Annotated in this window: 139 protein-coding genes, 2 tRNA genes and 1 pseudogene (2 of these 142 cut by a window edge); 119 read left to right on the top strand and 23 right to left on the bottom strand. The window is 53.5% G+C overall.

The features are described from left to right. Positions 1-406, bottom strand: the 5' end (the start) of a protein-coding gene (locus B7E11_RS08540; protein WP_080833336.1) for an aldo/keto reductase. Its footprint begins 569 nt before the window's first position; the window shows 406 of its 975 coding nt (coding positions 1-406); it begins with the start codon at positions 404-406; the stop codon falls past the left edge of the window. Positions 407-732: 326 nt separating this feature from the next. Between B7E11_RS08540 and B7E11_RS08535 the strand changes: the two genes are divergently transcribed. Continuing rightward, a complete protein-coding gene (locus tag B7E11_RS08535; protein WP_080833334.1) occupies positions 733-2,202 on the top strand; it encodes an IS1380 family transposase in 1,470 nt (489 codons plus the stop codon). A 276-nt stretch (positions 2,203-2,478) separates the two neighbouring features. Beyond that, entirely contained in the window at positions 2,479-2,643 is a 165-nt protein-coding gene (locus tag B7E11_RS29465; protein WP_176220653.1) for a hypothetical protein, read from the top strand. A 50-nt stretch (positions 2,644-2,693) separates the two neighbouring features. Here the strand turns inward: B7E11_RS29465 and B7E11_RS30765 are convergent. Next, positions 2,694-2,846: pseudogene (locus B7E11_RS30765) on the bottom strand (IS1380 family transposase); the annotation flags it as partial. 569 nt (positions 2,847-3,415) lie between these two features. Here B7E11_RS30765 and B7E11_RS08525 point away from each other — a divergent pair. The 11 genes from B7E11_RS08525 (at position 3,416) to B7E11_RS08480 (ending at position 16,129) form a co-directional block, all read left to right on the top strand. Continuing rightward, entirely contained in the window at positions 3,416-4,036 is a 621-nt protein-coding gene (locus B7E11_RS08525; RefSeq protein WP_240353631.1) for a response regulator transcription factor, read from the top strand. Between the two features lie 127 nt (positions 4,037-4,163). Then, positions 4,164-4,403, top strand: coding sequence for a bacteriocin (locus tag B7E11_RS28855; RefSeq protein ID WP_139787122.1), 240 nt, complete (start codon positions 4,164-4,166; stop codon positions 4,401-4,403). A 269-nt stretch (positions 4,404-4,672) separates the two neighbouring features. After that, positions 4,673-4,918, top strand: coding sequence for a class IIb bacteriocin, lactobin A/cerein 7B family (locus B7E11_RS28850; protein ID WP_139787121.1), 246 nt, complete (start codon positions 4,673-4,675; stop codon positions 4,916-4,918). A gap of 745 nt (positions 4,919-5,663) precedes the next feature. Continuing rightward, a complete protein-coding gene (locus B7E11_RS08515) occupies positions 5,664-7,895 on the top strand; it encodes a peptidase domain-containing ABC transporter (protein WP_080833325.1) in 2,232 nt (743 codons plus the stop codon). Continuing rightward, on the top strand, positions 7,892-9,421 hold the full coding sequence (locus B7E11_RS08510) for a beta-barrel domain-containing protein (RefSeq protein ID WP_080833323.1): 1,530 nt from the start codon (positions 7,892-7,894) through the stop codon (positions 9,419-9,421). The genes B7E11_RS08515 and B7E11_RS08510 overlap by 4 nt, the downstream gene beginning before the upstream one ends. Positions 9,422-9,438: 17 nt before the next feature. Next, positions 9,439-10,698, top strand: a complete 1,260-nt coding sequence (locus tag B7E11_RS08505) for a TolC family protein (RefSeq protein ID WP_139787120.1) — start codon at positions 9,439-9,441, stop codon at positions 10,696-10,698. A 104-nt stretch (positions 10,699-10,802) separates the two neighbouring features. Further along, positions 10,803-11,999 carry a copper amine oxidase N-terminal domain-containing protein gene (locus B7E11_RS08500; RefSeq protein WP_080833320.1) on the top strand — a complete coding sequence of 399 codons (1,197 nt, stop codon included), beginning with the start codon at positions 10,803-10,805 and terminating at the stop codon, positions 11,997-11,999. Between the two features lie 113 nt (positions 12,000-12,112). Next, the gene (locus B7E11_RS08495; protein WP_080833803.1) at positions 12,113-13,153 is read left to right on the top strand and encodes a LytTR family transcriptional regulator DNA-binding domain-containing protein; all 1,041 of its coding nucleotides are present in this window, start codon (positions 12,113-12,115) and stop codon (positions 13,151-13,153) included. Positions 13,154-13,284: 131 nt separating this feature from the next. After that, on the top strand, positions 13,285-14,133 hold the full coding sequence (locus B7E11_RS08490; protein ID WP_080833318.1) for an ABC transporter ATP-binding protein: 849 nt from the start codon (positions 13,285-13,287) through the stop codon (positions 14,131-14,133). After that, the gene (locus B7E11_RS08485; RefSeq protein ID WP_080833316.1) at positions 14,130-14,840 is read left to right on the top strand and encodes an ABC transporter permease; all 711 of its coding nucleotides are present in this window, start codon (positions 14,130-14,132) and stop codon (positions 14,838-14,840) included. Before B7E11_RS08490 ends, B7E11_RS08485 begins: the two co-directional genes overlap by 4 nt. Before the next feature lie 92 nt (positions 14,841-14,932). Further along, positions 14,933-16,129: a copper amine oxidase N-terminal domain-containing protein gene (locus B7E11_RS08480; protein WP_080833314.1), complete on the top strand. Its 1,197-nt coding sequence runs from the start codon at positions 14,933-14,935 to the stop codon at positions 16,127-16,129. Positions 16,130-16,278: 149 nt separating this feature from the next. Here B7E11_RS08480 and B7E11_RS08475 read toward each other — a convergent pair whose 3' ends face one another. Then, positions 16,279-19,542 (bottom strand): DEAD/DEAH box helicase, encoded by a 3,264-nt coding sequence (locus B7E11_RS08475; protein WP_080833312.1) that lies wholly within the window; start codon positions 19,540-19,542, stop codon positions 16,279-16,281. Positions 19,543-19,710: 168 nt separating this feature from the next. Here B7E11_RS08475 and B7E11_RS08470 point away from each other — a divergent pair, with 168 nt between their 5' ends. Beyond that, positions 19,711-20,073: a response regulator gene (locus B7E11_RS08470; RefSeq protein ID WP_080833310.1), complete on the top strand. Its 363-nt coding sequence runs from the start codon at positions 19,711-19,713 to the stop codon at positions 20,071-20,073. Between the two features lie 61 nt (positions 20,074-20,134). Here the strand turns inward: B7E11_RS08470 and B7E11_RS08465 are convergent, their stop codons facing one another. After that, positions 20,135-20,434 (bottom strand): hypothetical protein, encoded by a 300-nt coding sequence (locus B7E11_RS08465; RefSeq protein ID WP_080833308.1) that lies wholly within the window; start codon positions 20,432-20,434, stop codon positions 20,135-20,137. A 128-nt stretch (positions 20,435-20,562) separates the two neighbouring features. Between B7E11_RS08465 and B7E11_RS08460 the strand changes: the two genes are divergently transcribed. Then, entirely contained in the window at positions 20,563-22,425 is a 1,863-nt protein-coding gene (locus B7E11_RS08460; RefSeq protein ID WP_425430060.1) for an LTA synthase family protein, read from the top strand. 295 nt (positions 22,426-22,720) lie between these two features. On the opposite strand, the gene B7E11_RS08455 is transcribed toward B7E11_RS08460, so the two are convergent. The 3 genes from B7E11_RS08455 to B7E11_RS08445 are packed head-to-tail and all read right to left on the bottom strand — an operon-like array spanning position 22,721 to position 24,984. After that, entirely contained in the window at positions 22,721-23,758 is a 1,038-nt protein-coding gene (locus tag B7E11_RS08455; protein ID WP_080833801.1) for a PAS domain-containing sensor histidine kinase, read from the bottom strand. Positions 23,759-23,813: 55 nt separating this feature from the next. After that, complete coding sequence (locus tag B7E11_RS08450; RefSeq protein ID WP_275901459.1) at positions 23,814-24,476, bottom strand: response regulator transcription factor; 663 nt, start codon at positions 24,474-24,476, stop codon at positions 23,814-23,816. A gap of 31 nt (positions 24,477-24,507) precedes the next feature. After that, on the bottom strand, positions 24,508-24,984 hold the full coding sequence (locus B7E11_RS08445) for a GAF domain-containing protein (RefSeq protein WP_080833302.1): 477 nt from the start codon (positions 24,982-24,984) through the stop codon (positions 24,508-24,510). Positions 24,985-25,210: 226 nt separating this feature from the next. Between B7E11_RS08445 and B7E11_RS08440 the strand changes: the two genes are divergently transcribed. From B7E11_RS08440 to B7E11_RS08425, 4 genes are all read left to right on the top strand, one after another. Then, positions 25,211-25,756: a DoxX family membrane protein gene (locus B7E11_RS08440; protein ID WP_080833300.1), complete on the top strand. Its 546-nt coding sequence runs from the start codon at positions 25,211-25,213 to the stop codon at positions 25,754-25,756. Positions 25,757-25,982: 226 nt separating this feature from the next. Next, positions 25,983-26,411 (top strand): hypothetical protein, encoded by a 429-nt coding sequence (locus B7E11_RS08435; protein ID WP_080833298.1) that lies wholly within the window; start codon positions 25,983-25,985, stop codon positions 26,409-26,411. Positions 26,412-26,834: 423 nt separating this feature from the next. Then, entirely contained in the window at positions 26,835-30,023 is a 3,189-nt protein-coding gene (locus B7E11_RS08430) for an efflux RND transporter permease subunit (RefSeq protein ID WP_080833295.1), read from the top strand. A 1-nt stretch (position 30,024) separates the two neighbouring features. Continuing rightward, positions 30,025-30,921, top strand: a complete 897-nt coding sequence (locus B7E11_RS08425) for a TetR/AcrR family transcriptional regulator (RefSeq protein ID WP_080833293.1) — start codon at positions 30,025-30,027, stop codon at positions 30,919-30,921. 78 nt (positions 30,922-30,999) lie between these two features. Here B7E11_RS08425 and B7E11_RS08420 read toward each other — a convergent pair whose 3' ends face one another. The 6 genes from B7E11_RS08420 to B7E11_RS08395 all read right to left on the bottom strand — a co-directional run bounded on the left by B7E11_RS08420 (position 31,000) and on the right by B7E11_RS08395 (position 37,951). Beyond that, a complete protein-coding gene (locus B7E11_RS08420; protein ID WP_080833291.1) occupies positions 31,000-31,875 on the bottom strand; it encodes an aldose epimerase family protein in 876 nt (291 codons plus the stop codon). Positions 31,876-31,953: 78 nt separating this feature from the next. Further along, positions 31,954-32,562 (bottom strand): DUF3298 and DUF4163 domain-containing protein, encoded by a 609-nt coding sequence (locus B7E11_RS08415; protein WP_080833289.1) that lies wholly within the window; start codon positions 32,560-32,562, stop codon positions 31,954-31,956. Between the two features lie 90 nt (positions 32,563-32,652). Further along, complete coding sequence (locus tag B7E11_RS08410; RefSeq protein ID WP_245809657.1) at positions 32,653-33,612, bottom strand: SPL family radical SAM protein; 960 nt, start codon at positions 33,610-33,612, stop codon at positions 32,653-32,655. 82 nt (positions 33,613-33,694) lie between these two features. Further along, positions 33,695-35,617, bottom strand: coding sequence for a sensor histidine kinase (locus B7E11_RS08405; RefSeq protein ID WP_176220650.1), 1,923 nt, complete (start codon positions 35,615-35,617; stop codon positions 33,695-33,697). Next, positions 35,614-37,209: a 7TM diverse intracellular signaling domain-containing protein gene (locus B7E11_RS08400; RefSeq protein ID WP_080833286.1), complete on the bottom strand. Its 1,596-nt coding sequence runs from the start codon at positions 37,207-37,209 to the stop codon at positions 35,614-35,616. The genes B7E11_RS08405 and B7E11_RS08400 overlap by 4 nt, the downstream gene beginning before the upstream one ends. Before the next feature lie 76 nt (positions 37,210-37,285). Continuing rightward, positions 37,286-37,951 (bottom strand): response regulator transcription factor, encoded by a 666-nt coding sequence (locus B7E11_RS08395; RefSeq protein WP_080833284.1) that lies wholly within the window; start codon positions 37,949-37,951, stop codon positions 37,286-37,288. 181 nt (positions 37,952-38,132) lie between these two features. Here B7E11_RS08395 and B7E11_RS08390 point away from each other — a divergent pair, with 181 nt between their 5' ends. Both B7E11_RS08390 and B7E11_RS08385 read left to right on the top strand, forming a co-directional pair. Continuing rightward, entirely contained in the window at positions 38,133-39,242 is a 1,110-nt protein-coding gene (locus B7E11_RS08390) for an HD-GYP domain-containing protein (RefSeq protein WP_080833282.1), read from the top strand. A gap of 95 nt (positions 39,243-39,337) precedes the next feature. Then, a tRNA-Thr gene (locus tag B7E11_RS08385) sits at positions 39,338-39,412 on the top strand. On the opposite strand, the gene B7E11_RS28845 is transcribed toward B7E11_RS08385, so the two are convergent. The 3 genes from B7E11_RS28845 to B7E11_RS08370 form a co-directional block, all read right to left on the bottom strand. Continuing rightward, positions 39,413-39,757, bottom strand: a complete 345-nt coding sequence (locus B7E11_RS28845; protein WP_139787119.1) for a hypothetical protein — start codon at positions 39,755-39,757, stop codon at positions 39,413-39,415. Positions 39,758-39,832: 75 nt separating this feature from the next. Then, on the bottom strand, positions 39,833-40,846 hold the full coding sequence (locus B7E11_RS08375; RefSeq protein ID WP_080833278.1) for a recombinase family protein: 1,014 nt from the start codon (positions 40,844-40,846) through the stop codon (positions 39,833-39,835). 10 nt (positions 40,847-40,856) lie between these two features. Next, positions 40,857-41,492 carry a LexA family protein gene (locus B7E11_RS08370; protein WP_080833273.1) on the bottom strand — a complete coding sequence of 212 codons (636 nt, stop codon included), beginning with the start codon at positions 41,490-41,492 and terminating at the stop codon, positions 40,857-40,859. Between the two features lie 139 nt (positions 41,493-41,631). Here B7E11_RS08370 and B7E11_RS08365 point away from each other — a divergent pair, with 139 nt between their 5' ends. The 53 genes from B7E11_RS08365 to B7E11_RS08115 all read left to right on the top strand — a co-directional run bounded on the left by B7E11_RS08365 (position 41,632) and on the right by B7E11_RS08115 (position 79,453). Next, positions 41,632-41,847 carry a helix-turn-helix transcriptional regulator gene (locus tag B7E11_RS08365; RefSeq protein ID WP_080833271.1) on the top strand — a complete coding sequence of 72 codons (216 nt, stop codon included), beginning with the start codon at positions 41,632-41,634 and terminating at the stop codon, positions 41,845-41,847. A gap of 16 nt (positions 41,848-41,863) precedes the next feature. Then, positions 41,864-41,998, top strand: a complete 135-nt coding sequence (locus tag B7E11_RS30610; protein WP_281256483.1) for a hypothetical protein — start codon at positions 41,864-41,866, stop codon at positions 41,996-41,998. 20 nt (positions 41,999-42,018) lie between these two features. Continuing rightward, positions 42,019-42,267, top strand: coding sequence for a hypothetical protein (locus B7E11_RS08360; RefSeq protein ID WP_080833269.1), 249 nt, complete (start codon positions 42,019-42,021; stop codon positions 42,265-42,267). A gap of 84 nt (positions 42,268-42,351) precedes the next feature. Then, positions 42,352-42,639 carry a hypothetical protein gene (locus B7E11_RS08355; RefSeq protein ID WP_080833267.1) on the top strand — a complete coding sequence of 96 codons (288 nt, stop codon included), beginning with the start codon at positions 42,352-42,354 and terminating at the stop codon, positions 42,637-42,639. Positions 42,640-42,660: 21 nt separating this feature from the next. Further along, the gene (locus B7E11_RS08350; protein ID WP_080833265.1) at positions 42,661-43,050 is read left to right on the top strand and encodes a hypothetical protein; all 390 of its coding nucleotides are present in this window, start codon (positions 42,661-42,663) and stop codon (positions 43,048-43,050) included. Positions 43,051-43,279: 229 nt separating this feature from the next. Continuing rightward, complete coding sequence (locus B7E11_RS08345; protein WP_080833263.1) at positions 43,280-43,942, top strand: BRO-N domain-containing protein; 663 nt, start codon at positions 43,280-43,282, stop codon at positions 43,940-43,942. A gap of 214 nt (positions 43,943-44,156) precedes the next feature. After that, positions 44,157-44,360 (top strand): hypothetical protein, encoded by a 204-nt coding sequence (locus B7E11_RS08340; RefSeq protein WP_080833261.1) that lies wholly within the window; start codon positions 44,157-44,159, stop codon positions 44,358-44,360. After that, entirely contained in the window at positions 44,357-44,638 is a 282-nt protein-coding gene (locus B7E11_RS08335; protein ID WP_080833259.1) for a hypothetical protein, read from the top strand. Before B7E11_RS08340 ends, B7E11_RS08335 begins: the two co-directional genes overlap by 4 nt. A gap of 23 nt (positions 44,639-44,661) precedes the next feature. Next, positions 44,662-45,303 carry a sigma-70 RNA polymerase sigma factor region 4 domain-containing protein gene (locus B7E11_RS08330; RefSeq protein WP_080833257.1) on the top strand — a complete coding sequence of 214 codons (642 nt, stop codon included), beginning with the start codon at positions 44,662-44,664 and terminating at the stop codon, positions 45,301-45,303. Further along, positions 45,300-46,052 carry a helix-turn-helix domain-containing protein gene (locus B7E11_RS08325; RefSeq protein ID WP_080833256.1) on the top strand — a complete coding sequence of 251 codons (753 nt, stop codon included), beginning with the start codon at positions 45,300-45,302 and terminating at the stop codon, positions 46,050-46,052. Before B7E11_RS08330 ends, B7E11_RS08325 begins: the two co-directional genes overlap by 4 nt. Then, complete coding sequence (locus B7E11_RS08320; RefSeq protein WP_080833254.1) at positions 46,049-46,840, top strand: sigma-70 RNA polymerase sigma factor region 4 domain-containing protein; 792 nt, start codon at positions 46,049-46,051, stop codon at positions 46,838-46,840. The genes B7E11_RS08325 and B7E11_RS08320 overlap by 4 nt, the downstream gene beginning before the upstream one ends. Before the next feature lie 17 nt (positions 46,841-46,857). Next, on the top strand, positions 46,858-47,220 hold the full coding sequence (locus B7E11_RS08315; RefSeq protein WP_139787117.1) for a hypothetical protein: 363 nt from the start codon (positions 46,858-46,860) through the stop codon (positions 47,218-47,220). 190 nt (positions 47,221-47,410) lie between these two features. Next, positions 47,411-48,721, top strand: coding sequence for an AAA family ATPase (locus B7E11_RS08305; protein ID WP_080833248.1), 1,311 nt, complete (start codon positions 47,411-47,413; stop codon positions 48,719-48,721). A gap of 2 nt (positions 48,722-48,723) precedes the next feature. Further along, positions 48,724-49,806, top strand: coding sequence for an ATP-binding protein (locus B7E11_RS08300; protein ID WP_080833246.1), 1,083 nt, complete (start codon positions 48,724-48,726; stop codon positions 49,804-49,806). A gap of 18 nt (positions 49,807-49,824) precedes the next feature. Next, positions 49,825-50,328, top strand: coding sequence for a hypothetical protein (locus tag B7E11_RS08295; protein WP_080833244.1), 504 nt, complete (start codon positions 49,825-49,827; stop codon positions 50,326-50,328). A 9-nt stretch (positions 50,329-50,337) separates the two neighbouring features. Further along, positions 50,338-51,918, top strand: coding sequence for a DEAD/DEAH box helicase (locus B7E11_RS08290; RefSeq protein ID WP_080833242.1), 1,581 nt, complete (start codon positions 50,338-50,340; stop codon positions 51,916-51,918). A gap of 31 nt (positions 51,919-51,949) precedes the next feature. Then, positions 51,950-52,606 carry a hypothetical protein gene (locus B7E11_RS08285; RefSeq protein ID WP_080833241.1) on the top strand — a complete coding sequence of 219 codons (657 nt, stop codon included), beginning with the start codon at positions 51,950-51,952 and terminating at the stop codon, positions 52,604-52,606. 15 nt (positions 52,607-52,621) lie between these two features. After that, complete coding sequence (locus tag B7E11_RS08280) at positions 52,622-54,880, top strand: AAA family ATPase (protein WP_080833238.1); 2,259 nt, start codon at positions 52,622-52,624, stop codon at positions 54,878-54,880. Continuing rightward, positions 54,873-55,016: a hypothetical protein gene (locus tag B7E11_RS29455; protein WP_176220649.1), complete on the top strand. Its 144-nt coding sequence runs from the start codon at positions 54,873-54,875 to the stop codon at positions 55,014-55,016. The genes B7E11_RS08280 and B7E11_RS29455 overlap by 8 nt, the downstream gene beginning before the upstream one ends. A 195-nt stretch (positions 55,017-55,211) precedes the next feature. Next, entirely contained in the window at positions 55,212-55,481 is a 270-nt protein-coding gene (locus B7E11_RS08275; RefSeq protein WP_080833236.1) for a hypothetical protein, read from the top strand. Further along, on the top strand, positions 55,471-55,872 hold the full coding sequence (locus B7E11_RS08270) for a RusA family crossover junction endodeoxyribonuclease (RefSeq protein ID WP_080833234.1): 402 nt from the start codon (positions 55,471-55,473) through the stop codon (positions 55,870-55,872). Before B7E11_RS08275 ends, B7E11_RS08270 begins: the two co-directional genes overlap by 11 nt. 3 nt (positions 55,873-55,875) lie before the next feature. Further along, positions 55,876-56,112: a hypothetical protein gene (locus tag B7E11_RS08265; RefSeq protein ID WP_080833232.1), complete on the top strand. Its 237-nt coding sequence runs from the start codon at positions 55,876-55,878 to the stop codon at positions 56,110-56,112. Further along, the gene (locus tag B7E11_RS08260) at positions 56,096-56,524 is read left to right on the top strand and encodes a hypothetical protein (protein ID WP_080833231.1); all 429 of its coding nucleotides are present in this window, start codon (positions 56,096-56,098) and stop codon (positions 56,522-56,524) included. Before B7E11_RS08265 ends, B7E11_RS08260 begins: the two co-directional genes overlap by 17 nt. Before the next feature lie 47 nt (positions 56,525-56,571). After that, complete coding sequence (locus B7E11_RS08255; protein WP_080833229.1) at positions 56,572-57,177, top strand: ECF-type sigma factor; 606 nt, start codon at positions 56,572-56,574, stop codon at positions 57,175-57,177. A gap of 283 nt (positions 57,178-57,460) precedes the next feature. Further along, complete coding sequence (locus B7E11_RS08250) at positions 57,461-57,763, top strand: hypothetical protein (protein ID WP_080833226.1); 303 nt, start codon at positions 57,461-57,463, stop codon at positions 57,761-57,763. After that, the gene (locus B7E11_RS08245) at positions 57,747-58,190 is read left to right on the top strand and encodes an HNH endonuclease (RefSeq protein WP_080833224.1); all 444 of its coding nucleotides are present in this window, start codon (positions 57,747-57,749) and stop codon (positions 58,188-58,190) included. Before B7E11_RS08250 ends, B7E11_RS08245 begins: the two co-directional genes overlap by 17 nt. After that, complete coding sequence (locus tag B7E11_RS30605; RefSeq protein WP_281256482.1) at positions 58,187-58,318, top strand: hypothetical protein; 132 nt, start codon at positions 58,187-58,189, stop codon at positions 58,316-58,318. The genes B7E11_RS08245 and B7E11_RS30605 overlap by 4 nt, the downstream gene beginning before the upstream one ends. 104 nt (positions 58,319-58,422) lie before the next feature. After that, complete coding sequence (locus tag B7E11_RS08240) at positions 58,423-59,004, top strand: hypothetical protein (RefSeq protein WP_139787116.1); 582 nt, start codon at positions 58,423-58,425, stop codon at positions 59,002-59,004. After that, complete coding sequence (locus tag B7E11_RS08235) at positions 58,994-60,589, top strand: terminase large subunit (RefSeq protein WP_080833222.1); 1,596 nt, start codon at positions 58,994-58,996, stop codon at positions 60,587-60,589. The genes B7E11_RS08240 and B7E11_RS08235 overlap by 11 nt, the downstream gene beginning before the upstream one ends. A gap of 3 nt (positions 60,590-60,592) precedes the next feature. Next, positions 60,593-60,772, top strand: a complete 180-nt coding sequence (locus B7E11_RS08230; protein WP_080833220.1) for a hypothetical protein — start codon at positions 60,593-60,595, stop codon at positions 60,770-60,772. Positions 60,773-60,781: 9 nt separating this feature from the next. Then, complete coding sequence (locus B7E11_RS08225; protein WP_080833219.1) at positions 60,782-62,098, top strand: phage portal protein; 1,317 nt, start codon at positions 60,782-60,784, stop codon at positions 62,096-62,098. Beyond that, positions 62,037-62,663, top strand: a complete 627-nt coding sequence (locus B7E11_RS08220) for an HK97 family phage prohead protease (RefSeq protein WP_245809656.1) — start codon at positions 62,037-62,039, stop codon at positions 62,661-62,663. Before B7E11_RS08225 ends, B7E11_RS08220 begins: the two co-directional genes overlap by 62 nt. A 36-nt stretch (positions 62,664-62,699) precedes the next feature. Continuing rightward, positions 62,700-63,887 (top strand): phage major capsid protein, encoded by a 1,188-nt coding sequence (locus B7E11_RS08215; protein WP_080833217.1) that lies wholly within the window; start codon positions 62,700-62,702, stop codon positions 63,885-63,887. A gap of 54 nt (positions 63,888-63,941) precedes the next feature. Further along, positions 63,942-64,190, top strand: coding sequence for a hypothetical protein (locus tag B7E11_RS08210; protein ID WP_080833215.1), 249 nt, complete (start codon positions 63,942-63,944; stop codon positions 64,188-64,190). After that, a complete protein-coding gene (locus B7E11_RS08205; RefSeq protein WP_080833214.1) occupies positions 64,171-64,473 on the top strand; it encodes a head-tail connector protein in 303 nt (100 codons plus the stop codon). The genes B7E11_RS08210 and B7E11_RS08205 overlap by 20 nt, the downstream gene beginning before the upstream one ends. After that, complete coding sequence (locus B7E11_RS08200; protein WP_080833212.1) at positions 64,470-64,817, top strand: phage head closure protein; 348 nt, start codon at positions 64,470-64,472, stop codon at positions 64,815-64,817. The genes B7E11_RS08205 and B7E11_RS08200 overlap by 4 nt, the downstream gene beginning before the upstream one ends. A 102-nt stretch (positions 64,818-64,919) precedes the next feature. Then, the gene (locus B7E11_RS08195) at positions 64,920-65,372 is read left to right on the top strand and encodes an HK97 gp10 family phage protein (protein ID WP_080833210.1); all 453 of its coding nucleotides are present in this window, start codon (positions 64,920-64,922) and stop codon (positions 65,370-65,372) included. A 5-nt stretch (positions 65,373-65,377) separates the two neighbouring features. After that, complete coding sequence (locus B7E11_RS29450; RefSeq protein WP_176220648.1) at positions 65,378-65,536, top strand: hypothetical protein; 159 nt, start codon at positions 65,378-65,380, stop codon at positions 65,534-65,536. Continuing rightward, the gene (gene gp17, locus B7E11_RS08190) at positions 65,533-65,940 is read left to right on the top strand and encodes a tail completion protein gp17 (RefSeq protein WP_080833208.1); all 408 of its coding nucleotides are present in this window, start codon (positions 65,533-65,535) and stop codon (positions 65,938-65,940) included. The genes B7E11_RS29450 and gp17 (B7E11_RS08190) overlap by 4 nt, the downstream gene beginning before the upstream one ends. Further along, the gene (locus B7E11_RS08185; protein ID WP_080833206.1) at positions 65,937-66,650 is read left to right on the top strand and encodes a phage tail tube protein; all 714 of its coding nucleotides are present in this window, start codon (positions 65,937-65,939) and stop codon (positions 66,648-66,650) included. The genes gp17 (B7E11_RS08190) and B7E11_RS08185 overlap by 4 nt, the downstream gene beginning before the upstream one ends. 55 nt (positions 66,651-66,705) lie before the next feature. Further along, a complete protein-coding gene (locus B7E11_RS08180) occupies positions 66,706-67,077 on the top strand; it encodes a hypothetical protein (RefSeq protein WP_080833204.1) in 372 nt (123 codons plus the stop codon). Between the two features lie 59 nt (positions 67,078-67,136). Continuing rightward, positions 67,137-67,358, top strand: coding sequence for a hypothetical protein (locus B7E11_RS08175; protein ID WP_139787115.1), 222 nt, complete (start codon positions 67,137-67,139; stop codon positions 67,356-67,358). A gap of 3 nt (positions 67,359-67,361) precedes the next feature. After that, on the top strand, positions 67,362-70,145 hold the full coding sequence (locus tag B7E11_RS08170) for a hypothetical protein (RefSeq protein ID WP_080833201.1): 2,784 nt from the start codon (positions 67,362-67,364) through the stop codon (positions 70,143-70,145). Positions 70,146-70,158: 13 nt separating this feature from the next. Beyond that, on the top strand, positions 70,159-70,518 hold the full coding sequence (locus tag B7E11_RS30760; protein WP_080833199.1) for a DUF6711 family protein: 360 nt from the start codon (positions 70,159-70,161) through the stop codon (positions 70,516-70,518). A 4-nt stretch (positions 70,519-70,522) separates the two neighbouring features. Further along, complete coding sequence (locus B7E11_RS08160; RefSeq protein WP_080833198.1) at positions 70,523-72,679, top strand: translocation/assembly module TamB domain-containing protein; 2,157 nt, start codon at positions 70,523-70,525, stop codon at positions 72,677-72,679. A 37-nt stretch (positions 72,680-72,716) separates the two neighbouring features. Then, entirely contained in the window at positions 72,717-73,250 is a 534-nt protein-coding gene (locus B7E11_RS08155; RefSeq protein WP_080833196.1) for a stalk domain-containing protein, read from the top strand. Between the two features lie 513 nt (positions 73,251-73,763). Beyond that, a complete protein-coding gene (locus B7E11_RS08145) occupies positions 73,764-73,949 on the top strand; it encodes a hypothetical protein (RefSeq protein WP_080833194.1) in 186 nt (61 codons plus the stop codon). After that, the gene (locus tag B7E11_RS08140; protein ID WP_080833192.1) at positions 73,942-77,550 is read left to right on the top strand and encodes a carbohydrate binding domain-containing protein; all 3,609 of its coding nucleotides are present in this window, start codon (positions 73,942-73,944) and stop codon (positions 77,548-77,550) included. Before B7E11_RS08145 ends, B7E11_RS08140 begins: the two co-directional genes overlap by 8 nt. Before the next feature lie 12 nt (positions 77,551-77,562). Next, positions 77,563-77,958, top strand: coding sequence for a hypothetical protein (locus tag B7E11_RS08135; protein ID WP_139787114.1), 396 nt, complete (start codon positions 77,563-77,565; stop codon positions 77,956-77,958). Next, positions 77,958-78,104 (top strand): XkdX family protein, encoded by a 147-nt coding sequence (locus B7E11_RS08130; RefSeq protein WP_080833190.1) that lies wholly within the window; start codon positions 77,958-77,960, stop codon positions 78,102-78,104. Before B7E11_RS08135 ends, B7E11_RS08130 begins: the two co-directional genes overlap by 1 nt. A gap of 35 nt (positions 78,105-78,139) precedes the next feature. Beyond that, positions 78,140-78,466, top strand: coding sequence for a hemolysin XhlA family protein (locus B7E11_RS08125; RefSeq protein ID WP_342744460.1), 327 nt, complete (start codon positions 78,140-78,142; stop codon positions 78,464-78,466). Positions 78,467-78,527: 61 nt separating this feature from the next. Then, positions 78,528-78,785 carry a hypothetical protein gene (locus B7E11_RS08120; RefSeq protein ID WP_245809654.1) on the top strand — a complete coding sequence of 86 codons (258 nt, stop codon included), beginning with the start codon at positions 78,528-78,530 and terminating at the stop codon, positions 78,783-78,785. After that, entirely contained in the window at positions 78,782-79,453 is a 672-nt protein-coding gene (locus B7E11_RS08115; RefSeq protein WP_213084128.1) for a peptidoglycan recognition protein family protein, read from the top strand. The genes B7E11_RS08120 and B7E11_RS08115 overlap by 4 nt, the downstream gene beginning before the upstream one ends. 170 nt (positions 79,454-79,623) lie before the next feature. Here the strand turns inward: B7E11_RS08115 and B7E11_RS08110 are convergent, their stop codons facing one another. The 5 genes from B7E11_RS08110 to B7E11_RS29445 form a co-directional block, all read right to left on the bottom strand. After that, positions 79,624-79,863, bottom strand: a complete 240-nt coding sequence (locus tag B7E11_RS08110) for a hypothetical protein (RefSeq protein ID WP_080833186.1) — start codon at positions 79,861-79,863, stop codon at positions 79,624-79,626. Positions 79,864-79,888: 25 nt separating this feature from the next. Further along, positions 79,889-80,074 (bottom strand): hypothetical protein, encoded by a 186-nt coding sequence (locus tag B7E11_RS08105; protein WP_080833183.1) that lies wholly within the window; start codon positions 80,072-80,074, stop codon positions 79,889-79,891. Positions 80,075-80,404: 330 nt separating this feature from the next. Next, complete coding sequence (locus B7E11_RS08100) at positions 80,405-80,728, bottom strand: hypothetical protein (RefSeq protein WP_080833180.1); 324 nt, start codon at positions 80,726-80,728, stop codon at positions 80,405-80,407. Between the two features lie 48 nt (positions 80,729-80,776). Further along, positions 80,777-81,253 carry a type I-C CRISPR-associated protein Cas8c/Csd1 gene (locus B7E11_RS08095; protein ID WP_080833178.1) on the bottom strand — a complete coding sequence of 159 codons (477 nt, stop codon included), beginning with the start codon at positions 81,251-81,253 and terminating at the stop codon, positions 80,777-80,779. A 44-nt stretch (positions 81,254-81,297) separates the two neighbouring features. Beyond that, the gene (locus tag B7E11_RS29445; RefSeq protein WP_176220647.1) at positions 81,298-81,468 is read right to left on the bottom strand and encodes a hypothetical protein; all 171 of its coding nucleotides are present in this window, start codon (positions 81,466-81,468) and stop codon (positions 81,298-81,300) included. Positions 81,469-81,635: 167 nt separating this feature from the next. Here B7E11_RS29445 and B7E11_RS08090 point away from each other — a divergent pair, with 167 nt between their 5' ends. Both B7E11_RS08090 and B7E11_RS08080 read left to right on the top strand, forming a co-directional pair. Continuing rightward, the gene (locus B7E11_RS08090) at positions 81,636-82,022 is read left to right on the top strand and encodes a YhjD family protein (RefSeq protein WP_080833176.1); all 387 of its coding nucleotides are present in this window, start codon (positions 81,636-81,638) and stop codon (positions 82,020-82,022) included. 287 nt (positions 82,023-82,309) lie between these two features. Then, positions 82,310-82,384, top strand: a tRNA-Thr gene (locus B7E11_RS08080). Here the strand turns inward: B7E11_RS08080 and B7E11_RS08075 are convergent. Next, a complete protein-coding gene (locus tag B7E11_RS08075; protein WP_080833275.1) occupies positions 82,385-83,818 on the bottom strand; it encodes a recombinase family protein in 1,434 nt (477 codons plus the stop codon). It lies immediately after the preceding tRNA gene. Between the two features lie 10 nt (positions 83,819-83,828). Then, on the bottom strand, positions 83,829-84,464 hold the full coding sequence (locus B7E11_RS08070; RefSeq protein ID WP_080833273.1) for a LexA family protein: 636 nt from the start codon (positions 84,462-84,464) through the stop codon (positions 83,829-83,831). A 139-nt stretch (positions 84,465-84,603) separates the two neighbouring features. On the opposite strand from B7E11_RS08070, the gene B7E11_RS08065 reads away from it, so the two are divergent. From B7E11_RS08065 to B7E11_RS07870, 43 genes are all read left to right on the top strand, one after another. After that, positions 84,604-84,819: a helix-turn-helix transcriptional regulator gene (locus B7E11_RS08065; RefSeq protein ID WP_080833271.1), complete on the top strand. Its 216-nt coding sequence runs from the start codon at positions 84,604-84,606 to the stop codon at positions 84,817-84,819. 16 nt (positions 84,820-84,835) lie between these two features. Then, positions 84,836-84,970: a hypothetical protein gene (locus tag B7E11_RS30600; protein WP_281256483.1), complete on the top strand. Its 135-nt coding sequence runs from the start codon at positions 84,836-84,838 to the stop codon at positions 84,968-84,970. A gap of 20 nt (positions 84,971-84,990) precedes the next feature. Further along, entirely contained in the window at positions 84,991-85,239 is a 249-nt protein-coding gene (locus B7E11_RS08060; RefSeq protein ID WP_080833269.1) for a hypothetical protein, read from the top strand. An 84-nt stretch (positions 85,240-85,323) separates the two neighbouring features. Beyond that, on the top strand, positions 85,324-85,611 hold the full coding sequence (locus B7E11_RS08055; protein WP_080833267.1) for a hypothetical protein: 288 nt from the start codon (positions 85,324-85,326) through the stop codon (positions 85,609-85,611). A 21-nt stretch (positions 85,612-85,632) separates the two neighbouring features. Further along, positions 85,633-86,022 (top strand): hypothetical protein, encoded by a 390-nt coding sequence (locus tag B7E11_RS08050; protein ID WP_080833265.1) that lies wholly within the window; start codon positions 85,633-85,635, stop codon positions 86,020-86,022. A 229-nt stretch (positions 86,023-86,251) separates the two neighbouring features. Continuing rightward, positions 86,252-86,914, top strand: coding sequence for a BRO-N domain-containing protein (locus B7E11_RS08045; RefSeq protein ID WP_080833263.1), 663 nt, complete (start codon positions 86,252-86,254; stop codon positions 86,912-86,914). Positions 86,915-87,128: 214 nt separating this feature from the next. Then, positions 87,129-87,332 (top strand): hypothetical protein, encoded by a 204-nt coding sequence (locus B7E11_RS08040; RefSeq protein ID WP_080833261.1) that lies wholly within the window; start codon positions 87,129-87,131, stop codon positions 87,330-87,332. Then, the gene (locus B7E11_RS08035) at positions 87,329-87,610 is read left to right on the top strand and encodes a hypothetical protein (protein ID WP_080833259.1); all 282 of its coding nucleotides are present in this window, start codon (positions 87,329-87,331) and stop codon (positions 87,608-87,610) included. The genes B7E11_RS08040 and B7E11_RS08035 overlap by 4 nt, the downstream gene beginning before the upstream one ends. A 23-nt stretch (positions 87,611-87,633) precedes the next feature. Beyond that, positions 87,634-88,275 (top strand): sigma-70 RNA polymerase sigma factor region 4 domain-containing protein, encoded by a 642-nt coding sequence (locus tag B7E11_RS08030; RefSeq protein ID WP_080833257.1) that lies wholly within the window; start codon positions 87,634-87,636, stop codon positions 88,273-88,275. Further along, positions 88,272-89,024, top strand: coding sequence for a helix-turn-helix domain-containing protein (locus tag B7E11_RS08025; RefSeq protein ID WP_080833256.1), 753 nt, complete (start codon positions 88,272-88,274; stop codon positions 89,022-89,024). The genes B7E11_RS08030 and B7E11_RS08025 overlap by 4 nt, the downstream gene beginning before the upstream one ends. Beyond that, positions 89,021-89,812: a sigma-70 RNA polymerase sigma factor region 4 domain-containing protein gene (locus B7E11_RS08020; protein ID WP_080833254.1), complete on the top strand. Its 792-nt coding sequence runs from the start codon at positions 89,021-89,023 to the stop codon at positions 89,810-89,812. Before B7E11_RS08025 ends, B7E11_RS08020 begins: the two co-directional genes overlap by 4 nt. Positions 89,813-89,829: 17 nt before the next feature. After that, entirely contained in the window at positions 89,830-90,192 is a 363-nt protein-coding gene (locus B7E11_RS08015) for a hypothetical protein (RefSeq protein WP_139787117.1), read from the top strand. 190 nt (positions 90,193-90,382) lie between these two features. Further along, a complete protein-coding gene (locus B7E11_RS08005; protein WP_080833248.1) occupies positions 90,383-91,693 on the top strand; it encodes an AAA family ATPase in 1,311 nt (436 codons plus the stop codon). Positions 91,694-91,695: 2 nt separating this feature from the next. Continuing rightward, complete coding sequence (locus B7E11_RS08000; RefSeq protein ID WP_080833246.1) at positions 91,696-92,778, top strand: ATP-binding protein; 1,083 nt, start codon at positions 91,696-91,698, stop codon at positions 92,776-92,778. An 18-nt stretch (positions 92,779-92,796) separates the two neighbouring features. After that, positions 92,797-93,300, top strand: a complete 504-nt coding sequence (locus B7E11_RS07995; protein WP_080833244.1) for a hypothetical protein — start codon at positions 92,797-92,799, stop codon at positions 93,298-93,300. 9 nt (positions 93,301-93,309) lie between these two features. Beyond that, entirely contained in the window at positions 93,310-94,890 is a 1,581-nt protein-coding gene (locus B7E11_RS07990; RefSeq protein ID WP_080833242.1) for a DEAD/DEAH box helicase, read from the top strand. Positions 94,891-94,921: 31 nt separating this feature from the next. Continuing rightward, positions 94,922-95,578 carry a hypothetical protein gene (locus tag B7E11_RS07985; protein WP_080833241.1) on the top strand — a complete coding sequence of 219 codons (657 nt, stop codon included), beginning with the start codon at positions 94,922-94,924 and terminating at the stop codon, positions 95,576-95,578. Between the two features lie 15 nt (positions 95,579-95,593). Then, complete coding sequence (locus B7E11_RS07980) at positions 95,594-97,852, top strand: AAA family ATPase (protein WP_080833238.1); 2,259 nt, start codon at positions 95,594-95,596, stop codon at positions 97,850-97,852. Further along, the gene (locus tag B7E11_RS29440) at positions 97,845-97,988 is read left to right on the top strand and encodes a hypothetical protein (protein WP_176220649.1); all 144 of its coding nucleotides are present in this window, start codon (positions 97,845-97,847) and stop codon (positions 97,986-97,988) included. The genes B7E11_RS07980 and B7E11_RS29440 overlap by 8 nt, the downstream gene beginning before the upstream one ends. A 195-nt stretch (positions 97,989-98,183) precedes the next feature. After that, complete coding sequence (locus tag B7E11_RS07975) at positions 98,184-98,453, top strand: hypothetical protein (protein WP_080833236.1); 270 nt, start codon at positions 98,184-98,186, stop codon at positions 98,451-98,453. Next, entirely contained in the window at positions 98,443-98,844 is a 402-nt protein-coding gene (locus B7E11_RS07970; RefSeq protein ID WP_080833234.1) for a RusA family crossover junction endodeoxyribonuclease, read from the top strand. The genes B7E11_RS07975 and B7E11_RS07970 overlap by 11 nt, the downstream gene beginning before the upstream one ends. Before the next feature lie 3 nt (positions 98,845-98,847). Then, positions 98,848-99,084 carry a hypothetical protein gene (locus B7E11_RS07965; RefSeq protein WP_080833232.1) on the top strand — a complete coding sequence of 79 codons (237 nt, stop codon included), beginning with the start codon at positions 98,848-98,850 and terminating at the stop codon, positions 99,082-99,084. After that, positions 99,068-99,496 (top strand): hypothetical protein, encoded by a 429-nt coding sequence (locus tag B7E11_RS07960; protein ID WP_080833231.1) that lies wholly within the window; start codon positions 99,068-99,070, stop codon positions 99,494-99,496. The genes B7E11_RS07965 and B7E11_RS07960 overlap by 17 nt, the downstream gene beginning before the upstream one ends. Before the next feature lie 47 nt (positions 99,497-99,543). After that, on the top strand, positions 99,544-100,149 hold the full coding sequence (locus tag B7E11_RS07955) for an ECF-type sigma factor (RefSeq protein ID WP_080833229.1): 606 nt from the start codon (positions 99,544-99,546) through the stop codon (positions 100,147-100,149). A gap of 283 nt (positions 100,150-100,432) precedes the next feature. Next, positions 100,433-100,735, top strand: coding sequence for a hypothetical protein (locus tag B7E11_RS07950; protein WP_080833226.1), 303 nt, complete (start codon positions 100,433-100,435; stop codon positions 100,733-100,735). Continuing rightward, positions 100,719-101,162: an HNH endonuclease gene (locus B7E11_RS07945; RefSeq protein ID WP_080833224.1), complete on the top strand. Its 444-nt coding sequence runs from the start codon at positions 100,719-100,721 to the stop codon at positions 101,160-101,162. Before B7E11_RS07950 ends, B7E11_RS07945 begins: the two co-directional genes overlap by 17 nt. Next, positions 101,159-101,290, top strand: coding sequence for a hypothetical protein (locus B7E11_RS30595; protein ID WP_281256482.1), 132 nt, complete (start codon positions 101,159-101,161; stop codon positions 101,288-101,290). Before B7E11_RS07945 ends, B7E11_RS30595 begins: the two co-directional genes overlap by 4 nt. Positions 101,291-101,394: 104 nt before the next feature. After that, a complete protein-coding gene (locus B7E11_RS07940; protein WP_139787116.1) occupies positions 101,395-101,976 on the top strand; it encodes a hypothetical protein in 582 nt (193 codons plus the stop codon). Beyond that, positions 101,966-103,561, top strand: a complete 1,596-nt coding sequence (locus B7E11_RS07935; protein ID WP_080833222.1) for a terminase large subunit — start codon at positions 101,966-101,968, stop codon at positions 103,559-103,561. The genes B7E11_RS07940 and B7E11_RS07935 overlap by 11 nt, the downstream gene beginning before the upstream one ends. 3 nt (positions 103,562-103,564) lie before the next feature. Next, on the top strand, positions 103,565-103,744 hold the full coding sequence (locus B7E11_RS07930) for a hypothetical protein (protein WP_080833220.1): 180 nt from the start codon (positions 103,565-103,567) through the stop codon (positions 103,742-103,744). 9 nt (positions 103,745-103,753) lie between these two features. Beyond that, positions 103,754-105,070 (top strand): phage portal protein, encoded by a 1,317-nt coding sequence (locus tag B7E11_RS07925; protein ID WP_080833219.1) that lies wholly within the window; start codon positions 103,754-103,756, stop codon positions 105,068-105,070. Further along, positions 105,009-105,635 (top strand): HK97 family phage prohead protease, encoded by a 627-nt coding sequence (locus B7E11_RS07920; RefSeq protein WP_245809655.1) that lies wholly within the window; start codon positions 105,009-105,011, stop codon positions 105,633-105,635. Before B7E11_RS07925 ends, B7E11_RS07920 begins: the two co-directional genes overlap by 62 nt. A 36-nt stretch (positions 105,636-105,671) precedes the next feature. Further along, the gene (locus B7E11_RS07915; RefSeq protein ID WP_080833217.1) at positions 105,672-106,859 is read left to right on the top strand and encodes a phage major capsid protein; all 1,188 of its coding nucleotides are present in this window, start codon (positions 105,672-105,674) and stop codon (positions 106,857-106,859) included. A gap of 54 nt (positions 106,860-106,913) precedes the next feature. Then, the gene (locus tag B7E11_RS07910; protein ID WP_080833215.1) at positions 106,914-107,162 is read left to right on the top strand and encodes a hypothetical protein; all 249 of its coding nucleotides are present in this window, start codon (positions 106,914-106,916) and stop codon (positions 107,160-107,162) included. Beyond that, complete coding sequence (locus tag B7E11_RS07905) at positions 107,143-107,445, top strand: head-tail connector protein (RefSeq protein ID WP_080833214.1); 303 nt, start codon at positions 107,143-107,145, stop codon at positions 107,443-107,445. Before B7E11_RS07910 ends, B7E11_RS07905 begins: the two co-directional genes overlap by 20 nt. Continuing rightward, positions 107,442-107,789, top strand: coding sequence for a phage head closure protein (locus B7E11_RS07900; protein ID WP_080833212.1), 348 nt, complete (start codon positions 107,442-107,444; stop codon positions 107,787-107,789). Before B7E11_RS07905 ends, B7E11_RS07900 begins: the two co-directional genes overlap by 4 nt. Before the next feature lie 102 nt (positions 107,790-107,891). Beyond that, a complete protein-coding gene (locus B7E11_RS07895) occupies positions 107,892-108,344 on the top strand; it encodes an HK97 gp10 family phage protein (protein ID WP_080833210.1) in 453 nt (150 codons plus the stop codon). Between the two features lie 5 nt (positions 108,345-108,349). Further along, positions 108,350-108,508 carry a hypothetical protein gene (locus B7E11_RS29435; protein ID WP_176220648.1) on the top strand — a complete coding sequence of 53 codons (159 nt, stop codon included), beginning with the start codon at positions 108,350-108,352 and terminating at the stop codon, positions 108,506-108,508. Further along, the gene (gp17, locus tag B7E11_RS07890) at positions 108,505-108,912 is read left to right on the top strand and encodes a tail completion protein gp17 (RefSeq protein ID WP_080833208.1); all 408 of its coding nucleotides are present in this window, start codon (positions 108,505-108,507) and stop codon (positions 108,910-108,912) included. The genes B7E11_RS29435 and gp17 (B7E11_RS07890) overlap by 4 nt, the downstream gene beginning before the upstream one ends. After that, the gene (locus B7E11_RS07885; protein WP_080833206.1) at positions 108,909-109,622 is read left to right on the top strand and encodes a phage tail tube protein; all 714 of its coding nucleotides are present in this window, start codon (positions 108,909-108,911) and stop codon (positions 109,620-109,622) included. Before gp17 (B7E11_RS07890) ends, B7E11_RS07885 begins: the two co-directional genes overlap by 4 nt. Before the next feature lie 55 nt (positions 109,623-109,677). Further along, positions 109,678-110,049, top strand: a complete 372-nt coding sequence (locus B7E11_RS07880; RefSeq protein ID WP_080833204.1) for a hypothetical protein — start codon at positions 109,678-109,680, stop codon at positions 110,047-110,049. Positions 110,050-110,108: 59 nt separating this feature from the next. Further along, positions 110,109-110,330, top strand: coding sequence for a hypothetical protein (locus B7E11_RS07875; protein ID WP_139787115.1), 222 nt, complete (start codon positions 110,109-110,111; stop codon positions 110,328-110,330). Between the two features lie 3 nt (positions 110,331-110,333). Next, positions 110,334-111,477, top strand: partial view of a hypothetical protein gene (locus B7E11_RS07870; RefSeq protein ID WP_080833201.1) — the beginning only. The gene runs 1,640 nt beyond the window's last position; 1,144 of the gene's 2,784 nt are visible here — the first part of the coding sequence; its start codon is at positions 110,334-110,336; its stop codon lies beyond the right edge, outside the window.

Raw genomic sequence — 111,477 nt, 5'->3', positions numbered from 1 at the left:
CCGGCCGGTGCAGCAGCAGGATGTCGAGGTATTCGACGCCCAGCCGCTTCAGGCTCCCGTCCACGCTGTTCAAAATATGCTCCTTGGAAAAATCGTAGCGCTGCGGCTCGTCCGGTCCGTCCTCCAGCCGGATGCCGCACTTGGACTGGATCAGCATCCTCTCGCGCAGACCGGGGCGCTCCTTCAGCACTTGACCGAACACGGCCTCGGCCTTGCCTCTCGTATAAATATCCGCATGATCGAAAAAGTTGACGCCGATCGACAAGGCGGCCTCGATCGCTTCGTGCGCTTCCTTGACGTGCGCGGGCTCGATCGGATCGCGGTTCCAGCCGCCGCCGAGCGGCATGCAGCCGAGGGCGATCCGGCTGGCTTCGATGCCGCGCTTTCGCAACGGGATCATCGTCATCGTGGCAACGCTCCTTTTTTTCGGAAATGGCGTGACAACTTTTATTATAGAAATAACGGGAAGAAGGAGAAAGCGGTTCATTTTAAAACTAGGGTAGAAAAAATTAAGAGAAATTCGACATTAACCGACATTGCCTAATCGAAAAATGGTATAAACATGAAATCGGAAAGTAACCTCGTCAAAAAGTGAAAGATCCAGGCCGTGACAGGTTTTTTCCGTCATAAGAAGTTGCTAATTTTTTCGCAAAATAAACAGGACACTGCATGCCTCTTGTCAAAGGTTAAACCACCACAGAATAACCGACGAGAGGGAGTGTCCTTAGCAACATGGTACCACAAGCAACGAACCATGCGCCAGAACAAAAAACACGCCGCGAACGCCGAATGGAAATTCTTGCGGAGCGTCGCCGAATCAAACAGATCGTGAAGAAGTTGAGACCGGTCACGTTCGACAACAACACCGTCACGGAAGCCGGTAACTTCCAGTTCCTCGCTCGATTCAAGGAACTCATCGGTCTGGATGCCCTGATTGAAGATCACTTCCATCTGGAGCAGAAAGCCAACTGTGTCTACCCGGCCTCTAAGCTTGTCGATCATTTGCTGGACTGCGCGCTGCTCGGCCACACGCGTTTTTCGCATATGAATGCCCTGCAGTCGGACCCAGGTTACCAGATCGTTACCGGTATCGACCGCTTTCCTGACGAAAGCACCTTCCGCGGCTTCTTGAGCAAGCTCACCTGGAGCCACTGGGTTCGGCTTGTAGCCTTCAGCCGGGAGTTGCTGGCTCGCCATGCTCGGATGGGTGAAAAGCGTCTGGTGTGGATCGACATCGACGATACAGTCATCACGCTATTCGGTGAACAAGAAGGCGCAACAAACGGCTACAATCCGCGTTACCACGGACGCCCCTCGTACAAAATCCGGGTTGCCTTCATCGCCGGAAGCGGCGAGCTCATCCACTTGCAAGTGAATCCCGGCAACACGAACGGCATGAAGGATCTGCTCTCGTTCGTTAAAGAAATCGAGGCGATGCTGCCGCCGGAATGGATCATCGAAGGCATCCGGGCCGACTGCGGCTTTGCCGATGACACTGTCATGGCGTACGCTGAAGAACGTGGGTGGCAGTACATCTTCAAACTGCCGAAGAAGGCCACTGTGAAGAAGGCCATTTCTTACCTTCAGCAGCATCCTGCGTTCTGGGAAACGCTGGCGGAAAAACAAGAGGACATCACGTTTGCGACCGAAGACGATCGTTGGGCTGCTGCCGACATCCCGATTCTCCTCACCAACTGGGAGAAAGCACGGCGCTGCGTCATCTACCGGGAAGCCCACGAAACCGAGCGTACGACCGATGACCAATTGACGATGGCGCTTACGACCTATTCCTTCCAAGCCATCGTCACGAATGCCGAACTCAAGCCTTTGCCGCTGCTTCGCTCGTACAACAAGCGGGCCAACATCGAGAATCGCATCGATGAATTGAAAGAAGGTTATGCGGTGGAGCAGAACAGCCAGCATTCCCTGCTCCGGAACTTGCTGTTCAGCTGGATCAAAGCCATCGCCTACAACGTGATGGTCTGGTTCAAACAGACGCTGATGCCGGAATCGCTCAACCGGTGCGAAGTCCAAACGATTCGCCGGACGGTGATCCGGGTGCCCGCCAATGTGGTCGGTTCCGGCCGATACCAGCATATCCGGCTTGCGCCGAATCCGACGCTCGCTGGCATCGTCGACACCATGCAACACAAGCTTAGAGCGTTGGCTGAACGGTTCATACTCGTTCAGCCAGTGGCATGACGGATCGATTCATCGCCTCAACATGACGAAATTGGAACCTGTAAAATCAGGGTCTTCTTTGGGTTTGCCCAAAAGCGATTAGCACTCCCGTCTGAAAGCAAGAAGATTCGAAATCCAGTCCCAAAACCCGCATCGAAACGGGGATTCCGCGGACAATGACGGGTTATCCACAGGCTTGAGTTATCCACATTCCGATTTCATGATAAAATGTTTTCTGGATTTTATTTCCTCGGGATTTTATTTCTTGCAGCGAATCAGAGACGGGAGGCTGGAACGATGAATGTAAAAACGATTTTCGACTCGTTAAATCGACTCGTACAAAAACGCCCGGCTATAGGCTGGATGATTCTGGTTGCGTTTGCTCTTTGCGCTTTGGCCACCGTGTTTGGAAGGGTAAGCGACTTTATTAACGGCTTTCGTGACGGTTGGAATGCATATTGAATAGGCGTTTTGCGGAGCTCCGATATGACAATGTTAGCGAGATGAATGAAACGCTGGTTGTAGAAGCGCCACAAATCGATCGGCGGCCATCCCCAATTGGTCCCGATCGCTTCGTATTGCCCGTCCGTGTCGAACTCGATACGACCCTGGCCGTCGTCAACCCCTTGCGCCTTCCGAAAAACCGCCGCCCGGCGGTTTTTTTTCTTCAGGAAATCGCTTTGCAAATTTCCTGATCCCGAAATTCGACGAAGACGTCTGGCAGCCGTTAGCGCACTTGCGCTCAGTCCTATCCGCCGATCCGGGCTTATGGCCGGTCGGAGGAGGAGGAATACCCGGTCGCCGGTCGGGTTTTGACTTGCAGCTCCTTCCTGTGCCGCAGATTTTGAGGAAATCAAAGGCGGCTCCGATGCGACCGCGATCAGTTCCCATGCCAAAGGTCATAATTCCAGGATCCGTTCCCAACATACTGAAAATATTTGGTTAAATTTTAAGGTATTCGACAAATTATTACAAAAAACAGCGATTCAAAGGTGTAAAATGTGCGCATGACTAATTTACTATATTTTCTGAATGCTTCCATGATTTCTATTTTTGGCAATTGGAAGTCGAAACTTAGCTGCTGCGGGTTGTGAAACTGTTCGGTCTGCGGCACTCGTTGTTCTCGTTTAATAATGGCTGAAGTAGTGCAGCAAAATTATCGTCGTAACTGCGCCCATAGATGAATGAATCGACAGGAAATACGAAGGAAAGGAAGTCATTGCATTTGAGCGATATGCCTATTCGTATTGGGATCGTCGAGGATGATCCGCTGTTCCTGCTGGCGTTGTCTCGCTACTTAAATTCCCAGCCCGATATGAACGTTACAGGAACCGCTGCCAGCCGTGCCGAAGCCTTGCAAATGATACTACTGAAGCCTCTAGACTTGATTTTAATGGATGTCGTTCTGTCGGACCAATTAGATGACGGCATTCAGGCTACTATTGAAATTCTGGAGTCGCTTAAAGTGAAAATCATTATGATGTCATCCCGCCGAGATAAAGACATAATTCTTCGTGCGTTTGCGGCAGGGGCGATTGATTTTGTTCCAAAAACCAGGTACCGGCAATTGCCCGAAATTATCCGTGCCGCATTGGATGTTTTCAATCCGCATGCCATATTGGCTGAGGAATACGGGGAGCTGCGGAAAAAGGAACTACTTTCACGTTTGTCTGCATCCGAACAAGAAATATTTGAATTATTGCACCAAGGGTATACCCGCTCCGAGATTGAAAAGAAACTTTTTAAGTCAGCTAGTACGATAAAGAATCAAATTAACAGCATTCTCCGGAAATTGGAGGTTTCAAATTCGAGAGAAGCAGTTCGTAAGGTCGAAACGCGTGGAGTAGGAAGATAAACAAGAAGATCAGGCTGTTTGTAGATAAGAATTCGCGCCAAAAAGATCCAAAAAATTTAGAACTACCATTAATAGATTAAATTCACTATTTTAGAAGTGGCTCTATAAAATAAGGAGGTCGTGTTTAATGACAGCTGTAGGTTTTTATGATCTCTCCAAAGAAGAATTATTGGAAGTTGACGGAGGAGGATTTTGGTCAAGCGTTGCTTACTACGCATTTACTGGTGGAATGGGTGCTTTGGGAGCGGCAGCTGGAGCGGCAATAGGCGGTCCTGTTGGAGGGGTGATTGGAGGGCGAATTGGGACCGTTGTAGGCGGAGGAATAGGAGCTTACGTAGGAGACCTAATTTGGGATGCAGCACATTAAAATTCGATGATACAAACATTAATTAACATTTCTATCATAATTATTGCTCTTGTGATCTTGGATTTTGTTATCGAAGCCAAGTTTCATATTCGAAAGCGTATTGTTAAAAAGGTCGGCGTACTTCTTACAATTATTTTATCAATTGTGTTTGTGGCGGGGATTGATACTATTTTGTTAAACTATTGGCCGGAACTCCAAAATAATGAATTATATAAATTCACTAAAATTGGATTTATCGTTTATTTCGTGCCTAAGAAAGGGGATAAAACATGACTCAATTTATTGAACTTAATGAACAGGAATTGAAAGAAGTTGACGGGGGAGGCCTTTTAGGTGCAATCGCTGGCGGTGTAATCGGTGGTCTTATCGGAGTTGGTGTCGGAATGGTTGCCTACACAACAGGAAGACTAACAGGAAATACTTCTACAAGCAGCTTTAATTCTGTTATGAGAGACTCCATGATGGCAAGCGCAGGAATTGGAATGTCGTTTGGAGCATTAGCTCCAACTCCTTGATTAAACAAAAAGAGGACTAGGTAGCCTGGTCCTCTTTATCTAGTATGATAAAAACTAACTTATGAGGTCAATATAGATGATAAGAATTGAATTAAATAAGAGCATTCGCTTTGAAAATGTCGCTTCTATTCGAAAAAAATTAAAAAAATCTAACATAAATCGTGCCGTTTCGTAACCTGCCGAATTATCAAACCGTAAACTACAAATATCAAAATTCAGGTGAACTTTATGAAAAAAAACAATCATATTTTGTTTAATTATAACATTAATTTTTTCGGTTCTTAGTTTTATCTATTATATCCCAACATTTACGGATACGACAATTTTAGTGTTGGGCGTGGTTGTTATGCTAAATCTTTTTATAGTTGCTGAGCTAAATAAAATAACCCAACAACCTGAAAAAGTTCAGCTTTGGAGAGTGTACTTTTCTGTTATTTGTTCCGGATTAATATTAGTTATTAAGATGTGAAGCGGAATTGTGAAGTCTGAGAGACTTGCTTTTGAGAAAGGGGTGAAAAAATGGAGTGAGTTCTTTCGACTACGGGTTCTATTTAATTGACGAGTATTATTGGAGTTTTATCTCAAAAATAATTAATCTATTAAATTTAAATTCGGGAATACCAGCAAAACAAAATTTTAAATAAAACAAAAAAAGTATTTTTAGCTTCTTCTATGCTGACCATACTCATGCTTATAACATCCTTAATCGTGTATCAATAATCAAAAACACAGGAAGTGTGTTTTAATGGCTTTTCACAAAAAGTATACCGTTATCAAACAGAATGATATAAAAGATTGCGGAGTCGCATGCATTGCCGTAGTAACGAAACAGTACGGACGACAAATTCATTTATCGCGAATCAGGGAAATCGCCGGCACCGACCTCCAAGGAACCAACGCCCTCGGCCTCATCAAGGCCGCCGAAAAACTCGGTTTTACAGCCAAGGGAGTCAAAGGCGACAAAGAGGCCTTCTTCAGTGATTTTCCCCTGCCTGCGATTGCCCATGTCGTCATCGACCAGTCGCTGCTGCATTATGTCGTCATACATAAGATTTCCAAGAAACAAGTGATAGTTGCCGATCCGGCCAAAGGCATTGTCAAATATCCCCCGGATGATTTCTTCAAGATCTGGACGGGGGTTCTTATATTGATGGTTCCGACTCCCCAGTTCAAGAAAGGAGACGAGACAAAGGGGCTTTTTTCGCGGTTCTTCGGCTTGCTCAAGCCGCAAAAAAAGCTGCTTGTCCATATTTTTTTCGCCTCCGTTCTTTTTACCGTGCTCGGGATACTCGGAGCGTTTTATTTCAAGTTTTTAATGGACGATATTCTCCCCTATGCACTGGAAAAAACCTTGCATATCGTCTCGATCGGCATTATCGCCCTTTATCTGTTTAAAATCATTCTGAACGCATTCCGGTCCCATCTCCTGCTTTATCTTAGCCAGAAGCTCGACTTAAGCCTCATTCTTGGCTATTACCAGCATGTACTCGGGCTTCCGATGAACTTTTTCAGTACTCGCAAGGTCGGCGAGATCATTTCGCGTCTGATGGATGCTTCCAAGGTGCGGGAAGCGATATCGGGCGCGACGCTGACGATGATGATCGATACGCTGATGGTTGTTGTCGGCGGGGCGATTCTGTATTCCCAAAGTCCGTTTCTGTTCGGGATTACGGCAGCGCTCGTTCCACTGTACGTCGCCATCGTCTGGGTATTCCATAAACCGTTCAAAACGGTCAACGAAAAGCAGATGGAAGAAAACGCGCAGCTTACTTCCTATATTGTCGAGTCTATCAACGGTATTGAAACCGTCAAAGCCTATAACGCCGAATGGCAGTCCGACTACGAGACGGAAAAGAAGTTTGTCCGACTTCTGCGTACGCTGTTCAAGTTCGGCTGGATCAATAATTTGCAAAGCTCCTTCAAAGGCTTTGTCGAGCTGGTTGGCGGCGTGGTCATTTTATGGATCGGATCCTATCAGGTTATGCAAGGGCAAATGAGTGTCGGTCAGCTCATTACATACAACGCTCTGCTCGCCTACTTCCTTCAACCGATACAGAATATTATTAATCTTCAGCCGATGATGCAGACGGCCGTAGTCGCTTCCAATCGTCTGGGCGAGATTTTGGACCTGGAGCTGGAGCGTTCCGCCGACGAGGACAAAAAGATTTTTCCAACAAGTCTTCGGGGCGACATCGAGTTTCGGAATGTCGATTTTCGCTACGGAACCCGGGCGCTAGTGCTTAAGAACATCAATCTGGATATCGCTCCGGGGGAAAAGGTTGCGTTTGTCGGCGAAAGCGGATCAGGCAAAACGACGCTCGTCAAGCTGCTTATGAACTTCTACCCTTACGAAAAAGGGGACATCGTCGTCAATCGTTACAATATCCAGGACATGAATATCGATGCTTTGCGAAGCAAGATTGCCTATATTCCGCAGGAAAACTTCTTTTTCAGCGGCACGATCAGGGAAAATCTGGTTCTGGGCTTGCGGGAAGAAATTCCGTTCGAGAAGGTAATCGAGGCGGCGGAAATGGCGAAGGCGCATGAATTCATTAACCGGCTTCCTCTTCGTTATCAAACGATGCTGGAAGAGAATGGAGCCAACTTGTCCGGGGGACAAAGGCAAAGGCTTGCGATTGCCAGAGCGCTTCTTAAAAATCCCGATATCCTTATTATGGACGAGGCCACAAGCAATCTCGATTCCACGACGGAGAAGGCGATTTCCGACACCATTCAAAATATCGGCCGGGAAGTAACCACGATCATTATCGCCCATCGTTTAAGCACGATTATGCGCTGCGATCGCATTTTTGTCATGGAGAACGGGGAGTTTATCGAGACCGGCACCCATCACGAATTGATGCTCCGCAAAGGGAAGTATTACGAGCTGTGGAAAGATCAGCTGCCCGAACATGAAGATCGGCGCGAGAATGCGGAGTCTGCCGGCGAATTGAGACAGGGGAAGGTTTACGCATGAGCGTGATTGTGAGAGATTTGAAGGACTTGTCCGACAGCAGGGAGCTTCTGGAAACGAAAGCGTCTCCCGTCATTCCGGTTTTTATTTATATTTTGATCGCTTTGCTGGCTGCAGCATTGATGTGGACTTACTTTGGGGAGAGAGATGTCGTGGTCAAAACGGCAGGCATCGTTCGGCCGAATTCGCAGATCAGCACGGTGAAAACGAAAGTGACCGGACAGGTCGCGTCGATCGGCTTCGATGCCGGGCAACGGGTTGAAAAAGGGCAAAGACTGATGTCGCTAAAGGCGGATGCGCTTGAACAGCAAAAGGAAATATACGCAGAGCAAATCAAGCAAAAGGAGGCGGACCTTCGGCAGCTTAGCTGGTTTAAGACGAGCGTTCAGTCCGGCAAAGATCAATTTCCCGAAGCTGCCCATGGATCGGAAATTTATGAACAGTTCAAAAAATATCTTCTCGATTACGAACAGTTGCAGAACGAGATTCAAAAATACGAAGCGGACGTTCGGAAACTGCAAGGCGAAAATCAGTACAACCTGCAGGTGACGCGTCAGCAAAAGACCGAATTGACTCAGGAACTTGAAGAAATGGGACTGCTGCTTCAGTCGGTTCGGGAAAATAAAAACTTGTTCAAGAGCGCCGGCGGAGTATATGTCGGTCAATACATTCAATACAACTATAAGATTAAACAACTGGAGGAGGTCGTGTCGGAGAAGCAAAACCAATACGAAACTTCAATGACGCTCGGAATCGACCTGGTCCCTGCTCGGCAAATCGAAAATGAATGGAAAGCTTTAGAGAGCGCCAAATTGGAATTGGAACGTTACCGAAACGAAACGATTACGGCACTGGAGACCGAAATTTACAATGCGGAGAAGAAGTTGGCGGATCTCGAAGCCGTATTGGCCAAAAAGGATTACGATTCCGAGGTAGCAAAGGCAGGGAAGCGGCAGCTTGAAGCGGCGGTCGGCAAGTTCGAGCAAGATAAGCTGGTGGAAATCGGAGCTTCGATTCAAGCCGTAGAAGACCAATTGCGAAACCTTCGAGATCAGGTCGAACAGACGGAACTCGGGGTGAACGACTATGTTATCGAAGCGCCGATAGGCGGAATCGTCAATGTTGTTTCGGAAGTTAACGAGGGGGACTTGGTTGCTTCCGGAACCGAGGTTTTAACGATCATTCCGGAGAACGATTCTCAATTTACGATTCGTCTTACTGTGCAAAATAAAGATATTGCCGATATTCGCGTCGGCGATCCGATCAAATATCACTTCCCTGCGCTTCCGTACAAGGAATACGGCGAGCTGGAAGGGACAATCACGAAGATCAGCACCGATGCAAGCTACAACCAGGCGGACGGTCAAAGTTACTATGCCGTCGAGGCGACGATCGAAAACAAGCCGTTATACAGCTATAAGGGCGAGGAAGCCTCCATTAAGGTCGGCATGATTTGTGAAGCGTACGTCGTAACGGAATCCCAGAAAATCTTGTATTTTCTGCTCGAGAAGCTGGATTTGCGAGAATAATAAAGGAGCTCCAAATGGTGAAAAACAGGATTCGTTTTTCCATTGTCATTTTGGTTTGCTTGGTTATTTCATTTGGCGCGACAAGCTACGCGGAAACCCCTTTCCTCGCTACGCCTCCCGTTAAAGTGACGCTTGATGAAGTCGTTGAGACCGGAATCAAGGGAAGCCGCAATTTGCAACTGCTGCGTTATACGGTTCAAATGCTGCAGTATCAGAAGATGGATGCCGAGGACGATATCAAAGAAATCGACCAGGCCGGAAACTTTTCGCTGTTGCCGACAGATCCGGGAACGATAGCGGCCGGTATGCCGAACGACGGAAGTCTGAGCGAGGAAGAATGGCTTCGAATCGTACTGACTCAGGTGCAGATTAATTCAACGCTTAATGAGATCATCAAGGCCCAAGGCGAACAAACGGCCAAGCAGCTGAGCGAACAAAGGAAGCAATTGCTTTCGCTGATCGACGAAATCGACATTCAAAAAGGGAAGACCAATCTGCAGCAGGAAGCCGAAACAGAGGCGATCGAGCTTTATTTGACAACTCTGTTTTATCAGATTGTGAGCGTGAAGGAACAACTCGCTTTTTCGAAAGAAGAGACTGCATACTTGAACAATGAATGGGTCAGGATCAGCCTCCTTAAGGAAAAAGGGCTGTCGGATCAAATGGCGGTCGATCGTGCGGCTGCTGCAGCAGACCAGAAGGAGCTGGAACTGCATTTGTTGCAAGCCCAATACGCGTCGTTGCTTGGGCAACTGGCCTTTCAAATGAATTGGGACTCTAGCGACGTAGAGCTGGTAGCCGAAGCGGAAGAGGAATTCCGGGAACTCTCCTTTCCGGCCGATTACCGCTCATGGTTGGTAAACTCTTATGCTTATCGGCTGGCCCAGGAGGATGTCAAATCGGCCGAATACGCGGAAAAGGCCGCAGCTTCGGAAAGCTTTCACACGCGGATGCAAAAAGAAGCGGAAAAAAATGCGGCCGTTCAAAAACGGGATCAGCTGTATCAGGAATTGTACCGCATATTGGTTGCCGCCCATATGGAAGCGGAGCAGTCTTATGCGAAGGGAAAGCAGTTATTAGAGCAGGAGAAAGCTGCGCGCAACGAAAATCTGTTGGCGGAAAAGAAATGGGATCTCGGGCTAATTTCCCAGACGGAGCGGGACAAAGCCGCGTTAAGTTATCATAAGGCTGTAATGCAGCGTAAACAAGCGGCAATCGATTATAAGCTTAAACTCATAGAAATTGAAGCGATGAAGCGGGGATATTTCGGTATTTAGTTCTACAAATTATGACAAATTTCTCGACAGGGCTGGTCTAAAATAGAAATGCACACACTTGCATATCCATTATTTCATCTAAAAGGAAGAAGGGAAGTGTCAGGTTGAAACGATTTTTGGCAACGATTGCATCAGCCGCGATGCTGTTTGCGTACGCGGGAACGGCCGGAGCGGCCGCGCAGCAAAAACCGATCCAGGTGCTGCTGAACGGCGAGCCCGTTCAATTTGCCGTGGCACCGGCCGCTATCGAAGGCAAGACGTTCGTCGAATTCCGTTCGCTGTTCGTGGCGCTGGGGTACGAGGTGGCTTATGACGCCGGGATCAAAAAAATCACGGCAACGTCGAGCGGCCGGACCATCGAAATGACGGTCGGCGCGGATGCCGCGTTCGTAGACGGCAGCGCCGTTCCGATCGATAACCAGCTCCGAATTGAAAAAGGCCGCACGCTCGTTGGCGTCCGGTTTATCGCGACGCTGTCCGGCAAGGATGTCGCTTGGGACGCAGCCGCGAAAACGGTCGTCATCGTCGACGGCGGGCCGACGGCCGAGCAGGAGGCCGCGGTGTTCGCTTTGCTGGACAAGATGCAGGCCGCCGAAGAGGCATGGGATTACGACGCGACGATCGCGCTTTTTTCGGACGATTCTCCGTTAAGGGAAGACTATAGCGAGGAACTTGCGGCAACGTGGGATCGGCTTCGAACGAAGACAACCATTTTGGAGAAAAAGATCGTGTCCTATTCGGCGGAGGAGACGGTCCTTGAAACCGTGGAGGAAAACGTTAAAACCGGAGGAGCGGGTTTTTCGCCCGACGCTCAGGTAAATTACGTCTATACGCTGCGCCCCGCGGCGAACGGAGAGTGGAGAATTTACAATCTCCAGGTCGTTAACTTCGTCGCAACGAACGTTCCGGAGCTGTTCGAGCAAGCCGCCGACGTCCCGGCAGAGGAAGCGACGGCGTTGAGGGCGGTTCTGGATCGGCAAATTCAGGCCCTCCAGGAAGAAAACCTGGACGATTACCTGGCTACGATGCATTTGGACGATGCCGGAATGAAAGAGGCGGCGTCGGCCCAAATCCGGCAGCTGTTCGACACCTCCGATTCCAAAATGACGATCGAAAAGTTTGTGGTCGCCGACTACTACGATACGAACAGAGCGACAATCCTGTTCGAAGCGGTTACCGAGGTTCAAGTGGCCAGACAGACCGTTAAAGTCCGTTCGGTCATGGCCAACGACGCCGAAAAAAGAGACGGAACATGGCTGCTCGATCCGGTTGCGATCTCGCTGGAAAACGAGCAGCTGTAATCGGACGCGTTCATGCGACGGCAGGGGGAAGCTCCTGCCGTTTTTCGTGTTGTATAATAGACAAGTCCAACCGAACATACGAAATTGGAACAACGGACAGATTGGGTGATGTCGTGAATTTGCTCGAAATCCGCGGATTGGAGAGATTTGCGGAGCATACGCTTGTATTTCCCGCGTTTCAACTGGAAGTGGGGCCGCACGATGTGACGGCGTTGTATACGAGCATGAACGTGCGCCATGCGCTGCTGGCGAATCTGGCGGGCAAGCTGCCCGTTTCGAGCGGAGAGATCCGGGTAAACGGGGAGACCTGCGCCGGCAATCGAAAGCGGTATTTTTCGCAAATCGGCTTTTTATTTTTAAACGATGGGCTTTACGAACGGCTCACGGTAAAGGAATACTTTTTTTTCTGCAAAAAATTGTACGGGTCCGCTTTGGACGTCGAGGACACGATCCGTTCGACAAAGCTGGAGACGAAGGCCAGAACGCGTATTTCGCAATTGAACCCGTCGGAGAAAAGAAGGGTTCAATTTGCCCGGATCCTGTTGCAGGACCCGAGCCTATTCGTGTTCGAGGAGCCGGATCAAAACGTCGACAACGAAACGAGGCTCGTGCTCCAAAGAATCGTCGCCAGGCTGCGCGAACTCGGCAAGGGCGTTCTCGTGCTGACCGGCAGCATGGAAACCGCCCTCGGCATGACGGACAAGGTATACCGTCTCGACGAAAAAGGGCTGAAAGCATTTGACATTCAAGAAAGGCGGGAGGCCGAGGCGGAGGCGGACGTTCCGGAGGAAGAACTGTCCGTTCAGCAGCTCGTGCGGTTCGAGAAAATCCCGGCTCGGATGAACGACAAAATGATCCTGTTCAACCCGCCGGAGATCGATTACATCGAAAGCAACGAGGGCCAGACCCATCTTTATATCGACGGAGAAGCGTATCCGTCGACGTTCAAAATCAACGAGCTGGAGGACCGGTTGCGGACGCACGGATTTTTTCGCTGCCACCGCTCCTACATCGTCAATCTGCAAAAGGTAAGAGAGGTCGTCACGTTCACCCGCAACAGCTACAGTCTCGTGTTGGACGATCGGGTGAAGTCGTCGGTTCCTCTGTCCAAGACGAAAATGGCGGAATTAAAAGAAATGATGGGCCTTAAATAAGCTCCGTTCGCGGCCGGAAATGCTCCGTTCGCGCCCGGGGACGCTCCTTTGGACGGGATGATGATGCGCCCCGGCCCGATCTGCTCTAGGATAAGGGCATAGCGAAGTCATATGCGGAGGTTGAAAGCGCGATGGAAAATATTATCGAAGTGACGGCGTTGGAAAAATCGTTTTCCGGTTCCCGGGCTTTAACGAATGTATCCTTTAGCGTACGGAAGGGAGAAATTTTCGGTTTTTTGGGACCGAGCGGGTCGGGAAAAACGACGACCATCAAAATCCTGACGGCTCAGCTGAAGCCTACCTCGGGGACCGCCTATGTGTTCGGAGCGAGCGCGGACCGGCTGCGGGAAGCCCGATACCGCAAAAAAATCGGCATCATTACGGATAACACGGCTTTATACGCCCGATTGTCCGTCTACGACAATTTGAAGCTGTATTGCGATTTGTACGATGTGCCCGTTAGCCGAATCGGCGAAGTTCTGGCGATGGTGAACATGGAAGGCGAGAGCAAGAAAACCGTCTCCAAGCTGTCCAAAGGGATGCTCCAAAGAATCGTATTGGCGCGCGCCCTTCTGCACGAGCCCGAGCTGTTGTTCCTCGACGAGCCGACATCCGCGCTCGATCCGGTAAACACGAAGCATATTTACGAGGGCCTGAATCGGTTAAAAGAGCGGGGAACGACGATCTTTTTGACGACGCACGATATGAACGAAGCCGAAACGCTGTGCGATCGGGTCGCTTTTTTGAACAACGGAGAGATACAATTGCTGGGTTCCCCGCAAAAGCTGCGCCGGCAGCGCGGAGACGCGACGTTGACCGTCGAGCTGACAGACGGGTCCACCGTCATCGTGCCGAAGGGGCCGGAAGGGGCTCGGGAATTGTTCGAATACATGAGCGCCGATCGGATTGCGTCGGTCCAAACGAATTTTCCGACGCTTGGCGATATTTTCGTAGAAGTAACCGGGAGGAAGCTGGCATGACGTTATCGATGAAGCGGGTTTTCGCGATTTTACAAAAAGACTACAAAGACATGTCCCGCAATTTGTACGTCTCGACGACGCTGTTGATGCCGATCGTGCTGTCGGTCATTTATGGCCGGATGGGCGCAGGGAGCATCGATACCTACTACTTGGTTTTCAACATGACGTTCGTCCTGGTAACCGCGTATGTGCAAGCGTCGCTGATCGCGGAAGAGAAAGAAAAGAACACGCTGCGCGGGCTCATGCTGTCGCCTGCCAGCACGCTCGAGATTTTTTGCGGCAAAAACTTGCTGAGCTTTCTGGCGACCGTCCTGATCGTGACGGTTTGCATGGCGCTGCAGGAGTACAATCCGCAAAATATGCCGGTCGTAATCGCCGCCTTGTTTTTGTCCGTCCTCTTTTATTTGGGCCTCGGGACGTTGATCGGGCTGTTTACGAAATCGGTGATGGAAGCGTCGGTCGCGGTTTTGCCGTTTTTCGCGATTTTCAGCTTCGGCTCCTATGTCACCCTCTTCATCGAGCAGTATCCGTTTCTGTCCGTATTGGAGGCGCTGCCGAATTTGCAGCTGCTCGAATTGGCAAAACGGGTGGAAGCGGGCGCGGGATTCGCCGATACGGCGGGCCATCTGGGCATCATCCTCGCATGGGCGGTCGCCATTCATATTTTGGCCGCATTCGTCTACAAGAAACGCATGGTCGACGAATAAAAACGAGAAAAGACTTAACTTCTGCCGCTATTTTCCGATATGATGAGGTGGTATAGGAAAAATACCCAAATCGGGAGACGGGAAGTGCTCTATTGAAACGCTTCGTTGGATTGGCCGTGACCGCAATGCTCTTGTTCGCCTCCATGATGGGGACGGCGTCCGCCGCGAGCGGACAGCCGGAGATCAAAGTTCTGCTTAACGGAGAGCCGCTTCGATTCAACCAAAATCCGGTCGCGATGGACGGACGGACGTTCGTCGAATTCCGGACTTTGTTCGAAGCGTTCGGCTATGAAGTTTTCTATGAAAATGCCACGAAAAAAATTACGGCGGAATCCGACAGCCGTTACATCGAAATGACGATCGGGGCGGATATCGCGTTCGTGAACGGCACGGCCGTCGAGGTCAACAAGCAGTTGACGACGCTTAACGGCCGCACGCTCGTCGGCGTGAAGTTTTTGGCGGATCTGTCCGGCAAAGAAGCGAGCTGGGAATCCGCGGCCAAAACGGTCGTCATCGTCGACGGCGGGCCGACGGCCGAGCAGCAGCAGGCTCTGTTCGGCGTGCTGGATCAGGTGCTCGCGGCGGAAGAAGCCTCGGACGCCGATGCGCTGATGGCCCTGTTTCACGACGAGTCCGAGATCAAGGATGCCATGGATGCCGCCATTCGCGAGCAGTTCTCGACAGCGAAGACGAAAACGACGATCGAAGACCGATATGTCGGCTATTATACCGACGAGGAAGCGCTCGTCGTCACGCTGGAGAAGTCCGTCAAAGTCAGCGGCGGCTTTTTCCTCGACAACGAGAGCGAAGTCGAATATACGCTCCGGCCGGATGCGAGCGGCCAGTGGAAAATTTACGACATTTACGTTCCTTACACCGACTACACGAACCTGGATCGCTTGTTCGATCAAGCCGTAACGGTGCCGGATGCGGACAAGGCGGCGATCGAAGCCGTGTTGAGCGCGCAGATGAAGGCGGCTTCCGAGGGCGACACGGGAGCTTACGTGGCGACGATGCATTTCGAGGACGAAACGCTGAAGGCGGATGCTTCGGCGGCGATCGAGGAGCTGTTTGCCTCCTATTCGACCAAAGCGACGGTGGAACAGCAAGCGATTGTCGAATACAACGGAGCGGACCGGGCGACGCTCGCGTTCGTCATGGTTTCGGAAGTGACGATGGAGGACCTTTCGTACACCGTTCGCTCGACGATGCTTAACGACGCGGTGAAGGTGGACGGAAAATGGCTGCTGGAGCCTTACACGTCGGAGCTCGCCAGCGAAGAGCTGTGATCGTAACGTGATCGCGGCCGGGCGCGGCTACTCGGCTGCGAAACGGGGCCGCAACTAGAAATAGGACTGTTTTGAGCGGGAGCTCTGCCGCAGAGGGCAGAATTCGCCGCCGGAACAGTCCTTTTCTACTTTTCCGTAAGCTGTTCCGGCTAGATCATCAGGAGCTCGCGGATTTCCTGCTCGGTGATCGCCGACAGCGCCTCTTCTCCCGGCTGGATCACTTCGGCGATCAAATCTTTTTTCCGCTGCTGAAGCTCCACGATTTTTTCCTCGATCGTACCCTGGGCGACAAGCCGGATCACCTGCACGACCTTTTTTTGCCCGATCCGGTGCGCGCGATCCGCCGCTTGCTGCTCGACGGCCGGGTTCCACCACAAATCGTACAAAATGACGGTGTCCGCGCCGGTCAAATTCAACCCCGTGCCTCCGGCGCGCAGGGAGATCAGGAACAGATCGTGCTCGCCTTCGTTGAATCTTCTGCACAGCTCGACGCGGTCTTTCGCGGGCGTTTGCCCGTCGAGATAAAAGCAAGGCAGGCCCCGGAGCTCGAGCTCCTCCCGGATCAGGCCGAGCATGGAGGTGAACTGGGAGAAAATGAGCAGCCGCTTGCCGGCGGCCAGCGCTTCCTCCACGATGTCGAGCAGCTGTTCCAGCTTGCCGGAGTCGCCTTCGTAGTTTTCCACGAACAGGGAGGGGTGGCAGCACAGCTGGCGCAGCCTCGTCAGTCCGGCCAGTATTTTCATCCGGCTCTTTTGAAAGCCCTCCGTCCGCAAATGGTCGATCGTCTCCGCCTGAAGCTTCGCCAAATACGCGACGTACAGCTTCTTCTGCTCGTCGGTGAGCTCGGACAGCTGCAGGGTTTCGATTTTGTCCGGCAGTTCTTTCAGCACGTCGGTTTTGAGCCGGCGCAAAATGAACGGGCGCACCCGCTTCGCGACCGCTTCCCGGGACAGCTCCGCAAACCGGCTGCGGCTGCCGAACAGCTCGGGAAACACCGCGTCGCAAAGCGACCACAGCTCGTCGAGCGAGTTTTCGATCGGCGTTCCGGTCAGGGCGAAGCGATGCGCCGCCCGAATGATCTTGACCGCCTGGAACGTCTGGGTGGCGTGGTTTTTGAGCGCCTGCGCCTCGTCGAGAAACAGCGCGTGGAACCGCTGTCCCGCGTACAGCTCCATATCCCGGCGGAGCAGCGGATAGGACGTAATGAGCACGTCGACGCTGCCCAGGTCCTCCAGCGCCCCGCTCCGCTCCTGCTTGGCGCCGGCGGCCATCCGGACGTTCAAATCCGGGGCAAAGCGCGCGATTTCGTTGCGCCAGTTGTAAATGAGCGAAGCCGGAGAGACGATCAGCGCGGGCAAGCCCGCTTCGCGAATCCGCTCCAGGTTGGATTCGATAAACGCGATCGCCTGCAGCGTCTTGCCGAGGCCCATGTCATCGGCGAGGATGCCGCCGAAATGGTAGCTGGCCAGCGTTTTCATCCATTGAAAGCCGAATTTCTGGTAATCCCGCAAAATCGGGGCGAGCCGTTCCGGCACGGCAAAATCCAGATTGTCTGGATTTCGCATATTGTCCAGCAGCTGCCGGAAGGCGCGCCCGAGCTTGACGTTCGCCGTCCGCGGCCCCTCTTCCATCAGCGCCAGTCCCCGCACGGCGGACAGGTCGAGGCGCGAGCTTTTGATGTCGTTTTTGCGGATGCCCATTTCGTCCATGAGGCGGGCGATTTCGAGAAACCCTTCGTCCTCGAGCGACAGAAACGCCCCGCCCGGCAGCCGGTAGTACGATTTTTTTTCAACGAGCGTTTTCAAAATGAGACCGATCTCCCGCTCGTCGATGCCTTCCATATCGAACCGGACTTCCAGCCACTGCGTGCGGGGGTCCATGTCGATCGTCATCCGCGGCGGAGGCGGGGGCTCTCGCAGCATGGCGTCCATGGCGCCTGTGGCCGTCACTTCGGCCAGCTTCTCCAGTTGGGGCAGCAGCCGGTATTGAAACCGGTAGACGCTTTCTTCGTCGTCCAGGTACAGCTCGCTTCCGTTGTATTTGAAGGCGGCCCGTTCGATCAGGCTCATAATGCGCCCTTCGGCTTCCACGTCGCGCATCAAAATGCGTTCCGAGTCGCCGGCTCTGCCTTTTCCCGGTTGCATCGGATCGATTTCAATGTCGTCATACTTATACGTCAGCCTGGCGAGCAGCCTTCCGTTCAGCCAGTCGAGCCCGATTCTGGCCTGCAGTTTCGGGCTCACGATCCGATCGGCGATCGCCTGGGCGATCGTCACCTCCCCGATTCGGCGAAGACCGGGGATGACCCGGTCCATGAAAGGCTCCATCTGCTCCGGGGGAATAAGCATATGCTTGCCGGGCTTGTACGCGAACAAGCGCTTCACTTCCTCCAGCCGCCGCATGGACGACTCTTCCATCCGGTGGAGAATGCCGTCCGCGACGACGACCCCGTAGCTGTCCATGACGAGCGTCCGGTCGAGACCGCGGATATCGAGCTGAAACCCTTCGGCCGGCGCCTGATTCAGCTCGAATTGCAGCGGCGGCGGTTCGTCGGTGACGACGATCCGGTCGACCTCGCGCATGCCGTGCGCGAAGCGGACGTTCGCCGCCTCGAACAAGGGAAGCAGTTCTTCCCATGCATAGGGCGGAACGATCATGTAGCGTTCGTGCTGAAAGCCGAAGCCTCCGTAGCTGCTGCGAAACGCCTCCCGGTACGCCTCCTCGCTGCGCCCGATATCGATCAGGCGGCGAACGATCGCCTCGTCCCCGGGCTTGAACGCATGCGCCGTCGGGTCGTAGGTAAACAGCTTGGCGAACGCGACCGGCAGCTGCTGATCGACCTTCTGCAGGAAATCCTTGATTTTTTGCACGACGTAGAGGCGTTTCGGTCCGACCTTCATCTCGATCGCGAACAAAGGCGAGCGGCTGTGCTCGTTCACGGGCGAGCAGATAAATTCCGTTTCCAGAAACTGCGCCTGTACGCCGGGAGCCTCGTCATGGAACGGAGCGTTCGAGACGGGGCCGTCGAAAAGGGAAATCATGTTTTTGGCAAATTGGATATCCCGGCTCGTGAACGCCGGCGCCGGCGGCTGGGTAAACGGCACGGTGCCCGTCTGCCGATCGGGCTTCGGCTGCGATTCGTAAAGGTGGACAAGGACGGCCGCAATATGTTTGCAATAGTATTGATTGTGGTAAGCGGGACAAGTGCAGCGGGCGTCCTGAACGCCGGAGTCGTCCATGACGATCCGCTGGTCGTATTCCTCTTCGCCGACGACGACGGCGCGAACCGTCCGTTTCCCCTCGTCGATTTCGACTTTGGTCACGCGGTGCTGCTCGTAGTATTTCCGCCCGCGCTCGTACGAAATGGAACCGCACAGCAGCTTGATTTGTTGAAGCGATAGGGAATGGATCATCTTCTTTTCCTTCCGCTTATTGTTAATATTTCATTATACCACACGGGGGGCGGGATAAACGATTGTACTTGCGCGACCGGGACTTTCGATCTATCGAAACGACACCATCGATCATGTATGATGGGTATAATGTCGCAATAAAATCGAACTCGTGCTGGAGGAAGAGCCATGGCCCGAATCCTGATCGCCGACGATTCGGCGGTGATGCGAGCTACGCTGAAGAGCATTTTGACGAAAGCCGGACACGCGATTGCCGCGGAAGCCTTCAACGGCCGGGAGGCCGTGGAGATGTACGAGCGCTTCCGGCCGGATCTGGTGACGATGGACGTCATGATGCCGGAAATGGACGGAATCGCGGCAATTCGTCACATTTGCGAATTCGATCCGCGGGCTCGAATCGTCGTTCTGTCGACGATGGAGCGCCAGGAGACGATCGCGGAGGCGATTCGGGCGGGAGCGAAGGAATTCATCACCAAGCCGTTTATCGAACAGCGGGTCGTTCATATCGTCGGCCATGTGCTGGGCAGATGAACCGAAGGGCCGATCGGCCGGTTCTCGAACCGGCGATCGGCCCTTCTTTTTGCCTCGGCCTTTATTGTTCCTTGAGCGGAACGAGGTGCGTAAGCTGCGGCGAGACGATCACTTTAATGACGTGATGCGCTTTGTCGTATTCGACTTTGCCGGAGCCGGCCGACGAAGCGGGAGAGGAGCCGAGCACGTAAAACAGGTCGTCCGCGAGCGTGCGCAGGCAGACGTCCCGCTCCGGCTGCTCCAGTTCCTCCCACTCGCCCTTCGTCATTTCGAACGTTTCGTAACAATCGGGAATGGCGGTCAGCGCCTTGGATAAATCGTCCAAAATTTTGTCGTATTCCCGCGTATACCGGATCGCCACCGAGACCACATCCTTTCGTAAGTTTCATTATAGCGAATGCCAGGTGTTGCATAAACTTTATTTACGGATGACAAATCCGCTATAATGGGTACTTGAAGCAAGACGCACGGATAGAAAAATAGGGGATGATGCATGTGGCGGCTTGGCCTCGTATCGCGCGAATCTTATCCAAACCGTTTGTTTTCTTTACGATAATGATGGCGCTCAAAATTTATTTGGCCCGCTTCGTCATCTTCGACGGAGGGCATGTCTGGATGCCGCTTGCGACCGGCATTCCGTCCGTCTGGGTCGCGTTCTGCCTTGTAGAACTGCTGTTTTACAAGCGCAAGCTCGGCGCTTATTTAACGGTTAATCTGATTTTGACCTCCGTCTATTTTGCGGTCATCATGTATTACAAATATTTCGGCGTCATCGTCACCTACCATGCTTTGCAGCAGGTCGGACAGGTTACGGAAGTGAAAAGCAGCGTGTTCTCGCTGCTGCATCCTTACTTTCTGCTTATCTACGTCGATATCGTCGTCCTGTTTATTTTACTGCTTTCCAGTCGCAAGGTTCGGGCCTGGGGGAGAAGCCTTGCCGTACGGGAACCGAGGGCCGTATCGGCTTCCGTCGGCGCGCTTTCGATCGTGATGTGCGCGGCCAGCATTTATCCGTACAAGGACGGAATGAACGAAATTTTGCAAGCTCAAAAAATGGGAATCCTCAACTATGAAGCTTATGTCGCGTTCGGGGCTTCGAAGGACGAGCCGGTCGATACGAGCGAAGTGACGCAGGAGCGGATTCGCGAGATCAAGGGCATCGAGGATAAAGCCGAACCGGCCTATTGGGAAGCGGCCAAAGGCAAAAACGTCATCATTATCCAGCTGGAAGCGTTCCAGAACTTCCTGATCGGCATGGAAGTGGACGGCAAGGAAGTGACGCCGAACCTGAACAAGCTGGCTTCCGAAAGCTTTTATTTCCCGCATTTTTACCAGCAGGTCGGGCAAGGCAACACCTCGGATGCGGAATTCGTCGTGAACACGTCGTTCTTTATTCCTCCTCACGGCGCCGCTTCCCAGGTGTACGCGGACAAGGAACTGCCGAGCATGCCGAAGACGCTGGCGGAGCACGGCTACGACACCGCCACTTTCCATACGAACGACGTCTCGTTCTGGAACCGCGAAGAGCTTTATCAGGCGCTCGGCTTCGGCCAATATTACGACACCGCTTTTTTCGGCGAGGAAGATTTCGTCATGTTCGGAGCTTCCGACGAAGTGCTGTACGAGAAAACGGCCGGCGTGCTGGAAACGATGCGGCAAAGCGGCAAACCGTTTTACGCCCAGGTGATCTCGATGTCCGCCCATCATCCGTTCAATCTGCCGGAACGCAAAATCCGGATGGAGCTGCCGGAAAAGTACGACGATACGCTGGTCGGCCATTATATCGGCGCGCAAAATTACGCGGACCTCGCCCTCGGCCAATTTATCGAACGGCTGAAAAGCAGCGGCATTTGGGACGAGAGTCTCGTTATCATCTATGGTGACCACCAGGGATTGCCGGTATACTCGCTGACCAAAGAAGAGAAAAGCCTTATGAAAGAAATCTACGGCCGGGATTACGAGTCTCCGGACATGTTGAACATCCCGCTTATTCTCAAGCTGCCCGGCCAAACCGAAGGCCAGGTGCTCGAGCAAACGGGCGGGCAATCCGATCTGTTTCCGACGATCGCGAATTTGGCCGGCATTTCGCTGGACGATCATATCCACTTCGGTCAGGATATCCTGAACGAAACGGAAAACGTGCTGCCGCAAAGGTATTACCTGCCGTCGGGTTCGTTCGTGAACGACGGGGCGGTATTCGTCCCCGGCCTCGGGTTCGAGGACGGCGTCGTCTACCCGTTCTCCGGCGGCGAGGCCGCGGAAGGCGACGTAACCGAGGAACAGTACGAAAACGCGCTGGAGCTGATCAGCATGTCCGACAGCTACGTGGAGTCTCTCCCCGAACGAAACTGACGAAAAACGCCCGAAAATTGGTCGACCCCCGCCAGGCTAAGCCCAGCGGGGGTCATTCGTTTAAGCGCAACCGCGCGATGTTTCCTGAAACTCACTTGCACGAAAACAACGAAAGCCCTGCCTCTCAATCGTTCTTGCGGTTCCTTGACCGCTCCAGCGAGAATTCGTGTTCCTTTCCCAGCAGCCATTATATTAAAGGAATGTGAAAGAGAACGGAGGCGATATCCCTTTAGAGGAAAAATCAGAGGGTCACACTTAAATCACTAATGAATTATACTTCATCTGGATAACTATGTCAAGGGTTCTCCACATTTTTTGGCAAAATTACCGAAACGACCGTTCCTTGGTCCGGGGCGGAGCGGACGCTCGCCTGGCCTCCGACGCCGCGTGCCCGCTCTTCCATACTGAACAGTCCGACCCCCTGGCTTTCCGGCATCGGGACGAAGCCGACGCCCCGATCCTCGACGCGCGCATAGACATGCGTTTCCGACTCCCAGACGTCGACCGTTGCCTCCGCAACCCCCGCGTACTTGCCGATGTTGGTGAGCGCCTCCTGAACGATCCGGTAAAGCGCGGTTTCCGTCTGGCGGTCCATGCGGCCCGCCAGCTTGCAGGTCAAGCGGACGCGAATGCCGTAATGCTGGGAAAACATCTCCGAGTAGCTCCGCAGGGCGGGAGCGACCCCGAGATCGTCCAGCACGGACGGCCGCAGCTCCCAGGCGAGCTCCCGCACCTCCTCCATGATGCCGGTGACGTCCCGGCGAAGCTGGGCAAGCTCCGGCGCATGCCCGGGCTGGGCGAGCAGCCGGTCGAGGTGGATCGCCAGGCCGAACAGGCTTTGGCCGATGCCGTCGTGCAGCTCGCGGGAAAACCGCTTGCGCTCCTCTTCCTGGATGCGCATGACGCGCGTCATCATCCGCTGCAGCTCCTGTTCCGCCTTCTTCAGCGGGGTGACCTCGTTGCGGATCGCCAAATATTGATAAGGCTTTCCCGATTCGTCCACGAACGGCACGATCGTCGTGTACACCCAATAGTAGCTGCCGTCCTTTGCCCTGTTGCGAATTTCGCCCCGCCACACCTCGCCGGATTGAATGGTCCGCCATAATTCGCGCATGAACGATTTTCCGTGGTAGCCGGAATTGATGATCCGGTGATCGCTCCCGAGCAGCTCTTCGCGGCTGTACTTGGAAATTTCGCAAAACTTCCCGTTCACATAGCGGATAATCCCTTTGCGGTCGGTCATCGCCACGATCGACGATTCGTCCAGCGCAAGCTTCAGATGGTTGAATTGCTGGAGCATCTGCTTAAGCTCGCTCCGAAATTCGGCGGTCATCGGAAACCCGGGATCGTCGAGGCTCGAGACCAGTTCGTCGACGCGTTTGGCTTCTTCAGGCGTCAAAGTTCAGCAACCCCTTTTTGAGCGCGTATTTGACCAGATCGGGCCGCGTCTTGAGACCGAGCTTTTCCATGACGTGGGCTTTGTGGGTTTCGACCGTTTTGACGCTGATGATGAGGTGCTCGGCAATATCCTTGTTGGAATAGCCCTTGGCGATCCAGCCGAGCACTTCCTTCTCGCGTTCCGAAAGCAGATCGTAGGCGTCCGCGCTTTCGCCGCGGCGGATCCGCTCCATATATTCGTTCATGAGCCGCTTCGTGGCGGTCGGGTACAAGTAGGCGTTGCCCTCGGAAACCGATTGAATCGCGGCCAGCAGTTCTTCGTGGGGGGCGCTTTTCAAAATGTAGCCCGATGCCCCGGCATGAATCGAGCGAAATAAATACTCGTCGTCATCGTGCATCGTCAAAATGAGCACGGCAATGTCGGGCATCAGCTTTTTCAGTTCGCCCGTCGCGGTCAAGCCGTCTTTGCCGTGCGGCATGCTTAGGTCCATCAGCACCACGTCCGGCGAAAGCTCCCGGGCCAACCGGATCGCCTCGTCTCCGTCCGCGGCGTCGCCTGCCACTTCGATGCCGGGCTTGCTCTCGAGCAGCATCCGCAAGCCCGAACGGACGACAGCGTGGTCGTCGACGAGCAAAATGCGTACGTTGTCCAAGCCGTTTCCCCCTCTCGTTCTCTCTATCTTATCAGGAGATTTCCCCGAAATGAACCTTGCCCCCTTCCGAATCGTACTCTCCCAACTGCCCGAGCCACTTGGCCGACATCTGGAGCACCGTCAGATTTTCCGGCGTGAAGCAGCGAACGGACCGAAACCCGGCCAGGAGCACGCCTTTTAATTGTCCATGGACGTTGACGGGCAAACCGGCCGCGGTCTGAAGCTTCTCGAGCAGCATGAACGGGGACTGTTCCTTCATCCGCGAGGCGCTCGGATTGCAGGGGTCCAATACGAGCGGCCGGCCGATTCTCGGAACGGTTCCCTCCAGCCCCCGTCCGATCCGAATGGAAAGCATGCGGTATCTGTCGTCGCCGCAGCCCGATGCGATAGCCCAGTCCAGCCGGCGTTCCCGGTCCTGCATCCATGCCAATGCCGCAACATCGGCCGACAGGAGCTCGCGCAATAGATGAAGCTCTTTTTCCATCAGCTCGCGCACCTTTTCAACCATCCTTTCTCACCTCGCCTCGCTTTTCCGGTCGTCATCCTCTCATTAATTGTATTCTTTCTTGCGGGGGCTGTAAGTCGGGGAATTCCCCTAATTTGCGGTAAGGGAAGCGAAGCCGACGTTCTTAGGAAAAAATCAGGGCCCGCCTCCGTCAGGATCGGGAATTCTCCCGATGGGGGACGGCACGAAGAAGAGCTATGATGAAGACATCAGAAGGGAGAGGATTCAAATGGCAAACTGGATGAGAACAAACCGGATCGCCGCCGTGCTGCTCGTCGTCGTGAGGTTTTATCTCGGGTGGAAGTGGATCGAGGCGGGGTGGCACAAGATCGTGGACGGCTTCAGCGCCGCCGGCTTCCTGAATAAAGCGATCGAAACGCCGGTGCTCGCGACCGGCACGGAAAATGCGATGTACCCGAATTTCGTGGCCTTCCTCAAGCATTTCGCGCTTCCGAACGTCGAACTGATCAACGTGCTCATTCCCTGGGGAGAGTTTCTGGTCGGCCTGGGCCTCATACTGGGGGGCTTGACGGTTACCGCCGCCTTCTTCGGAATGATGATGAACTTCATGTTCCTGCTGGCCGGCACCGTATCGAGCAATCCGTGGCTGATTTTGTTCGGCATCGTCGTCCTGCTCGCCGGCAACAACGCGGGCAAGTTCGGACTCGACTACTACCTGCTGCCCTGGATCAAACGCGCCTACCGCCACATCGTCAAACGCAAGCACCCGACCGATCCGGCCGCGCCGGTCAATCGCCAAGGGGTAGCCGGATGACCGGGAAAGCGGACGAGGTTCCCGCAGGCGGGCCTCGGCGCACCGCTGACAATCGGAGGCTACAAAGCGGACGAAGTTTCCGCACGCGGGCCTCGGCCTCGCGTCGCAGCGAAAGCTGCAGCGCGAAGCCGGGGTTATTTTTTTGGGCGGACGACAAGCTTCGCGACGATCGGCGGAACGAAAGTTTTACAATGAGGGGGAGTCACGTAACCGGGAGGCGCTGCGAATGAACCGTTTTTCCGTTGTGCTGCGAAGTTTAAGGATGTGGCTGCTTTCTTTTCCCGTTGTCCGGCTCGCGCTGCCGCTTCACCTGCATTTATTGTTCGGCGGGCTTGGCGTGCTGTTTTTGGAAAAATTCCTGATCGAGATTTTGCCTTATTCGGTCTACGACACGCTGAATTTTTTGTTTTACACGATCCCCTTGTCTGTTATCGCTTATTACGGTTTTTTCGCCGGAGTGTGGCTGACGCTCGTGTCCGAACGCATCGACCGGCTGCCTTACGGATTGTGGGGGTACGCCTTCGTCATCCTGTTCCCGTTCCAGCACTTGACCCTCCATGCGATTGTCGGCGCCGTCATTTACGGCCTGCTCGGCTTGGGAATGCATCGATACGTGAAATTCGCTTCGGCGGAGCGGAAAACGGGGAAGATTTAGCCCGGAAGAGCGGGCGGCCTTTATCTTGCCGCCTCCGCACGCGTGAAATGGATCCAGATGAGTCGTGGCGACTCATCTCGACCCGCCATGCGCATACAGCCGCCCGCAGTTGGGTAAAAATTACCCATTTTGCCGCTTCCGCCTGCGCGCCTTCGATTCAAATGAGTCGTAGGGACTCATCTTAGCCCTCCATGCGCATACGGCCGCCCGCTGGCCGATTCCGTGGAGGACGGCAAGCGGGTTTCTGACCTCCGCCCTAACTCCGAATCGAACAATCGGTCGAAAAAATTTTGAAACGCCAAGCGGAATGGGCCGTATATGAGGATAAAACTCACGCCCAATCTGTATCGAACGCTTCATTTGTAATTCGACCGTTCGTTTGATACGATGGCGAGGTGAGCCTAAAAGACAAGGAGTGGAGAGATGAAAAGCGTTATCAAGTTCTCATTGAACAACAAGTTCGCCATCTGGTTGTTCACTATTATTGTCCTCGTTTCGGGCTTGTACTCCGGCTTGACGATGAAGCAGGAGAGCATGCCCAATTTGTCGTTGCCGTTCCTTAGCGTGACGACGGTCTATCCGGGGGCTGCTCCCGACTCGGTCGTCGAGGACGTTACGGCTCCGTTGGAACAACGGCTGCGCAACCTGGATAATGTCAACAACGTCACCTCCACCTCGATGGAGAACGCATCGAACATTATGATTGAATTCGAATTCGGTCAAGATATGAACAAAGCGGTGACCGACGTTCGCGAAGCGCTCGATCTGGTCGAGCTGCCTTCCGGGGCGCAAAGTCCGAGCATTTCCAAGTTTTCGATCAATTCCTTTCCGATCCTTTCGCTGAGCGCGGCGGGGGGAGAGGATCTCGAGCACTTGACGAACATCGTCGACAGCGAAATCAAGCCGGCTCTCGAAGAAATCGAAGGCGTGGCGTCGGTATCGGTAGCGGGTCAATACGTGAGGGAAGTTCAACTGACGTTCGATCAGGCGAAAATGGCCCAGTACGGCTTGACCGAAGATACGGTGTCCAGCCTCGTACAGGCGGCGGCGGTCAAAGCTCCGCTCGGCCTGTTCCAATTGGACGATTCGGAAAAATCGATCGTCGTGGACGGACAAGTGACCTCGATCGAAGAGCTTCGCAACCTGACGATCCCGGCCGTCGGGGGAGCCGCTTCCGCGGGCGGCGCGCCGGGCGGTGCCGGCGGAGCTGCCGGAACGGGAGCCGCAGCGCCCGGAGCGGGCGCAGGCGCACCGGGGACGGACGCCGGAGCGGCGGGGACGGGCGCGGGCGCGCCTGCCGCGCCAATGGGCTTGCCGACCGTCAAGCTGGGCGACATCGCGACGCTGGAGCTGGTCGGCCAGGCGGAATCCGTATCCCGCACGAACGGCAAGGAATCGATCGGCATTCAAATCGTCAAAGCGAACGACGCCAACACGGTCGAAGTCGTCAATGCGGTCAAGGATGAAGCCGAACGTTTCCAAGAGAAGTATCCGGACATGGAATTGGTCGTTCTCCTCGACCAAGGCAAGCCGATCGAGGAATCGGTCCTGACGATGCTGGAAAAAGCGCTGTTCGGCGCCATTTTCGCCATCATTATCATCCTCTTGTTCCTGCGGAATATCCGCTCGACGATCATTTCCGTCGTCTCGATTCCGCTGTCGCTCATTATGGGCGTCCTCTTGCTCAAGCAATTCGATATTTCGCTCAATATAATGACGCTTGGCGCGATGACGGTCGCGATCGGCCGGGTCGTCGACGACTCGATCGTCGTCATCGAAAATATTTACCGGCGAATGGCTCTCTCCGGCGAAAAGCTGAAAGGCAAAGAGCTTATCCTGGATGCCACCCGCGAAATGTTCATGCCGATCATGTCGTCGACGATCGTCACGATCGCGGTCTTCCTGCCGATCGCGCTCGTCAGCGGTTTGGTCGGGCAGCTGTTCCTGCCGTTCGCGCTGACGATGGTGTTCACGCTGCTCGCTTCCTTGCTCGTGGCGATCACGATCGTGCCGATGATGGCGCATTCGATGTTCCGCAACGGCGTCAAAGCCGGCAAAGCCGACCACCACGAAAAGCCGGGCAAAATGGCCGAAGGCTACAAAAAGATGCTTGCCGCCACCTTGCGCCACAAAGTCGTGACCGTCGTCGCGGCCGTCGCGCTGCTCGTCGGAAGCTTCTTCCTCGTGCCGCTCATCGGGACAAGCTTCCTGCCGGAAGAAGAAGAAAAATATATGATGATCACGTACAGCCCGGAGCCGGGAGCGCTGCTTGACGATGTGACGAATCGGGCGCTGCAGGCGGAAAGCTTCTTGCTTGAGCAGCCTGACGTCACGAGCATGCAATATTCGATCGGCGGAGGCGGAAATCCGCTCGCGATGGGCTCTTCGTCCAATTCGGGGCTGTTCTATCTCCAGTTCGATCCCGACGTGTCGGAATTCGAAGCGAAAAAGGAAGCGATCGTAACCGAACTGCAGCAGAGAGTTCCGGAAGGCACGTGGAGCCAAATGGATATGACCGGCGGCATGGGAGGCAGCAGCTTCAGTCTCGGCGTATACGGAGAATCGCTGGAGCAAATCAAGCCCGTCGCCGATCAAGTCGCCGAAATCATGAAGCAGGATTCCAACTTCGAGGATGTCGAGACGAGCTTGTCCGAAACGTTCGGCCAATATACGCTCGTGGCGGACCACGACAAGCTGAGCCAGTTGGGCCTTACGGCCGGGCAACTGGCAATGAGGCTTATGCCGAACCACGAGAGACCGATCTTGACCACGGTCGAGGAAGAAGGCCAAACGTATAACGTTTACGTGCAGGTAGACAATGAAACGTTCGGCTCGATCGCGGACATCGAAAATGCGACACTTCAGTCCCCGCTCGGGGTGGAAGTGCCGATCAAGGATGTCGCGACCGTGGAGGAAGGCACCGCGCCGAGCACCGTTACGCGCGAAAACGGCCGGATGGTCGTCACGGTAAGCGGCGCAATTACGTCCAACGACGTGGGGGCGGCATCCGCCGCCGTTCAGGATAAAGTGGACGAGATGGACTTGCCGACCGGCGTCGAAGTCAAAATCGGCGGCGTTACGGAACAAATCAACGAAACGTTCAGCCAGCTTGGCTTGGCGATGGCCGCGGCGATCGCGATCGTGTACCTGGTGCTCGTGCTGACGTTCGGCGGGGGACTCGCTCCGTTCGCGATCATGTTCTCTTTGCCGTTCGCCATTATCGGCGGCCTCGTAGCCTTGTGGCTTGCAGGCGAAACGCTCAGCGTATCCGCGCTGATGGGCGCGCTCATGCTGATCGGGATCGTCGTCACGAACGCCATCGTCCTGATCGACCGCGCCATCCACAACGAGAAGGCGGGCATGACCGTGAGAGAGTCCTTGCTGGAAGCGGCCGGAACGCGTCTTCGTCCGATCTTGATGACGGCGCTCGCGACGATCGGCTCGCTGCTCCCGCTCGTCTTCGGAATCGGAGGCGGAGGCGGCATCATCTCTCGCGGGCTTGCCGTTACCGTCGTCGGCGGCTTGATCAGCTCGACGCTTCTGACGCTGTTCATCGTGCCGATCGCTTATGAGGTGCTGATGAGATTCCGCCGCAAACCAAGGGAAGATTAAGATGAGCGACAAAAAGCAACAGGTGCTGGAAGCGGCGTTGAAGTGTTTCTCGCACAAGGGGTTTCAGGCCGCATCGATGCAGGACATTGCGGATGAGCTCGGGATGGCCAAAGGTTCTCTGTACTTTTATTTCAAGTCCAAGGACGATTTGCTGCTGTCGGTCATCAGCTTTTTTACGGAAAGATTCATGGCGGGGCTGAGGGAGCTGTCGGAGGATCGGCAGCTTCCCCCTCGGGAAAAGCTTCGCTTTCAGCTTATCCGCAACCTGGTCACCCTTCGGCAGGAGCGGGGGTTCGCGGAAATGCTGCTGCGGAATCCCGGAATCGGTTCGAACGCGGAAATTCGCCAAATTTTCCAGGCTTTTCAGGTCCGGTTCATCCTGTGGTACCGCCAGCACATCGTCGAAATTTACGGCGACGAGGGGGAGCCTTACGCCTGGGACGGCGCGTCCCTGTTCGGCGGGATGACGACGGCGTACATGGGGCGGATTTTGAAGGACGACCTTCCGTTGAACGAAAATCGGCTGGCCAATTTTTTGATGGATCGGCTGGATGACGTCATGAAGGGCATGATCGGCAAAGGGGAACGGCCGCTGCTAAACCGCGAGGACATTATCCCGCACTCCGAAGAAGAGGAGGATGCGTCCGACCCCGGCTACGAAGTCCGGATCGCCTTGCGCGACCTCCGCCTGGCCGCGGAGAAATCGCACGAAAAGCGGCCGGACGAGCGGAACGCGGATTTGCTCGGGAGCTTGACCCTGCTGGAGGAGGAATACGCGAAGCCGATTCCGGACCGCATTATCATTCGCGGCATGCTGGCTTACATCAAGGAATTGATCCCGCCCGAGTGGGAGGAGATGGTCAAACGTCTCGAAACGGGTCTGAGTTTTAATCGGTAGCGGCATAGCGGCAAAGGGCCTCCGTCCAGTCGGTCGACGACTTGACGGAGGCCCTTGTTTTTTTGCATCGGTTTCGCTTTAGCGGTACGAAAGGACAAAATCCAACTCCAGCGTCTCTCCCGGCTTGAGCATGATCAGCTCTTCCTTCCGGTTCAGCGCGCCGTTCAACGCCGTCCACGGCTCCACGCAAATGAACGGCTTGCCCTCCACCGACCAGAGGACGACCGTCTTGAACTGCGGGCTGTAATCCAGTTGGATCCGGCCTTCGTCGCCGAACGGAAACGCGATGGTCGGCGTTTTGGGATCGAGAAGGGCGACCGATTCGACCAGGCCGGCAAGATTCACGGTTCCGGCAAACGGCTTGATTTGCCCGTCGTTGTAATCGAGCAGCCGCGTGGCGTCCGATTCGTAGTAGAAGCTTTTGCCGGGGCCGGTGGCAAAGTACGGATGGAAGCCGGCCTGAACGGGCATCGGGCGGTCCGACAGATTGCGGTAGGCTTGGCGAATGGACAATTTTCCGTCTTTTAGCCTGTAAGAGAACGAAAGCTCGAACCGGAACGGATAGGAGGCAAGCGTCTCGTCGCTGCTTTGCAGCTTCAGCGTCAGAAGCGCTTCCCCGTCGGTGCCCGTTTCGGCGACTTCCCAGGCGGATGTGCGCGCGACGCCATGGTTGCGCATGGAATAGACCGTTCCGTCCCATTCGTATTTTGCGTCTTCGAGCTGCCCGCAAATCGGGAACAAAATCGGGATGCCGCCGCGGACGTTCGCTTTCGGATCGAGGAACGTGTCCCGATCCAGGTACAAGAGCTCCTGCCCGCTCAACCTGCAGCCGATGACGATGCCGCCCCGCTCCGGGCATATTTTCACGCTGGAGCTTGTGGCATCCTCCTTCAGCTCGTAAATAAGAAAAGTATCGTCGTAGGAATCGATCTCGTATGGTTTGGATGCCGTCATCTGGTTCCCTCCTTTTCCCTTATTATAGAACTTCCGCATGGCGCATGGAAGAAAAGGAGGGAACGAGCGCGAACCGCGTCAATACAGCATGTGCCCGAGCGGCCCTTCCTCGTCGATAATATCTTCGATTTCGTATACCGAAATCGGGAAGTAAGGGAAGCCCCAGGCGTAGGGGACGATGGCATAAAGGGGGAAATAAATGACCAGCGCCTTGTCGGCGATGTAATAATCCTGATCCTCCGTTATTCCCGGATATTCGCCGAGAAGCGGAAGGTCCCGGGCTTTGATCTGGGCCCGAATGATGGAGTCCAATCGCTCGGCGTAATCGCTGTCGGGCTTGAACAATTCGTCGAGCGAGTAGCTTCGGCCGGTTGCCGCATCGAAGGTGAGCGATTTCTGCAGCGTATTTCCGTGGGCGCCGCCCGTGAAGGCGTAGTTCAGCAAGGATAGGCTAAGGACGCCGCGCTGGTTGTTTTTGATTTCGAAGGTGCCGTCCATTTCCTGAATATCGTCGCTAGGATAGCCTTGATCTTTCATTAAGGCGCGGGTTTCCTCGACGATCGTGGCGTTTATCTTTTCCCGGGCTTCCTCGTTGGTCCCGCCGGCCACGGCGGGCACGTTGATTTTGATATTCGGCTCCGCGATTTGCGAGACGGAAATCGGCAGCATCAGCGTTTGTCCGTTCATCCCGTCGTCCCCTTTCTGTCATGGGCTGTCGCCTCAGCATATGCGCGATCGGCGATGGGCGTTCGCGAGGGGAGATGCCGCAAATTCCCGTCAGAACAAGGTCAGCTGTTCCGGAGCGCAAGGAGCGCTCGGAGCGTGCGCAGAAGGGGCTTCAGCGGAGGGCTTGGAAGCGGAGTCGCGTTCCGGTTCGTAAAAATTCCCGCCGTTCATCCCGTACCGCCTGAAGCAGTCGGCCAGACGGGCTTTGACGGGGCGGACGTACGAATCCGGCAGGCGCGAAGAACGCCAGTACAATCGGCCATAGCGTTCGGCCAGCTCCGGGTAGCCCTGTCTCAGAACGGAAAAAAACCAGCTTTTCACTTCGGGGGTGGACAAACGCAGAAACGAAGCCATCACCTGCCGAATCCCGTGATCCGCGCATGCCGACAGGAGCGATTCCACGGCTTCCGGCCGATCGGTCAGGTAGGGAAGCATCGGCGCCATGAAGACGTGAGTTTCGATTCCCGCTTCGCGAAGCGCGCGGGCGCAGCGAAGACGTTGGAGAGGGGCGGGCGTTTGCGGTTCGAACGCGCGCCATATTTGCGGGTCGAGCGTATGCAGGCTGATATTGACGGAGACGTCAGGGAGCCGCCGGAGCAGGTCCAGATCGCGAAGCACGAGCGGGGAGCGCGTCGTGATGCTGACCGGGACGCCGAACTCGGCCAGCGCCTCGAGGCAGCCGCGAGTCAGCAGGGCCTTGCTTTCCAATTGCTGATAAGGGTCGGTCGCGGTGCCGATGGCCACCGAAGAAGGAAGCCTTGAAGCGGCGGCCATACGGCGAAGCTCTTGGCGCAGCAGCGACGGCGCATCCTCCTTCCAGAAAATGCGATGCTGAAACGCGTCGTCTGCCGGCTGTCCCAGAAAGACATGGGTGCTGCGAGCGTAGCAAAAGCTGCATCCGTGCTGGCAGCCGCGGTACGGATTGATCGACCAGTCGAAAGGCATGGATGGGGCGCGGACCGCGTTCAGCACCGTTTTGCTTTTCATCGGTTCGTATTGCGTCTTGGCCACTTGCGCTCTCCCCCTGTAACCTGTGATAAAGGGAGTTTACCAAACATACGTTCCCGTGTAAAGGAGAGAAAGCTGGAAACGGCTACGCAGGCAAAGCGAGCGTTAGAATGCAGCCCGGGTTGCCGGGACCCAGCTCCATTCGGCCTCCCAATTCGGCGACGCGTTCGGCCATCGCCTGCAAACCGAAGCCGAATTCCGTCGGGGAATAGGTTCTGCCGTCGTTGGCGAGCCGAAACACGATCTCCCCGCCGGCCATCGTCAGCGAAAAATCGAAGCGGCGGCTTTCCCCGTGGCGGATGCCGTTCGTCAACCCTTCCTGCAGCGCCTGGTAAAGCACCCGCTTTTGCAGCATGCTGAGCGAATCGGGGACGGCTTCCAGGCGGCAGCCGATGAAGACTCCCGTAGACTGCTTCGTCTCCTCGATCAAGGCATGGATGGCTTCAAGCAAATGAAATTCCGGCGTCTGATTTTCCACGATTCGGGAGGAAAGCCGGATTTCCTCGAGTCCTTTGCGAACCAGCTGTTTCGAAGCGTTCAATTTGTCCAGGGCTGTCTTCGGGTCCCGGCGAAGCAGCCTTTTGGCCGCTTCCAGTTGCACGATGGTCGCCGTCAGGGCATGCCCGACCGAATCGTGAATCGATCCGGTAATCCGGCGCCTTTCCTGAAGCAGCATCGTTTCCGCCATCGTTTCGGCCGTTTCTTTGGCGGATGCCGCGAGAAGCGCGTTGGCTTTTTCCAGTTCGTCGGAGCGTTCTTTCAATTCTTGCGTCCGATAGGCCACCTTTTGCTCGAGGGAACGGTTAAACGCCTCCAGCTCCCGGTTCATGATCCCGAAACGGTGCAGAATCACTCTGACGATGCAAACGACGAAGACGAACAGCCCCCAAAACAGCATGTCTTCCGGAAAATACCGCATCGGCGCCGACATCCATCCGGGCAAAGGAGAAAATCCGGGAATGATCATGAACCGAAAGACGTGCACGAGCGAGACGGCGGCCATCGAGGCGAAGCCGGACAACAGCCAGATCGATTCCAGGTCTTTTCGTTTGCGGTAGGCGGTCCCGAGCGTCCAGATGATGAAGATCACCGTGACCGGGAACGACGGAAGAAAAGGGAACAGGATCAGTTTCGGATACCAGTACGGGCTCCAGACGGCCGCTACGAGAATGACGCATCCGACAATCAGCATGGCGTTTCGCATGAAAATCATCGTTTTTCGGTAAATGCCGGGGAACAGTTCCGTCATGACCCCCAGGAACGCGCCCGTTCCCAACGGCATGAACACGTCCACGAAGTAGGTGATCCACCGGTAGTCCCATAGGAGCTGCAAAGAGAAGTTGTGCATCGCGCAAGCGGTCCCCCCGGAAAAGCAGAGGAGAAAGAAGTAGCCGTACAATTTTTCGCGGCGGACCGCATACAGGGAAAGCGACACGAACGAGCAAAACAGGAAAAGGGCGCTGAGCACCAAATCGTCCGTGTCTTTGCGGATCATCCAACGGATATGGTCCGAACGTTCGCCGAGACGGACGAGAGGCTTCGCGATGCTCGAGCGGTTCGTCGTCAGCAAATAAACCGCCTCCGGCAAAGGCTCGGGGACTCGGGCCAGGTTCCATCGGGCGCCCAAATTGATTCTGTCATTTCGCGCTTTAATATCGAATGTATAGGTGAAATCTCCGTCGGCCCAAACCCGGACGCTCGCGGTATTGGTAATCCATAAATACGGATCGTGAAGGAGCATGTCCGGAAGAGGGATTCGCACCCAGTAATAGTCGGCCTCCTTTTCCTTCGGAAGACCCGCGGGGAACGGCGTCCAGCCGTCGGAAGGGGGCGCCGCCTCGTCAAAGCCGGCGGCTGCGGCCCATTCCCAGCTTTCCCTGTCGAGCCTGACGACCGAGTCGGGAACCCGCACCGACGACAGCGCCAAGCCGATGGCGACAAGGACCAGGAAAAGAGCGGCGATCATCCGGAACAAAGGGAGATGGCGGCTCAGGCGGTTGTTTTTCATTTTTCCGTTCCTCCCGGCTGGCTTCTGCTCCATTCCGAATTCGGCGGCGGCGCGTCATCCTTGAGCAGGCGCACCGATTTCCGAATCGCTTCGAGTCCTTGGCGAACCGTTTGCTGGGTTTTCTCCAGCCGGCTTTCGGCAAGCTCCGCATTGTCGTCCATCGCCTGTTCGGCTTGTTCCATCTGATCGATCGACGCGGACAGCACGTGGGCGACGCGGCCGTGGATTTCGCCGACGATGCGGTTTCGCTCCTCGAGCACGAGGGCTTCGGCCATCGTCTCCGCGTTCTCCCTCATCGAAGCCGCCAGTTTTTCATTCGTCTTTTGAAGCTGGGCGTTCCGTTCCAGGATCGCGGCCGTGCGCTCGCGCACTTTATGTTCAAGGGTGCGGTTGAACTCCGACAGCTCCCGGTTGACCTCGTCGAAGCGATGCGCGATGACCCGTACAAGGCAGAGCAAAAACAACAGGAGACTGAAGGACATGAGGTCTCCCGGAAGCTTGCTCGCGGCGGGAACGATTCGGACGATTTCCGCGGCCAACTCCGGCGAATAATACCGGATGACGTGAACGAGAGCGACGAAGGTGACGACGAAGCTGCCGGACAGCATCCATACGGATTCGATATCCCGGCGTCTCCGGTAAATCGAACCGAGCGCGTAAAACAATTGGGCCGCGACGATAAGAAAGGCCGGCAGCACGAGATAGTTGATGATCCAAGCGTAAATCGCCTCGTCCGCCAGCGCCGCGGCAAGCGTCGCGACGAAAAAGCCGAACGTCGTCCGTCGAAGGCGGTTCAGCAAACGGGAGTGGAGGGGATGAAACAGCACGCAAAACGTGCCGATGAACGCAAACACGCCGAGCGGAAAAACGGCTTTTTCCAGGTAGCCGATCCATGGCTGGTCCCACAAGTACTGCAAAAAACGATTGCGGGCAAAGGAGCCGTAAGCCCCGCACGCGGCAAGCAAAAAAAAGTAAAAGTAAAGACGGTCGCGGCGGGATCGGTAAAGTCCGAACGCGATAATGGCGCAAAAAAGCTGCAGCGCCCCAATCGTTATCGAAACGGCGCCTTCGCTGAAAATTTCCGTCACCATCTCATGCTTGTCCAGCAGACGAACGGAGGGCATCGTGCCGGACAACTTGCCGTTATCGAGAAAGAGCAGGACTTCTTCGGGAACGGGGGCGGGAAGGGGAACGAGATTCCAGTGGAAAAACGGATTCAGCCGATGCCCGGACCGTTCCGGCGAATAGGCGTACAGGAGCTCGTTATCAACGTATACTTTCAAGCCGTAAGCCCCGAAAATCCAAAGCTGCGGTTCCCGAGCGTTCGATTCGGGCAAAGGAATGCGCAGCCAATAGGGCTCGGAGGCGGGGACGGAGCCGCTATCGCCGGAGGAGCTCCAGGCATCGCTAGCAAGGGCAGGGGCATTCGCGCCGGAAAGCGCCGGAGCCCAGCTCCAGCCGCCGGTATTCAAGGGAGGGGTTTCGCGGTTCGAAAACGAGGACAGAGGCCAGACGAGAGCGATCAAAAGCACGCCTAATCCCAACAAAATTCTCAGCAGCGGCAAATGAACGCGCCATCCGGTTTCTCTCACTTGTCTCGCGGCTCCCTTCGGGCAAACAGTCGAGATTAATTGTAACCCGAAGGGGAAAAATGTCCAGTGACCCTCGTCATGTGACCGTCATCTCTTTCAGCCAAATCACCGCCAGCGTGCGGTCGTTCGTGCCAATTTTATCGTAGATGGTGCTGATGTAGTTTTTGACGGTGCCTTCGCTCATGAACAGCAGCTGCGCGATTTCGCGGTTGGTCCGGCCTTCGATCATCAGGGCGACGATGCTCGCCTCCCGTTCGGTGAACCGGACGTTTCCGAGCTCCGGCGAACGCGCCTTGGCGGGCGACAGCCGCGCGGACGAAGAGGCGGAGGATAACCTTGCGGCCAGCTTGGCGGCGATGCTGGCGGGCAGCATCATTTCGCCCGCGGCGGCGTCGCGGATCGCCTGCAGCAGCTTGTCGCTGGCGATGTCTTTGAGAAGGAATCCGACGGCCCCGTTTGCCAAAGCTTCGATAATATATTCGTCCTCGTCGAAGGTCGTCAGCATGAGCACCCTCGTCTGCGGCGATTCGGTTCGCAGCCGCTTGACGGCTTCGATTCCGTCCATGACCGGCATTCGAACGTCCATCAGCACCAAATCCGGCGCGTATTGCTGAACCAATTGGCATGCTTCGGCTCCGTTTTCGGCGGTCGCAACGACTTCCATGTCGTCCTCCAGCTGTAAAATCGTTTGCAGACCGTCGCGCATGAGCGTCTGGTCGTCCGCGATGATGATTCTGAGCATGGCCGCATCCCCTCTCTTCTACTGCTATTATAAGGTACGAACCTGCCGCATGTCATGACAATATGGATGACGCCCGTCACTGGTCATATGACGTTGACGGTCCGTATTCTAGAGGTAATCGCCGGGACGAAACGTTTCGTTCCGCAACGAACCGGGAAGAATACCAAGGAGGACCACACCTATGATCATTATGCCGACGTTTCAATGCCGGCCGGGCATGAAGTTGGGACGATCCGTGTACTCGGAGCAAGGACAAGTGCTCGTAAAGCGCGGATTCGTGTTGTCGGAGCATGTTATCGTTCGTTTGCATAAAATGGGACATCCCTTTCTTCACGTCGAGGAAGAAGGGACGGAAGATATTTCGCCCGATCAGGCGGTAGGCGAAGAGGCGATGAACGTGCTGCGGGGCGCGGTCGTTCAGGCCATAAACGAATTGAACGACGGGAAACGAACGTCGCTGAGTCCGGAAACGGTGCGTTTTTGCAGCGACGCCGTCTCCTTGCTGATCAAAGGGATGGACCGGCGCAATCGGCTGATTTTGCCGATTCATGACTATGCCGTTTTTTCGGACGAGCGCCGCCAACGTTTTTTGGAAAATGCGGTCAACGTCGGCGTGTGCGTCACGAGGCTTGCGATGGAAGAGGGCTTGCACGGAGAAGAGCTGGCGGCGTTGGCCGCCGGGGCGATTTTTCACGACATCGGGCTTTTTCGTTCCGGAAGAGATGGCAAGAACCGGGCGCATACGGAAGAGGGATACCGGTTGCTGAAGGACAGCGGTTTTTCGGAGCTGACCGCCCATTGCGCGTTGTTTCATCACGAGCGGATGAACGGCAGCGGATACCCGTTCGGACTGGCCGGAGCCCGCTTGCCAGACAACATCCAGTGGGTCGGGCTGATCGACGAATTCGACGGGCTGATTCACGGGCGGAACAAGGGCTGTCCCATGCTTCCTCACGAGGCTTTGGAAGTGCTTTACGGCGGGGCCGGCACGTTGTACGACATCGACAAAGTCCGCCGGCTGCGCGATAAGCTGGCGCTGTTTCCGGTAGGAACGACCGTCCGGTTGAATACCGGCGAGATCGGCGTCGTCTCCCGCCTGCACGAGGACAGCAAGCAGCGGCCGGTCGTCCGGATTATCCGCGGCGCAAGAGGCGAGCCTGTCGCCCGCCCGTTCGAGGTCGACCTGAAAAGATGCCTGCATGTCATGATCGGAGAACTGGATCGGCAGTCCTTCTCGGAGGATAATTTTGGCATCCCGAGTCCCGCAAAAAAATTAATAAAAAACGCTTGACTTTGATGCCTCTGTTTAGTATTCTATAAAAGTGCTCGCTGATGTAGCTCAGCTGGTAGACCGTGTAACATAGAAGCGGACTACACAGCGATAATGCCGGTGTGGCTCAGGGGTAGAGCAACGCATTCGTAATGCGTAGGTCGGGGGTTCGAATCCCTCCACCGGCACCATCAATTATAGGTAACCTCAATGTCGAGTGTCATGTGACCATTATCCATGCGATCGGCATTTTTTATTTTGACCTCCTTAACCATTTCGTGCATGATTGCCTTTTTGTCAGCCTCATTGCAACCTGCAAGCATTTCCAGTAGATCGGCTGCCGTTACTTCGATTTTATCATCTTCGCTAGTGGCTGCAATCTCGTCCAATGCATTACGCAAGCTTTTTTCCTCCGCATCTAATTCTGCGCGGCGCAATAAAAAATCATCACGTGAGATGAGCTCGTCTACATACATTGTTTGGAATTTGCGCTTGCGATCAGCGACAAGCTGCAAGCGCCGGTTAAGATCGGTCACAGCTGCATCAATATCAATCTCATCATCTGGATCGATTTCAACGCCTTCGGAGTTCTGCTCTAGCTGACGACTGACTTATTGCATAAAGGCGTCCTCCAGCACATCCTCGCGTATGTAGGGCATTGAGCATTTAAAGTTTTTTTGTCGGTTGACGCAGGCGTAATACTTGGTACGCACCGACTTATATTTGCGGCTTGTCCCGCTCATTGCATAGCCACAATGGCCGCAACGCAAAATACCGGAGTATGCAAAATCAGACGTAGCAGCAACTGGCGGCAATGTGCGACGGCGATCCAAAAGGCGCTGCACGCGATCAAATTGCTCCTTGCTTATGATTGGCGCATGCCGTCCATCGACAATGATCGGCGCTCCCGTTTTGCCTTTTCCACGCTTGCGCAGATTCCAGCGCAATTTACCGATGTAAACGGGGTTGCGCAGCATGTAATTGATCGTCGTCGTTGACCAGTGCTTATTCGGCGGCGGTACGCGCTCCGCTTCCAGCATCTGCTGAATTGTACGCATGCCCTGCGTCGCCTCGTAAGCGTCAAATATGTGGCGCACAATCCGTGCCTGCGCCTCGTTTATTCGCATCTCCCCGCTTATTGTATCATATCCGTAACAAGTCGTCCCTCCCGGACGGGATCCCTGCCTGACCATCTCCTCCATACCGAAATACACGCGCTCGGCTAGGTTCTCACGCTCCCACTGCGCGAGTGCGGCGACGAGCGTAATAAAAAGTCGGCCTGTGGCTGTCGTCGTGTCATACATCTCTGTCACAGACTTAAATTTGATGCCGCGTTTGTCGATACGGGCGAGTATCTCATATAGATCAAGTACGCTCCGCGTGAGCCTGTCTAGTTTGTAAACGACAATCACATCAAATAGACCGTCGTCGGCATCAGTGAGCATGCGCTGCAATTCTGGCCGGTTGGTGTCCTTGGCAGACTTGCCATCATCGGCATAAATCCCCATCACTGACCAGCCTTGCGAATCGCAAAATGCCGCCGCTCGGTGACGTTGAGCGGGCACCGAGAAGCCCTCTAACGCTTGCTCTTGTGTCGATACACGAATATAGATTGCAGCCCTCATTGGCCCCTCCTTATAAATCCACGGTAAATCTCAATGCTTTACCTATGATCCGTACGGGATTTTTAGGCGATACCAGAATGGGATCATATTTATTGTTGTCCGGCACTAAGAATGTTGCGTTATCTTGAATCTTGACTCGCTTCAATGTGGCTTCCGTATCGTCATTAACGAGAACGGCCGCAATCTCACCAGATTCGACTAACGGTTGCTCGCGAAGCAGAACTAGGGCTCCGTTTGGAATTGTAGGTTCCATTGAGTCGCCTTTAGCGATCAGATAATACAAACGACCGCTAGGAAGGTTATCCAGTGTTTCGTAGTGATATCCGCGGATATTCTCATTTGCGAGGATTGGCGATCCGCATGCAATCTCTCCAATAATCGGCACTGGCCTTACCTCTCTGGGAAGCTGAATGATGTTAGAAACTGGCGTGTCGATAGGTGGGAATAGGTCGTTGATGCTCACACCCAAAATATCGGCAATTGTAAAGAGAGTGTTTTGTTCCGGCTCATTGGTTCCGCTCTCGTAGCCAGAAATTGTATTATGCTTCACTCCAATCTTTTCCCCGAGTTCTTTCTGTGTCATTTTTTTAATCTTCCGGTACTTCCTTATTTGGTTCCCGACATATTTAGCAACGTCGAAGTTCATGAAATTTACCTCCTATTCGATAACTATTATATCGCATTTCATGAAATTGTAAACATTAAATTTCACTGAATGTGAAAAATTCTGTTGACCTCATCTATAATTTCGAGTATCATGAAGTTACGGAAAGGAGATGATTGTTATGCAGAACAAGCTCGCCGCGCTTCGTCGGTTTTTCGGCAAAACTCAAAGCGATATGGCTACCTTGATCGGCGTGGATGTTAGGACTTACAAGAACAAGGAACTTGGCATTACGCAATTCAAGGCGAGTGAAATGTTCGCTATTGCAAAAGAGTTCAAAAAACCGATTGAAGAAATTTTTTTACCCGAAAACTTCGAGAAACATGAAGTTTCGTGACGGAGGTGGTAACTGCTTGAACCACAAAGTGACGGAAACCAATACCATGTCTCGCGAGGCTGCGATATCGGCGTTCCGCCTTCTTGCTGCAATAGCCCGGCGGAAAAAGAAAGAGAAACGCAGCATGGAGCGGTTCGGAAAAGCTCAATAACCAGAAAGGAGCGGAGCCCGATGAACAACGCAGAACTTGCGGCATTGAAAGAGACGCTAAAGGCCGAAATCATGGCAGAGATAAAAGCCGAATCGCCTGTAAAGATCGTTAGGGATACGACCGCATGGGACGGCGTTAAGCAGCTAATCATCGACGCTTACCCGCACAAGCGGACGTTTGAGCACTATCAAATTATCAGCGGCTTGTCTCCGGTCATTCGGTACATCTTCGGGGTATGCAACTTTCAGGGTGAAACTCTCACCAATTGATAGATTAGCTATGAAAAACTTTCTTGAACGATCGAGGTGAACGAAATGTTAAATCGATCTGTAAGAAACGGAGGTTGTGAGGAAGTGGCATTGATTGAAACGCATTCGTTGGATCAGGTAAAGAGACGATTTAATGCTTATATTGAAACGTTGAAAGAACTACCGAAAGCAGACGAATCAAATGAAAAACGTTTGATGAATACGCAAAAATCTATTGAATCTTATTACTACGGCGATGTCAGAGAACTATTAGAGGTCATAGAAGATGCTGTTTATCAGCTTGAGAACTTAGAACCTCTGCTACACATCCCAGAAAGAGGATATGTGAGAAACAACTTCAGACGAGCAATTAGGACGTTGAAAGGCGAATAGACGAACGGAGGTTGAGCAGGAATGACAAACAATTGCCATAGTTGTGGAAGACAGTTTGAAAGCAAGCACAGTAACTATTTATGTGACTCGTGCCGCATGGAAAGGATACGCAAGCGCATCGCGGATAACACAAGTTATCCAACACACATTGATGATCTGAAATTTTTGATGGAACGGCACGACAAGTTGTATCGCATCCTTAATTCACACGGACCAGAGGGTCATCAATATTCGAACGAAGAATATGTACGGCTGATGCAAGACCGTCATTCGTTCAAATTGAAATACGAAATATGCCGTGAAGCTTTGGAGTATTACGCAGAAAAGATGTGCTTACAACAGGATGATCTTGGTGTTGATATTGGCTATATTGCACGAAAAAGGCTAAAAGAAGCAGACAAACTACCTTGAATTTCTGGCAACGATTATCACCCTAAAAGTTCACCAGTAGCTCTGTTCACCGCACAAAATGAAATTTTCGAGCATGATGAATTTTAGTGGTTAATCCCACTATCTTCACCTCGAAAGTTCAATACCCCATCTTCGGGATTAGTCGAATTCAGGAGTTGAATAAGGAGCAGGCGGAAACGGTCAAGTCGTTTTTGCTTAACCTTATCAACGCGGCAAAGGGGGAAGATGAATGAGCAATCACCAAATATTCAATCATCAAACGTTCGGCGAGCTTCCGGTCATCGTTATCAATGGCATGGAGTGGTTCGGAGCAACAGAGGCAGCGAGGGCGCTTTCGTTCTCGGATCCTTACAAAGCAATCACAAATCATGTCGATGAAGAGGACTCGACGGTCCGTCCAGTCCTTACCGATGGGGGTCAGCAGAACAAAAAGTTCATCAACGAATCCGGACTTTACTCTCTGGTGTTCGGAGCAGCCAAGCAGGGCAACAATGCAGACATTCAAGCAAAGGCAAAGGAATTCAAACGCTGGGTAACCAGAGAAATCCTGCCGACGATCCGACGAACCGGATCATACTCGGTGGACAAGCCCAAATCGCAGGCCGAATTGCTGCTGATGTACGCCAAGAGCTTCGTTGAAATGGAGCAGCGCGTGGAACGCGTTGAAACGGCCGTCACGACGATCCAAGAAACCTTTACCCAGCGCGACGAAGATTGGCGATCATCCATCAATACGATGCTTAATGGGGCCGCATACCGGTCCGGAACGCCGTATCGGGAACTCCGAACAGAAAGCTACCGGTTGCTGGAAGAACGTGGGCATTGCGATCTTAACGCCCGGCTGCGCAATCTGACGAAGCGTCTGGAAGACGCCGGGGCCATGGGAAATTGACCCAAAATATGATGATTTGGTGTCTACTTCCGGGGAGTTGTTAATCCAAGAAGTCAGACGTAGGGATATCGCCAAGTTTATCGTCGAAGCCCGCCAAGGCTGGCCGTACGCCATCCGGCGCGCGCTTGCCGTGGAGGCCGAAGTCGATCGACTCCGTGCGGAGCTTGAAAAATATCATACTGGTCCCTGGGACTGATAAGGAGGATCTTGCAATATGAACAAACATGACCTGGCCCGCCGGGACGCACTTGTTCGGACTCTAGCTAAAGCAAAGGAGCTGGCAGAAAACGCCCGCGTCCACTTGATCGCAAACGACCGGGAACAGGAGGATATCGAAGCCATGAGCAATGCGAGCGCACTTGCGGAAAAGGCATTGGAAGTTCTTGGTGCAAAGACGCCGGAGGGAGCAATCATATGAAAAAAGTCGTTCTGAAAATCCAAGAAACACTGCGGTATCAGCGCGAAGTGCCGGTCATGATTCCCGACGACATGAACCAAGAAGCCTTGAACGCTGTGCTTGATACTGCGCAGTGCGGTGCTGAGTCCGTCGACGATATCATTTACAGACTCCGCCGACACGGAATCCAGCAAAATGAACCTTACGATTCGAATCTCGATTCACCGGACTGGTCCGAAGCTGAATGTGATGAGTATGACTTTCCAGACGGTGGCTCAGATTCGGGTGACGGAACTTGAAAATCTAGAAAGGACTGATCTCATTGGCAGCCTACTGGTATGACGAGGCGGGGAACGCACATTTTGTTGTCAACGCAAAGCCGATTCTTCTTAACGGCTCGGAACCAGAGCTCCTGACATTCGACGATATCCATAAGCGGTTTCAAGGGTTAATCCGTTCTAAGGCCGCCCGCTGGACCTTTGCATATGAATTCGATGAACTGTGCCAAGTTGCCGCTATTGCTTTATGGAGGGCTTACGATCGCTATGATGCCGAAGCCTTCCCGATCCCTTTCGGGGCGATGGCCGCAAGCTATATCAAATATGCATTGATGGGGTACCACCAAAAGAACAAACCCAAATTTGACCGAAAAACCTCGCAAATCCGATCCCTGTGCAGTCTCTTTGATCTTGTGGATGACGGTAGTGGGGAAGGAACGGAGCTGCACGAATTGATTGGGGAAGAGGAGACTTTCACCCAGGAAACTGCAGACAGGCTGCTTTTGGAGAAGTTGCTGAAACGAATCCCTAAACAGCAGCGTGACGACATTTTCGCTTACGTTGACGGCTTCACGATGAAGGAGCTGGCAGTTGTAAAAGACGTATCCAGCCAGCAGCAAGCGAATCGTCTGAAGGCAGCTTTCATGAGGTTCCGAGCACTTTATATAAAGGAGCTTGCGCGATGAAACAGAAGGGGTCTCGCTGGTCAGAAACTGAGATTTTATACCTTCTGAACAATGCAGGCAAGAAGTCGCTTGAACAAATTGCCCGCAAACTTGGACGCTCCTACGCCTATACTGTGGTAAAAGCCGGCGAGCTCGGTGTCGCTAACGGAAAATTGATCTCCCCACTGTATACCGCAAATCAACTCGCAAAAGTTCTCGGCGTGGCATCGTCGACAGTCATCAATTGGACTGAGGATCAGGGCTTACCTTTTAAATGGGTGAAGCTTCGCAAATCTTTTTCGTACAAAATGATCGACATGTCTGATTTTTATCAATGGGCCGAATCCAGACAGGACCAAATTGACACAAGAAAATTCAAAGTAACCAATTTGGGAAAGGAGCCTTCCTGGTTAATCGCAAAGCGCAAACAGGATTCGGTAAAGCCACGAGCATATGCACGTCCTTGGACGATTGAGGATGAGCAGCGTTTAGTCGCACTGGTTTCTGCAGGGACATCGAAAAAGGAAATTGCTTGTCTTCTGCAGCGCTCAGAATTCGGAATTCAGCGAAAAGTGGACCGGTTGAAAATTCGTGGTGATTTGCCGATCGACAAACGAGGTGAATTTTACACCGAATCGGAAGAGCGGCTTCTCCTCAAATGCAAGGCCCGCGGTATGACCGGCAAAGAGATCGCTATTAAACTGCGGCGTAGTGAGGATAGCGTTCATCAGAAATACCGAATGATGGTTCTTTCGGGGAGGGAGCCATGAGTGCACGGAAATGGTACAGCGAAGCGTTAATAGAGGCAATTAAGGCGCGATATACCGGCAATCCGACCATTACAAATCAACTCATGGCCGAGTTTCAGGTTCCTCGTTATGTGATTACAAATTACGCCAAGAAATGCGGTGTAGCTCGAAAAAAGGAACCAAACTGGACGGAGAAAGAAACGCAATTCCTCATTCAACATTGGAGCGAAAAGGGCCTCGTCTATTGCGCTAAGCGTTTAAAGCGTACGACAGTCGCGGTCAAATTGAAAGCCAAACGATTGGGCTTAGGTGGCATAGTTAAGAACTCCCAGTTTCTTACCGGTCAAAACGTCGCCAATTTAATGGGCATCGATATTCATAGCGTTCTCCGCTGGTTGGATAAGGGCTACTTGAAATATAAAAGTGCTCCGTTTCCCTCACGTTCGGATAGGAATCGAACGACAACAATGATCTCCCTGGAGGACCTAGAGGTGTTTCTTAAGTCTTACCCAAATCTATGGGACAGTCGCAAGATGGTAGGATCACTCTGGCTTCAGGATCCGGATTGGTTGGTCGCGAAGAAAGCGGCAGACCGCGCTCGGCCACCGGCGGAAGGACGGAAGTGGACCCGTGATGAGGACAAGCGGTTGATTGCACTTTTTAAACTAGGGACGATGACCTATCAGCAAATCGGTGAAATTTTGGGCCGTAGCAGCGAAGCTGTTCAACGGCGTCTAAGTCGGCTTGATGTGTGGGGGACTGGCAAGTTTGTTGGGGCAAGATATGAGCGGAAGAAGAGAGAGCTATGAATGGTAGACGACGAACCATGAGCACGAAACCGATTGTCGTCGACAAAAAGCGTCTGCATGAGCTTTTTATGTCCGGGACCCCACTGGCGGAAATTGCGAAGGAATTCGGCAGCACACTCGGGAGCATCCGGACGATGATCTACCAGGAACGGCAGCGAGATCCGTATAAGTGGCCGCATCGTATTAACCCATCCATTTCGACAGATCCGCCACTCATGATGCATTTTTATGAGTGCGACGACTGCTTCGTCTCGTTTGCAATTGAGGATTACGAAGAAGTCGACCTTTCTGTCGCGACTTGCCCGATCTGCGGCGGAGATGGTGGCCTGCAGAAAAAGGGTTACGGGCGATTTGTTCGGATGAAGGATGGACCATCATGATTTGCCTTAAAGGCGATACGGTCAAACTGAAATCCGGCGAAACCGCGGAGGTCTTGGATTCATGGGGCGTCGCTCGCTCGTGGTACAAGCTGCAGACAGACGACGGCAGAGCCGTGTACGCAATGACAGAACACATTGAATCCATCGTAAAACGGCATTTCAACAAGAAAGGAAAGGGATGGGGAGCAACATGATTAAGATCAATAGGCTTGAAATCGAGAACGTCAAGCGCGTCAAGGCGGTGAAAATCGAGCCGTCCAGCGCGGGCCTGACGGTTGTCGGCGGGAAGAACAATCAGGGTAAAACCAGCGTTCTGGACGCCATCGCCTGGGCACTCGGCGGGAACAAATACCGCCCTTCCCAGGCCCAACGGGAAGGATCGGTCGTTCCGCCGTACCTGCACCTCGTCCTCTCGAATGGCCTGATCGTCGAGCGGAAGGGCAAGAACAGCGACCTGAAGGTCATCGACCCGAATGGCCAGAAAGGCGGCCAGCAACTGCTCGACAGCTTCGTCGAAGAGTTGGCGATCGATCTCCCGAAGTTCCTGAACGCGACAAACAAGGAAAAGGCCGGAATCCTACTGAGAATTATCGGCGTGGGCGACAAGCTTCATGAACTCGAGGTGAAGGAGCAGGAGCTTTACAACCGGCGCCATGCCATCGGCCAGATCGCGGACCAGAAGGCCAAATTCGCAAAGGAGCAGCCATATTACCCGGACGCGCCGAAGGAGCCTATCTCCGCTTCGGAGCTGATTCGCCAGCAGCAGGAAATCCTCGCCCGCAATGGTGAGAACCAGCGCAAGCGTCAGCGTGTGGCACAGATCCAGGCCGCGCACGACAATCAGGCGCGGGAAGTTGAACGCCTGTCTGCGCTGCTGGAGGAGGCCAAGGCCAAATATGCACAGCTCGCTGCGGACTTGGAGATCGCCAAAAAGGACGCACTCGATCTGATTGATGAGTCAACCGCGGAGCTGGAGGCCAACATCCGGCAGATCGACGAGATCAATCGGAAGGTCCGCGCGAACCTGGACAAGGACAAGGCCGAGACGGACGCAAACGAATACCGCCAGCAATACGACGTGCTGACGGCCGAGATAAATGCCGTTCGCCAGCAAAAGACGGACCTTCTGACGAACGCGAATCTGCCTCTCCCGGGCCTGTCCGTAGAGGATGGCGAGCTGATTTACAACGGCCAGCGCTGGGACAACATGAGCGGATCCGAACAGCTCCGAGTTGCGACGGCTATCGTTCGCCGGTTGAAGCCGAATTGCGGGTTTATTCTACTGGACAAACTCGAGCAGATGGATCTGGAGACGCTGCGCGAATTCGGCCAGTGGCTCGAGCAGGAGGGGCTGCAGGCGATCGCGACGCGCGTCAGCACCGGCGAGGAGTGCTCGATCATCATTGAGGACGGTTATGTCGCCGGCCAGGAAGGCGTCACATTACAACAACCACCGGGCGAGATTGACCCGGGGCCAACATGGAAAGCAGGTGAATTCTAATCATGTTCGAGGTCATCAGTGGCAAAGTTCAAAAGGCGAAAAAGGTTGTCCTGTACGGCCCCGAAGGCATCGGAAAGTCGTCGCTCGCCGCAAAATTCCCGCGGCCGATCTTTATTGATACAGAGGGGTCGACCACCGAAATGGATGTCGGGAGACTGCCCAAGCCGACGAGCTGGGAAATGCTCAAACAGCAAATCGGATGGGTCAAGCAGCAAGGTACACAACGTTTCGGGACTCTTGTCATCGACACGATCGACTGGGCTGAAATGCTCTGCGTGGAAAGTATCTGCGCAGCTCACCAGAAGACCGGAGTCGAGGACTTCGGCTACGGCAAAGGATACATCTTCGTGGCCGAAGAGTTCGGACGCTTTCTGAATCTCCTAAGCGACGTCATCGAGGCAGGCTTCCATGTCGTGCTCGTCGCCCATTCTCAGATCGTCAAATTCGAGCAGCCGGACGAGATGGGAGCCTATGACCGGTATCAGCTCAAGTTGGGCGCTAAGACCGGTAGCCGGACGGCGGCGCTCGTCAAGGAGTGGGCGGACATGGTGCTGTTCATCAACTATAAGACGTTCTCGGTGGCCGCGGATAAGAATGGGAACAAGCATAAGGCACAGGGTGGACAGCGGACGGTGTTCGCCACGCACCATCCAGCGTGGGATGCAAAGAACCGGCAGGGGCTGCCCGACGAGTTTCCGCTGGACTATGCGCATATTGCGCATATCTTTAGCGGATCCACGCCAGCGACGCCATCCGCGACCCCGTCGTCGTCCGGCGCCGTTCCGTCCACAGCGACGCCTCCGGCGGCCGCCGAAGCGTCGACGCCGCCGCAAGAAGCACAACCGCGGATCGACACCACCGGACCGCAGTTGAGCCCGAATATTCCGCGTTCCTTGCGCGATCTGATGGAGGCAAACCAGGTCAGCGAGTTGGAGATTCAAACGGTAGTCGGAAAAAGGGGTTACTATACTGCGGATACGCCGATCGCCAACTATGATCCCGGTTTTATCGAAGGTGTTCTTGTCGGCGCTTGGCCGCAAGTGTTTGGAATGATTCAAGAAGCAAGAAAAGATTTGCCATTTTAACATCAGGAGGAATCATACGTGAATAACCAACAAGAACGCGAACTGAGCTGGGACGACACAATTGAAAAGGATGGCGGCGAGTTCGTCGTCCTTCCCGCGGGGGACTATGATTTTACGGTTACGAAATTCGAGCGCGGCCGCTTCCCGGGAAGCGAGAAGATGCCGCCGTGCAACCAAGCCAAGCTGGAGCTAACCGTCCATTCTCCCGAGCATGGCGACGTTGTCGTCTTCCATAACCTGTTCCTGCATACGAAAACGGAAGGACTGCTGTCCAACTTCTTCGCCGGCATCGGGCAAAAACGCAAGGGTGAGCCGTTGCGCATGAATTGGAACGTGGTAGTCGGCGCGCGCGGACGCCTGAAACTGGAGATTAACAAGTTTAAGGGCCGCGACGGAGAGGAGCGCACGAACAACCAAGTGAAGACGTTTTACCCGGCCGACGAAGTACGCCCAGCGAATCAGCAGCAACCGCCGTTTCCGCCGGCACAGCAAGGTGGCGGGTGGAACGCCGGACAGTTTTAAGGAGGGCCTATGAATCTCAGACCCTACCAGCAGCAAGCGCGGGAATCCATCCAAGCGCAATGGGAGAGCGGCGTCCGTCGGACGCTGCTTGTCCTCCCGACCGGTTGCGGCAAGACGATCGTCTTTTCCAAAGTCATCGAGGATCGGGTCCGATTGGGCGAGCGGTTGCTTGTCCTCGCTCACCGCGGCGAGCTGCTGGAACAGGCGGCTGACAAGCTTGAGAAGTCAACGGGCCTCAAGTGCGCGACAGAGAAGGCGGAGCAGACATCGATCGGCAGCTGGTTCCGGGTCGTCGTGGGCAGCATCCAAACGTTGATGCGCCCGAAACGTCTCGAACAGTTCGCTCCGGACCACTTCGACGCGATCATTATCGACGAAGCACACCATTGCATTTCTGACAGCTATCAGCGCGTGCTGCAGTATTTTTCCGGCGCAAAGGTGCTCGGTGTCACGGCCACGCCGGACCGCGGTGACATGCGGAACCTGGGCAGCTACTTCGAGAGCCTGGCCTTCGAGTACACGCTGCCGAAGGCGATAAAGGAAGGCTATCTCAGCCCGATTAAGGCGATGACCATCCCCCTGCAGTTGGATCTGTCCGCTGTCCGGCAGCAATCCGGCGACTTCTCCGCCGGTGACCTTGGTACGGCATTGGACCCGTACCTTGAATCGATCGCGGCCGAAATGTGGAAGGTAGCCAAGGGCCGGAAGATCGTCGTTTTCCTTCCCTTGGTCAAAACCAGTCAGAAGTTTACCCGGATCCTTAACGAGATCGGATTCCGCGCCGCGGAAGTCAATGGAGAATCGCAGGATCGCGCTGAGATATTAGAAGATTTCGAAAATGACAAATACAACGTGCTTTGCAATTCGATGTTGCTGACGGAGGGATGGGATTGCCCGAGCGTCGACTGCGTCGTCGTCTTGCGGCCAACCAAGGTCCGCAGTTTGTACAGCCAGATGGTCGGGCGCGGTACCCGGCTATTTCCTGGCAAGACGGAGCTGCTCCTGCTTGATTTCTTGTGGCACACGGAGCGACACGAGCTTTGCCATCCGGCTCACCTTATCGCCGAGAGCGAGGAGATTGCCCAGGCCATGACCAAGCAGATCGAGGAGGCGGGGGTCCCACTCGATCTGGAAGCGGTCGAAAAGCAGGCGATGGATGACGTTGTCGCGCAGCGGGAGGAAGCGTTGGCCAAGCAGTTGGCCGAAATGAAGCGCCGTAAGCGCGCGCTGGTCGATCCCTTGCAGTTTGAAATGAGCATTCAAGCCGAAGACCTCGCCAACTACGTGCCCGCGTTCGGCTGGGAAATGGCGCCGCCGAGCGAAAAGCAAATCAAAACGCTCGAGAAGCTCGGCATCTTCCCAGACGAAATCGACAACGCCGGAAAGGCGACGAAACTGCTCGAGCGTTTGGACAAGCGGCGCGCGGAAGGACTGACGACGCCGAAGCAGATTCGCTTCCTCGAGGGGAAGGGATTCGAGCACGTCGGTACATGGTCGTTCGAGACGGCGAAGAATCTGATTGATCGGATCGCCGCCAACGGCTGGCGCGTGCCGGAAGGCATCGATCCTAAGGGTTATCGACCTGTATAACCCAATACGAAACATGGAGGCCAATCCTGTTATGGGACAAATCAACTTGATCGACAAAGATTCTGACATTTCGAAGCGCACCAAGTACGGGTGGGATGTAGACATTAATGGTCGCCTGTATGACGTATATCGGATAGAAGGGTTCATTCATACGATCGGCGGTGAGTACGGAGAAAACAATCTCTGGGCATGCCCGCGAGGTGAAGAACCCACCTATGAGAACCTGATCGAATTCAGCGGATATAGCGTTCGGTGGGGCATCGAGGTCCAAGAGAATAATTACGTTAGGTCCAAATGGGACGAGGCTGAAGTTCGCAAATCTTGTAAATGCCTCATTACTCGTAATGGAAAACCGTTCTACGCTATTGCAGCGGGAAGTCTTGACTTCGCGCTGACAATGGCTCGGAGCACTCTTTATGAAATCCAAGAACACCCACTTAACTTCTTCGAACAAGATTTCGGGAAGTACATTACGGGACGAAAAATTTACTGGCGCGAGCAGCCGGCCATCATCAAGCGGTACAACATTGATTCTGACGGTGACTTCCGATTAATAATCGCTGCCGAAAGTCCGAATGGATTCAATCCGCCATGTTACTTGGACAAAGATGAAGAGATGGAAGACGAAGACCGCTATACGATTGTTGATGACGTGCTTTCGAAGTCAATCTATTGGTTCAGAGAATAGTAAGGAGTTGCCACCATGGAGCATAAAGTCGACCTGATAGCACTCCTCGCATACGTTGACCCGACCTATCTATCCTATCAGGAATGGGTGAATGTGGGTATGGCCCTCAAATATGAAGGCTACACGGCCAGCGACTGGGACGCGTGGAGCCGCCGAGATCCGGGTCGCTACCATCCGGGCGAATGTTTCCGGAAGTGGGATTCCTTTGAGGGCTCCGGCACGCCGGTCACCGGGGCCACGATCACGCAGCTGGCCAAAGACGCCGGCTGGACGCCGCGGGGCGGCCGCGATGAACGGGATCACCACGAACTCGGCTGGGACGACGAGATCGCCGGCGATTATGTCGTCGTTGACCGCAATTGGATCGAAGGCAAGGAGATCCACGAGCCAGCCGTCTGGAACCCAGTGCAGCAGTTGGCCACGTACCTCGAGACGCTGTTCGAGGCGGCCGAGAACGTCGGTTATGTCGTCGATTCGTGGCAAGACGAGGATGGGAAATACAAGCCGACGAAAGGCGCATGGGACCGGACAGCCGGCGAGCTGATTCAACGCCTGAACGAATGCAACGGCGACATTGGGGCGGTCCTGGGCGACTACAACCCGGAGGCGGGCGCCTGGATCCGCTTCAATCCGCTCGACGGCAAGGGCGTCAAGAACGAAAACGTGACCGAATTCCGTTATGCGCTCGTCGAGTCCGACACGATGGACATCGAGAAGCAGCACGCCATCATGCGGGAGCTGGAGCTGCCGATCGCCGTCCTTGTCTATAGCGGCGGGAAGAGTCTCCACGCCATCGTGCGTATCGAGGCGCCCAACTATGACGAATACCGCAAGCGTGTCGACTATCTGTACAACGTCTGTAACCGCAACGGGATCACCATTGACAAGCAGAACCGCAATCCATCGCGACTGTCGCGCATGCCTGGTGTCGTCCGGAACGGCAAGAAGCAGTTTATCGTCGACACGAACATCGGGAAAACGAGTTGGGCCGAGTGGTACGAATGGATCGAAGGCGTCAACGACGACCTGCCGGACCCGGAAAGCCTGACCGACACCTGGGACAACATGCCGGAGCTGGCGCCGCCGCTCATCGAGGGCGTGCTGCGGCAGGGTCATAAAATGCTCATGGCCGGGCCATCGAAGGCTGGCAAGTCGTTCGCGCTGATTGAGCTCTCCATCGCCATCGCAGAGGGCGTCAAATGGCTGGCGTGGCAATGCACCCAGGGCAAGGTCCTCTACGTCAATCTCGAGCTGGACCGGGCCAGCGCGCTGCATCGCTTCAAGGACGTATACCGGGCGCTTGGACTGCCGCCGCGGAACATCGCCAATATCGATATCTGGAACCTGCGCGGCAAGTCTGTCCCGATGGACAAGCTGGCGCCAAAGCTGATCCGGCGAGCGGCTAAGAAAAATTACATCGCGGTCATCATTGACCCAATCTACAAGGTGCTGACTGGAGACGAGAACAGCGCCGATCAGATGGCCCATTTTACGAACCAGTTCGACAAGATCGCGACCGAGCTGGGCGCCAGCGTCATCTACTGCCACCATCACTCCAAGGGCGCCCAGGGCGGCAAGAAGTCGATGGACCGGGCCAGCGGCAGCGGCGTCTTCGCCCGGGATCCGGACGCGCTGATTGACCTCGTCGAGCTCGAGGTGACAGAGGCGCTGCTCAAGCAGGAAGAAAACAAGGCGATTTGCGCCGTGTACAAGCGCTACTTCCAGCAGCACAACCCGCAATATTTGGAGCAATCGGTGTCGCAGGACGACGAGCTCAGCGCAAAGGCGATGGAGGAGCATGCCCGGCGGGCGATCTACAACACGGAGCAGGCGGCCGCCCAGGAGGAGATTCAGCGCGTCTTGGAGGCGGTGCGCAATCGTTCTGCATGGCGTGTAGAGGGCACACTGCGGGAGTATGCCAAATTCCGGCCGGTCAATATGTGGTTCGCCTATCCAGTCCACCGCGTGGACGACGTCGGCAGCCTGAAAGACATCGAGCCGGAGGGAGAGGCGCCGGCGTGGCGGAAGGCGGCGGGGAAGCGACGGGAGTCGGCGAAGAAGGAGCGGCAGAGCAAGGAAGCACAGTTCGAGGACGCCGTGAATAACTGCAATTTCGGCGAGCCTCCGACGGTGAAGGACATTGTCGAATGGTTTGGGAAGACGGGTAATGAGGTCTCCGATCGGACAGTGAGAGATTGGATCAAGAGATATGGTTACCGAATCGACAAGGAGAACGGCAATGTGATCGTCAAGGATGACGGTGACAATGAGTGATCGTTATTCCATAAATTACTACGGCGGCGATCATAAATTTATGGTTCTCGCCGAACGAACAAAATGCGGCGGCAATCATAAAAACAAGGTTCCCGCCGTGGTAGAAAATGGCTTACATTTGCGGCGGACACCATAAAACCATGGTCGCCGCCGCCGAAAAATGCGCCTTATATTTATATATTAATATATCGCGATATAACGCGCGCCCGTAGTAATTATGTTTATGACTATGTAAGTCTGTAAGACTGAGAGAAGGTTGCCGCCGCAGGAGAGCGGCAACCCCTTCTCAGCACAACAGTCTCCCGCGCGAGAAAGAGAGAGGAAGAAAAAAATGGCGAAGAAATACGATAACAAATATTGGGAAAATGAACCAGCCGAAACTATCAAGTTTGGAACGTACTTCATGCGATGCTTTGATAAGGCCGGAAAATTGCAATTCGGTGTGTGGTACAAGAGCAAGAACACGGGTAACGAAGTGTTTCAAGTCAAGTTCGTCCTCGATCGCAAGGAATTATTCAGCAGCGATGAAGCCCCCAGCTATCTCCGACAGTTGGTCTATGACTGGGAAGAGATGCTCGAAGGTGAACGCGATGACGACTGAATTCTTCATGCCCATGAAGCCGCCGACCGCGACGCATCAAGAAAAGCAGGTTTCATGCCAGAACGGCAAACCGATCTTCTACGAGCCCGACGACCTGAAGGCGGCCCGGGCGAAGCTGACAACTCACCTCGGGAAGCATGTGCCGGCGAAAAAATACACGGGAGCGCTGCGGGTGATCGTCAAATGGCTGTTCCCCATCCCGGAGGGTAGCAATCATTACGACGGCGAGTGGAAGACAACGAAGCCCGACACGCACAATCTGAACAAGCTGCCGTTCGATATCATGACCGATTTGGGATTCTGGAAGGATGACGCCATCGTCGCCAGCGAGATCATCGAGAAGTTCTGGGCCAAGCTGCCGGGCATCTACGTCAGGATCGAGGAGCTGTAGGCGATGGACTACAAGGCGTTCTTCACGGACGTAGTCGATTGGATCAGCCAGGCGAATCAGGCGGCTGCCCGGTATGGCATGGAGAATCTGGACTTCTGGAAGTGGGTCGCTGATTCATGCGGTACGATCTGCCTCAAGTACCAGGACAATCGGCTGGTGATTAAGCAAATGATCATGATGACCGAATGGCTGGAGGAAGTATACAACCAGAGGAGGAGTTCTCGTGGAAATTCGAATTGAAATTGCACATTCGGACGGGAAGGACCGTCTTCGGCTTTTTGACCCGACGGAGGATGTCCAGAAGTACACGGTCGCCGCATTTTTTGGCTATTGCCGGGAGATGAACGGGCCAGGACCGCTGCAGGCAGGACAGCGGATGGAGCCTGAACGTCCGGAATGGTACGAGACTGGAATCAAGTATAAGAACGGTGTTGCATATTACCGAACCCGATACTGGTGCCAGAATCCCGGGTGCAAGCATCAAGGCAACCAGTATATCAAGCTGACGGACACAACGACGGAGTGCCACGAGTGCGGAAATGTTCTACAGGTGCGGCCAGCCGCCGGTATTGTTGGTTCTGACGGGGTGCCGGAACAGGACCGGTTCGGCAATTTTTTCCGAGCGGACAAGCCTGCGGAAGACGGCGTATAACGTGCGAACATGCAAGGCTACAAGATCAATCAGCGAGGTGGACAACGATGAACGAACAGCAGGCGATTGATCGTTTGACCCAATATCGGCAAAAGCAGGCCCGTCTTCGGGTGCTGTCGAAATACAGCGTCGGCGCCGGCATTACCGTCAGCCGGCTTAATGAGGACGATCACCTGCAGGAGCTGCATCGGAAGCTGCGGCGCTTGCCAAGCTATCTGTACCTGTCGAGCCGCGAGCAGCGGTTGGAGACGACGGCACACGCATATCTGACCAAGTACCCGGCGGGGACCCGGGCGCAGCTGGCGGCCGTGCCGAACCGTGGAGCCGATCCGGATGACGACGAGGAGCTGCGGCAGATCCGTGATGCGATCCGTAAGGTGATCGCGGCTCGCGGCTGGGATTTGCGGGATGATATCGACGATGTGCTTGAACGGGTGGCCGAGTTTCAGGACCTCAAGTCGGAAATCGCGCACATAGATTCTGTTTTAGAAGCCCTCGAAGCATACAAGCCGGAGTACGCTACCCTTTTGCGGTCAGTCTATGTTGACGGTAAGAGTGCCGGTGAACTCCGGAACGAAATGAATGTCTCCGTCCGCACATTTTGGAGGCGGATGAGCGAGGCCGAAAGGGAGTATAAACTACTGGCACGATGATGGCACAAAGTTGGCACGGACGAGTGCTTTTCAGCCGTGTCAACCCATGCTAAAATGGTACTGTGCCAAAGTGTAGAGGTCGCCAATGCGGGCGGCCTCTTTGTATTTTGGCTGTCATGCGAGGAGGTGGCGCCAGTAACCCACAGATCGCTGATTATTGGCCGTCATCCTGTACGCCGCGGGGTGGCGGCTATCTTTTATCGAAAAAGTGCAAAGGAAATGATCGAATTCGCGGGGTAAATACCGTGAACCAGTGTAAATGAGTGCAAAGGAGAAAGGGGATATGGCGATTGAAAAGCAAATCCGGTTAACAAGACATGCCTTCGATCGGTATTGCCAAAGAGTGGCACCGATCGGCTGGCAGGAGCTTGAGCGCTTGGTGAGCGCCGGGATCGGAGAGCGGCAGCCGAAAGATGGTTACCTCCAAACCGGTCTGACATGGTGGAGGGCCGAGGAGACCGAGACCGAGATCATCCTGCACACCTGCTACGGCGATACGCATATCGACATACCAGCGGCCACCAAGTGGGCCAAGCGATTTCGGGACCGGATCGCTTTAGGTGCGGACTATGCCGGTAAAGCCTAAGCGGCCTTGCAGCAAGCCGGGGTGCCGGAATTTGACGGAGGGCCGCTATTGTGAAGACCATGCGCATTTAGCCGAAATGTCCCGCAAGGAGAGACACAAACGATACGACGAGCAGCAAAGGGACAAGAAGGCGGCGGCATTTTATCGATCAGTCGAATGGGAACGAGCGAGAGAACAGGCGTTAATCCGGGATCACGGATTATGCCAAGATTGTCTGCTTGATCAGCGGATCACGCCGGCCGTTCCTGTGGATCACATCATCCCTATACGGATCCGCTGGGATTTGCGGCTGACATTGAGCAATCTTCGATCATTGTGCAACTGGCACCATGCGATCAAAACGGCGGCGGACAAACGGAAATACGGAGGGTGTTATGCATTGAAGCCAACACATATTAACCCGCAACGCAAAGGTGATAGCGAATGAGTCAATTCATTCATGACATGATTCATATGACCGAAGGCGAGAAGCTGGTTCATTATTGGCCGTTATGGCTGACGGTGTGGCTCGTCGTCATTGGGGCTTCATATATCCGCCACAAACGAGGGCGGTAGGTAGTCTCCCACGACCCCGGGGGGAGGGTCAAAATTTTTAAATCGACTCTTTGAAGACCGCGCCCCCACCTTCACACAAGATTTTTTCCCAAAATGGAGGTTTTTTGGATGGTCACCATCCAACAAAATTTTTACGAAATGAGGTGAAGCGCATGGCGGGCAGACCATCCAAGCCGGTCCAACTGCTCAAACTGGAAGGGAAGAGCCACCGGACCAAGAAAGAACTAAAGCGCCGGGAAGAGGCGGAAAAATCTCTATACACGGGAACAACTTTTAAGGAGGCTCCCGCCGTGAAGGCGGACCCGATTGCGCATCGAGAATTTTTGCGGCTCAAAAAATTGTACAAGTCGATCCAGTACATCGACGGGTTGGACGAGCAGATCATCAACCGGTACTGCATGCTGATGAGTCAGGAACAAGCGCTCGCGAAGATGATGGAGCGGATGCGCCAGGATATCGAAGAGGTTGAGGAAGTGGAGGACCGGATCCGCATTTACGAGTCGATTGCCGGTGTAACGGATAAGACCATGAAGACGCGGGAAATGCTCCTCAAAATCGAGGACCGTCTGTTCCTGAATCCGACGGGTCGTATTAAATCCATACCGAAGCAACCGGACGAGGAGCCGAAGAAATCGGCAATGGCCCAATTCATGACCCGGCGAGCGGGTGGCGGCCATGCCACATGATAAGCAAAGAGCTCTCGAACCTATCGAATTTATGGGCATGCTCCACGGGGTTGATGATTTTTACGGGCAGCCGTTAACGCTGCTCGACTGGCAGCACAGTTTACTTTGGGACGTTTACGGCACCGTCAACGATCAAGGGTATCGGCAGTACAGATACGCTTACTTGGAGATGCCGAAAAAGAACGGAAAGACGACCATGATCGCCGGGCTTTCCTTGTACCATCTCACCTGCGATCCGCCAGGCGGACAAATATATTGCTGTGCCGCTGACCGTGAGCAGGCCGGGTTAGTTTATCGCGCGGCCGTCGGGATGATCGAGCAGGAGCCGGAGCTTGAAGGTATCCTCAAGGTGACCGAAAGCAAGAAGGAAATCAAGAATCTGCTCACCGGAACAACGCTCAAAGTGCTCTCGGCCGAAGCGTACACCAAACACGGCATCAACCCGACAGTCGTCATCTTTGACGAGCTGCATGCGCAGCCGACCCGGGATCTGTGGGACGTTATGACATTCGGTGCCGGAGCCGCCCGTAAGGAGCCGCTTTGGTGGGTCATTACGACGGCCGGAGATGACCCGGACAGGCACTCGATCGGCTTCGAGGTGCATGATAGAGCGCGAAAAATCCTATCGGGAGAATTGGTTGACCCGACATGGTACGTTCGCATTTACGGTATACCGGATGATTACGGCATGGACCCGGACAAGCCCGAAGAAGATATATACGACGAGGAGCTTTGGTATCGCGTCAATCCAAGCTTGGGGCACACGATTAGCATTGAGTCCGTCCGGCAGGAGGCTGTAGCCGCTCGCAATAGTGCGGCGTCCGAAAAACTATTCCGCTGGCTCCGACTCAATCAGTGGATCAGCCTCAAAACGGTAGGCTGGCAGCCGCTCAGCCTTTGGGATAAGACAAACGGCAAGTGGGGGCTATCCGAGTTGGTCGGCAAGCGGTGTTATGTTGGACTGGACTTGTCAAGCACGACAGATATTACAGCGGCATGCTACCTGTTCCCGCCGCAAGATGACTTGTCGGACTGGCGGGTCATTTTTGATGCCTGGATACCTGAAGATAACATGCGGGAGAGAGTCCGAAAGGACAAAGTGCCGTATGACCGGTACGTTGATCAAAAGTTTTTGCTGACCACACCGGGCGACGTCGTGGATTACGACTTTGTCGAGGCGAGGTTACTGTCAATGTCCAAACAGTACGAAGTCCACACCGTCGGCACGGACCCGTGGAATAGCCGGATGCTGTCGCAGCGCTTAATGCGCGGTGGGATGGATGTGGTGGAGATCGCCCAGGACATGAAAAACATGAGCCCGGCCATGAAGCTCGTCGAGCAACTGCTTAAACGAGGACTCATGACGCATGAGACTAACCCCTTGGCGCGGTGGTGCTGGGGTAATATCGCCATTGCTGTTGATGGTAATGAGAACATCAAGCCGATGAAAAACAAGTCCAAAGAGCGAATCGACCTGATCGTTGCAATGATCAACGCGATGGCGACGGCCATGCTGTTCGAAGAAATTAATTTGGACGTATCCGAATTCGCGGACGAAGCATTCCTAGATAAACTTTGGGGGTAGATCATGAAAAATATCTTTTACGTTCTTCGCGATTATGCGGAGGACATCTTAATTGGTGCCGGGCTTCTTATTATCAACATTGCTACCTTTCGGCTCCATGAAATCGCGGGACTTTTCGGGTTGGGGGTGACGCTATTGCTAGTCGGTTTTGCGACAGCCCGAAACCCTCCGAAAAAGGAGTGATGATCATAGATGTTCTTCCGGAGAGCTGTTAATACTGCGGAACATGAAAAACGAGAGACGCTAGAACTGAATGTCGATGATCGGCGCCTGCTGGAAGTGCTCGGAATTGATCTGGACACCATAAACGTCAAGGGAAAAAACGCCCTCAAGGTCGATACGGTGTATGCCTGTATTCGGATTCTGTCGGAGTCCGTTGCCAAACTTCCGATCAAGGTTTATCAGGAGGACGAGAACGGTGTTCAGCGTGCGACACAGCACCCAGTCTACCAGTTGCTCAAGTTGCGGCCGAACCCGTACATGAGCGCCTACGATTTCTGGAAGTGCATTGAGGCGCAGAATGATCTTTATGGGAATGCATACGCATCAATCGAATTTGATCGTCGTGGGCGGATCGTGGGGCTATGGCCTATGGATTCGTCACGGGTTAAGATCGTGGTTGACAATGACACAGCGGCCAGCGGCGTCATTACTAGCCGTTCCAGTTTGGCTTATCAGGTCAATCTCGGGTACGAGCAAAGGAAACTCATGCCGCATGAAATTCTTCACTTCAAAGGGGGCGTGACCCTCGACGGGATTGTTGGTCTATCTCCGCTTGATTGCCTTAGGTCAACCCTTGAAAACGGTGCGTCGGCGAATCAGTTCGTTAATAAGTTCTTCAAACAGGGATTGCAGGCGCGCGGTATCGTGCAATATGTAGGAGATTTGGACGAGAAGGCAAAGGAGAACTTCCGTAGAAAATTCGAGTCTATGGCGAGCGGTCTTAACAATGCTCATCGGATCGCGTTATTGCCGATCGGTTATCAATACCAACAAATTGCGCTCAATCTAGCGGATGCTCAGTTTTTGGAGAATAGCCAATTGACCATCCGGCAGATTGCAGCTGGCTATGGCGTTAAGATGCACCAGCTTAACGACTTGAGCCGGGCAACGCACACCAACGTAACGGAGACTCAACGTGAATTCTACACGGACACTTTGCAGCCGAAGCTAACCGGGTATGAGCAGGAACTGACTTGGAAACTGTTTTTGGACAACGAAATCGAAGCAGGGGTGTTTGTTCGCTTCAACGTCGACGCTATTCTGCGGGCAGACCTAAAAACTCGGTATGAAGCGTACCGCATCGGTGTTCAAGGGGGATTCCTGACGCCGAACGAGCCCCGAGCGCTCGAGAATCTCCCGCCGATGGAGGGAGGCGACCAACTGCTCGTAAACGGAAGTTACGTCCCTATTACACAAGCCGGCGCTGCATACGCCGGGAGAGGGGGTGAAGGAGCTGGAAACGAAGAAACCGACGAAGGAGATCCGGGCGCTGCCGGTGACGTTTGAGGTCCGGGAAAATGAAAGCGAAGACGGGAAGCGAACCATTACCGGGGCCATCAAATACAACACTGAAAGCGCGGAAATGCGCGACTATTGGGGCGACGTTTTCGTGGAAACCATCGACAAGGAAGCTTTTAAGGACAGCCTCGCGGCGCGTAACGTTGTTGGGTTGTGGAGCCATGATGCCGCACAGGTACTTGGAAACACGAAATCCGGAACGTTGCGTTTAACCAATATGGAGAACGAACTTCGGTTTGAACTCGATATCCCGAACACTACCGTCGGCAACGACGCCTGGGAGCTGATACAGCGCGGCGATGTGGATGGAGTAAGCTTTGGGATGAAGGTCACAAAGGACAAATGGTCCAGTGAAAAGCGCGACAACGGGCGGATTTATCGGCGAAATATCTTGAACGCTGAACTTTACGAAATCAGCCCGGTTGCCTTCCCGGCATACCCGGCAAACGAAGTGGCGGCGAGATCCCTCGAAGAATTCAAAGCCGAGGAACAACGTGCCGCCGATCGTTTTGAAAAAGAAAAGCTTTTACTCGAACTCGACCTTTACGGTTGAGTTTTTTGTTTTCCAAATATCCCATGAGGTGATGAAATGACCAAGGAACTGCGTGCGCTGCTCCATAAGTTGGAGAAAGCAAAGGAGGAAGTCCGGGGCTTTTTGGCCGAGGACAAGACGACTGAAGCAAAAGAAAAAATGGACGAAGTTCGCACCCTGCAAACCAAGGTTGATCTGCAGCGCGAATTGGAAGAAAACGAAGTTCGCTCGCTCGGCGGTCGCGAATTGAATGACGATGGCAAAGTAGAAGAACGCGACATGCAGGAACTCGAAAAAGAGTATACCGGCATCGTTCTTCGAGCACTCCGCCGTCGGCCTATCAGCGAAGAAATGCGTTCGGTTATCCGCGAATACGAAAAGCGCGCCGTCATGAACGAGGGTGAAACCAATCCGGCCATCCCGGATGGGGATGTCGGCATCGTTGTGCCGCAAGACATCCAAACGCGGATCAACACGCTCATGCGTGACTGGAACGATCTGTCGCAGTACGTAACGGTTGAAAATGTCACAGCATTGTCTGGAAGCCGCGTGCTTGAAACGGATGCCGATATGACACCGTTCGCGGACGTGGACGAATATGGCGTAATCCAAGCTACCGACAACCCGAAATTCACGCCGATCTCGTACAAGGTCAAAAAGCGTGCCGGTTATCTGCCGCTGACCAACGAACTGCTGGCCGATAACGACGCAAACCTGATCGGGTACGTCACCAACTGGATCGCCCGTAAGGCCGCGCATACGCGGAACACGCATATCCTGGCGCTGCTGAATACGCTGACGCCGAAGGCGCTGGCTGATCTTAAAGCAATCAATACGGTCCTCAACGTAGACCTTGACCCGGCAATCAGCCGTTCGGCGATCCTGCTGACCAACCAAGACGGATTCAACTGGCTGGACAACCAAGTCGACGGCAACGGCCGACCGATTCTGATGGATGACTTTACACAACCGGGCCGTAAATTGTTCAAGGGTCGTCCGATCGCTGTCGTCAGCAATCGCAACCTGCCGTCGAGCGGTACGAATGCACCACTCTTTATCGGCAACCTGAAACAGTTCATGGTGCTGTTCAACCGTCGGTTCTTTGAACTCGCATCTACTCGGGAGGGCGGCGACGCATGGCGTCGTGATACGACGGAGTTGCGGACCATTATGCGCGACGATTACGTGCAATGGGATGGCGCTTCTACCGTATACGGCCAACTGGACATTACGCCGACGCCGTAATAATCACAAATTGAGGGGCCGGGGAACCGGCCTCTTTCCATTGGGGGTGAGATTGTGGCGAAAGTCATTCAAGCGTTCCGCGAACGATACCACAACTTTAAGCTGTATAACATCGGAGACGATTACCCGGAAGACGACGAAAAGCGCGTGCAGTATTTGGCGGAACAAGGTTTTTTGTCGGTGGAGCTGGAATCAAAGGAGTCTCCGGAGCGGCCGGAGGAATCGGGGTCGGAGACTGAACCGGAGGAAAAGCCGAAACGCCGCAAAAAGGGCGTGAGCGACGATGGCGATTCTGACGCTTGACGAAACGAAAACTTGGCTACGCGTGGACGGATCGGACGAAGACGCAGCGATTGAAATGCTGATCGGCGCTGCAGAAACATACCTACTCAACGCAGTCGAAGTTGAATTTGACAGCACCAATCAACTTGCGAAACTGTTTTGCCTCGTCTTGGTCGCCGACTGGTACGAAAATCGCGAACTGATCGGCTCTCAACCGTCCGAAAAGGTGCGGTTTACAATCCAATCCATGCTTGCACAACTGCAGCATGCCTACTCGCCGCCGGAAGAAGGGGTTTCGCCATGACCGCCCTTGTAAACCGGTTGGATAAGCGAATTTCCATCCTTCGCCCGCCCGGGCCTGATGAAACGGATGAATACGGCCAGCCGCTGGACAATCCCGTTGAAGTTTGCACGGTTTGGGCTGCCATTGAGCCCCTGCGTGGCCGGGAATACACCGCCGCAATGGCCGAACACGCCGAAGTGACGACGCGCATCCGTATTCGGTACAGGGTGGATATCGACCGCACTATGATCGTCCGGTACAAAGACCCGGGAGATCCTGAATTCCGCGAATTTGAAATTTTGCACATCATTCACCCGGAGTTCAGAAGAAAGGAACTCCAATTGATGTGTAAGGAGCGACAGTGAGATGCGAGTTATTATCAAACGGGAAGTAATTGAGCTTTCACCCGTCGACGGTTGGAGACGATTTGCTCCAGGGAGACTCATTATTCAATTGGAGCGGCAATGATGGCGCGGAAATCGGAAATCGTCGGCATGAAGGAACTCGAACGCGCGTTACGAGAACTCGGCAAAGTCCCGCAAACGGCGGCAACACAGTCGGCGCGGGCGGGCGGCAGGATCGCTCTCAAAACGGCAAAAGCCTTGGCGCCGGTTGATACCGGAGAACTCCGGGAAGGTATCATCATGAAACGCGAGCGGTCCCGTGTCAAGGGTAAGGCCGTGTATGACGTGATGATGGACCCGGGCATGAATGACGTGTTTGTGAAAATCTCGAAAGACGGCAAGCGGTACTATTACCCGGCGTCGCAGGAGTACGGATTTCTCACGGTCGATGGCGGGTATGTTCCGGGCTATCGCTTTTTGCGCCGAGCAATCGACGAGAATGCGGAACAGATAGAAAGGCGTGTTCTTGAAGTCGCCGAAAAAGAAGTGGACAAGGCTTTGCGGAAAGGACGGTGAGTGAGGTGGCGGGATTGGAAGTCACTGTTAAGTTAGCGGATACGGAAGTGTTTCAAAACATGCTCAATCTGTTCCAAGAAATCGCCAACGATGAAAGTATTCCGGAAGAGAAGCGGAAATGCATTGTTGACCGGTTGTTGGAAATCGGGGCGATCAAAGAATGAGCTTCGAACCGGCACTTGTGCAGGAATTGAAAACCATCACGGCTCTTGAGAACCGGATTTACCCGCTCACCGCGCCGGAGGCGACGGCTTCAAGCGGCGTTCCATACCTGATTTACGCCAGCAGCGAGGGTTTGCGCGATAAGACGCTTGGCGGGCATCTGGAATCCAAGGAAGTCCGCGCAGAGCTCAACATCATAGCCAAAAAGTACAGCGACATGAAGGCGATCACCAAACAGGCGGTCGCCTTACTTGTTGGGTTTGAAGGTCGTGCGATCGGCACGGACGGACCGTTTATCCAGGAGATTATTTACCAATCACCTGTTGAAATATACGAGAACCAACCGGATCTATATCGGTGCGTTGTCGAATTTAGCGCATTTATTGGGGAGGATGATGACCAGTGACCAAAAGAGCAACAAGGTCCATCGGCACAAAGATTTTGATTGGCCTTAACGCCATCGGTGATCTTTCGTCCATTGGATCGCCGTCGATCACGCAGGAAGAAATCGACGTGACGACGCTGGACAGCGAGGGCGGTTACCGCGAATTTATCGCGGGCTTTAAAGACCCGGGAGAAGTCGCCATTTCCGGCTTTTTCGTGCCCGGGGACGCTGGGCAAGCGGCCTTTTACGACGCCCTAGAAACCGGCGAAGTCCAGCAGTTTGAAATTATCTATCCGGCGTCTCTCGGGGCATCGTGGAGCTTCCCGGGCATCGTGACGGCGTATAGCGTCACCTCCGAAACGGAGGAGGCGATCGGCTTCGAGGGCACGATCCGGGTCAGCGGCAAACCGAGCATGAATATCGGAGCCAGCGGCGGCCTTACGGCGCTCGCCTTGGCCGGCACAGGCGGCGCATTGGCGCCGGCTTTTGCTACCGGCACGAATTATTACACCTTCGACGGCGTGACCGCGGCGAGCTTCACCATTACGGCGACGGCCGCGAGTCATACGCTCAAGCTTTACATCGACGGCACCTATTCGCAGGATTTGACGAGCGGACAAGCTTCCGCGGCAATCCCGATGTCGGTCGGCAGCAAAAAACTAACGATCGTCGCGAGTGAGGCCGGCAAAGCGCCGGTGACTTACGAGGTCGTTGTCGTCAAAGTATCCTAATCATTCGGGCCCGGATCTCCGGGCCTTTTACTTTACCTAAAAAGGAGCAATCAAAATGAATAACGATGTCGTCTATATCCAACTCGACCGTAAGCGCGAATTGCGCTTCGGCCATAAAGCGTTGAAGCAGTTGGTCGCCCTGACCGGGAAATCGCTCGAAGAAATCGAGAGTTCCGGCTTCGACGACTTGGATTACGTTGAAAAATTCGTTTATTGTGGGCTGCTCAAAGATGCCCGCGACAATAACGAAACGCTCAAATTGGAGCAAATGGAGGACCTGCTCGACCAGGCTCCGACATACGTCCATATCGTTAAGCAAATTCAAGCAGCATTTGCCGCGGCATTCGGATCACGACCGGAGGGAAACCAAACGCCGGGGGAGCCGGAGAGCGAACCCCATACGACTGGGACGAAAGCCTCCGAGTAGCCATGCGCGTCGGGGTCTCTGTGTCGGAATACAACGAGCTAACCCCGCGAGAATTGATCATGCTCGTCGATGAGTACAATCATCGGCAACAGGCGGCAAAAGAAGAATCGTTGACCTATGCCTATTATACGGCGGCGTGGCAGCGGTCGAAGAAAATGCCGCCGCTTAAAAAGGTCCTGGAAAATTCCCGGCCGAAAGAGTCGCAGATGCCTCAGACACCCGAGCAAATGCTTGCGGTCGTCAAGCGCATGCACCAAGCCATTACGAGAGGGGAGGGGTAGACATTGGCTGTCGTTCGCAACCTAATGATCCGCATTGGCGCCGATTACTCGGCCGCGAAAAAAGGCATGGACGGCGCGACGAGGGAACTGTCGCGTTTTCGAAAGGATACCGAACGATCCACGGACGCCATAAGCGGCAAAAAGGGACTCGGCGGGCTTCGGGATAGCCTCAGGGATGCAGGGGCGTCGGTTACCGCCTCCCTCTCGGAAATTCGGGGGGCAAAAGGGCTCGGGGGCGTTGTCTCCGGGCTCGCTGCCCTTCGGCCGGCTGCCGGGATTGCTTCCAGCAGCCTGAAAGGGTTTGGGACGGCCGCAAGCGGTGCGGCGGGCATGGTTGGCGGCCTTGGTATCGGATTGGGTGTGCTTACTGCAGCGCTCGGCGTTGCGACGTATGGCATCTATTCCGCATCGCAGGAGGCCGTCAGATTCGAGGCCAATCTCGGGCGCCTGAACATGCAACTCAAAGGCAGCAGCCGGGAGTTTATGACCTGGGCCCGCGGGATGGGCCTAGCTAAATCAACGGCCGCCGACATGGGGGCGACATACAGCACGCTCCTCTCGTCCTTTATAAGCAATAACGACGAATTGACCAAACAAACAAAAGAAATCGTGCAAGCAACAAGGGTAGTCGCATCGGCAACCGGCCGCACGATCGAGGACACAACCGAGCGTATCCGGTCCGGTTTGCTGGGCAACACCGAGGCCATTGAGGACCTCGGCGTTTTTGTTAATATCTCGATGATCGAGAGCACGAACGCTTTTAAAAAGTTCGCGAACGGCAAGCATTGGGATCAGCTCGATTTCCGGGTGCAGCAGCAAATCCGGCTCGCCGCGATCCTCGAACAGTCCTATGCGAGGTACGGGAATCAACTGCAAAATAACGTCATGACCAAACAGACGCTTTTGGTGGAGCAACTTAAAGATATTAAGTTGAATCTATCTCAAGCGTTTTTGCCTATATGGGAAGCTGTTTTACCTGCATTAACAGCGTTGGCTGAAAATATTGCCTACGTTACCGAGCAGTTCGCGCGATTTACGTATTGGGTATTTCGCAAAGATTACGATGAATTGACTCAAGGGATGGCCAAAGGCGTTAACGAACAAACCCAAGCGGTGCAGGAGCAAAGCAAAGCCTATGATGGGCTTGCGGGTTCAGCGAAAAAAGCACGCGGCGAACTTGCATCCTTTGACCAATTCAATCTATTGGGTGATTCCAGCGGAGGGGGAGATAGCGGAAATTCCGGTTCGGGCGGAGGGATGCCAGGCCCCGATAATCCTCCCCCTCCTGGTGGGGACGGTGGGTGGGAGTGGGGCGGAATCCAGCCCTTCCCTCCGTTCTTAAATAAGAAATGGCGCATTGAATTCGACCCGCCGAATCCACCAGACGCCGGCATGGGCGCCGTGGCGACGGCGGTAGTTAATACGATAAATGGCCTCATAAAAGAGGTCAAAACGAGATTTTCCCAAATGTGGCAAGAGCTTAACGGTATGACGAGGACCGGACTGGCCGGTGATCTTGCGTCGTGGGGTAGTTTTGCCGGTAACCTTTCCGGCGTAGTGCTTCCCGGACTCACAGGATCGCTTGCGTCCCAATGGTCCAGCATGTGGGCAAACCTGCAGGCGCAGACTCAGGCGGGATATGCAGGGCAAACGACCGCTTTCAATGGGATGACGGCCGGCATCCGATCGGGGCTTGCAACTTCGGCAGCCGGGAACGCTCAAGAATGGTCGAAGATGTGGCAAAGTCTGAACGCTCAAACTCAAGCCGGCTACACCACTCAAGCGGCAACGTGGTCGCAATTGTGGCAGAACATTCGGACGCAAAACACAGCGGGGCAGACGGCGACCGTTACAGGGTGGAAGGCAATGCTTGCCTCCATGTTGGCCGATATGCTTGCGTTTAGGACGTCCAATGCTTCCGCGTGGTCATCTGTCGTCACGTCCGTCAGAAGCCCGTTAACGCCTCTTGCAGAGCTTAAATCCGCATGGTCATCCACGATGGCGGATATGCGAACAACATTTTCCACCAGCCAATCGGTTTTTGTTGCAGGATTTGCGTCTATTGCGCTTGCAATACGGTCATTGAAAAGCCCGCTCGCCGAGGTCAAAGCGGATTGGAATAGCGGATTGTCGAGCATGTATGCGACAGCAAGTGCGACGATGACCGGGATTATCACGCTCATAAACAACGTATCGACGGCGTGGAACAATCTGAAAACGACGATATCCGGAGTTGCGGCCAGCACCGCAAAGACGCTCGGAGAAGCCGGGTCTACTTTCGCCGAGAACGTCAAAGGAGTCTTTAGCAAAGAAACCTTCGACGGCGTCATCGACACCATCAGGGGAGAGGCAAACAAGACGCAAAACCAAGTCGCGCTCGATATCATGGGCCTGCTGGCTGGCGGCGGCGTGGTTGCCGGAGCAGGTAAAGCCGCGGCATCAAGTGGATGGATGCAAAAACTCCTTCAAAGTCTCAAAGGGGCAGGAATTTCCGTCCCGGCATTTGCGACCGGGGCCATCGTATACGGTCCGACGCTGGCGATGGTTGGCGACAATAAGGGCGCGGCCACGAACCCGGAAATCATCGCACCTCTGTCCGATCTCGAGAACATCATGAGCGGGGCTGATAACCCCGAAACGCTGGCGGTGCTCCGGCAGATTTACCAGGTCTTGAGCAGCGGCCGGAACGTGAATGTCATCATCACAGAAGACCAGGTCGGACGAGCGGCGACGAATTACATCAATAACGAATATCGTCGCGGGAACGATCCGCTGCCGTCGCTATAAGGAGGGATAGACGGTGTACTTTGCAATCAACGGGATAGAGTTGCAAGTTTATCCCTCTGAGTTTTCGGCAAAAATCTTGGACCTTGACGATGCTGAAACAACAACACGGACGGCTGATGGGACGGCTTCCCGGGATCGGATAGCTGTAAAAAGACAATTGGAAATCAGGTGGCCGGCGATGTCATGGGATAACTTATCGACTATTCTCCAATCGATTCGCGACGAATTTTTCGAATTCACATACCCGGACCCAATGACCGGGCAAGTGGAGACGCGGACGATGTACGTCGGCGACCGTACGGCCCCCGTCCTCATGAAACGAAACGGACTGCCACTATGGAGCGGCCTATCTTTTACGTTGACGGAGATGTGATGCTATGTTTCCAATTTCTCAACCATTTGCAGATGCTCTAAAAAAGCGGGCGAGGACGTGGCTGCTCCGGGCCGACATCGACGGCATCACATACGGCAAAGACAAAATCGTCAGTCTGGACATCGAAAATAATCTGGCGCCAGCTGATGATTTTACAATTGGGGCAGCAAGCATCTCCAAAATGATTATCAAGATTCGGGCGCCAGATCCGATCGCCGTTAACGCTAAGATCATCCCATATCTGTCCATGTCGCTCGCTGGATTGAAATGGGATGAAGCCACTTATCCGTGGGAAGACGCGGATTTTAGCTGGGACGGAACGAAGGACGAATGGCTGCCGCTCGGAGAGTTTTACATCGACAAACGCGAGCGAATAAACAACGTTTGGACCTATATCTGTTACGACAAGTTGACGTTTGCCAATGCGCCGTATATATCGTCGCTGTCTTACCCGGCGACGCTACAAGCAGTTTGGGACGAGATATGCACGCGGCTCGGCTACACCTACGACAGCACCGTGCAAATCAATCCGTCCTATACGGTCCCTGTGGCCCCAACAGGCTACAGCTACCGGGAGGTTATGGGATACATTGCCGGGGCCAACTCGGCGAGTGTTTTTGTCGGCAAAGACGGCACGATCAAGTTTCGGCGGTATGCGGCCGCGGAGACGCCCGTCTTTAACATGGGCTTGTCCGATTATATTCGGCTCAAGCAGACCAACCCGCAGCGGTCAATTAGCCGGATCGTCGTCACCTACAACAAAGAGGACGATTTAAAGGTCGAGGCCGGGACGGGGGATGAGAGCAAAACACTCGCGATGGAAAATCCGTTTGTAACGCAGGCGATCGTCAATGACTTGCTTGCCAATCTTAACGGGTTTTCGTACATTCCGGTTGAGATGGATGCGCGGGGATATCCGCAGGTCGACGTCGGGGACCGTATCGAGTACGGCCAACAAGAGGGTTACCGCTGGATCGATGCGACGATGGCGTGGCAAGATGCGGACTTTCCGTGGGATGGCATAACGTATCATCAGACCATCGCCTTGCGCTTGACGTTCCGTTTCAAAGGCGGCTTGGGCATGGGCATCTCGGCGCCGTCGCAATCGTTTCAGCAATCAGAATTCCCGGTGCAAGGTAAATTGTCCGGACAAATTAATCAGCTTAACCAAACGGCGGTCAAGCAAGGTAGAAACTACTACGGCGTCACGATCACAAGGGATCAGGGCCTAATTGTTGAGAGGGACGACCACGCAAGCCGTGTCGTGCTTAACAGCGATGAATTCCGGTTTACGGCCGACGGCGAAGACGCCCTGTGGTTCGATGTGCCGAACCGGAAATGGAAGTTCTCCGGGACACTGATAGCGGTTGACGGTGTTTTCTCTGGCGATCTTGAGGCCGCAGGCGGGACGTTTACCGGTGCGCTCCAAGCGGCGTCCGGCACGTTCACAGGCGACCTTGTGGCGGCTGGCGGCACATTCTCCGGCGCCTTACAAGCTGCAACCGGGTCCTTCACGGGAACCGTTCAAGGCGGTCGTTTTGTAGGCGGAGAGATTGTTATAGGTAGTGGCAATAATGTTTTTATGGCCAACGATTCCGGGATATGGCTTGGACATACCGATTTTTCATCTGCTCCGTTTAGGGTAGATATGTCGGGCCATATGGTAGCGACGGATGGTCAGTTCAGTGGTACGATCACGACATCCTCTATTGTCGGCGGCACGATTGATGGCTCGGTAATAACCGGTGCACTCATCAGAACAAAGGATTCTGGTACAAGGATCGAGCTTAGTGCAACAGGCAATTTGCTTACAGCATACTTTAATGACAGCAACTACAATGTAATCAACCCTGCATATGGGGGAGGCCCGTCATATTTGTTTTATAGGGGCGGCGGGTTAATCGGTAGTATAACCGCTGATGGTTTTGGATTGACAATAACATCTCAAAATCAATTGGGACTATCTGCTTCCGGAGGGATTTATATATGGGGTGGATGGAGTAATTTGTTTGAACAAGGTGGACAATCACTGCAAACTCATCTTAATGCCAAAGCTAATGCATCGACGGCGATTGTTAATGCGGCATTTGATACTCCAACCCGCAACCTAAAGTTTTACAATGTATTTGGTGCGCAAGTGGCATCGGTAAATATACCATGATAAAATTGAGATATATTGTCAATCAGGAGGAGTTCCGATGAAACGACTTGCTTATATCGCACTTGGAATTTTTATCGGCGTATCTCTGACCATATCGGCCGGTGCATATGCAGCATCAAGTGGATTAATAGGTAAAAAGGTAACATCAGAAGTCGATGTTAATGTAAATGGTTCGAAAATTGCTGATCGCGGAGCCGTTGTAGATGGAAGAACATATCTCCCAGTTAGAACGATTGCGAATATCCTTGGAGCGTCAACATCTTACGAAAGCGGTGAAGTATTGTTGACTACCAGCACCAAAGTTACGGAGAACGAGGATGAGGAACAAAGACACATCCAAATAACTCTAATACAAAATAGAATTTCTGAAATTGATGAAGCGTTAGCTAGAGGTCGCCAAAATCTCCAAGCTGCTCAAAATTTGCTCAATGGTGCTTTGAGTGATCCAAAGGCTGCGGAATCTGTGTCGATGTATCAATGGATGGTTGACCAAGCACAGACATCCATTTCAAAGCTAGAGCAGGAGAAATCTGATCTTGAAACTAAACTCAATGCATTGCAAAATCAATAACCACATAAACCAAGAGTCCGCCAAACGACGGACTCTTTTTTTTACAGAAATCTTCTGCCTTCCGGCCTGATCCGGTATTCGCCAGGAGGCAAACGGTCGTCATAGGGAGAAGGTGGAGGCGGAACATAGTCCTTAACTTCGAGGTAACCTTTTTTGCCAAGATCGTTAATGTAGCGACCGTTATAAATGACGGCAAAGATTATCCACGTGATAATCAGGCCGAATCCGAATGTAAAAAAACCGACAATGACGTTTGTGATCAACATAACAAAAAACCATTTCAAGTCCCCGCGAAGAAGTGGGACGAAAAAACTAAAAAACAGGGTAGTCCAAGAGAATCCCTTTTTACATTTAATTTCGTGCCCGGAAGCATAATGCCGAAGGGTTATTTTCATAGCATCACCTATAGTCGTTTTATAGTCCATTCGACATAGGAACACAATATTCCTTCTTTTTACCAAGAGTCCGTCAAATGACGGGCTCTTTTATTTTTCCTTGAATGGAGGGTTCCCAATGGCCAAAATCGACCCAATCGTCAAAATCGAAATCGACCCTCGTCGGCCAGTCCCGGAAATCTGCGCCGTCATAAGTGCAATAATGCCATATCACCCGGGCCAAGAAACTGCCATTTTACAGGGGGTTCAAGATGCGATCGGGAATCGCCTTGAGCAACTGAAAGGAGATGAGCAAAGTGGCTGACAACAAATACTGTAACCTCCCAGGACCGTCCAAGATCAGCGATACGTTCGGCCGAATCAACGATGGTTTCGCCCTCGTCGAACAGGACATGAACGACCGGACAAGCACGGACTCGTCCCTGCAGCAGCAAATCACGACAGAGCAGCAAGCCCGCATCGCCGCGGATACGGCACACCAACAATCAACCACCGCCCACCCGGCGCAGAATATCACCTATTCCGGCTCTGTCTCCGGGCAAAGCAATGTAAAAGGCGCCTTAGACAAACTGCAAGAAGAAGTCGATGCCATTGTCAGCGTGCCGAACGATGGTAACGCGGAAATCGTCCAAGCCCGCGAGGATTTGGACGGCACCGTTTATCCTACGCTCGGCGCACGGCTCGATCACATGGAAGAGTCGTTGATCCAAAAGCCGACGATAACCTCGACCCTCCGGAACGGTCTAAACCTGATCACGACCGATCAGGCGTCACCGATGGACGGCACGGTGTACGGCCGGACGCTTGTCAATATCCTCGGCAAGGACGGCGGGTGCGAAAGTTTGGCGCCGTTTACCACGGCAGGGACTTCGCCGCCGACCGTCTCGACAACCCAAAAGCGGAGCGGTTCCAGCTCGATCAAGGTGGCAGTTTCCGGGCAAACCAGCTATGCCTTTAAAGATTTCAACTACCCGTTGGACAGCAGCAAGCAATATATTTTAGCGTGCTGGATATATGTCGAGTCCCAAACGGCTGGCGACGTGAGCGTATCGTTGCGAGACATTGGCACAAATACTTCGCGTTACTCATGTATCGCAAACATGGCAACGGTGGGCTCGTGGCAATTTCTGTACACAAAAATCCCGACAGCTAATGTGCTGGCCGGGAATGGTTTCCGTCTCGTCATAGGTACCCTTAGCTCGACGACATTCGTCGCTTATGTCGACGACATCCGTCTGTATGAGCTTTCCACCGCCGACTACAATGCAATCGGAACGACGTACACCGGAGAGCAGATTGACGGGTTTATCCCTTACGTGGACAGCATCCAGCACCTTCAAGGGGCGGCGATCCGGAAGTTCGGAAAAAATTTGTATGACGGAGAAATTGTCGCTACGGGAGCCGTCCCTACAATCCTCTTAGGAGCGAATGGTGATTTGGACTTAACTTCGGATGCAGTGGCTTTCCGTTTTGTGACTATCCGTAAGTATGCCGTAATTCCGGGAAACACTTACACACTAAGCTGTTTTGCAACAAATGTAAGTGGACCCAACACACCAACAATTAGCGTCAGAAAGGGTAGTGACGGAAGTCCACTCACCACCGCATTAACCGGAACCGGAAAGGTATCCATCACGTTTAATGTTGGAAGTGAAAAGGAGATTCAGCTTTTTATTTATGCCTCCCAATCTACAGCAACGGTACAAAGGAAACGTTACGAACAGGTTCAGCTAGAATTGGGAACGACCGTAACGTCTTACGAACCTCGCAACGACGATTACGTCTATATCCCGACCAAACTCGCATCCAGCGTCGACGGCACCGTAAGGGATAGCGTGGATATACGGACGGGACAGGTCACGCGGCGGTGGCGGACGGACTTCGTTCTCGATGGTTCATATGCTTGGGTTTTTTCTGACGACTCAACGGGGTACAAGAGAGTCAATTTCCCGTTTGCCACCCCTTACGGTGGGTTGCCAAATTCGGATAGATTCTATTGCACAAAAAACGACGGTTCACCCCTAACGTCGAAAGCTTTTAATTCGCAAGATGGTACGAATCAAATCGGGACTGGGTCGAATGGACTTCAAGTTACAATTTCCGATTCCGATTCCGGATGGGGGGAGGATTTTCAACCCTCAACGGCAGAGATCAAAGCCTATTTCTTCGGATGGAAGATGAACAACGGCACATTCGGCCAGCCGTACAATGGCAGCGGCACGAAGACATGGATACCGCTCAATGCGACGAGCAACACCGGAGCCGTGACGACCGTCCCGACCGTGCCTAGCAGCGCGATTACGAGCGGGACTTATGATTATTACCGGCTGTCGTACCAGCTTGCGACGACGGTCACGGAAGCGGTGGAGGGCTTTGAGGGATCGATCGGGCTGCACGATGGCGGGAATGCGGTCGAGCTGCTGGAAGGCGTGATTGTGCGGGAGAAAGTTACGCCGCAAACGAGCTCGACTACAGCACACATCAATAACACAACGTTTCCGTCTTCTCAATTAAAAAACAGAGCGTCGCAAATCATTCGAATCTACAAAAATGGATTGCCTGATCCGAATTGGTCGGTTGTCTCTGATGCAAATGCATATGGTTTGGTTCGAGCGTCAATCTCGTTAACGATGTACGACCCCACCGCCGAATACACCGTCACGTACATCGCCCTGGACCGTTACAAACTGACGTCCAATGCGGTCGAAGCTTCCGTGACTTATCAGGCCAATATGAGCGGCGTCGTGGGCGACCTGGTGCAACGCATGGCCGACAACGAGACAAAGGACACCGTACAGGATTGGGCGCTGGATTGGGTGGAGGCCAAGGCTGATAATAATGCATTTGACATTGTAAAACTATTCGAAATGCCCTTTTACCTCTATCATCAGGCGACCATCAACGGCAATTTTGACATTGCACAGCGGGGAACGAGTTTCAATATCACTCCTACTTCGGTGACGTATACCCTAGACCGCTGGCGACTAGACAACAACCCAGAAGGCGGAACAATGCCCACGATGGTCCTTTCTCAACAAAGGTTAATGGATATTCCTGGATCGGCTTACTTTTGTCGACTGAACGTCAATGGGGCAGGGGAGGGATATGGAAACAGCGCTAACTGCACACTCAATCAATTTGTTGAAAACGGAACTCGTTATCTCTGTGGCGCGGGCAAAAAACTAACGTTGTCGTTCTGGGCTCGCAGTTCCATCGCTGGGAAAAGACTCGGTTTCCACTTGGAACAAAAATATGGAAGCGGTGGTTCGCCGACTACCGAAGAGATAATGTCCGGTACCACCGTTACGCTCACTTCGGCTTGGACCAAATATTCTTTCACGTTCACCACGTTTTCGCTTGAAGGAAAGACGTTTGGCGCCAATAACGATGATTCGGTCGCGATTCGATTTTGGTATATTTGGGGGTCCGATTATCAATCCAGATTCGGGGCAACAACTCCGGAAACATTTGGAGGAGCCGGCAACATCGACATCGCCCAAGTCAAATTAAACGCCGGCGAATCGGCTTTGCCGTTTCAGCCGCGCTCGTTCGCCGAAGAATTGGCATTGTGTCAGCGCTATTTTGAAAAAAGCTATGAGGTCGACGTGGCACCTCAATCGAACAATCCTATAGGCATGGTTGCGTTCGGCGCTAATTCGGGAGTCCCGCAAACTTTCCACGTTGATTTCAAAGTGAGAAAACGGGCGATTCCCTCGGTTTACACATATTCGCCATTTTCAACCAATCCAGGCGGAACCGGTTCAAGCGCTAGATATTTTGTGGGGACAATCGAAGCAACCGACGGCATTATAAACTATATTGGTACATCTGGATTTAATATGGAGGCACTGACTACAATTGATCAGTCCCGAGCATTTCATTGGACGGCAGATGCCGAACTTTAAGGGAGGGGTACAATGTACAGCCACTACATTAGAGTCGACGATGCCGGCGTAATTATCGCCGGCTTTTCCTCTGCCTTTGAGGATCCGCAGGAGGACGATATTCTCATATTGGAGGAAGGGCCGCGGCATTTCCATCTTGCCTTTCCCGATCCTCTGACAAACGAGCGCGGTCAATTTCGTTTCAAATGGATCGATGGGGAGCGAATCGAACGATCGCAGGAAGAACTTGACGCCGAGTGGTCTGCTCGTCCTCCTGCTCCGCCGAGCGACGCCGAACGAATTGCCCAACTTGAAGCCGACAATTCCCTTCTTGCGCTCAGCCTAGCCGAATCCCAAGCGCGGCTTACGGCCACCGAACAAGGCCAAGCTGACCTATTACTGCAGCTCGTACAAGGAGGTGTCCTGTAATGCAATGGTACAGTCTTGTCAAGCGATATTATGACGCCGGCTACTACACCAACGACAATGTCAGGGTGTTCGTGGAGGCAAACAAGATCACGGCGGCACAATATCAAGAAATCACTGGCGAGGAATACGAAGGCTCTGCGGCATAACCGCGGGGCCTTTTAATGGGGGTGTCCGATTGAGCATGAATGCAAACGAGCTGCAAGCGCTCGGCAAAATCGAAGGAAGGTTGGGGCGCCTTGAAGCCCTGCAGGAAGCAAACGTGCGAACGAATACCGAATTAACGGCGAGCGTCAATCGACTCGTTGAAAAGCTGGACAAATCCGACGATATTGCCCGAGAAGCTTTGGACAAAGCAAAGTCCGCACATCATAGGATCGACGACACCATGGGGCAAGTGAAAAGCGTACAAGACGACATCAAATGGCTTTGGCGCGCCGTATTGGGCGCAATCATTACGGGTGTGATTGGCGGGGCAATCGCACTGTTGTGGAAAGGAATAGGTGCATAAGATGCAAGATGGACAACTCTTTACATGGCAAGCTCTCTCCGCAATGGGGGGAGCTTCTTTGTTGACGTTTTTGATTGTGCAGTATACGAAAGGGCTTGTCGATCGCGTCGCCCGCTGGCTGCCGACGGACCTGTACGCGGTAGTCGTGTCGTGGCTCATTTTGACGGCCGCGCAGCTCGCAATTGGGGCCGACGCGGGCGACTGGCGGGTTTATCTGCTGGCGCTCGCCAATGGCTTCATTGTGGCGGCAGCGGCCGGGCAGATGCAAAACAAGGCGCTGAACCCGCCCGGGGCGACGAAGGGGGATGACAAGGCGTGAAATACATCGTCGATCATATCCCCCGAAACACCCTATTTAACCGTCGTCCGGGGCTTGCTATGGCCCCGACGACAATCACCATCCACAACACCGGAAACCCGTCCAGCAGCGCCAGAAACGAGCGAGCGTGGCTGACAAACACCGCAAACAACCGGACGGCGTCCTACCACATTGTTGTCGACGAGAACGAAGCAATCGAGGTCATACCGCTAAACGAAAACGCATGGCATGCGGGTGACGGCAGCGGACCGGGATGCGGTAACCGGACATCGATCGGCATTGAGATATGCGAGAGCGGGGATTATGCGAGGACTCTCCAAAATGCCGCGCAACTCGTCGCATCCATGCTCCGGGAGCGCGAATGGGGCGTTGACAGGCTTCGCCGTCATTTTGATTGGAGCGGCAAAATCTGCCCCCGCCTGATGTACGACGATGGCAAATGGACAGGCTGGGCAGCATTTAAAAACATGGTGGCGGCCTTGATCGCCGAAAAGGAGGAAGAAACCTTGGAGTTGAGCGCATACCAATGGCAAACGTTGCGAGCCGGAGTGGCCGCGTTGCTGGACAAAGGCGCGATCACGGACAAGACGTGGCTGGAAAAGATCGATAAAAAGACGCTGACGACTTCGGAGTTGTCGTGGCTGACGTTTGTCGTCGCGACGAAATAACAAAAAAGCCCGGGGGCTTCGGCTCTCGGGCTATTTTTATTGGCAAATTCCCAAGCGCTTATGAATTTATCATAGAGCATCTATGTAAAGGCCAGCCCGGCCGGGCCAACTCGTGGCGGGTTCCCGCGATCCCCTTGCGGGGATTTCGGCCGGTTCCCATCCGGCCATCATCAGGCGGGGAATTTATTAAATTGATGGCGTGCAATCATCAGATAATGGAGTCGGCTAAGCCTTTCTGATTCACCGCATTTGGCTAATTTTAAAATGTCCTCAGTCCACGACACAGTCAGAAGATCAATGCAAGACCGACTCCAAATCCCCTTCTCTTCAAACTGTTCTTGCCTCTCGCGGAATAAGGCGAGAAAGTCCTCGACGTTTTCGCAATCCAAAATTCCTTTTGCTTCGTTCATCTCGATCATCCTCCCTTGGGAGCCGTTAGGCTCCCGTGATTATTTCGATTGCCGTGCAAACCTTGAACACTTCTCGACCGTTGAACCATCCGAAGTTGAACGGCGTGCCGATGTAATATTCTTCCGCTTCCTCCGGTGATCCATTGAAACGTGTATGGCTTTGGTCGCCGTCGTCGTAAATTACCTTAATCACGATCATTCCTTCTTGCATCCACATTACCTCCCTGCCCTGTGAGCTTGTCCTTGATACTAATATAACATGCTTTTTAAATGCTGTAAATATGTAATTGCAAATTATTTTAAAATGCTGTAAATTAGTATCAACGAGGAGTTGATGCTATGGTAAAGAGGGGAAGAAAGCCGAAAGCGATTAAGAAGGAACGCGAGGCGATATATGCGGCTCCAGAGCTTTTAGCGTGGGCTCGGGAAAAAGCAGAGGAACATAAATGTACGACAAGCGAATTTATATGCAGTGTGCTAGAGAAAGCAAAAGAGCAGGAGGGTTAGCCTCGCTGCTCTCTTTTATTTAGTGCCACTCTCGTCAATCCTTGTTTTCGATCTGTTCCAAAGCTTTGTGAACAAGCTCGTCAAATAGATCGCGTTCCGCGTTGAAACGCTCTGCTTCTCTTTCCTCTTCCGAATCGCATCCGGCGGGATCGAACGTAGCGCCGGAATCCCAGCCATCAACGGAAACCAATACCGCCTCCAAACCATCCCTCTCTGCTTGCGATTCGTAGGGACCATAGATAGGCTGCCGTATCCGAATAATGCCTTGTTGGTTTTGCAGGACGTCGACATGCCATTGACTATCCAAGTCTTTTGCGGCCGCTACTGCCTCGCGGACAGATTCTTCGATTTTCGTCATGTCCTTCTCCTTTTTCCGCTGCCTCCCTTTTGGTGAGGTCTTATGCGTTTAACCCCGTGATTTTTTATAATCCTCGATCTGCCTACGCGTCCATATTGGGCCGCTCGCCAGCCGTTGAATCGGCTCCGGAAATACCCCTCGTTGCAGGTATGTTCCGATTTTTCGTTTATCCCAGCCTAGAATATAGGCCGCCTCAGCGTAGCCGACAATCTCGTCGCTGAGTATATGCTGCTGGGAGTAGAAGCTTTGAAGATATTTTGCTCCAACAGGCTTGTTTGTGAAGTCCGATATATCCAGACCGGCCATGATTTCGCCGAACATATCGAGGAGAACCATTTCGGCGTCTCCGAACTTGTGGGTGTATTGCATCAGTTCTTCGTGGATTTTTTCGATCGCCTTGCGTGGCTCTCGCGCAAAAGCAGATCCATACTTATTCGCAATGCCGATCTTTTTCTTCTCAAACACCCGATCGCCCAATACATTAGCGATCGCAAGCAGGCGACCAAACGCTTCGTCTCGTTCCATTTGTTCTCCTTTCAAGAGGGGCAGAAGCCCCTCTTATGTTGTTTTTACGAATCTGCGCGCCAGTTAAGGATGATGCGCTCCATGTTTTCGATTGCTTCTTCTCTTGTGCGGAATTGACCTTTTTCGTCAACTCCGTCCGTGATGGTATAGAGGTATTCCCCGTCCTCGTTTTCCCACTCGGATTTTACCACTTCGAACTTGTTAACAATCGTCATTTGATTCATCCTCCCAATATGTTTTTCTTCTTGTCTCTCTTGCTGATGTCTTTATAATACATCAAAAGTATGTTAAAGTCAACACTAAAATTAGAAATTATTTGCATTGATGATGAACGCATTATCATCCTATAATAAGAACAAATGTTCTTGTGGAGGCGCATCCAATGAAAAACCCGAAAGGAATGCCAGAAATCGAAGAATGGGATATGATCCGAGACATGATCGTATTGCCCAACCTGGTCGTAATGCTCGAGCAGCAACGGCAAAAGATGGAGTATTCGACGCAACTGCTCAAGCCGCTTTATCAGGCCGCAACCGACGCGCTGATCTATGCGGTAAACCGAGAGTGCTCCAAGCTCCGGATGGAGATGCAGCGCCGCAAAATCAAGGTGTGGGACGAGCGGCAAGAGGATGACATCATTTATGTGCAATACAACTGCCGGGGCTATCAAAACGAGTTTGGGGTCACGAAAGAAGTCATCCGGACGGAAATGCGTTTGCGGCTGACAAAGCACATCGAGGACATCGCTCATAAATTACAGGAGGGGTAGACATGCACACTTATCGGATTGAGCATGACGGGCCTAATGAGCGCCGGGCGGTTAAGCGGATATTAGAGTCTAGTCTGGACTATAAGCTGCCGGCATACATAACGTTTGCGGCAGCGGATGGAGAGCATGAATACTACGCCGAGGACTCAAACGTTAATCGTGGGGTTGTGATTGTGCTTGACCGTAAGTGTATTTGGTAATGCAGATCTTGCGGGAACTCTCACATTGTCGTGTTTTATAATACACGGTAGACCGTGTAACATAGAAGCGGACTACACAGCGATAATGCCGGTGTGGCTCAGGGGTAGAGCAACGCATTCGTAATGCGTAGGTCGGGGGTTCGAATCCCTCCACCGGCACCATCAATTATAGGTAACCTCAATGTCGAGTGTCATGTGACCATTATCCATGCGATCGGCATTTTTTATTTTGACCTCCTTAACCATTTCGTGCATGATTGCCTTTTTGTCAGCCTCATTGCAACCTGCAAGCATTTCCAGTAGATCGGCTGCCGTTACTTCGATTTTATCATCTTCGCTAGTGGCTGCAATCTCGTCCAATGCATTACGCAAGCTTTTTTCCTCCGCATCTAATTCTGCGCGGCGCAATAAAAAATCATCACGTGAGATGAGCTCGTCTACATACATTGTTTGGAATTTGCGCTTGCGATCAGCGACAAGCTGCAAGCGCCGGTTAAGATCGGTCACAGCTGCATCAATATCAATCTCATCATCTGGATCGATTTCAACGCCTTCGGAGTGCTCCTCAAGCTGACGCCTGACGTATTGCATAAAGGCGTCCTCCAGCACATCCTCGCGTATGTAGGGCATTGAGCATTTAAAGTTTTTTTGTCGGTTGACGCAGGCGTAATACTTGGTACGCACCGACTTATATTTGCGGCTTGGCCCGCTCATTGCATAGCCACAATGGCCGCAACGCAAAATACCGGAGTATGCAAAATCAGACGTAGCAGCAACTGGCGGCAATGTGCGACGGCGATCCAAAAGGCGCTGCACGCGATCAAATTGCTCCTTGCTTATGATTGGCGCATGCCGTCCATCGACAATGATCGGCGCTCCCGTTTTGCCTTTTCCACGCTTGCGCAGATTCCAGCGCAATTTACCGATGTAAACGGGGTTGCGCAGCATGTAATTGATCGTCGTCGTTGACCAGTGCTTATTCGGCGGCGGTACGCGCTCCGCTTCCAGCATCTGCTGAATTGTACGCATGCCCTGCGTCGCCTCGTAAGCGTCAAATATGTGGCGCACAATCCGTGCCTGCGCCTCGTTTATTCGCATCTCCCCGCTTATTGTATCATATCCGTAACAAGTCGTCCCTCCCGGACGGGATCCCTGCCTGACCATCTCCTCCATACCGAAATACACGCGCTCGGCTAGGTTCTCACGCTCCCACTGCGCGAGTGCGGCGACGAGCGTAATAAAAAGTCGGCCTGTGGCTGTCGTCGTGTCATACATCTCTGTCACAGACTTAAATTTGATGCCGCGTTTGTCGATACGGGCGAGTATCTCATATAGATCAAGTACGCTCCGCGTGAGCCTGTCTAGTTTGTAAACGACAATCACATCAAATAGACCGTCGTCGGCATCAGTGAGCATGCGCTGCAATTCTGGCCGGTTGGTGTCCTTGGCAGACTTGCCATCATCGGCATAAATCCCCATCACTGACCAGCCTTGCGAATCGCAAAATGCCGCCGCTCGGTGACGTTGAGCGGGCACCGAGAAGCCCTCTAACGCTTGCTCTTGTGTCGATACACGAATATAGATTGCAGCCCTCATTGGCCCCTCCTTATAAATCCACGGTAAATCTCAATGCTTTACCTATGATCCGTACGGGATTTTTAGGCGATACCAGAATGGGATCATATTTATTGTTGTCCGGCACTAAGAATGTTGCGTTATCTTGAATCTTGACTCGCTTCAATGTGGCTTCCGTATCGTCATTAACGAGAACGGCCGCAATCTCACCAGATTCGACTAACGGTTGCTCGCGAAGCAGAACTAGGGCTCCGTTTGGAATTGTAGGTTCCATTGAGTCGCCTTTAGCGATCAGATAATACAAACGACCGCTAGGAAGGTTATCCAGTGTTTCGTAGTGATATCCGCGGATATTCTCATTTGCGAGGATTGGCGATCCGCATGCAATCTCTCCAATAATCGGCACTGGCCTTACCTCTCTGGGAAGCTGAATGATGTTAGAAACTGGCGTGTCGATAGGTGGGAATAGGTCGTTGATGCTCACACCCAAAATATCGGCAATTGTAAAGAGAGTGTTTTGTTCCGGCTCATTGGTTCCGCTCTCGTAGCCAGAAATTGTATTATGCTTCACTCCAATCTTTTCCCCGAGTTCTTTCTGTGTCATTTTTTTAATCTTCCGGTACTTCCTTATTTGGTTCCCGACATATTTAGCAACGTCGAAGTTCATGAAATTTACCTCCTATTCGATAACTATTATATCGCATTTCATGAAATTGTAAACATTAAATTTCACTGAATGTGAAAAATTCTGTTGACCTCATCTATAATTTCGAGTATCATGAAGTTACGGAAAGGAGATGATTGTTATGCAGAACAAGCTCGCCGCGCTTCGTCGGTTTTTCGGCAAAACTCAAAGCGATATGGCTACCTTGATCGGCGTGGATGTTAGGACTTACAAGAACAAGGAACTTGGCATTACGCAATTCAAGGCGAGTGAAATGTTCGCTATTGCAAAAGAGTTCAAAAAACCGATTGAAGAAATTTTTTTACCCGAAAACTTCGAGAAACATGAAGTTTCGTGACGGAGGTGGTAACTGCTTGAACCACAAAGTGACGGAAACCAATACCATGTCTCGCGAGGCTGCGATATCGGCGTTCCGCCTTCTTGCTGCAATAGCCCGGCGGAAAAAGAAAGAGAAACGCAGCATGGAGCGGTTCGGAAAAGCTCAATAACCAGAAAGGAGCGGAGCCCGATGAACAACGCAGAACTTGCGGCATTGAAAGAGACGCTAAAGGCCGAAATCATGGCAGAGATAAAAGCCGAATCGCCTGTAAAGATCGTTAGGGATACGACCGCATGGGACGGCGTTAAGCAGCTAATCATCGACGCTTACCCGCACAAGCGGACGTTTGAGCACTATCAAATTATCAGCGGCTTGTCTCCGGTCATTCGGTACATCTTCGGGGTATGCAACTTTCAGGGTGAAACTCTCACCAATTGATAGATTAGCTATGAAAAACTTTCTTGAACGATCGAGGTGAACGAAATGTTAAATCGATCTGTAAGAAACGGAGGTTGTGAGGAAGTGGCATTGATTGAAACGCATTCGTTGGATCAGGTAAAGAGACGATTTAATGCTTATATTGAAACGTTGAAAGAACTACCGAAAGCAGACGAATCAAATGAAAAACGTTTGATGAATACGCAAAAATCTATTGAATCTTATTACTACGGCGATGTCAGAGAACTATTAGAGGTCATAGAAGATGCTGTTTATCAGCTTGAGAACTTAGAACCTCTGCTACACATCCCAGAAAGAGGATATGTGAGAAACAACTTCAGACGAGCAATTAGGACGTTGAAAGGCGAATAGACGAACGGAGGTTGAGCAGGAATGACAAACAATTGCCATAGTTGTGGAAGACAGTTTGAAAGCAAGCACAGTAACTATTTATGTGACTCGTGCCGCATGGAAAGGATACGCAAGCGCATCGCGGATAACACAAGTTATCCAACACACATTGATGATCTGAAATTTTTGATGGAACGGCACGACAAGTTGTATCGCATCCTTAATTCACACGGACCAGAGGGTCATCAATATTCGAACGAAGAATATGTACGGCTGATGCAAGACCGTCATTCGTTCAAATTGAAATACGAAATATGCCGTGAAGCTTTGGAGTATTACGCAGAAAAGATGTGCTTACAACAGGATGATCTTGGTGTTGATATTGGCTATATTGCACGAAAAAGGCTAAAAGAAGCAGACAAACTACCTTGAATTTCTGGCAACGATTATCACCCTAAAAGTTCACCAGTAGCTCTGTTCACCGCACAAAATGAAATTTTCGAGCATGATGAATTTTAGTGGTTAATCCCACTATCTTCACCTCGAAAGTTCAATACCCCATCTTCGGGATTAGTCGAATTCAGGAGTTGAATAAGGAGCAGGCGGAAACGGTCAAGTCGTTTTTGCTTAACCTTATCAACGCGGCAAAGGGGGAAGATGAATGAGCAATCACCAAATATTCAATCATCAAACGTTCGGCGAGCTTCCGGTCATCGTTATCAATGGCATGGAGTGGTTCGGAGCAACAGAGGCAGCGAGGGCGCTTTCGTTCTCGGATCCTTACAAAGCAATCACAAATCATGTCGATGAAGAGGACTCGACGGTCCGTCCAGTCCTTACCGATGGGGGTCAGCAGAACAAAAAGTTCATCAACGAATCCGGACTTTACTCTCTGGTGTTCGGAGCAGCCAAGCAGGGCAACAATGCAGACATTCAAGCAAAGGCAAAGGAATTCAAACGCTGGGTAACCAGAGAAATCCTGCCGACGATCCGACGAACCGGATCATACTCGGTGGACAAGCCCAAATCGCAGGCCGAATTGCTGCTGATGTACGCCAAGAGCTTCGTTGAAATGGAGCAGCGCGTGGAACGCGTTGAAACGGCCGTCACGACGATCCAAGAAACCTTTACCCAGCGCGACGAAGATTGGCGATCATCCATCAATACGATGCTTAATGGGGCCGCATACCGGTCCGGAACGCCGTATCGGGAACTCCGAACAGAAAGCTACCGGTTGCTGGAAGAACGTGGGCATTGCGATCTTAACGCCCGGCTGCGCAATCTGACGAAGCGTCTGGAAGACGCCGGGGCCATGGGAAATTGACCCAAAATATGATGATTTGGTGTCTACTTCCGGGGAGTTGTTAATCCAAGAAGTCAGACGTAGGGATATCGCCAAGTTTATCGTCGAAGCCCGCCAAGGCTGGCCGTACGCCATCCGGCGCGCGCTTGCCGTGGAGGCCGAAGTCGATCGACTCCGTGCGGAGCTTGAAAAATATCATACTGGTCCCTGGGACTGATAAGGAGGATCTTGCAATATGAACAAACATGACCTGGCCCGCCGGGACGCACTTGTTCGGACTCTAGCTAAAGCAAAGGAGCTGGCAGAAAACGCCCGCGTCCACTTGATCGCAAACGACCGGGAACAGGAGGATATCGAAGCCATGAGCAATGCGAGCGCACTTGCGGAAAAGGCATTGGAAGTTCTTGGTGCAAAGACGCCGGAGGGAGCAATCATATGAAAAAAGTCGTTCTGAAAATCCAAGAAACACTGCGGTATCAGCGCGAAGTGCCGGTCATGATTCCCGACGACATGAACCAAGAAGCCTTGAACGCTGTGCTTGATACTGCGCAGTGCGGTGCTGAGTCCGTCGACGATATCATTTACAGACTCCGCCGACACGGAATCCAGCAAAATGAACCTTACGATTCGAATCTCGATTCACCGGACTGGTCCGAAGCTGAATGTGATGAGTATGACTTTCCAGACGGTGGCTCAGATTCGGGTGACGGAACTTGAAAATCTAGAAAGGACTGATCTCATTGGCAGCCTACTGGTATGACGAGGCGGGGAACGCACATTTTGTTGTCAACGCAAAGCCGATTCTTCTTAACGGCTCGGAACCAGAGCTCCTGACATTCGACGATATCCATAAGCGGTTTCAAGGGTTAATCCGTTCTAAGGCCGCCCGCTGGACCTTTGCATATGAATTCGATGAACTGTGCCAAGTTGCCGCTATTGCTTTATGGAGGGCTTACGATCGCTATGATGCCGAAGCCTTCCCGATCCCTTTCGGGGCGATGGCCGCAAGCTATATCAAATATGCATTGATGGGGTACCACCAAAAGAACAAACCCAAATTTGACCGAAAAACCTCGCAAATCCGATCCCTGTGCAGTCTCTTTGATCTTGTGGATGACGGTAGTGGGGAAGGAACGGAGCTGCACGAATTGATTGGGGAAGAGGAGACTTTCACCCAGGAAACTGCAGACAGGCTGCTTTTGGAGAAGTTGCTGAAACGAATCCCTAAACAGCAGCGTGACGACATTTTCGCTTACGTTGACGGCTTCACGATGAAGGAGCTGGCAGTTGTAAAAGACGTATCCAGCCAGCAGCAAGCGAATCGTCTGAAGGCAGCTTTCATGAGGTTCCGAGCACTTTATATAAAGGAGCTTGCGCGATGAAACAGAAGGGGTCTCGCTGGTCAGAAACTGAGATTTTATACCTTCTGAACAATGCAGGCAAGAAGTCGCTTGAACAAATTGCCCGCAAACTTGGACGCTCCTACGCCTATACTGTGGTAAAAGCCGGCGAGCTCGGTGTCGCTAACGGAAAATTGATCTCCCCACTGTATACCGCAAATCAACTCGCAAAAGTTCTCGGCGTGGCATCGTCGACAGTCATCAATTGGACTGAGGATCAGGGCTTACCTTTTAAATGGGTGAAGCTTCGCAAATCTTTTTCGTACAAAATGATCGACATGTCTGATTTTTATCAATGGGCCGAATCCAGACAGGACCAAATTGACACAAGAAAATTCAAAGTAACCAATTTGGGAAAGGAGCCTTCCTGGTTAATCGCAAAGCGCAAACAGGATTCGGTAAAGCCACGAGCATATGCACGTCCTTGGACGATTGAGGATGAGCAGCGTTTAGTCGCACTGGTTTCTGCAGGGACATCGAAAAAGGAAATTGCTTGTCTTCTGCAGCGCTCAGAATTCGGAATTCAGCGAAAAGTGGACCGGTTGAAAATTCGTGGTGATTTGCCGATCGACAAACGAGGTGAATTTTACACCGAATCGGAAGAGCGGCTTCTCCTCAAATGCAAGGCCCGCGGTATGACCGGCAAAGAGATCGCTATTAAACTGCGGCGTAGTGAGGATAGCGTTCATCAGAAATACCGAATGATGGTTCTTTCGGGGAGGGAGCCATGAGTGCACGGAAATGGTACAGCGAAGCGTTAATAGAGGCAATTAAGGCGCGATATACCGGCAATCCGACCATTACAAATCAACTCATGGCCGAGTTTCAGGTTCCTCGTTATGTGATTACAAATTACGCCAAGAAATGCGGTGTAGCTCGAAAAAAGGAACCAAACTGGACGGAGAAAGAAACGCAATTCCTCATTCAACATTGGAGCGAAAAGGGCCTCGTCTATTGCGCTAAGCGTTTAAAGCGTACGACAGTCGCGGTCAAATTGAAAGCCAAACGATTGGGCTTAGGTGGCATAGTTAAGAACTCCCAGTTTCTTACCGGTCAAAACGTCGCCAATTTAATGGGCATCGATATTCATAGCGTTCTCCGCTGGTTGGATAAGGGCTACTTGAAATATAAAAGTGCTCCGTTTCCCTCACGTTCGGATAGGAATCGAACGACAACAATGATCTCCCTGGAGGACCTAGAGGTGTTTCTTAAGTCTTACCCAAATCTATGGGACAGTCGCAAGATGGTAGGATCACTCTGGCTTCAGGATCCGGATTGGTTGGTCGCGAAGAAAGCGGCAGACCGCGCTCGGCCACCGGCGGAAGGACGGAAGTGGACCCGTGATGAGGACAAGCGGTTGATTGCACTTTTTAAACTAGGGACGATGACCTATCAGCAAATCGGTGAAATTTTGGGCCGTAGCAGCGAAGCTGTTCAACGGCGTCTAAGTCGGCTTGATGTGTGGGGGACTGGCAAGTTTGTTGGGGCAAGATATGAGCGGAAGAAGAGAGAGCTATGAATGGTAGACGACGAACCATGAGCACGAAACCGATTGTCGTCGACAAAAAGCGTCTGCATGAGCTTTTTATGTCCGGGACCCCACTGGCGGAAATTGCGAAGGAATTCGGCAGCACACTCGGGAGCATCCGGACGATGATCTACCAGGAACGGCAGCGAGATCCGTATAAGTGGCCGCATCGTATTAACCCATCCATTTCGACAGATCCGCCACTCATGATGCATTTTTATGAGTGCGACGACTGCTTCGTCTCGTTTGCAATTGAGGATTACGAAGAAGTCGACCTTTCTGTCGCGACTTGCCCGATCTGCGGCGGAGATGGTGGCCTGCAGAAAAAGGGTTACGGGCGATTTGTTCGGATGAAGGATGGACCATCATGATTTGCCTTAAAGGCGATACGGTCAAACTGAAATCCGGCGAAACCGCGGAGGTCTTGGATTCATGGGGCGTCGCTCGCTCGTGGTACAAGCTGCAGACAGACGACGGCAGAGCCGTGTACGCAATGACAGAACACATTGAATCCATCGTAAAACGGCATTTCAACAAGAAAGGAAAGGGATGGGGAGCAACATGATTAAGATCAATAGGCTTGAAATCGAGAACGTCAAGCGCGTCAAGGCGGTGAAAATCGAGCCGTCCAGCGCGGGCCTGACGGTTGTCGGCGGGAAGAACAATCAGGGTAAAACCAGCGTTCTGGACGCCATCGCCTGGGCACTCGGCGGGAACAAATACCGCCCTTCCCAGGCCCAACGGGAAGGATCGGTCGTTCCGCCGTACCTGCACCTCGTCCTCTCGAATGGCCTGATCGTCGAGCGGAAGGGCAAGAACAGCGACCTGAAGGTCATCGACCCGAATGGCCAGAAAGGCGGCCAGCAACTGCTCGACAGCTTCGTCGAAGAGTTGGCGATCGATCTCCCGAAGTTCCTGAACGCGACAAACAAGGAAAAGGCCGGAATCCTACTGAGAATTATCGGCGTGGGCGACAAGCTTCATGAACTCGAGGTGAAGGAGCAGGAGCTTTACAACCGGCGCCATGCCATCGGCCAGATCGCGGACCAGAAGGCCAAATTCGCAAAGGAGCAGCCATATTACCCGGACGCGCCGAAGGAGCCTATCTCCGCTTCGGAGCTGATTCGCCAGCAGCAGGAAATCCTCGCCCGCAATGGTGAGAACCAGCGCAAGCGTCAGCGTGTGGCACAGATCCAGGCCGCGCACGACAATCAGGCGCGGGAAGTTGAACGCCTGTCTGCGCTGCTGGAGGAGGCCAAGGCCAAATATGCACAGCTCGCTGCGGACTTGGAGATCGCCAAAAAGGACGCACTCGATCTGATTGATGAGTCAACCGCGGAGCTGGAGGCCAACATCCGGCAGATCGACGAGATCAATCGGAAGGTCCGCGCGAACCTGGACAAGGACAAGGCCGAGACGGACGCAAACGAATACCGCCAGCAATACGACGTGCTGACGGCCGAGATAAATGCCGTTCGCCAGCAAAAGACGGACCTTCTGACGAACGCGAATCTGCCTCTCCCGGGCCTGTCCGTAGAGGATGGCGAGCTGATTTACAACGGCCAGCGCTGGGACAACATGAGCGGATCCGAACAGCTCCGAGTTGCGACGGCTATCGTTCGCCGGTTGAAGCCGAATTGCGGGTTTATTCTACTGGACAAACTCGAGCAGATGGATCTGGAGACGCTGCGCGAATTCGGCCAGTGGCTCGAGCAGGAGGGGCTGCAGGCGATCGCGACGCGCGTCAGCACCGGCGAGGAGTGCTCGATCATCATTGAGGACGGTTATGTCGCCGGCCAGGAAGGCGTCACATTACAACAACCACCGGGCGAGATTGACCCGGGGCCAACATGGAAAGCAGGTGAATTCTAATCATGTTCGAGGTCATCAGTGGCAAAGTTCAAAAGGCGAAAAAGGTTGTCCTGTACGGCCCCGAAGGCATCGGAAAGTCGTCGCTCGCCGCAAAATTCCCGCGGCCGATCTTTATTGATACAGAGGGGTCGACCACCGAAATGGATGTCGGGAGACTGCCCAAGCCGACGAGCTGGGAAATGCTCAAACAGCAAATCGGATGGGTCAAGCAGCAAGGTACACAACGTTTCGGGACTCTTGTCATCGACACGATCGACTGGGCTGAAATGCTCTGCGTGGAAAGTATCTGCGCAGCTCACCAGAAGACCGGAGTCGAGGACTTCGGCTACGGCAAAGGATACATCTTCGTGGCCGAAGAGTTCGGACGCTTTCTGAATCTCCTAAGCGACGTCATCGAGGCAGGCTTCCATGTCGTGCTCGTCGCCCATTCTCAGATCGTCAAATTCGAGCAGCCGGACGAGATGGGAGCCTATGACCGGTATCAGCTCAAGTTGGGCGCTAAGACCGGTAGCCGGACGGCGGCGCTCGTCAAGGAGTGGGCGGACATGGTGCTGTTCATCAACTATAAGACGTTCTCGGTGGCCGCGGATAAGAATGGGAACAAGCATAAGGCACAGGGTGGACAGCGGACGGTGTTCGCCACGCACCATCCAGCGTGGGATGCAAAGAACCGGCAGGGGCTGCCCGACGAGTTTCCGCTGGACTATGCGCATATTGCGCATATCTTTAGCGGATCCACGCCAGCGACGCCATCCGCGACCCCGTCGTCGTCCGGCGCCGTTCCGTCCACAGCGACGCCTCCGGCGGCCGCCGAAGCGTCGACGCCGCCGCAAGAAGCACAACCGCGGATCGACACCACCGGACCGCAGTTGAGCCCGAATATTCCGCGTTCCTTGCGCGATCTGATGGAGGCAAACCAGGTCAGCGAGTTGGAGATTCAAACGGTAGTCGGAAAAAGGGGTTACTATACTGCGGATACGCCGATCGCCAACTATGATCCCGGTTTTATCGAAGGTGTTCTTGTCGGCGCTTGGCCGCAAGTGTTTGGAATGATTCAAGAAGCAAGAAAAGATTTGCCATTTTAACATCAGGAGGAATCATACGTGAATAACCAACAAGAACGCGAACTGAGCTGGGACGACACAATTGAAAAGGATGGCGGCGAGTTCGTCGTCCTTCCCGCGGGGGACTATGATTTTACGGTTACGAAATTCGAGCGCGGCCGCTTCCCGGGAAGCGAGAAGATGCCGCCGTGCAACCAAGCCAAGCTGGAGCTAACCGTCCATTCTCCCGAGCATGGCGACGTTGTCGTCTTCCATAACCTGTTCCTGCATACGAAAACGGAAGGACTGCTGTCCAACTTCTTCGCCGGCATCGGGCAAAAACGCAAGGGTGAGCCGTTGCGCATGAATTGGAACGTGGTAGTCGGCGCGCGCGGACGCCTGAAACTGGAGATTAACAAGTTTAAGGGCCGCGACGGAGAGGAGCGCACGAACAACCAAGTGAAGACGTTTTACCCGGCCGACGAAGTACGCCCAGCGAATCAGCAGCAACCGCCGTTTCCGCCGGCACAGCAAGGTGGCGGGTGGAACGCCGGACAGTTTTAAGGAGGGCCTATGAATCTCAGACCCTACCAGCAGCAAGCGCGGGAATCCATCCAAGCGCAATGGGAGAGCGGCGTCCGTCGGACGCTGCTTGTCCTCCCGACCGGTTGCGGCAAGACGATCGTCTTTTCCAAAGTCATCGAGGATCGGGTCCGATTGGGCGAGCGGTTGCTTGTCCTCGCTCACCGCGGCGAGCTGCTGGAACAGGCGGCTGACAAGCTTGAGAAGTCAACGGGCCTCAAGTGCGCGACAGAGAAGGCGGAGCAGACATCGATCGGCAGCTGGTTCCGGGTCGTCGTGGGCAGCATCCAAACGTTGATGCGCCCGAAACGTCTCGAACAGTTCGCTCCGGACCACTTCGACGCGATCATTATCGACGAAGCACACCATTGCATTTCTGACAGCTATCAGCGCGTGCTGCAGTATTTTTCCGGCGCAAAGGTGCTCGGTGTCACGGCCACGCCGGACCGCGGTGACATGCGGAACCTGGGCAGCTACTTCGAGAGCCTGGCCTTCGAGTACACGCTGCCGAAGGCGATAAAGGAAGGCTATCTCAGCCCGATTAAGGCGATGACCATCCCCCTGCAGTTGGATCTGTCCGCTGTCCGGCAGCAATCCGGCGACTTCTCCGCCGGTGACCTTGGTACGGCATTGGACCCGTACCTTGAATCGATCGCGGCCGAAATGTGGAAGGTAGCCAAGGGCCGGAAGATCGTCGTTTTCCTTCCCTTGGTCAAAACCAGTCAGAAGTTTACCCGGATCCTTAACGAGATCGGATTCCGCGCCGCGGAAGTCAATGGAGAATCGCAGGATCGCGCTGAGATATTAGAAGATTTCGAAAATGACAAATACAACGTGCTTTGCAATTCGATGTTGCTGACGGAGGGATGGGATTGCCCGAGCGTCGACTGCGTCGTCGTCTTGCGGCCAACCAAGGTCCGCAGTTTGTACAGCCAGATGGTCGGGCGCGGTACCCGGCTATTTCCTGGCAAGACGGAGCTGCTCCTGCTTGATTTCTTGTGGCACACGGAGCGACACGAGCTTTGCCATCCGGCTCACCTTATCGCCGAGAGCGAGGAGATTGCCCAGGCCATGACCAAGCAGATCGAGGAGGCGGGGGTCCCACTCGATCTGGAAGCGGTCGAAAAGCAGGCGATGGATGACGTTGTCGCGCAGCGGGAGGAAGCGTTGGCCAAGCAGTTGGCCGAAATGAAGCGCCGTAAGCGCGCGCTGGTCGATCCCTTGCAGTTTGAAATGAGCATTCAAGCCGAAGACCTCGCCAACTACGTGCCCGCGTTCGGCTGGGAAATGGCGCCGCCGAGCGAAAAGCAAATCAAAACGCTCGAGAAGCTCGGCATCTTCCCAGACGAAATCGACAACGCCGGAAAGGCGACGAAACTGCTCGAGCGTTTGGACAAGCGGCGCGCGGAAGGACTGACGACGCCGAAGCAGATTCGCTTCCTCGAGGGGAAGGGATTCGAGCACGTCGGTACATGGTCGTTCGAGACGGCGAAGAATCTGATTGATCGGATCGCCGCCAACGGCTGGCGCGTGCCGGAAGGCATCGATCCTAAGGGTTATCGACCTGTATAACCCAATACGAAACATGGAGGCCAATCCTGTTATGGGACAAATCAACTTGATCGACAAAGATTCTGACATTTCGAAGCGCACCAAGTACGGGTGGGATGTAGACATTAATGGTCGCCTGTATGACGTATATCGGATAGAAGGGTTCATTCATACGATCGGCGGTGAGTACGGAGAAAACAATCTCTGGGCATGCCCGCGAGGTGAAGAACCCACCTATGAGAACCTGATCGAATTCAGCGGATATAGCGTTCGGTGGGGCATCGAGGTCCAAGAGAATAATTACGTTAGGTCCAAATGGGACGAGGCTGAAGTTCGCAAATCTTGTAAATGCCTCATTACTCGTAATGGAAAACCGTTCTACGCTATTGCAGCGGGAAGTCTTGACTTCGCGCTGACAATGGCTCGGAGCACTCTTTATGAAATCCAAGAACACCCACTTAACTTCTTCGAACAAGATTTCGGGAAGTACATTACGGGACGAAAAATTTACTGGCGCGAGCAGCCGGCCATCATCAAGCGGTACAACATTGATTCTGACGGTGACTTCCGATTAATAATCGCTGCCGAAAGTCCGAATGGATTCAATCCGCCATGTTACTTGGACAAAGATGAAGAGATGGAAGACGAAGACCGCTATACGATTGTTGATGACGTGCTTTCGAAGTCAATCTATTGGTTCAGAGAATAGTAAGGAGTTGCCACCATGGAGCATAAAGTCGACCTGATAGCACTCCTCGCATACGTTGACCCGACCTATCTATCCTATCAGGAATGGGTGAATGTGGGTATGGCCCTCAAATATGAAGGCTACACGGCCAGCGACTGGGACGCGTGGAGCCGCCGAGATCCGGGTCGCTACCATCCGGGCGAATGTTTCCGGAAGTGGGATTCCTTTGAGGGCTCCGGCACGCCGGTCACCGGGGCCACGATCACGCAGCTGGCCAAAGACGCCGGCTGGACGCCGCGGGGCGGCCGCGATGAACGGGATCACCACGAACTCGGCTGGGACGACGAGATCGCCGGCGATTATGTCGTCGTTGACCGCAATTGGATCGAAGGCAAGGAGATCCACGAGCCAGCCGTCTGGAACCCAGTGCAGCAGTTGGCCACGTACCTCGAGACGCTGTTCGAGGCGGCCGAGAACGTCGGTTATGTCGTCGATTCGTGGCAAGACGAGGATGGGAAATACAAGCCGACGAAAGGCGCATGGGACCGGACAGCCGGCGAGCTGATTCAACGCCTGAACGAATGCAACGGCGACATTGGGGCGGTCCTGGGCGACTACAACCCGGAGGCGGGCGCCTGGATCCGCTTCAATCCGCTCGACGGCAAGGGCGTCAAGAACGAAAACGTGACCGAATTCCGTTATGCGCTCGTCGAGTCCGACACGATGGACATCGAGAAGCAGCACGCCATCATGCGGGAGCTGGAGCTGCCGATCGCCGTCCTTGTCTATAGCGGCGGGAAGAGTCTCCACGCCATCGTGCGTATCGAGGCGCCCAACTATGACGAATACCGCAAGCGTGTCGACTATCTGTACAACGTCTGTAACCGCAACGGGATCACCATTGACAAGCAGAACCGCAATCCATCGCGACTGTCGCGCATGCCTGGTGTCGTCCGGAACGGCAAGAAGCAGTTTATCGTCGACACGAACATCGGGAAAACGAGTTGGGCCGAGTGGTACGAATGGATCGAAGGCGTCAACGACGACCTGCCGGACCCGGAAAGCCTGACCGACACCTGGGACAACATGCCGGAGCTGGCGCCGCCGCTCATCGAGGGCGTGCTGCGGCAGGGTCATAAAATGCTCATGGCCGGGCCATCGAAGGCTGGCAAGTCGTTCGCGCTGATTGAGCTCTCCATCGCCATCGCAGAGGGCGTCAAATGGCTGGCGTGGCAATGCACCCAGGGCAAGGTCCTCTACGTCAATCTCGAGCTGGACCGGGCCAGCGCGCTGCATCGCTTCAAGGACGTATACCGGGCGCTTGGACTGCCGCCGCGGAACATCGCCAATATCGATATCTGGAACCTGCGCGGCAAGTCTGTCCCGATGGACAAGCTGGCGCCAAAGCTGATCCGGCGAGCGGCTAAGAAAAATTACATCGCGGTCATCATTGACCCAATCTACAAGGTGCTGACTGGAGACGAGAACAGCGCCGATCAGATGGCCCATTTTACGAACCAGTTCGACAAGATCGCGACCGAGCTGGGCGCCAGCGTCATCTACTGCCACCATCACTCCAAGGGCGCCCAGGGCGGCAAGAAGTCGATGGACCGGGCCAGCGGCAGCGGCGTCTTCGCCCGGGATCCGGACGCGCTGATTGACCTCGTCGAGCTCGAGGTGACAGAGGCGCTGCTCAAGCAGGAAGAAAACAAGGCGATTTGCGCCGTGTACAAGCGCTACTTCCAGCAGCACAACCCGCAATATTTGGAGCAATCGGTGTCGCAGGACGACGAGCTCAGCGCAAAGGCGATGGAGGAGCATGCCCGGCGGGCGATCTACAACACGGAGCAGGCGGCCGCCCAGGAGGAGATTCAGCGCGTCTTGGAGGCGGTGCGCAATCGTTCTGCATGGCGTGTAGAGGGCACACTGCGGGAGTATGCCAAATTCCGGCCGGTCAATATGTGGTTCGCCTATCCAGTCCACCGCGTGGACGACGTCGGCAGCCTGAAAGACATCGAGCCGGAGGGAGAGGCGCCGGCGTGGCGGAAGGCGGCGGGGAAGCGACGGGAGTCGGCGAAGAAGGAGCGGCAGAGCAAGGAAGCACAGTTCGAGGACGCCGTGAATAACTGCAATTTCGGCGAGCCTCCGACGGTGAAGGACATTGTCGAATGGTTTGGGAAGACGGGTAATGAGGTCTCCGATCGGACAGTGAGAGATTGGATCAAGAGATATGGTTACCGAATCGACAAGGAGAACGGCAATGTGATCGTCAAGGATGACGGTGACAATGAGTGATCGTTATTCCATAAATTACTACGGCGGCGATCATAAATTTATGGTTCTCGCCGAACGAACAAAATGCGGCGGCAATCATAAAAACAAGGTTCCCGCCGTGGTAGAAAATGGCTTACATTTGCGGCGGACACCATAAAACCATGGTCGCCGCCGCCGAAAAATGCGCCTTATATTTATATATTAATATATCGCGATATAACGCGCGCCCGTAGTAATTATGTTTATGACTATGTAAGTCTGTAAGACTGAGAGAAGGTTGCCGCCGCAGGAGAGCGGCAACCCCTTCTCAGCACAACAGTCTCCCGCGCGAGAAAGAGAGAGGAAGAAAAAAATGGCGAAGAAATACGATAACAAATATTGGGAAAATGAACCAGCCGAAACTATCAAGTTTGGAACGTACTTCATGCGATGCTTTGATAAGGCCGGAAAATTGCAATTCGGTGTGTGGTACAAGAGCAAGAACACGGGTAACGAAGTGTTTCAAGTCAAGTTCGTCCTCGATCGCAAGGAATTATTCAGCAGCGATGAAGCCCCCAGCTATCTCCGACAGTTGGTCTATGACTGGGAAGAGATGCTCGAAGGTGAACGCGATGACGACTGAATTCTTCATGCCCATGAAGCCGCCGACCGCGACGCATCAAGAAAAGCAGGTTTCATGCCAGAACGGCAAACCGATCTTCTACGAGCCCGACGACCTGAAGGCGGCCCGGGCGAAGCTGACAACTCACCTCGGGAAGCATGTGCCGGCGAAAAAATACACGGGAGCGCTGCGGGTGATCGTCAAATGGCTGTTCCCCATCCCGGAGGGTAGCAATCATTACGACGGCGAGTGGAAGACAACGAAGCCCGACACGCACAATCTGAACAAGCTGCCGTTCGATATCATGACCGATTTGGGATTCTGGAAGGATGACGCCATCGTCGCCAGCGAGATCATCGAGAAGTTCTGGGCCAAGCTGCCGGGCATCTACGTCAGGATCGAGGAGCTGTAGGCGATGGACTACAAGGCGTTCTTCACGGACGTAGTCGATTGGATCAGCCAGGCGAATCAGGCGGCTGCCCGGTATGGCATGGAGAATCTGGACTTCTGGAAGTGGGTCGCTGATTCATGCGGTACGATCTGCCTCAAGTACCAGGACAATCGGCTGGTGATTAAGCAAATGATCATGATGACCGAATGGCTGGAGGAAGTATACAACCAGAGGAGGAGTTCTCGTGGAAATTCGAATTGAAATTGCACATTCGGACGGGAAGGACCGTCTTCGGCTTTTTGACCCGACGGAGGATGTCCAGAAGTACACGGTCGCCGCATTTTTTGGCTATTGCCGGGAGATGAACGGGCCAGGACCGCTGCAGGCAGGACAGCGGATGGAGCCTGAACGTCCGGAATGGTACGAGACTGGAATCAAGTATAAGAACGGTGTTGCATATTACCGAACCCGATACTGGTGCCAGAATCCCGGGTGCAAGCATCAAGGCAACCAGTATATCAAGCTGACGGACACAACGACGGAGTGCCACGAGTGCGGAAATGTTCTACAGGTGCGGCCAGCCGCCGGTATTGTTGGTTCTGACGGGGTGCCGGAACAGGACCGGTTCGGCAATTTTTTCCGAGCGGACAAGCCTGCGGAAGACGGCGTATAACGTGCGAACATGCAAGGCTACAAGATCAATCAGCGAGGTGGACAACGATGAACGAACAGCAGGCGATTGATCGTTTGACCCAATATCGGCAAAAGCAGGCCCGTCTTCGGGTGCTGTCGAAATACAGCGTCGGCGCCGGCATTACCGTCAGCCGGCTTAATGAGGACGATCACCTGCAGGAGCTGCATCGGAAGCTGCGGCGCTTGCCAAGCTATCTGTACCTGTCGAGCCGCGAGCAGCGGTTGGAGACGACGGCACACGCATATCTGACCAAGTACCCGGCGGGGACCCGGGCGCAGCTGGCGGCCGTGCCGAACCGTGGAGCCGATCCGGATGACGACGAGGAGCTGCGGCAGATCCGTGATGCGATCCGTAAGGTGATCGCGGCTCGCGGCTGGGATTTGCGGGATGATATCGACGATGTGCTTGAACGGGTGGCCGAGTTTCAGGACCTCAAGTCGGAAATCGCGCACATAGATTCTGTTTTAGAAGCCCTCGAAGCATACAAGCCGGAGTACGCTACCCTTTTGCGGTCAGTCTATGTTGACGGTAAGAGTGCCGGTGAACTCCGGAACGAAATGAATGTCTCCGTCCGCACATTTTGGAGGCGGATGAGCGAGGCCGAAAGGGAGTATAAACTACTGGCACGATGATGGCACAAAGTTGGCACGGACGAGTGCTTTTCAGCCGTGTCAACCCATGCTAAAATGGTACTGTGCCAAAGTGTAGAGGTCGCCAATGCGGGCGGCCTCTTTGTATTTTGGCTGTCATGCGAGGAGGTGGCGCCAGTAACCCACAGATCGCTGATTATTGGCCGTCATCCTGTACGCCGCGGGGTGGCGGCTATCTTTTATCGAAAAAGTGCAAAGGAAATGATCGAATTCGCGGGGTAAATACCGTGAACCAGTGTAAATGAGTGCAAAGGAGAAAGGGGATATGGCGATTGAAAAGCAAATCCGGTTAACAAGACATGCCTTCGATCGGTATTGCCAAAGAGTGGCACCGATCGGCTGGCAGGAGCTTGAGCGCTTGGTGAGCGCCGGGATCGGAGAGCGGCAGCCGAAAGATGGTTACCTCCAAACCGGTCTGACATGGTGGAGGGCCGAGGAGACCGAGACCGAGATCATCCTGCACACCTGCTACGGCGATACGCATATCGACATACCAGCGGCCACCAAGTGGGCCAAGCGATTTCGGGACCGGATCGCTTTAGGTGCGGACTATGCCGGTAAAGCCTAAGCGGCCTTGCAGCAAGCCGGGGTGCCGGAATTTGACGGAGGGCCGCTATTGTGAAGACCATGCGCATTTAGCCGAAATGTCCCGCAAGGAGAGACACAAACGATACGACGAGCAGCAAAGGGACAAGAAGGCGGCGGCATTTTATCGATCAGTCGAATGGGAACGAGCGAGAGAACAGGCGTTAATCCGGGATCACGGATTATGCCAAGATTGTCTGCTTGATCAGCGGATCACGCCGGCCGTTCCTGTGGATCACATCATCCCTATACGGATCCGCTGGGATTTGCGGCTGACATTGAGCAATCTTCGATCATTGTGCAACTGGCACCATGCGATCAAAACGGCGGCGGACAAACGGAAATACGGAGGGTGTTATGCATTGAAGCCAACACATATTAACCCGCAACGCAAAGGTGATAGCGAATGAGTCAATTCATTCATGACATGATTCATATGACCGAAGGCGAGAAGCTGGTTCATTATTGGCCGTTATGGCTGACGGTGTGGCTCGTCGTCATTGGGGCTTCATATATCCGCCACAAACGAGGGCGGTAGGTAGTCTCCCACGACCCCGGGGGGAGGGTCAAAATTTTTAAATCGACTCTTTGAAGACCGCGCCCCCACCTTCACACAAGATTTTTTCCCAAAATGGAGGTTTTTTGGATGGTCACCATCCAACAAAATTTTTACGAAATGAGGTGAAGCGCATGGCGGGCAGACCATCCAAGCCGGTCCAACTGCTCAAACTGGAAGGGAAGAGCCACCGGACCAAGAAAGAACTAAAGCGCCGGGAAGAGGCGGAAAAATCTCTATACACGGGAACAACTTTTAAGGAGGCTCCCGCCGTGAAGGCGGACCCGATTGCGCATCGAGAATTTTTGCGGCTCAAAAAATTGTACAAGTCGATCCAGTACATCGACGGGTTGGACGAGCAGATCATCAACCGGTACTGCATGCTGATGAGTCAGGAACAAGCGCTCGCGAAGATGATGGAGCGGATGCGCCAGGATATCGAAGAGGTTGAGGAAGTGGAGGACCGGATCCGCATTTACGAGTCGATTGCCGGTGTAACGGATAAGACCATGAAGACGCGGGAAATGCTCCTCAAAATCGAGGACCGTCTGTTCCTGAATCCGACGGGTCGTATTAAATCCATACCGAAGCAACCGGACGAGGAGCCGAAGAAATCGGCAATGGCCCAATTCATGACCCGGCGAGCGGGTGGCGGCCATGCCACATGATAAGCAAAGAGCTCTCGAACCTATCGAATTTATGGGCATGCTCCACGGGGTTGATGATTTTTACGGGCAGCCGTTAACGCTGCTCGACTGGCAGCACAGTTTACTTTGGGACGTTTACGGCACCGTCAACGATCAAGGGTATCGGCAGTACAGATACGCTTACTTGGAGATGCCGAAAAAGAACGGAAAGACGACCATGATCGCCGGGCTTTCCTTGTACCATCTCACCTGCGATCCGCCAGGCGGACAAATATATTGCTGTGCCGCTGACCGTGAGCAGGCCGGGTTAGTTTATCGCGCGGCCGTCGGGATGATCGAGCAGGAGCCGGAGCTTGAAGGTATCCTCAAGGTGACCGAAAGCAAGAAGGAAATCAAGAATCTGCTCACCGGAACAACGCTCAAAGTGCTCTCGGCCGAAGCGTACACCAAACACGGCATCAACCCGACAGTCGTCATCTTTGACGAGCTGCATGCGCAGCCGACCCGGGATCTGTGGGACGTTATGACATTCGGTGCCGGAGCCGCCCGTAAGGAGCCGCTTTGGTGGGTCATTACGACGGCCGGAGATGACCCGGACAGGCACTCGATCGGCTTCGAGGTGCATGATAGAGCGCGAAAAATCCTATCGGGAGAATTGGTTGACCCGACATGGTACGTTCGCATTTACGGTATACCGGATGATTACGGCATGGACCCGGACAAGCCCGAAGAAGATATATACGACGAGGAGCTTTGGTATCGCGTCAATCCAAGCTTGGGGCACACGATTAGCATTGAGTCCGTCCGGCAGGAGGCTGTAGCCGCTCGCAATAGTGCGGCGTCCGAAAAACTATTCCGCTGGCTCCGACTCAATCAGTGGATCAGCCTCAAAACGGTAGGCTGGCAGCCGCTCAGCCTTTGGGATAAGACAAACGGCAAGTGGGGGCTATCCGAGTTGGTCGGCAAGCGGTGTTATGTTGGACTGGACTTGTCAAGCACGACAGATATTACAGCGGCATGCTACCTGTTCCCGCCGCAAGATGACTTGTCGGACTGGCGGGTCATTTTTGATGCCTGGATACCTGAAGATAACATGCGGGAGAGAGTCCGAAAGGACAAAGTGCCGTATGACCGGTACGTTGATCAAAAGTTTTTGCTGACCACACCGGGCGACGTCGTGGATTACGACTTTGTCGAGGCGAGGTTACTGTCAATGTCCAAACAGTACGAAGTCCACACCGTCGGCACGGACCCGTGGAATAGCCGGATGCTGTCGCAGCGCTTAATGCGCGGTGGGATGGATGTGGTGGAGATCGCCCAGGACATGAAAAACATGAGCCCGGCCATGAAGCTCGTCGAGCAACTGCTTAAACGAGGACTCATGACGCATGAGACTAACCCCTTGGCGCGGTGGTGCTGGGGTAATATCGCCATTGCTGTTGATGGTAATGAGAACATCAAGCCGATGAAAAACAAGTCCAAAGAGCGAATCGACCTGATCGTTGCAATGATCAACGCGATGGCGACGGCCATGCTGTTCGAAGAAATTAATTTGGACGTATCCGAATTCGCGGACGAAGCATTCCTAGATAAACTTTGGGGGTAGATCATGAAAAATATCTTTTACGTTCTTCGCGATTATGCGGAGGACATCTTAATTGGTGCCGGGCTTCTTATTATCAACATTGCTACCTTTCGGCTCCATGAAATCGCGGGACTTTTCGGGTTGGGGGTGACGCTATTGCTAGTCGGTTTTGCGACAGCCCGAAACCCTCCGAAAAAGGAGTGATGATCATAGATGTTCTTCCGGAGAGCTGTTAATACTGCGGAACATGAAAAACGAGAGACGCTAGAACTGAATGTCGATGATCGGCGCCTGCTGGAAGTGCTCGGAATTGATCTGGACACCATAAACGTCAAGGGAAAAAACGCCCTCAAGGTCGATACGGTGTATGCCTGTATTCGGATTCTGTCGGAGTCCGTTGCCAAACTTCCGATCAAGGTTTATCAGGAGGACGAGAACGGTGTTCAGCGTGCGACACAGCACCCAGTCTACCAGTTGCTCAAGTTGCGGCCGAACCCGTACATGAGCGCCTACGATTTCTGGAAGTGCATTGAGGCGCAGAATGATCTTTATGGGAATGCATACGCATCAATCGAATTTGATCGTCGTGGGCGGATCGTGGGGCTATGGCCTATGGATTCGTCACGGGTTAAGATCGTGGTTGACAATGACACAGCGGCCAGCGGCGTCATTACTAGCCGTTCCAGTTTGGCTTATCAGGTCAATCTCGGGTACGAGCAAAGGAAACTCATGCCGCATGAAATTCTTCACTTCAAAGGGGGCGTGACCCTCGACGGGATTGTTGGTCTATCTCCGCTTGATTGCCTTAGGTCAACCCTTGAAAACGGTGCGTCGGCGAATCAGTTCGTTAATAAGTTCTTCAAACAGGGATTGCAGGCGCGCGGTATCGTGCAATATGTAGGAGATTTGGACGAGAAGGCAAAGGAGAACTTCCGTAGAAAATTCGAGTCTATGGCGAGCGGTCTTAACAATGCTCATCGGATCGCGTTATTGCCGATCGGTTATCAATACCAACAAATTGCGCTCAATCTAGCGGATGCTCAGTTTTTGGAGAATAGCCAATTGACCATCCGGCAGATTGCAGCTGGCTATGGCGTTAAGATGCACCAGCTTAACGACTTGAGCCGGGCAACGCACACCAACGTAACGGAGACTCAACGTGAATTCTACACGGACACTTTGCAGCCGAAGCTAACAGGGTATGAGCAGGAACTGACTTGGAAACTGTTTTTGGACAACGAAATCGAAGCAGGGGTGTTTGTTCGCTTCAACGTCGACGCTATTCTGCGGGCAGACCTAAAAACTCGGTATGAAGCGTACCGCATCGGTGTTCAAGGGGGATTCCTGACGCCGAACGAGCCCCGAGCGCTCGAGAATCTCCCGCCGATGGAGGGAGGCGACCAACTGCTCGTAAACGGAAGTTACGTCCCTATTACACAAGCCGGCGCTGCATACGCCGGGAGAGGGGGTGAAGGAGCTGGAAACGAAGAAACCGACGAAGGAGATCCGGGCGCTGCCGGTGACGTTTGAGGTCCGGGAAAATGAAAGCGAAGACGGGAAGCGAACCATTACCGGGGCCATCAAATACAACACTGAAAGCGCGGAAATGCGCGACTATTGGGGCGACGTTTGCGTGGGAACCATCTGCACGGAGGGTTTTAAGGACGGCCTCGCGGCGCGGACCGTTGTTCCGTTGTGGAGCCATGACGCCGCACAGGTACTTGGAAACGCGAAATCCGGAACGTTGCGTTTAACCAATATGGAGAACGAACTTCGGTTTGAACTCGATATCCCGAACACTACCGTCGGCAACGACGCCTGGGAGCTGATACAGCGCGGCGATGTGGATGGAGTAAGCTTTGGGATGAAGGTCACAAAGGACAAATGGTCCAGTGAAAAGCGCGACAACGGGCGGATTTATCGGCGAAATATCTTGAACGCTGAACTTTACGAAATCAGCCCGGTTGCCTTCCCGGCATACCCGGCAAACGAAGTGGCGGCGAGATCCCTCGAAGAATTCAAAGCCGAGGAACAACGTGCCGCCGATCGTTTTGAAAAAGAAAAGCTTTTACTCGAACTCGACCTTTACGGTTGAGTTTTTTGTTTTCCAAATATCCCATGAGGTGATGAAATGACCAAGGAACTGCGTGCGCTGCTCCATAAGTTGGAGAAAGCAAAGGAGGAAGTCCGGGGCTTTTTGGCCGAGGACAAGACGACTGAAGCAAAAGAAAAAATGGACGAAGTTCGCACCCTGCAAACCAAGGTTGATCTGCAGCGCGAATTGGAAGAAAACGAAGTTCGCTCGCTCGGCGGTCGCGAATTGAATGACGATGGCAAAGTAGAAGAACGCGACATGCAGGAACTCGAAAAAGAGTATACCGGCATCGTTCTTCGAGCACTCCGCCGTCGGCCTATCAGCGAAGAAATGCGTTCGGTTATCCGCGAATACGAAAAGCGCGCCGTCATGAACGAGGGTGAAACCAATCCGGCCATCCCGGATGGGGATGTCGGCATCGTTGTGCCGCAAGACATCCAAACGCGGATCAACACGCTCATGCGTGACTGGAACGATCTGTCGCAGTACGTAACGGTTGAAAATGTCACAGCATTGTCTGGAAGCCGCGTGCTTGAAACGGATGCCGATATGACACCGTTCGCGGACGTGGACGAATATGGCGTAATCCAAGCTACCGACAACCCGAAATTCACGCCGATCTCGTACAAGGTCAAAAAGCGTGCCGGTTATCTGCCGCTGACCAACGAACTGCTGGCCGATAACGACGCAAACCTGATCGGGTACGTCACCAACTGGATCGCCCGTAAGGCCGCGCATACGCGGAACACGCATATCCTGGCGCTGCTGAATACGCTGACGCCGAAGGCGCTGGCTGATCTTAAAGCAATCAATACGGTCCTCAACGTAGACCTTGACCCGGCAATCAGCCGTTCGGCGATCCTGCTGACCAACCAAGACGGATTCAACTGGCTGGACAACCAAGTCGACGGCAACGGCCGACCGATTCTGATGGATGACTTTACACAACCGGGCCGTAAATTGTTCAAGGGTCGTCCGATCGCTGTCGTCAGCAATCGCAACCTGCCGTCGAGCGGTACGAATGCACCACTCTTTATCGGCAACCTGAAACAGTTCATGGTGCTGTTCAACCGTCGGTTCTTTGAACTCGCATCTACTCGGGAGGGCGGCGACGCATGGCGTCGTGATACGACGGAGTTGCGGACCATTATGCGCGACGATTACGTGCAATGGGATGGCGCTTCTACCGTATACGGCCAACTGGACATTACGCCGACGCCGTAATAATCACAAATTGAGGGGCCGGGGAACCGGCCTCTTTCCATTGGGGGTGAGATTGTGGCGAAAGTCATTCAAGCGTTCCGCGAACGATACCACAACTTTAAGCTGTATAACATCGGAGACGATTACCCGGAAGACGACGAAAAGCGCGTGCAGTATTTGGCGGAACAAGGTTTTTTGTCGGTGGAGCTGGAATCAAAGGAGTCTCCGGAGCGGCCGGAGGAATCGGGGTCGGAGACTGAACCGGAGGAAAAGCCGAAACGCCGCAAAAAGGGCGTGAGCGACGATGGCGATTCTGACGCTTGACGAAACGAAAACTTGGCTACGCGTGGACGGATCGGACGAAGACGCAGCGATTGAAATGCTGATCGGCGCTGCAGAAACATACCTACTCAACGCAGTCGAAGTTGAATTTGACAGCACCAATCAACTTGCGAAACTGTTTTGCCTCGTCTTGGTCGCCGACTGGTACGAAAATCGCGAACTGATCGGCTCTCAACCGTCCGAAAAGGTGCGGTTTACAATCCAATCCATGCTTGCACAACTGCAGCATGCCTACTCGCCGCCGGAAGAAGGGGTTTCGCCATGACCGCCCTTGTAAACCGGTTGGATAAGCGAATTTCCATCCTTCGCCCGCCCGGGCCTGATGAAACGGATGAATACGGCCAGCCGCTGGACAATCCCGTTGAAGTTTGCACGGTTTGGGCTGCCATTGAGCCCCTGCGTGGCCGGGAATACACCGCCGCAATGGCCGAACACGCCGAAGTGACGACGCGCATCCGTATTCGGTACAGGGTGGATATCGACCGCACTATGATCGTCCGGTACAAAGACCCGGGAGATCCTGAATTCCGCGAATTTGAAATTTTGCACATCATTCACCCGGAGTTCAGAAGAAAGGAACTCCAATTGATGTGTAAGGAGCGACAGTGAGATGCGAGTTATTATCAAACGGGAAGTAATTGAGCTTTCACCCGTCGACGGTTGGAGACGATTTGCTCCAGGGAGACTCATTATTCAATTGGAGCGGCAATGATGGCGCGGAAATCGGAAATCGTCGGCATGAAGGAACTCGAACGCGCGTTACGAGAACTCGGCAAAGTCCCGCAAACGGCGGCAACACAGTCGGCGCGGGCGGGCGGCAGGATCGCTCTCAAAACGGCAAAAGCCTTGGCGCCGGTTGATACCGGAGAACTCCGGGAAGGTATCATCATGAAACGCGAGCGGTCCCGTGTCAAGGGTAAGGCCGTGTATGACGTGATGATGGACCCGGGCATGAATGACGTGTTTGTGAAAATCTCGAAAGACGGCAAGCGGTACTATTACCCGGCGTCGCAGGAGTACGGATTTCTCACGGTCGATGGCGGGTATGTTCCGGGCTATCGCTTTTTGCGCCGAGCAATCGACGAGAATGCGGAACAGATAGAAAGGCGTGTTCTTGAAGTCGCCGAAAAAGAAGTGGACAAGGCTTTGCGGAAAGGACGGTGAGTGAGGTGGCGGGATTGGAAGTCACTGTTAAGTTAGCGGATACGGAAGTGTTTCAAAACATGCTCAATCTGTTCCAAGAAATCGCCAACGATGAAAGTATTCCGGAAGAGAAGCGGAAATGCATTGTTGACCGGTTGTTGGAAATCGGGGCGATCAAAGAATGAGCTTCGAACCGGCACTTGTGCAGGAATTGAAAACCATCACGGCTCTTGAGAACCGGATTTACCCGCTCACCGCGCCGGAGGCGACGGCTTCAAGCGGCGTTCCATACCTGATTTACGCCAGCAGCGAGGGTTTGCGCGATAAGACGCTTGGCGGGCATCTGGAATCCAAGGAAGTCCGCGCAGAGCTCAACATCATAGCCAAAAAGTACAGCGACATGAAGGCGATCACCAAACAGGCGGTCGCCTTACTTGTTGGGTTTGAAGGTCGTGCGATCGGCACGGACGGACCGTTTATCCAGGAGATTATTTACCAATCACCTGTTGAAATATACGAGAACCAACCGGATCTATATCGGTGCGTTGTCGAATTTAGCGCATTTATTGGGGAGGATGATGACCAGTGACCAAAAGAGCAACAAGGTCCATCGGCACAAAGATTTTGATTGGCCTTAACGCCATCGGTGATCTTTCGTCCATTGGATCGCCGTCGATCACGCAGGAAGAAATCGACGTGACGACGCTGGACAGCGAGGGCGGTTACCGCGAATTTATCGCGGGCTTTAAAGACCCGGGAGAAGTCGCCATTTCCGGCTTTTTCGTGCCCGGGGACGCTGGGCAAGCGGCCTTTTACGACGCCCTAGAAACCGGCGAAGTCCAGCAGTTTGAAATTATCTATCCGGCGTCTCTCGGGGCATCGTGGAGCTTCCCGGGCATCGTGACGGCGTATAGCGTCACCTCCGAAACGGAGGAGGCGATCGGCTTCGAGGGCACGATCCGGGTCAGCGGCAAACCGAGCATGAATATCGGAGCCAGCGGCGGCCTTACGGCGCTCGCCTTGGCCGGCACAGGCGGCGCATTGGCGCCGGCTTTTGCTACCGGCACGAATTATTACACCTTCGACGGCGTGACCGCGGCGAGCTTCACCATTACGGCGACGGCCGCGAGTCATACGCTCAAGCTTTACATCGACGGCACCTATTCGCAGGATTTGACGAGCGGACAAGCTTCCGCGGCAATCCCGATGTCGGTCGGCAGCAAAAAACTAACGATCGTCGCGAGTGAGGCCGGCAAAGCGCCGGTGACTTACGAGGTCGTTGTCGTCAAAGTATCCTAATCATTCGGGCCCGGATCTCCGGGCCTTTTACTTTACCTAAAAAGGAGCAATCAAAATGAATAACGATGTCGTCTATATCCAACTCGACCGTAAGCGCGAATTGCGCTTCGGCCATAAAGCGTTGAAGCAGTTGGTCGCCCTGACCGGGAAATCGCTCGAAGAAATCGAGAGTTCCGGCTTCGACGACTTGGATTACGTTGAAAAATTCGTTTATTGTGGGCTGCTCAAAGATGCCCGCGACAATAACGAAACGCTCAAATTGGAGCAAATGGAGGACCTGCTCGACCAGGCTCCGACATACGTCCATATCGTTAAGCAAATTCAAGCAGCATTTGCCGCGGCATTCGGATCACGACCGGAGGGAAACCAAACGCCGGGGGAGCCGGAGAGCGAACCCCATACGACTGGGACGAAAGCCTCCGAGTAGCCATGCGCGTCGGGGTCTCTGTGTCGGAATACAACGAGCTAACCCCGCGAGAATTGATCATGCTCGTCGATGAGTACAATCATCGGCAACAGGCGGCAAAAGAAGAATCGTTGACCTATGCCTATTATACGGCGGCGTGGCAGCGGTCGAAGAAAATGCCGCCGCTTAAAAAGGTCCTGGAAAATTCCCGGCCGAAAGAGTCGCAGATGCCTCAGACACCCGAGCAAATGCTTGCGGTCGTCAAGCGCATGCACCAAGCCATTACGAGAGGGGAGGGGTAGACATTGGCTGTCGTTCGCAACCTAATGATCCGCATTGGCGCCGATTACTCGGCCGCGAAAAAAGGCATGGACGGCGCGACGAGGGAACTGTCGCGTTTTCGAAAGGATACCGAACGATCCACGGACGCCATAAGCGGCAAAAAGGGACTCGGCGGGCTTCGGGATAGCCTCAGGGATGCAGGGGCGTCGGTTACCGCCTCCCTCTCGGAAATTCGGGGGGCAAAAGGGCTCGGGGGCGTTGTCTCCGGGCTCGCTGCCCTTCGGCCGGCTGCCGGGATTGCTTCCAGCAGCCTGAAAGGGTTTGGGACGGCCGCAAGCGGTGCGGCGGGCATGGTTGGCGGCCTTGGTATCGGATTGGGTGTGCTTACTGCAGCGCTCGGCGTTGCGACGTATGGCATCTATTCCGCATCGCAGGAGGCCGTCAGATTCGAGGCCAATCTCGGGCGCCTGAACATGCAACTCAAAGGCAGCAGCCGGGAGTTTATGACCTGGGCCCGCGGGATGGGCCTAGCTAAATCAACGGCCGCCGACATGGGGGCGACATACAGCACGCTCCTCTCGTCCTTTATAAGCAATAACGACGAATTGACCAAACAAACAAAAGAAATCGTGCAAGCAACAAGGGTAGTCGCATCGGCAACCGGCCGCACGATCGAGGACACAACCGAGCGTATCCGGTCCGGTTTGCTGGGCAACACCGAGGCCATTGAGGACCTCGGCGTTTTTGTTAATATCTCGATGATCGAGAGCACGAACGCTTTTAAAAAGTTCGCGAACGGCAAGCATTGGGATCAGCTCGATTTCCGGGTGCAGCAGCAAATCCGGCTCGCCGCGATCCTCGAACAGTCCTATGCGAGGTACGGGAATCAACTGCAAAATAACGTCATGACCAAACAGACGCTTTTGGTGGAGCAACTTAAAGATATTAAGTTGAATCTATCTCAAGCGTTTTTGCCTATATGGGAAGCTGTTTTACCTGCATTAACAGCGTTGGCTGAAAATATTGCCTACGTTACCGAGCAGTTCGCGCGATTTACGTATTGGGTATTTCGCAAAGATTACGATGAATTGACTCAAGGGATGGCCAAAGGCGTTAACGAACAAACCCAAGCGGTGCAGGAGCAAAGCAAAGCCTATGATGGGCTTG

This window comes from Cohnella massiliensis (assembly GCF_900169535.1).
Classification (GTDB): domain Bacteria; phylum Bacillota; class Bacilli; order Paenibacillales; family Paenibacillaceae; genus Cohnella; species Cohnella algarum.
The sequence above is the reverse complement of the archived record's forward strand: the minus strand, read 5'-3'. Positions and strand labels throughout refer to the sequence as shown.

Excerpts from the sequence above, each read along its gene's own strand:
- B7E11_RS08515 (WP_080833325.1), top strand. The coding sequence starts at position 5,664 with ATGGCTTTTCACAAAAAGTATACCGTTATCAAACAGAATGATATAAAA.
- B7E11_RS08370 (WP_080833273.1), bottom strand. The coding sequence starts at position 41,492 with ATGAACTTCGACGTTGCTAAATATGTCGGGAACCAAATAAGGAAGTAC.
- B7E11_RS07935 (WP_080833222.1), top strand. The coding sequence starts at position 101,966 with ATGCCACATGATAAGCAAAGAGCTCTCGAACCTATCGAATTTATGGGC.
- B7E11_RS07895 (WP_080833210.1), top strand. The coding sequence starts at position 107,892 with ATGGCGCGGAAATCGGAAATCGTCGGCATGAAGGAACTCGAACGCGCG.
- B7E11_RS08415 (WP_080833289.1), bottom strand. The coding sequence starts at position 32,562 with ATGAACGGACAAACGCTGATGCTGCCGATTTCCGTCTCGCAAATCGCG.
- B7E11_RS08040 (WP_080833261.1), top strand. The coding sequence starts at position 87,129 with ATGAACAAACATGACCTGGCCCGCCGGGACGCACTTGTTCGGACTCTA.
- B7E11_RS08095 (WP_080833178.1), bottom strand. The coding sequence starts at position 81,253 with ATGGAACGAGACGAAGCGTTTGGTCGCCTGCTTGCGATCGCTAATGTA.
- B7E11_RS08195 (WP_080833210.1), top strand. The coding sequence starts at position 64,920 with ATGGCGCGGAAATCGGAAATCGTCGGCATGAAGGAACTCGAACGCGCG.
- B7E11_RS08390 (WP_080833282.1), top strand. The coding sequence starts at position 38,133 with ATGATCATTATGCCGACGTTTCAATGCCGGCCGGGCATGAAGTTGGGA.
- B7E11_RS08430 (WP_080833295.1), top strand. The coding sequence starts at position 26,835 with ATGAAAAGCGTTATCAAGTTCTCATTGAACAACAAGTTCGCCATCTGG.
- B7E11_RS28855 (WP_139787122.1), top strand. The coding sequence starts at position 4,164 with ATGACAGCTGTAGGTTTTTATGATCTCTCCAAAGAAGAATTATTGGAA.
- B7E11_RS08235 (WP_080833222.1), top strand. The coding sequence starts at position 58,994 with ATGCCACATGATAAGCAAAGAGCTCTCGAACCTATCGAATTTATGGGC.
- B7E11_RS08335 (WP_080833259.1), top strand. The coding sequence starts at position 44,357 with ATGAAAAAAGTCGTTCTGAAAATCCAAGAAACACTGCGGTATCAGCGC.
- B7E11_RS08445 (WP_080833302.1), bottom strand. The coding sequence starts at position 24,984 with ATGGTTGAAAAGGTGCGCGAGCTGATGGAAAAAGAGCTTCATCTATTG.
- B7E11_RS07930 (WP_080833220.1), top strand. The coding sequence starts at position 103,565 with ATGAAAAATATCTTTTACGTTCTTCGCGATTATGCGGAGGACATCTTA.
- B7E11_RS08005 (WP_080833248.1), top strand. The coding sequence starts at position 90,383 with ATGATTAAGATCAATAGGCTTGAAATCGAGAACGTCAAGCGCGTCAAG.
- B7E11_RS29455 (WP_176220649.1), top strand. The coding sequence starts at position 54,873 with ATGAGTGATCGTTATTCCATAAATTACTACGGCGGCGATCATAAATTT.
- B7E11_RS08105 (WP_080833183.1), bottom strand. The coding sequence starts at position 80,074 with ATGCAAGAAGGAATGATCGTGATTAAGGTAATTTACGACGACGGCGAC.
- B7E11_RS08345 (WP_080833263.1), top strand. The coding sequence starts at position 43,280 with ATGAGCAATCACCAAATATTCAATCATCAAACGTTCGGCGAGCTTCCG.
- B7E11_RS08230 (WP_080833220.1), top strand. The coding sequence starts at position 60,593 with ATGAAAAATATCTTTTACGTTCTTCGCGATTATGCGGAGGACATCTTA.
- B7E11_RS08360 (WP_080833269.1), top strand. The coding sequence starts at position 42,019 with ATGAACAACGCAGAACTTGCGGCATTGAAAGAGACGCTAAAGGCCGAA.
- B7E11_RS08490 (WP_080833318.1), top strand. The coding sequence starts at position 13,285 with ATGGAAAATATTATCGAAGTGACGGCGTTGGAAAAATCGTTTTCCGGT.
- B7E11_RS08440 (WP_080833300.1), top strand. The coding sequence starts at position 25,211 with ATGGCAAACTGGATGAGAACAAACCGGATCGCCGCCGTGCTGCTCGTC.
- B7E11_RS08175 (WP_139787115.1), top strand. The coding sequence starts at position 67,137 with ATGCTCGTCGATGAGTACAATCATCGGCAACAGGCGGCAAAAGAAGAA.
- B7E11_RS08215 (WP_080833217.1), top strand. The coding sequence starts at position 62,700 with ATGACCAAGGAACTGCGTGCGCTGCTCCATAAGTTGGAGAAAGCAAAG.
- B7E11_RS08160 (WP_080833198.1), top strand. The coding sequence starts at position 70,523 with ATGTTTCCAATTTCTCAACCATTTGCAGATGCTCTAAAAAAGCGGGCG.
- B7E11_RS08425 (WP_080833293.1), top strand. The coding sequence starts at position 30,025 with ATGAGCGACAAAAAGCAACAGGTGCTGGAAGCGGCGTTGAAGTGTTTC.
- B7E11_RS08325 (WP_080833256.1), top strand. The coding sequence starts at position 45,300 with ATGAAACAGAAGGGGTCTCGCTGGTCAGAAACTGAGATTTTATACCTT.
- gp17 (WP_080833208.1), top strand. The coding sequence starts at position 65,533 with ATGAGCTTCGAACCGGCACTTGTGCAGGAATTGAAAACCATCACGGCT.
- B7E11_RS07925 (WP_080833219.1), top strand. The coding sequence starts at position 103,754 with ATGTTCTTCCGGAGAGCTGTTAATACTGCGGAACATGAAAAACGAGAG.
- B7E11_RS29440 (WP_176220649.1), top strand. The coding sequence starts at position 97,845 with ATGAGTGATCGTTATTCCATAAATTACTACGGCGGCGATCATAAATTT.
- B7E11_RS08485 (WP_080833316.1), top strand. The coding sequence starts at position 14,130 with ATGACGTTATCGATGAAGCGGGTTTTCGCGATTTTACAAAAAGACTAC.
- B7E11_RS08315 (WP_139787117.1), top strand. The coding sequence starts at position 46,858 with ATGAGCACGAAACCGATTGTCGTCGACAAAAAGCGTCTGCATGAGCTT.
- B7E11_RS08050 (WP_080833265.1), top strand. The coding sequence starts at position 85,633 with ATGACAAACAATTGCCATAGTTGTGGAAGACAGTTTGAAAGCAAGCAC.
- B7E11_RS29445 (WP_176220647.1), bottom strand. The coding sequence starts at position 81,468 with ATGACGATTGTTAACAAGTTCGAAGTGGTAAAATCCGAGTGGGAAAAC.
- B7E11_RS07980 (WP_080833238.1), top strand. The coding sequence starts at position 95,594 with ATGGAGCATAAAGTCGACCTGATAGCACTCCTCGCATACGTTGACCCG.
- B7E11_RS08180 (WP_080833204.1), top strand. The coding sequence starts at position 66,706 with ATGAATAACGATGTCGTCTATATCCAACTCGACCGTAAGCGCGAATTG.
- B7E11_RS08205 (WP_080833214.1), top strand. The coding sequence starts at position 64,171 with ATGGCGATTCTGACGCTTGACGAAACGAAAACTTGGCTACGCGTGGAC.
- B7E11_RS08045 (WP_080833263.1), top strand. The coding sequence starts at position 86,252 with ATGAGCAATCACCAAATATTCAATCATCAAACGTTCGGCGAGCTTCCG.
- B7E11_RS07880 (WP_080833204.1), top strand. The coding sequence starts at position 109,678 with ATGAATAACGATGTCGTCTATATCCAACTCGACCGTAAGCGCGAATTG.
- B7E11_RS08475 (WP_080833312.1), bottom strand. The coding sequence starts at position 19,542 with ATGATCCATTCCCTATCGCTTCAACAAATCAAGCTGCTGTGCGGTTCC.
- B7E11_RS08225 (WP_080833219.1), top strand. The coding sequence starts at position 60,782 with ATGTTCTTCCGGAGAGCTGTTAATACTGCGGAACATGAAAAACGAGAG.
- B7E11_RS08145 (WP_080833194.1), top strand. The coding sequence starts at position 73,764 with ATGGCCAAAATCGACCCAATCGTCAAAATCGAAATCGACCCTCGTCGG.
- B7E11_RS08525 (WP_240353631.1), top strand. The coding sequence starts at position 3,416 with ATGCCTATTCGTATTGGGATCGTCGAGGATGATCCGCTGTTCCTGCTG.
- B7E11_RS08455 (WP_080833801.1), bottom strand. The coding sequence starts at position 23,758 with ATGACCGCCGAATTTCGGAGCGAGCTTAAGCAGATGCTCCAGCAATTC.
- B7E11_RS07970 (WP_080833234.1), top strand. The coding sequence starts at position 98,443 with ATGACGACTGAATTCTTCATGCCCATGAAGCCGCCGACCGCGACGCAT.
- B7E11_RS08245 (WP_080833224.1), top strand. The coding sequence starts at position 57,747 with ATGCCGGTAAAGCCTAAGCGGCCTTGCAGCAAGCCGGGGTGCCGGAAT.
- gp17 (WP_080833208.1), top strand. The coding sequence starts at position 108,505 with ATGAGCTTCGAACCGGCACTTGTGCAGGAATTGAAAACCATCACGGCT.
- B7E11_RS08375 (WP_080833278.1), bottom strand. The coding sequence starts at position 40,846 with ATGAGGGCTGCAATCTATATTCGTGTATCGACACAAGAGCAAGCGTTA.
- B7E11_RS29465 (WP_176220653.1), top strand. The coding sequence starts at position 2,479 with ATGAATGTAAAAACGATTTTCGACTCGTTAAATCGACTCGTACAAAAA.
- B7E11_RS08340 (WP_080833261.1), top strand. The coding sequence starts at position 44,157 with ATGAACAAACATGACCTGGCCCGCCGGGACGCACTTGTTCGGACTCTA.
- B7E11_RS08460 (WP_425430060.1), top strand. The coding sequence starts at position 20,563 with ATGCATGTGGCGGCTTGGCCTCGTATCGCGCGAATCTTATCCAAACCG.
- B7E11_RS08110 (WP_080833186.1), bottom strand. The coding sequence starts at position 79,863 with ATGAACGAAGCAAAAGGAATTTTGGATTGCGAAAACGTCGAGGACTTT.
- B7E11_RS08000 (WP_080833246.1), top strand. The coding sequence starts at position 91,696 with ATGTTCGAGGTCATCAGTGGCAAAGTTCAAAAGGCGAAAAAGGTTGTC.
- B7E11_RS07950 (WP_080833226.1), top strand. The coding sequence starts at position 100,433 with ATGGCGATTGAAAAGCAAATCCGGTTAACAAGACATGCCTTCGATCGG.
- B7E11_RS08510 (WP_080833323.1), top strand. The coding sequence starts at position 7,892 with ATGAGCGTGATTGTGAGAGATTTGAAGGACTTGTCCGACAGCAGGGAG.
- B7E11_RS07965 (WP_080833232.1), top strand. The coding sequence starts at position 98,848 with ATGGACTACAAGGCGTTCTTCACGGACGTAGTCGATTGGATCAGCCAG.
- B7E11_RS07955 (WP_080833229.1), top strand. The coding sequence starts at position 99,544 with ATGAACGAACAGCAGGCGATTGATCGTTTGACCCAATATCGGCAAAAG.
- B7E11_RS08020 (WP_080833254.1), top strand. The coding sequence starts at position 89,021 with ATGAGTGCACGGAAATGGTACAGCGAAGCGTTAATAGAGGCAATTAAG.
- B7E11_RS08395 (WP_080833284.1), bottom strand. The coding sequence starts at position 37,951 with ATGCTCAGAATCATCATCGCGGACGACCAGACGCTCATGCGCGACGGT.
- B7E11_RS07990 (WP_080833242.1), top strand. The coding sequence starts at position 93,310 with ATGAATCTCAGACCCTACCAGCAGCAAGCGCGGGAATCCATCCAAGCG.
- B7E11_RS08125 (WP_342744460.1), top strand. The coding sequence starts at position 78,140 with ATGAATGCAAACGAGCTGCAAGCGCTCGGCAAAATCGAAGGAAGGTTG.
- B7E11_RS08090 (WP_080833176.1), top strand. The coding sequence starts at position 81,636 with ATGAAAAACCCGAAAGGAATGCCAGAAATCGAAGAATGGGATATGATC.
- B7E11_RS08365 (WP_080833271.1), top strand. The coding sequence starts at position 41,632 with ATGCAGAACAAGCTCGCCGCGCTTCGTCGGTTTTTCGGCAAAACTCAA.
- B7E11_RS30605 (WP_281256482.1), top strand. The coding sequence starts at position 58,187 with ATGAGTCAATTCATTCATGACATGATTCATATGACCGAAGGCGAGAAG.
- B7E11_RS08200 (WP_080833212.1), top strand. The coding sequence starts at position 64,470 with ATGACCGCCCTTGTAAACCGGTTGGATAAGCGAATTTCCATCCTTCGC.
- B7E11_RS07905 (WP_080833214.1), top strand. The coding sequence starts at position 107,143 with ATGGCGATTCTGACGCTTGACGAAACGAAAACTTGGCTACGCGTGGAC.
- B7E11_RS08435 (WP_080833298.1), top strand. The coding sequence starts at position 25,983 with ATGAACCGTTTTTCCGTTGTGCTGCGAAGTTTAAGGATGTGGCTGCTT.
- B7E11_RS08290 (WP_080833242.1), top strand. The coding sequence starts at position 50,338 with ATGAATCTCAGACCCTACCAGCAGCAAGCGCGGGAATCCATCCAAGCG.
- B7E11_RS08470 (WP_080833310.1), top strand. The coding sequence starts at position 19,711 with ATGGCCCGAATCCTGATCGCCGACGATTCGGCGGTGATGCGAGCTACG.
- B7E11_RS07975 (WP_080833236.1), top strand. The coding sequence starts at position 98,184 with ATGGCGAAGAAATACGATAACAAATATTGGGAAAATGAACCAGCCGAA.
- B7E11_RS08070 (WP_080833273.1), bottom strand. The coding sequence starts at position 84,464 with ATGAACTTCGACGTTGCTAAATATGTCGGGAACCAAATAAGGAAGTAC.
- B7E11_RS08405 (WP_176220650.1), bottom strand. The coding sequence starts at position 35,617 with ATGAAAAACAACCGCCTGAGCCGCCATCTCCCTTTGTTCCGGATGATC.
- B7E11_RS07875 (WP_139787115.1), top strand. The coding sequence starts at position 110,109 with ATGCTCGTCGATGAGTACAATCATCGGCAACAGGCGGCAAAAGAAGAA.
- B7E11_RS08035 (WP_080833259.1), top strand. The coding sequence starts at position 87,329 with ATGAAAAAAGTCGTTCTGAAAATCCAAGAAACACTGCGGTATCAGCGC.
- B7E11_RS08060 (WP_080833269.1), top strand. The coding sequence starts at position 84,991 with ATGAACAACGCAGAACTTGCGGCATTGAAAGAGACGCTAAAGGCCGAA.
- B7E11_RS08320 (WP_080833254.1), top strand. The coding sequence starts at position 46,049 with ATGAGTGCACGGAAATGGTACAGCGAAGCGTTAATAGAGGCAATTAAG.
- B7E11_RS08285 (WP_080833241.1), top strand. The coding sequence starts at position 51,950 with ATGGGACAAATCAACTTGATCGACAAAGATTCTGACATTTCGAAGCGC.
- B7E11_RS08270 (WP_080833234.1), top strand. The coding sequence starts at position 55,471 with ATGACGACTGAATTCTTCATGCCCATGAAGCCGCCGACCGCGACGCAT.
- B7E11_RS07915 (WP_080833217.1), top strand. The coding sequence starts at position 105,672 with ATGACCAAGGAACTGCGTGCGCTGCTCCATAAGTTGGAGAAAGCAAAG.
- B7E11_RS07985 (WP_080833241.1), top strand. The coding sequence starts at position 94,922 with ATGGGACAAATCAACTTGATCGACAAAGATTCTGACATTTCGAAGCGC.
- B7E11_RS28850 (WP_139787121.1), top strand. The coding sequence starts at position 4,673 with ATGACTCAATTTATTGAACTTAATGAACAGGAATTGAAAGAAGTTGAC.
- B7E11_RS08265 (WP_080833232.1), top strand. The coding sequence starts at position 55,876 with ATGGACTACAAGGCGTTCTTCACGGACGTAGTCGATTGGATCAGCCAG.
- B7E11_RS08250 (WP_080833226.1), top strand. The coding sequence starts at position 57,461 with ATGGCGATTGAAAAGCAAATCCGGTTAACAAGACATGCCTTCGATCGG.
- B7E11_RS30595 (WP_281256482.1), top strand. The coding sequence starts at position 101,159 with ATGAGTCAATTCATTCATGACATGATTCATATGACCGAAGGCGAGAAG.
- B7E11_RS08280 (WP_080833238.1), top strand. The coding sequence starts at position 52,622 with ATGGAGCATAAAGTCGACCTGATAGCACTCCTCGCATACGTTGACCCG.
- B7E11_RS08100 (WP_080833180.1), bottom strand. The coding sequence starts at position 80,728 with ATGACGAAAATCGAAGAATCTGTCCGCGAGGCAGTAGCGGCCGCAAAA.
- B7E11_RS08420 (WP_080833291.1), bottom strand. The coding sequence starts at position 31,875 with ATGACGGCATCCAAACCATACGAGATCGATTCCTACGACGATACTTTT.
- B7E11_RS08300 (WP_080833246.1), top strand. The coding sequence starts at position 48,724 with ATGTTCGAGGTCATCAGTGGCAAAGTTCAAAAGGCGAAAAAGGTTGTC.
- B7E11_RS07900 (WP_080833212.1), top strand. The coding sequence starts at position 107,442 with ATGACCGCCCTTGTAAACCGGTTGGATAAGCGAATTTCCATCCTTCGC.
- B7E11_RS07945 (WP_080833224.1), top strand. The coding sequence starts at position 100,719 with ATGCCGGTAAAGCCTAAGCGGCCTTGCAGCAAGCCGGGGTGCCGGAAT.
- B7E11_RS08255 (WP_080833229.1), top strand. The coding sequence starts at position 56,572 with ATGAACGAACAGCAGGCGATTGATCGTTTGACCCAATATCGGCAAAAG.
- B7E11_RS08065 (WP_080833271.1), top strand. The coding sequence starts at position 84,604 with ATGCAGAACAAGCTCGCCGCGCTTCGTCGGTTTTTCGGCAAAACTCAA.
- B7E11_RS08350 (WP_080833265.1), top strand. The coding sequence starts at position 42,661 with ATGACAAACAATTGCCATAGTTGTGGAAGACAGTTTGAAAGCAAGCAC.
- B7E11_RS08535 (WP_080833334.1), top strand. The coding sequence starts at position 733 with ATGGTACCACAAGCAACGAACCATGCGCCAGAACAAAAAACACGCCGC.
- B7E11_RS08135 (WP_139787114.1), top strand. The coding sequence starts at position 77,563 with ATGTACAGCCACTACATTAGAGTCGACGATGCCGGCGTAATTATCGCC.
- B7E11_RS08075 (WP_080833275.1), bottom strand. The coding sequence starts at position 83,818 with ATGAGGGCTGCAATCTATATTCGTGTATCGACACAAGAGCAAGCGTTA.
- B7E11_RS08155 (WP_080833196.1), top strand. The coding sequence starts at position 72,717 with ATGAAACGACTTGCTTATATCGCACTTGGAATTTTTATCGGCGTATCT.
- B7E11_RS08130 (WP_080833190.1), top strand. The coding sequence starts at position 77,958 with ATGCAATGGTACAGTCTTGTCAAGCGATATTATGACGCCGGCTACTAC.
- B7E11_RS08015 (WP_139787117.1), top strand. The coding sequence starts at position 89,830 with ATGAGCACGAAACCGATTGTCGTCGACAAAAAGCGTCTGCATGAGCTT.
- B7E11_RS08275 (WP_080833236.1), top strand. The coding sequence starts at position 55,212 with ATGGCGAAGAAATACGATAACAAATATTGGGAAAATGAACCAGCCGAA.
- B7E11_RS08025 (WP_080833256.1), top strand. The coding sequence starts at position 88,272 with ATGAAACAGAAGGGGTCTCGCTGGTCAGAAACTGAGATTTTATACCTT.
- B7E11_RS08305 (WP_080833248.1), top strand. The coding sequence starts at position 47,411 with ATGATTAAGATCAATAGGCTTGAAATCGAGAACGTCAAGCGCGTCAAG.